This is a genomic window from Cutibacterium sp. (assembly GCF_030525615.1).
GTDB lineage: Bacteria > Actinomycetota > Actinomycetes > Propionibacteriales > Propionibacteriaceae > Cutibacterium.
Map to the genome: position 1 here is coordinate 1 of NZ_JAUNEJ010000004.1, position 113,346 is coordinate 113,346.

Below are 113,346 nucleotides of genomic sequence, written 5' to 3' on the forward strand. Positions count from 1 at the left end.
CCTCACCGACGCCAACGGCAAGGTCCTGGCCAAGGGTGTGTGCGGCGATCACGCCGAGATCACCACGGTGACTCCAACGCCGTCACCGTCGGTCAGCCCGGCCCCGTCGGTCAGCCCGGCCCCGGCACCTACGAAGGTTCCGGTCAGCCTGACTCACCCCGGAGTCATGCCTCGCACTGGTGTGTGATGTCGAATCATGGTGATCCGGTAAGGATCACCGCCGGCTAACACGACGGGGTGCCCTATCGCTGATGGGGCACCCCGTCTTTGCATATATGCCACTTAGCCCCCGACACAGTCCTCACCGGCCCATAACGGGCAGACGCTCCGACCACCACACCAATCCGCCCCGAATAAATCGTCCACGCGGGAGTGTGGCCTTTGAACGTACTTGGGCTTCGCGATGCAACGTCATAGGTCCAGCTGTGTGTTTTACACTTCGATTGTGATCGCCGTTGACCCTTCAGACACCAACCCTCACCCTGCCCGTACCCTCGTCATGGGGGTCGTCAACGTCACTCCTAACTCTTTTTCTGATGGAGGCATGTGGGCGGATCCTGAAGTGGCCATTCGTCACGCCCGTGATCTCGTCGCTCAGGGAGCCGACATTATTGACGTCGGTGGCGAATCCACTCGGCCGGGCGCCGCTCGCACCTTTGAGGACGAGGAATTGCACCGCGTCCTCCCGGTCGTCAAAGCGCTGGCTTCCGACGGGGTTACCGTTTCTGTCGATACCATGCGTTCCTCTGTTGCGGAGGCTGTCGTTGAAGCTGGAGCCAGGATCGTGAACGACGTTTCCGGAGGCAAAGCCGACCCAGAAATTCTCAACGTTGTCGCCGGTACCGGGGTTGACTACGTGCTTATGCATTGGCGTGGACAGTCGGCAACGATGCAGGGCCTCATCCACTATGAGGATGTGGTCGCCGACGTCATCTCCGAGATTTCACAGCAGGTTGACGCGGCTCAGACTGCCGGCATTGAGCGCGAGCGGATCATCGTTGACCCCGGAATCGGTTTCTCTAAGACGACTGAGCAGAACTGGCAGCTCATCGACGCAGCGGATGTGTTCCAAAAAGAGTTTAAGGACCTCCGCGTGGTGTGGGGAGTTAGCCGCAAGCGCTTCCTCGGCGAACTCCTCGCTGATAACGGCCAGGACCGACCTGCCTTGGAGCGCGACGCCGGCACGATGGCTCTGTCGACTTATTTCGCCCTCCATCATGCCTGGTGCGTGCGCACCCACGAGGTCCGCGCCAACCGCGACGCAATGGAGACCATCGCTCGTGTCCTCGCCTGAGGTGCGGTCCTGAGTTGGGGGCCTGAGTTCGAGTCCTCGTCTGAGGCTGCCGACCAAGCGGTGCTGACGAGTCGATGGGTAATCTGCCGTCATGACCGATGGACAGATCACGTTGACCGGTATTCGTGCGCACGCAAACCATGGTGTCCTCGCCAGCGAGCGTGAGCTCGGTCAGCCCTTTATCGTTGACGCCACCCTCGATGTCGATATGGACACCGACTCTGACGACCTCACCGAAGCCGTCAATTATGCGACCGTGGCACAGCAGGTGCTTAATGTCGTCGCCGGGGAGCCGGTGAACCTTATCGAAACCCTGGCCGGCAGGATTGCCGATACCGTTCTTGCGATCAGTCCGCGAGTCCGTTGCGTCGAAATAACCGTCCACAAGCCACACGCCCCGGTCGGAGTGACCCTCGATGACGTGGCCGTGACGTGCCGAAAGGAGGCCGAGTGAAAACCGTCTTTAGTCTGGGGTCCAACGTCGGGGACTCATTTGCTCACCTTAGTGACGCCGTACGTCTCATTGCTGAAACCCCCGGGATTCGTGACGTCGTCGTCTCGCCTGTCTACGTCACGGCGCCCGTCGGGGGGGTCAAGCAGGACGATTTCCTTAACGTCGTCGTTGTCGCCACCTCTGAGCTGCCCCCGCCGGTCCTGCTGGAACGCGCCCACGTCATCGAGGAGGTTCACGACCGTGAGCGCACTATCCGGAATGGTCCGCGCACCCTCGACGTCGACCTCATCGTCGTTGGTACCGAGACCATCGGTACTGATGACCTCACCTTGCCCCACCCCCGCGCCCACGAGCGTGCCTTTGTCCTGGTGCCTTGGTTCGACGTCGACCCCGACGCGCAATTGCCCGGGTACGGCCCGATCGCCCCTCTGGTGGCTGCTTTTGATCCTGGCGATCTGGACGAGGCTGTTAAGCCTTATCCCCGCCAGATTGACGTGCCTGGTGTCACGAATGCGAGAAGATGGGATGAGACGCACGACGAGGAGGATGCATGACACGGAGCCTGCCACCCTACTGGGATGACGACCGGCGTCCCGACGACGGCGACGACCCTCAGGGCAATCTCGCTCCGACTGACTGGAAGACCATCATCGTGGCAGCCCTGTGTGGAGCTGCTCTGGGGTGGTTCGCGCTGAGTGTCTACAAGGTCAGTAACAGCACCGTTCCCATCCTGCCGTGGTCTCTTCCTCTGGTTGTGCTGGTCGCGGCCATCGCAACGTGGGGATATGCCAGAGTGTTTCGAGCCAAGGTCGTCGATCCAAAGCGCGAGGTTGAGGCGAATCAAGGTCTCGTCTCACTGGCTCTTGGAAAGGCGATCGCTCTGTCGGGTGCAGCCCTTGTCGGAGCGTGCATTGTGTACGTTCTCACCTACGTGTGGCACCTTGATATCCCTTACCCGAGACAGCGGACGATCGTCGGGGCGGTAACAGCAATCACCTGTGCGATTATGGCGTGGGCCGGGTGGTTTCTCGAGAATGCCTGCAAGGTCCCCAAAGGCCCCGAGGACCCCGACAAGCACCCCAAGAAGTGACGCGGCTATGAGATCGCGACTCGCCCGTGTTTAGTGCTTGACCAAAGGTCCAATGGGGCTATACACGTCAGCGTCTCGCACGGTATGATTAACCGCGTGAGCGGCGTGCATGATCTCAAACGGGTTGAAAAGGACAGTGGCGAGCGCAAGGGCGTACTCGTCATTCTTATCGTGGCGACAGTCGTTGCCATCGCCTGCGGAGTGATTCCTTCCATTTGGGCGGCCCGAGCGGGTGTGCTTGTGGCCCTCGTCGGAGCATGGGTTTCGGTGTTCATGGCGTGGCGTCAGGTGGATGCCATGCGCCGGATGCACTATGACGCCCTCAAGGAACTTCGACACGCTGCCTCCGAGCAGGAAAAGCGTCACCATGCCGAGTCCATGGAGATGATCGACACCTTCTCGCGCCGTGTCGGGTCTATCTCAAAGGCACTGGCTGATACTCGCGCCAAGCTGGATCGTGCTGAGACCGAGCTGTCAACTCTCCGAGGGGACAAGGCCGCTCTGCAATACAAGGTCACCGCTGGTAACAAGAAAGTCACCTCCCTCGAGATGCACATCGCGGAGCTGGAGACCGAGCTTGACACATTGCTTGCTGAAGGGCGCTCGGGGCGTCTCGGAGCGCTGCGTACCGTCACTGATGCGGGAGTCCCCACCGCCGACGAGATCTGGGAACGTGGTAACGACGCGACCATTGCTGATCTCTCCCGCGTCGCCTTCCCCCGTCTGTCTGAGGAGACTCGCGTAACTCGTCGCCAGGCCTGATATTTAGTTGCCCAAACGTCATGTGGGGTCCAGCATTCCGCTGGACCCCACATGTGTTGTCTGAAGAGTGTCTAGTCCGCGTCGCTACTTGTCCAGGTCTCCTAAGGTCCATCCAAGGGATGCGATAGTGGCCTCGACGTCGCAGGTACGGGTACCCGGTAGGACGGCTTCCAGGGTTTGGACGTTGGCAAAGGTGGGGGTTCGCAGCGCCAATCGCCACGGCGTCGTGCTGCCGCGAGATTCCAGCAGGTATCCAGCGCGTCCCCAGGGGGCCTCCATAGCGGTCCAGGTGCGCCCGCGAGGAACCTTGATGACCGTTGGCAGACGAGTCTCCAACGGCCCTTCCAGGCCTGGCAGGCGGTCCAGAATTTGACGACACAGGCTTGACGACACCGTCACATCGTCGCACAGGGCCGCCAGCCGGGAGTAAGCGTCCCCTTGGGGCCTGCGAGCGATCTCAGGCCAGCTCAGTTCGGTGTAGACGGGGGAAGCCTTGCGAGTGTCTAGGTCGATTCCGCTGGCTCGGGAAACGGGTCCTGAAAGGCCGTAGGCGTCAACCATGGGTGGGTCGATGACAGCGACGTCGCGGATGTCGGTGGCAGTATCGAGGATTTCGCGCAGCCGGGGGAGAAGGGCGTCAGTCTCGTCGAGCCATGTTCGTAGGTCTGGGCACCATTCCTGTTCCGGGCGGATCTTGACTCCTCCGATCCGTGTGACCATGGGATGAATACGGTTTCCGGAACATGATTGCCAGATCGTTCGAGATTTTTCGACCGTGGACGCAATCTGATTCTCAAGTACTTCGTCATCACAGTGATGGCCCAGCCATGACAAAAATGAGATGTGTGAGGTGATTCTGCTGAACTCTGTGAGCAGGGTTCGTATCCATGTCACCCGGGCCGGTACGGTAATCCCCATCGCCTCTTCGATGACATGTGCTGCGCCTGTCTCACCGATGAAAGGTGCCGTCCAGTCATGGCGTGATGCGAGCATGGGAATCTGCCGATAATCACGAACTTCGAACAGTTTTTCATCCCCGCGATGAAGGTGGCCAACATCCACTTGTGCGGACGTGACAACATCGCCGTCGACGGTTGTGGCAATACTGACCAGGCCTGGTCTTGTCGGGTGCAGATGCCCCAGATCAAGCTGGATCACCTCATATTCCCCGCCAGATTCCCCATGTGGAGTTTCTGCCGCAGTACTCGCCATCATCGATCCGACGACGAACAAGATCTTTCGCGTGGAACTGAACACACCTTGAGGATGCCTCATTGCGCGTCCAGATGCATCTCCAAGACCCTCATTCGATAAAAAGAACAGAAGTCGCCTTGTGATTTTCTGTGCGATGAACATAAACTGTGGTTCAAAAGCCGAAGTTACGGCGCAAGGTTGAAAGGAATGCTATGGCCCAGCGTGTGCGTGTTGATCTTGTCGATGACGTGGATGGAAGCCCTGCTGAGGAATCCGTCATTTTTGGCCTCGACGGTGTCAACTATGTGATTGACCTGTCCGCAGAGAACGCCTCGAAGCTGCGCGATGATCTGTCCAAGTGGACCTCGAATGCTCGACGCACCGGAGGTCGTCGCACCCGTGGGCATCGCCCCACCGGCGGCCCGACCGCCAATGAGGTTCGTCAGTGGGCCAAAGGACAGGGCTACGAGGTCTCGGAGCGTGGCCGCGTCTCCAATGAGATCCGTGCGGCCTACGATCGTGCTCACTGATCCCAGTTATGTGATCGCCTGACAAGGCGGGGGCGACGCCGGAGCGATAAAGCTCCGGCGTCGTGCTGTTCCGTGCGGGACGTGCTGTTTTGTCCAGGTTGTGCCAGCGGCGTAAGCGGGTATCACAGATCTGTCGTCGGCGGTTATTAGACTGATGACACAGACTGGCGGTTCAGTGCCGTCGGTTGGTTGCATGAAGGTTTCACGCGACCGAGGGTGGATCTTTCTGCCGGTGTTTGCCGGTGGTCGGTCTGCTCCACATACGAGGAGAGTTCATGTTCGAACGGTTCACCGATCGGGCCCGCCGGGTCGTCGTCCTGGCCCAGGATGAGGCCAAGGCCCTGAACCACAATTACATCGGCACCGAGCACCTGCTGCTCGGACTCATCAGTGAAGGCGAGGGCGTTGCCGCCAAGGCTCTCGAATCCCTTGACATTTCCCTGGAGGCAGTTCGCGCCCAGGTTGAGGAAATCATTGGCCACGGCACGTCGACGCCAACTGGCCACATTCCTTTCACCCCGCGTGCCAAGAAGGTTCTTGAGTTGAGCCTGCGCGAGGCCCTCCAGATGAATCACTCCTATATCGGTACCGAGCACATCCTGCTCGGCCTCATCCGTGAGGGAGAAGGCGTTGCCGCCCAGGTGTTGATCCGCCTTGGCGCTGACCTCAATACGGTTCGCAACAGCGTCTTGCAGTTGCTGCAGGGTTACCAGGGCGACGAGCGTCAGGCTGCTACTTCTGGCGCGCCCGAGGCCGGTCCGCAGCAGTCCTCGGCAACGGTCCTTGACCAGTTCGGTCGCAACCTTACCGACGCTGCCCGTGACGGCCAGCTTGATCCGGTTATCGGGCGCGAGAATGAGATCGAGCGGGTCATGGTGGTGCTGAGCCGGCGTACCAAGAACAACCCGGTTTTGGTCGGAGAACCAGGCGTCGGCAAGTCCGCCTGCGTCGAGGGGCTGGCCCAGGCCATCGTGCGCGGAGATGTCCCCGAGACTCTGCGTGACAAGAAGATCTACTCTTTGGATCTCGGCTCCATGGTCGCCGGATCGCGGTATCGCGGCGATTTCGAGGAGAGGATGAAGAAGGTCCTCAAGGAGATCAAGAACCGCGGCGACATCATCTTGTTCATCGACGAGATCCACACCATCGTCGGCGCCGGTGCTGCTGAAGGAGCCATCGACGCTGCCAGCATGCTCAAACCAATGCTGGCGCGTGGCGAGTTGCAGACGATTGGCGCGACGACCCTTGACGAGTATCGCAAGTACATTGAGAAGGACGCCGCCTTGGAGCGTCGCTTCCAACCGATTCAGGTTGCTGAGCCGTCGATCCCGTTGGCGATTGAGATTCTCAAAGGTCTTCGTGACCGTTATGAAGCTCACCACAAGATCACCATCACCGACGAGGCCATTACCTCGGCAGCCAATCTTGCGGCCCGCTACATTCAGGATCGCTTCTTGCCTGACAAGGCCATCGATCTCATTGACGAGGCCGGCGCTCGGATGAACATTCGCCGCATGACGGCCCCGCCAGATTTGCGAGAATTCGACGAGCAGATCGCCCACGTGCGCGTGGAGAAGGAAGCGGCCATCGACGCTCAGGACTTCGAGCGTGCTGCTGGGCTGCGCGACGACGAGAAGAAACTTCTCGCCGAGCGGGAGGCCAAGGAAGAGGAATGGAAGCAGGGTGACGAGTCGGTTCCGAGTGTTGTCGGCCCTGACGAGATTGCCGAGGTGCTTTCCGGTGCCACCGGTATCCCGGTCTTTAAACTCACCGAAGAGGAGTCTCAGCGGCTGCTCCACATGGAAGATGAGATCGGCAAGCGTTACGTCGGTCAGGAAGATGCCGTCAAGGCTTTGTGCCGCTCCATTCGTCGTACCCGTGCCGGGCTGAAGGATCCGAAGCGTCCAGCTGGTTCGTTCATCTTCGCTGGCCCGTCCGGGGTCGGCAAGACCGAGCTCACTAAGGCCCTCACTGAGTTCCTCTTTGGTGACGAGGACGCCCTCATCACTTTGGACATGAGCGAGTATTCCGAGAAGCACACCGCGTCGCGGATGTTCGGTTCCCCGCCCGGGTTCGTCGGTTACGAGGAGGGTGGTCAGCTTACTGAGAAGGTGCGCCGCAAGCCGTTTAGCGTCATCCTTTTCGACGAGATCGAGAAGGCCCATCCTGACATCTTCAACTCCTTGTTGCAGATTCTCGATGAGGGACGTCTCACTGACGCTCAGGGGCGCGTGGTGGACTTCAAGAACACCGTTATCGTGCTGACGACCAACCTCGGTACCCGGGACATCTCCAAGTCGGTCAACCTGGGCTTCTCCAAGGCCAATGACACCGAGTCCAGCTACGAGAAGATGAAGGCCAAGGTCACCGAGGAACTCAAGGGACACTTCCGTCCCGAGTTCCTCAACCGCCTCGACGAGATCATCGTCTTTCGCCAGCTCACCCAGTCCGACATCCTGCGGATCGTCGACCTCATGGTGGATCAGCTGGAGCAGCGTCTGGAAGACAAAAACATGGGAATCGAGGTCACCCCGGCTGCCAAAGAGCTGCTGTCCAAGCGAGGCTTCGACCCGCTGCTGGGTGCCCGTCCGTTGCGTCGCACGATTCAGCGCGACATCGAGGACGTCATGGCCGAGAAGATCCTCTTCGGTGATGTCAAACCCGGTCAGATCGTGGTTGTCGACGCTGCCCCAGAGGGTTCCGAGGAGCCGTTTGTGTTCAAGGGCACTGAACGCTCCGAGCTTCCCGACGAGGTTCCTGAGGAGCTCACCTCCTCGGCAGGGGACAGTAGCGACGGCCAGTAGGACTGATCGGCAGAGCTAAATGTTGTGGCCCGGCGCACGTGAGCGTCGGGCCACAAATCTGTATCGCGCCGGTGCGGTTCGCCTAGATGTAGTTGTTCTGCCGGGCGCAACTGCACGGCGGGGGAACCCGATCGCCATGCCGTCGCCCCCCACACTCTCGTTAGCGAAGAGTCCGTTTCATGGCAGAGCGGCTGCCGGTTGTAGTGACATCTGCGGATCCCCGGGCATCACGGGTGCGCTTTCACGCCAAGACAGCCTGGAGGGCGAAGGACACCAGCCAGTGGGTGGACATGAAGTCGCCATCGGTGATCTGAGAGGCCACCTCGTCGAGCTGACGATCAGTGGCGGCCTCGACCCGATGACGAGCGTCGTCGGCAAGCCAGCTAGAGAGCACTCGCAGCTGCCAGGCACGCGACAAGCTCAGCCCATACAGGTGGGCGAGCTTGCCGTCAGTGCCGTCGGTCACTTCAGGTACGTCCAGGAGGTTGTCGTCAGCTTGTCCTAACCGCGGCAGGAACGTGTGGAGCCATCTGGCGAACTCATCAGGGCGACCTTCGATGTCGTACACCCGCGCCATGAGGTGCGCTTCGCTCAACGCCGCCGATAGGAAGTCATTGCCGCTGGGTTCCCAGGACGACGGATAGTCGGTGTCGTCGTCGAAGAAGCGGTGGGAATGCTCGACGACGGCACCGACGACGTCGCTGCGTCCCAGGGATTGAGCGGCGTCGAGGCACAGGCCAATACCGAATGCGGTGTTGTCATGGGTACCAGTGCGTACTGGAAAGGTCATCGTCGGCAGCCAGTCCAGCAGGTTGTCGAAGATCTGGCGTCCGACGATCCGAGTCGCGGACGCCCACTCCGGCGAATTGCTCGTCATGGTGGCCAGCGCTGAACACTTGGCGGACAACAGAGCTGCCCATCCCCACCCGTAAGGACGTTCGTAGCCGCGATGAACCCGCAGGTACTCCGCCTCCACCTGAGCGTTCTCATGGGTTAGGCGCGCGTTAAGAAGGTCAACCAGGCCGTCGGTGGTTTCGCGATCAATCGACTGACGGGCGTTTTCGAGGAGGGTGAGGGCTGACCACTGCATGTGAGCCGAGGAATGCCAGTCCAGACAGCCATGAAAACACGGGTGGAGGCGCCACGGCGTGACATCGACATCAGTAGGTCCCTGGGACTGGTGGGCCGATCCCCACGGGAAAGGCCGTTGAAGGCCGTCAATGATCGTCGTGGCCCATCCTTGGGCGTAATCGTCAAGGATCACAGCAAACCTCCTGGGAAGCAGCACAGGTACATGATGAGAATGTTGCACAACAGCAACGGAACAGCGGTGGGAATCTGAGCCTTAATAGGACCATAGCTGTCGTCAAGCTCAAGTAGCGCTGCGGGGACCAGATTGAAGTTCGCGGCCATCGGGGTACACAATGTTCCGCAGAATCCAGCCAACATGCCGATCGCGAAGATGGCAGCCATGTTGCCATCGAAGTGCTGAATGAGTAGTGGCCAACCGATGGCAGCCGTCATCACCGGGAATGCCGCAAAGGCGTTGCCCATGATGAGAGTGAACAAAGCCATGCCAATGCAATACACGCACACTGCGGCAAATAGGCTTCCCGACGGCAGAATCCACGAGATAATGCGCCCCACCGCATCGCCGACCCCGGCGTTGTTGAACAGGGTGCCCAAAGTTGCCAAGAACTGCGGCAGGATCGCAGCCCAGCCGATATGACCGACCAGCCGGTCGCCTTCCTTGAAAGGCACCATGGGGGAGCGCACCTTGAACATCATCATGGCGACGACCAGAGCGATTAGTGAGGCCGCTCCCAACCCGATGATGGTAGCCATGCCGGTCTCCAACAGCGGATTCCCATCAAAGGACAGGTCGCGCATACCGGCCACAGCAAAGATCGCGGCGATGATCGGAATGGTGAGCGCGGGCACAAAGAGCTTGTTGCCGAACTTGTCGGAGAGCTTCTCCCGTTGTGCGTCCGTGGTGGTTTCGGTGGATCCTCTCCCTGGGAAGCCACACGCTGCCAGTACTGCAAGCAGCAGCACGGCAATACCTTCTACCAGAGCAGGCGCGGTCTTGTTGACGACGAAGGTGCCGTATCCGAAGCAGAAGGCCATGATTGCCCAGAAGGCTGCTGACCCAAACCGTTTCTTGTCATCGCGATCGCGCAGCCGAATGACCGCGATGATGAGGAAGAGAATCCCGCACAGCCAGTAGAACCATTCCACCTTTATCATTCGCTGACCTCCTGCTCAGGGTTGCCGCCTGAGGGCAGGCTGACAGCGCGGTCAGGTTCAGGGGTGGTCTCGACATCAACGTCATCGCCACCTTCGGCAGCCATCTTGGCGAGTTTACGGTCCAGCAGCCACATCCGTGGGGCGTGGATGAGGAAGGCGCAGATGGCCGTCGGAATGGCCCACAGCGCGATTTGAATTGCCTCAAGCTTGAGGTTGTAGGTGGCGTCGACGAATCCGGTGATGAGCAGAATCGATCCGATAGCGATGAAGACGTCCTCGCCGAAGAACAGCCCGATAGTGTCCGCTGAGGACGCGTAGGAGCGCAGTTTCTCTCTCATCTTGCGGGTGTAGCGGGGGTGGTTGCGTCGGGCAGCGGCCTCAGCCATGGGTACGACGAGAGGACGCACCGCTTGGGCCGGTCCACCGATGGACGACAGCCCCAGTGCAGCGGTGATTTGGCGAACGGCAAGGTAGGCGGCGAGGAGTTTCCCAGCCGTCATGGATTTCATTTTCGACATCAGATGGCCGGCCTGCTGCATGAGACCGTGGCGTTCCAGCAATCCGATGACGGGCAGCACCACGATGAAGATTGTCACGGACCGGGAACTGGCGAATCCAGTCCCGAAGGTCTCGATGATCTCAACTGGCGACATGCCGGCGATAAGGCCGGCAGCGACACCGGCCACTGCGACCACGAGCATGGCGTTGAGCCGCAACGCAAAGCCGACGATGACGATCGCCACGGCAATCAGAACCCACATAGTGCGCTCCTTTCCTCAATGTTTCGGGATACCTTGTCGGGTGATTTTAGAAGTGCAGTGTGTCAGTCTGATTTAGCGGCTTCACCGGCGAAAATATCGTCACGAGCAGACAAACTGGGGCAGTCTTGGCTCATGGCAACTGTTGATCTCAATGCAGACATGGGGGAGTCCTTCGGGTCGTGGAGTATGGGTGACGACGAGTCCCTGCTGGGGATCGTCACCTCGGCGAACGTGGCTTGCGGGTTTCATGCTGGCGACGCCGTCGTCATGGGGCGCACCTGCAAAGCCGCCGCTGAACACGGGGTATGCGTGGGAGCCCACGTCTCCTACCGGGACTTGGCAGGGTTCGGTCGTAACTTCGTCGACGTCGATCCCGGAAGGCTGCGCGACGAGATCATTTACCAGTTGTCCGCGCTGCGTGGGGTTGCTGCGGTTCATGGCGCGTCGGTGCGCTATGTCAAACCTCATGGCGCCTTGTACAACGCCATCGTCCACCATGAGGCGCAGGCCAGGGCCGTCGTCGAGGCGATCGTGGCCGTCAATAGGGCCACAGATGATGACTTGGCCATCCTCGGGCTGCCTGGAGCTCTCGTCCTCGACCTCGCGGAACAGAACGGGGTCAGGGCTTTGCGCGAGGCCTTTGCCGATCGGGCATATAACCCGGACGGGACCCTGGTGTCGCGACGTCAGGAGGGATCGGTACTGCACGATCCCGACGTTGTTGGTGAGAGGGTCGTCAAGCTGGTGACTCAAGGGACGGTGACTGCTATTGATGGCACGGAGGTGAGAATCCAGGCCGATTCGGTGTGCGTTCACGGTGACGCCCCGGGAGCTGTCGCGATGGCCACGTCGGTGCGAGACCGTCTTGCCGCTGCCGGCGTCGATCTACGGGCTGCCGCATGAGACTGTTGCCGGCCGGGCGGACGGCAGTACTGGTTGAGCTGGACGACGCCGCTCAGCGGCGACGGTTGCACCGCGCCCTCAGCGATCATCCGGCGGCAGGAACGGTCGATCTTGTTCCGGCTCAGACGACCGTGCTTGTGCAAGTGGAGTCTGCTGACCTGCTGCCGGGTGCCGTCACCCATGTTCGAGACCTGCTCGCTGGAGGGTTGAACGCTGTCGAAGAGGGGTTACGAGATCCGGTGCCGGTGCCGGTGCGTTACGACGGATTAGATCTGTCCGACGTGGCCGATGTGCTTGACATGACCACCGACGAGCTGGTGAAGCGTCACAGCAGCCAATTGTGGACGGTGGAATTCGCTGGGTTCATGCCTGGATTCGGATACATGACCGGGGCTGATTGGCCGTTCCGAATTCCGCGTCGGTCCAGTCCTCGCACCCGGATTCCGCCCGGCAGCGTCGCTTTGGCCGACGGATTCACGGGGGCGTACCCGCAGGCCTCCCCGGGCGGTTGGCAGATCATTGGGACAACCAAGGCGACGCTGTGGGACGAGAAGGCTGTTCCTCCGGCCCTGCTGTCGCCAGGGGCCGTTGTCGAGTTCCAGGTGGTGACGTCATGACTCACTTCGTGGTGGAGGTGCCCGGACCACGAACCCTCATCGAGGATGCGGGACGCCGTGGGTTGGCCGACTTAGGGATCAGCGGTTGCGGGGTGTGGGATCGTCGGGCTTATCAAGACGGTGCTCGACTTGTCGGCAACCCCGCCGGTCTGGGGTGCCTGGAAATCTTGCTTGGCCCAGTGCGGTTGAAGTGCGTTGGAGGGCCGGTTCTTGTGGCTTTGACGGGGGCTGATGTGCAGATCACTGTGGATGGGTCACGGCGTCCCAGTGGTCGTGGATTCCTGGTAGCTGATGGTCAGACAATAACGGTCGGTGTGCCGACGACGGGGCTGCGGAGCTATTTGTCGGTCACCGGCGGTATTAGCGCGACGCCTGCTTTCGCTAGCGTCTCGGCCGATCCGACGCGAGAGATGGGACCGGCTCCGCTGGTTACCGGCGACGTCATTACCGTAGGGGAAGGGCCAGCTGGCGTCATCGACACCAGAGCTGTTGACGTCAAAGCGGCACCACAAGAACTCATCGTCCATGGTGTGTGGGGGCCTCGTGACGATTGGTTCACTGACGACGGGCGACGCGTCCTTGAGGAAACAGCGTGGCGGGTCGCAGAAGCGAGCGACAGGGTCGGGACGCGGCTGGAAGGACCATCCCTGGAACGGGCAGTTACGGGGGAGCTGACGAGCGAGCCGGTGGTGCGAGGGGCAATCCAGGTGCCCACCTCGGGAGTGCCTTTGATTTTCGGGCCAGATCATCCGACGACCGGGGGGTACCCAGTTATTGGGGTTGCCGATTTCGACGACGCCGACCGTCTTGCTCAGGCTCGGGCCGGGGTGGTCGTGAGGTTCTCGATGTCCACGCAATCATGGTGACGGTTGCGCTTTTGAAGCCGTATTGAAAAGGCACATCACAATTAAGGGTGTGGGGGTGACGGCGTGGCGATCGGGGCCTCCCCCAGGTACTTGAACGGGTGCTGGGGGACGACAGTCGCAGTTAACTGTTCCAAAAACAACAGCAGAATTAACGGTCACAAGTCTCTTCAGTATCAGTATTAGTCGTTTTACCTGACGAATCGGCCTGTCTCATGCATCCCCTTGCTATAATCATTGACATAGAGGTCAAGACGATAAAAAACGAAACGGTGGATCTTAGTTTGTCTGAAGGTGAGAAATAAAAGGGGATTACAAAAGCCCCCAATCCCTGCGCGAGGAGAAGAACGATATCTTGATCCTTTCGGGGCGTCTCCTTTTCTAGAATTGTTCCGATGCGAGCGAAGCGTATTCCGGAGAAAATCGCTGCTGCGATAGTAATTGGGAGAGGAAGGATAGAGTTAAAGAAGTAGTGTACGTAGTGCATAATTTATTTTCCTCGTGCAAGTGAGTAGCAACTTCCAATTCCTAGGTAATCCCAAAAATTCTCTACAAGGAAGGGCTATAAGATCTCCATACCTTTCTTTTGCTTCGGTGTTATTTTAGGGGATGGAAGTTTGGAGGCTACGCCTTTTGGAAGTCTTTCCCGTAAGGTAATAACTGCCTTCTTTGTGGCTGCTACCGCTGCATTTTTGGCGCCGCCAACTTTCTTAACGGCAGCTGCGATCTTAGGTGTTTTTGATAATTTGTTAATAGCAGAGATCAGTTTCGGTTCGCGTGCAGCTATGGCTGCCCCCCGTTGCGAGGAGGGGCGCGACTGATACGGCGCATTTTCCAGCGGTGACTAGCCACCATGCCCAGGAGGGGTCGAGTGCGATAGGAAACGATGCACCTTCAGTATCCACGTGTTGTCTTAGTGTATGGTCGTCAACCAGCTCGAACCTGGTGGGGAGTTGTTTGCCAGAAGCGTCTAGCGCCCAAGGAGCCTCAATTTCTCCTTCTACTTCACCAGCTTCGGATACCAAGTTGAAGTCGCCATCGTTTCGGGTTTGGAGTCTATAACCGTCAGGTAACATGTAGCTGAAATCCATGAAAGATACATCAGTATCTTTAATGATGCCGATAATCTGACCGGATTGGTTTGCTGTTATATGCGATACGGCAGTTGTCTGATTTTGTGCTTTATTATCCTGAGTGCGAGCAACTCCGTCGATTACTTTATCAACCGCTTGATCCTTTACTTGTATAGAGAACATCTCGTAGTTCTTTGGGCTGGGGATTGATGCTCGTCCTGTTTTGCTGTCAATATTAGGTAAACTATTTAGGTTTTTCTTATCTTGTACGGAGATCCCGGATGTTAAGTCATCGGGCAATGGCTGGGTGGAAGTCTCGAGATTTAGGCTGAGAGGAATCTTGTCGGACAACAAATTTGTCGCCTGCCGATCTGAAAGCCTCATTTCTTTTTTAACGAGATTTCTTGCAGTGGGGTCAGCATAATCTTTCTGTTTTGAAACGATATTTGGATCTAGCTCGGGACTACTGGAGGATGCAGGACCTTCCTTATTCGACATAGGCTGCGGTCTATCGTAAGCTAAAGCTACGTTCGCTCCACTTGTAAACAGGGCGAACACTGTTGCTAGTCCAACGACTGCTCTCCTGAGTGGTCGGCGCATCGTCGCCTCCTTTCTGTCGATCCACTATGAACGGGTGGCGCTTTTGGATTGGCTATAATAAAATCGCTAAGTAGGCTCTTCATAATTGAGAGGTTGGGTGGTTGAGGGCATGGCGGAGTGAGGGCCAATGACTAATCCTGGTTATGGCACTGTGTTCTCACCACCTAAGTAACCCGGACTAGTTTTAAAAGCCGGATGCTTCGCAGCTTGCATATCAATTGTGAAGAGCTGATAAAGTTAAGGTCATTATACTTCTGTATATCCCAGTTACTTTAAGAGACCTTTCTCGCGGTACTTGCGTTGCGTCCATCTATTCCACAGCAATAATAATCCTGCCCCAATATAGGTAACGCCGATAATCGCAACACACAGGACGATTCGGATAAAAGCATATTCGACATCTTTGATTGTGTCCCAAGCTCCCCATATAATCAACGGAGAAAAGAAGACTGTCAATATAAAAGCGAAGCTCCATATGTGATTCTCGATACGGTATTTCATGATGTCGCTCCTTTGCCGTTAAATGTGGTCAAGACGCCCGGCAGGCCGATGAACCAAGAGTAGTGGTATAGGCATCAAGTTATGCCTTATGCTATGAGGTCCGATACCGACGAATGTCGGTCGGTTGTACCGACATTCGTCGGTCGTGAAGAAGGTGAAATAAATCTCATATGATTTGATCGGGTGTTCTGCCATAAGGCTGACCGGGGCGAAGAGCCGGTAAATCCCTCCGGGTGGAGTCGCACAGGCTCTTAGCAGTTGAGTTGAGCAGGCTAGGGGCCGAGACTTGCGCCAATGGAAGTTTCTCCTGCCATCTGTAGGACCTACATGGTCTTCAGTGCCTTCGGCTTTGATAGCTCTTGCCACCGCAACCGATTGGGTCTGACTGTAACCAGTCAGCGGAACACCGATCGGTGCTGGGATGCGGGTTGGCTGAGCCAGACGTCCGGTTGGCCGCGAGGTCAAGACGGCACGGTACGGCGCTAATCCGCAGGGGTATTATCGCTTCGGCTATTGGCCTGCGTCGTCTTTCTGGAGGAGACCTCTTGTCGTCTGAGCAATCGTCAGTCGTGAATGCCGATCACCTCGCCCGGGACCGAGATGGAAATGTCATCACCGAGAAGCAGGCCTGGAGCGCTCTGTGGGCTCTCCTTATTGGTTTCTTCATGATTCTCGTTGATACCTCGATCGTCACGACCGCGTTGCCAGCAACCATCCATGCCCTTAACGCCAGCCTCAACCAAGGTGTGTGGATCACCAGTGCGTATCTGCTCACCTACGCGGTCCCGCTACTGATTACCGGGCGTATGGGCGACCGCTGGGGTCAGCGTCGTATGCATTGTATTGGGATGTTCATCTTCGGGATTTCCTCGCTGGCTTGCGGTTTCTCCCCGACGATTGGTGTCCTCATCGCTGCTCGTGCGGTTCAGGGTATCGGTGCTGGACTTATGACGCCGCAGTCTTTGTCGATCATCACCCGACTCTTCCCGCCGGAAAAACGCGGTGCCGCGATGGGTGTGTGGGGTGCTACTGCCGGTGTGGCCAGCTTCGTCGGTCCGGTTCTCGGCGGCATCCTCGTCGACACCGTGGGGTGGGAGTGGATCTTCTTTGTCAACGTCCCGGTCAGCGTCATCGGGCTGTGGCTGGCGGTCCGGAATGTTCCTGTCCTAGAGACTCACGGTCACGCCTTCGACTGGCTCGGCGTCATCCTGTCAGGTATCGGTATGACCCTGTTGGTCTTCGGTATCCAGGAGGGGGAGCAGTACAACTGGGGGGCCATCACCGGCGTCATTTCGGTGCCCTTGCTCATCACCCTCGGCGTGGTTTTCATGGTGCTCTTCGTCATCTCGCAGACCGAATGGTCACGGGCTCACCTGCATGGTCACTCGAATGAATTCGAGCCGTTGGTTCCGTTGCGTTTGTTCACCAAGCGCAACTTCACCCTCGGTAATGTCGCGATCTCTCTGGTCGGAATGCTCGTGAATGCGTATTTCTTGCCGACGGCTCTCTACCTGCAGGATGTGCGCGGCAAATCCCCGACGATCGCTGCCCTGCTGCTCATTCCTACTGCCATCTTCTCCGGTGTGCTGTCGCCATTCGTTGGACGATTTCTTCAGCGCCGTTCGTCAGGGCGAATAGCTGTTATCGGTGTGGGTCTTTATGTGTGTGCCGCGATCGGCTGGTGGCTGCTCACAGTGCCGTCAACGGATCTATGGGTCTTTTCGCTGCTAGCGGCCATCGCTGGTATTGGCTCGTCCATGATGTGGAGTCCGATCTCCTTGGTCAGTACCGACGATCTTGGTCAGGCTGACGCTGGAGCGGGTTCGGGAGTTCACAACGCCATCCGCCAGGTTGGTGCGGTTCTTGGTTCGGCCTTTATCGCCATGATGATGGATGCCCGCATTGCGGCCCGTCACGACATGGGACGGGGCCTCGGTGAGTCAATGTTTGTCACCATTACTGCCGGCACCCTGTGCGTTATCGTCTGTGCCTTCTTTGCGAACTTCCAACGTGCGCGTCAGCGTAAGTCCTGATGTCTGCAGTCCTTCACCAGCCAGGTGGACGCTACCGAGGCGCCTTTCACGTGCCCCGTAGGATGGCCATATGAGGATTGCCATTGGAGGGTTTGCCGGTCTTATCGGCACAGCGCTGGTTCAGCGGCTGCGCAAGCAGGGACATGATGTCGTCACGCTGACCCGCCATGAGCCCATCCAGCCTTCCGACCGCAGATGGGACCTCGACACCCTGTCCATCGCCCCGCCATTCCTCGACGACGTAGATGCTGTGGTGAACCTGGCAGGAGAACCCATCGCCTCAGGACGGTGGACCGATGAACGCAAGACTCGCATCTTGGCGTCGCGTATCGACTCCACCCGTCTCATCGTGCGGGCCCTGGCGTCTTCTCCGAGGTGCCGTGTTTTCCTCAATGGCTCGGCTGTGGGCTATTACGGGCCACGCGGTGACGAATGGCTTGACGAGGACGAGCCGGCTGGCGATGGCTTTCTAGCCGAGGTCTGCCAGCGCTGGGAGGCCGCAGCGTACTCCGCTCCCGAAGGAGTGCGCGTGGCAACCCTGCGTACCGGCCAGGTCATGAGTTCGTTCGGCGGTATCCTCGGCAAGGAGCGACCGCTTTTCCAATTCGGGTTGGGCGGCAAGATCGGCGATGGCAAGCAGTACGTGTCGTGGATCAGTCTTTTCGATCACGTGTCAGCCATGCTGCGGATCCTCACTGACGATTCCATTAGCGGGCCGGTAAATCTCGTCGGACCGAATCCGTGTACGAATGCCGAGTTCACGAAAGCTCTGGCCAAGTCAATGCACCGACCTTCTGTACTGCCCTTCCCAACCCCAGCAGCAAAGATGGTCTTCGGATCTCAACTCGTCGACGAGGCACTGTGTTCCGGGCAGAGGGCTAAGCCTGCGAAACTCCTTGATAACGGATTCGAGTTCCGCGACACCTCCATCACCGAGTCGATTACTTCAGCACTTGCAGGACGCCGATGAGTCAGAACAACCAACGTCCCGACACCTTCTCTCGCCCCGATGAGTGGGGTTCGTGGGAGGACAAGCCACAACGAGACGAACCATCCTGGGCGTCTCCCGACGCCAGCTACACCCAACAGAACCCTCGGCCCGAGCCTGAGCCGTACCGGTCGGCCGAGGTAGATCCTACGTGGGAACCACCGTCAGCGTCGTACCAACAAAAGACGGCTCCCAAGCCTGCTGCCCGCGTGAAGCGACGCAGCAACGATCCAGTGGTGACATGGACCCTGATTGCCATCTGCATCCTGGTGTGGATCGGGGAGTGGGTCAGCCCCCAGATTCGTGACGCCGTCGTCCTGGCACCGATCCAGGGGTTTCATGAGCCTTGGCGATTCGTTACCTCCATGTTTGGCCACGCGCTGAGCATTTTCCACATCGGGTTCAATATGTATGCATTGTGGGCTTTGGGACGGTCGTTGGAGCCGTTCCTGGGACGAGCCCGGTTCCTGGCCGCATACCTCATGTCCGGTATCGGCGGGGGAGTGCTGTTTTGCCTGATGGCGTCGCCACATGGTGACGGGACACTTCTGCCAAATATGTATGGCGGTGTTGTTGGGGCCTCCGGTGCCATCTTCGGGTTGTTTGGGGTGCTGCTCATTGTGCAGCGTCGGCTGGGCGCGTCAACCCGTGACCTGTGGATCGTGCTGGCCATCAACGCGGCATTGCTGTTTTTTATCTCCGGAATCGCATGGCAGGCTCATCTTGGCGGATTCATCGCCGGACTGGTCTGCGGAATCATTTTCTTCGAAGATCCTAAGCGTATTCAGGCAGGCAAATCCCCGCAGACCTGGCCAAGGATGGCAATGTTGCTCGGCGCTCTCGTGGTTCTGGTGGTGCTCAAGTACTTCATGTTCTGAGGGTTACCTGTTGGATACGGTGAGGTCTGCGAGATCTGCGGGTTTGTGGCGTGCGATGTGCAATCCCTCTTGAATGGCCCACATTGCCCAATAATCGCGAAACTCCGGGTCCCGGGCGAGGGCACGGCGACGTCTGAGCGACGCGGGCGCCTCACACCACACTCGCACGCATGCCAAGCGCGCATTCACGGGCGTCAATACTCCACAACCCTCAATAACGAGGGGGCGATTATGGTCCAAGGTGACTTCATCGGCGAAGCGGTTCTCATACCAGTCCCATCTGCGGTACCGGTGTCCAGTGACGAGATCGCTCAGATCCCACACCTGTGACAAACCAGACCAGCCGGGGTACAGGTCGTCGGCGTGAACGAGCTGCCAGTCATGGTGGCGACGGAAGAGGGTGTTGGCCAAAGTGGTCTTGCCTGACCCCGAGCGCCCATCAATGACGACGACCGGTTGCCCATGGTGCGCAAAATTGGCGAGGATGAACTCCTCTACAAGGTCTGGTTGGGTGGCGTCAATGAGCACCTCACCAGTCTTGCCATCTGGGGTCGACAAAAGCAATGACGAGGCGTTCGGGGCAATGGTCATCCGGACAGATACCCGGCGCGCTCAATGAGGACCGCGATACGGACCCGGCTGTCGACGGCAAGTTTGGTTTGAATCGTCGACAGATGTGCCTTGACAGTGCTCGGTGAGACATTGAGCTGGGCGGCGATGGCGTCATTCGTCAGTCCCTCGGCCACCCCGACGGCAACCTCTCGCTCCCGGTCGGTGAGTGCGGCGAGGGTCCTGCGGGCGGCCCGGCGGTTTCGTCGACCAACGTCGCCGCGCAGCTGTTCGAGAAGTTGGCGAGTCGACGTCGGAGACATGAAAGCGTCGCCAGCGTGAGCTGCACGTACCGCATGGACGATTTCCTCAGGTGAGGATGTTTTGAGTAGGAATCCTGACGCCCCGGCGTGAATTGCGTCGATGACGGCCGCGTCGGCCGTAACGGTCGTGAGAACGACAACCTTGGGTGGGCTCGGAATGTGCGTGATACGTGACGTCGCCTCCACCCCGCTCATTCCCGGCATCCGTAGGTCCATCAGAACCACATCTGCGTGGGGAGCTTGCCTCACCGCTTCATCGCCGTCGCCGGCTTCCCCGACCGTTTCAAGATCCTCAGCGGTTTCGAGGATTTGCCGTACGGCTCTGCGCACCAGTACGTCGTCGTCGACGAGCAAGACGCGAATGGGCAGCATGACCACATCCTATGATGATCGCCTCTTGTGGTGCCGTGTGACTTCGGCATGAGGACAGAGCCGCTATCGCCACGGGATCTCCACATGGACGTGGAATAGGCCGTCGTCAAGACCGTAGTGAAGGCTGCCTCCAAGCAATTCGACTCGCTCAGTGATTCCTTTAAGTCCACGAGAATCGGGGCCTGGTCCGCCAGTCCATCCGCCGGTGTACCCATTCGTCGCGTCAATGCTGATTCCGTCGTGCGGATTGCCTCGGATACGAAGAGTCGTCGTCTGACCGGGAGCGTGTTTAGCGGCGTTGGTGAGCAGCTCTTGAACGATGCGGTAAACGGCGCGAGACACAGCGGGATCGGCCCGGTCCGCGTCCTCAATGAAGACGTTTGAATTGAGAGGCTGGCTGGCCCTGAAAGACTCATCGATGACCTCAGCTAGCTTTGACAACGGCAAATCTGGGGCGCCCTGAGGCTCACATATCATGGACAGTAAGGAGTGCAGGTCATTCACTGCGGCAGCTGCGCCGGAGCGCACCTCGTGGGCAGCCCGTACCGCGTCTGGATTGTCCTGAAGCTGGGTCTCCAACGCTCCGGACTGCAGGCTGAGGAGAGACAACCGATGCCCGAGCTGGTCATGAATTTCCTGGGCGATACGCTCGCGTTCCTCGCGGCGGGACAATTCGTCACCGAGTTTGGCGTTGGTAGCTCTCGCGACGTCGCGCTCTCGGGCAAGGGATTTTGCAGCCCGCTGGGTGCGGCGCCATAACCCGGAACCGATCGAGATGACGAGTCCAAGAATGATGAATGATGCCACGACAAGCCAAGAGACGGTTTGGTCGGCAGTGCCAGGAGTATTGGCGGGGGCCGCCACAGACTTGATGACAGACGCGGCCGCCGGGGAGTTGGTGGCGTCCAGAACTCTGACAACGCTGGTCGTGACGGTCACCGCCGCAACAGCCCACCATGACGCTGTACCACGCCGTCGGCTCAGCAAACATGCAAGGGCAATGAGAGGAACGATGTTGCCGATCGGAAGGATCAGGCTGATTGCCGCCGTGGCAAGAGTGATGACAAAGGGCTGGCGATGTCGCCAGAGCAGCCAAACAGGCCCGACGACATCCGCGACGAGGGCGGCAGCTGCGCGCAGCACGGTGAGACCGGTGGGGTTCGGGGCTGTGACGTTGACGCCCAGTGGTGAGAACGCGGTCGAAATGAAGCATCCGAGCATTCCGATGACGATGAGGACGATGGAGGCCCAGATTGCGGGCCGGTGATCGTCACCCACAACTTCGTACTGGAACATATCCCTCATCCTAGGGGCGGGTCTGCCCGCATAACCTCGACCGATTGGGCGCAGCTGTCTGACCGATCTGCCAGATGTGGTTTAGCCGATCGGCCGATGTGGGGGACACGGGGTCTTCGATGAACTGGTGCAGAACCGAAAGGAGACACCAATGTCCAATGACCAGCAGCCGCCGCGTTACCCACAGTCGGAAGGCCAGTTCAACCCCCAGTACGCTCAGAACTCGGTCGGAAAGCCCCCTACAAAACCAAAAAAGCCAATCTACAAACGAGTGTGGTTCTGGATTGTCATTGTGATTGTCGTTGTCGCGATCTCCATTGCGACAGGAGGATCTAAGGGTAACGAAGGACAGAACTCGGGAAGCGAAACAGCAGCGTCAGCTCCAGCTACGAACGCGTCAAAACAGGCAGACAAGACTGCGGGTAAGCCCGACGCGAAGAAGGCCGCTGACGCAAAAAAGACTGACGAGGACCAAGTGAAGGGCGACCTTGCCCTGCTTAAGGGCTGGAAGTTGAGCAAGGACGAGTTCTCTGCGAAAGTAACAGGATACGTGCGCAACAACTCCGATGAGCCCATCAATAACTACGTTCAGATTGAGTTCAATGCCTATGATGCTTCTGGTAATAATTTAGGGACTTGTGTGGACAATTCTAACTCTATTGATGCCCATGGAAAATGGAAGGTTGATGCGATTTGCCTTGATGGTGACGCGAGCGAAATCAAAACTGTGAAGTTTAAGGACCTCACTGGATTCTGAGGATCATGTGTGAAGTCCAGTCAATCTGATCGAGTGTTTATGGTCAGATTGGCTGGGCTTCTGCGACTCTTCGCAATGGAGGGTATATCAGTTATCCGATAGGGGCTGCGGGTTCTGCGTGTGGATGGCGCTGACGTCGTCAAAGGTGGTGGTGACCGTGGTTACAATGTCACAAGCTCCCCGCACCTATGCACCAAACCGTCATAAATTAAGGATTCCAGGCAGCGCGACGCCTGCTCAGATTCGGGCCATGCCGACAGGGCCACCTCAACCCGCACGCCGTGTGGGCTATTGCGGACGAGGTCCATAATCACCCCTCGGCACTGACGATCGGTGCCCTTCCACGGCTGTCCCCGGCGGACCGGGGCATTCTCAGGCTTCCCATCAGCGACCCATCGGCAGACGTCATGGATTGGGCAGACCTCGCACCGTGGCGAACGAGCCGTACACACCAGCGCTCCCAGCTCCATGGAGGACACCGCCCACTTTGCGGCTCGGGTGTCGTCGTCGGGAACTAATGCCTCGGCGACCAGTCGTTCAGCCTTCGTCACCGACGTCGGGCAGTTCGCGATTCCGGACTGCGCTCTCGCGAGGACCCGACGCACATTGGTGTCCAGCACGGTTGCCCGCTTTCCGAAAGCGAATGACACTATCGCGGCGGCGGTGTAATCGCCGATCCCCGGTAGGGTGATGAGTTCTTCGTAGGTGCTGGGTACGGTCCCGTCATGTTCGGTGGCGATGGCAACCGCGCAGGCGTGCAGACGCAGGGCACGACGGGGGTATCCCAATCGTCCCCACGCGGCGACGGCGACGCCGGACTCCTCCTCAGCCAGGTCATCTGGCGTCGGCCAGCGGGTCATCCACTCATGCCACGGACCAATAACCCGCGACATCGGCGTCTGCTGGCTCATCACCTCGCTGACGAGTACTCCCCACGCAGATGTCCCTGGTCGACGCCACGGCAGATCGCGTCCGTTGGCGTCGAACCAGTCACAGACCGTCTGGACGGCCTGAGGAGTCAGCCCGGTATCAGGCACGAGTCATCCGATGTCAGTCGATGACCTTGGCCGCTGCTTCGGCTGCCTTCGGCAAGGCCTTGCGGAAGATTTCGAAGGCCTCGTCATTGTGAGCGTCGGAAAGGAACCAAGCCTCGAAACACGACGGCGGCAGGTTGACCCCAGCCTCCAGCATGGCGTGGAAGAAGGCAGTGTAGGCGTCAGCGTTCTGGGCCTTAGCGTCGTCGTAATTGCGCACCGGCCCTTCGACTCCGAGGAAAACGCTGAACAGGTTCCCGGCGTTCTGCAGGCTGTACGGGACCCCCGCCGCGTCCAGCGCCGAGGCCAGCTCGCCGCGCCACTGCACGGAGCGTGCGTCGAGACGCTGGTACACCCCAGTATCAGCCAGCTCTAGGGTTTTGACCCCGGCGACGGTAGCCAGCGGGTTGCCCGATAGCGTCCCGGCCTGGTAGACGGGGCCGGTCGGGGCCAACAGGTCCATGACCTCGGCGCGTCCGCCCAGGGCGGCCAGCGGCATTCCGCCACCGACAACCTTGCCGAAAGTGAAGATGTCAGGCGCAAAATCCTCGCCGGATTTCTGCTGGAGACCCCAGAACCCCGACGCGCTGCACCGGAATCCGGTGAGCACCTCGTCCGTAATCATGAGGGCCCCGTGGTCCTTGGTGAGCCGACGTATCGTGGCATTGAATCCACGGTCTGGCGGAACCACGCCCATGTTGGCAGGGCAGGATTCAACGATCACGGCGGCGATCTGGTCGCCACGTTCTGAGAACACCGTCTCAAGGGCTGCTACGTCGTTGTAGTCCACCACGATGGTGTCAGCGGTCGAGGCTGCTGGAACACCAGCGGAACCGGGCAGACCAGCCGTAGCTACCCCCGAACCAGCAGCGGCGAGCAGGGCGTCAGAATGACCGTGGTAATTGCCGGCAAACTTGATGATGACGTCACGCCCGGTAGCCCCTCGGGCTAGTCGAACTGCCGTCATCGTCGCCTCAGTACCGGTCGAGACGAAGCGCACTTTCTCCACCGGGTCCATTCGCTCGATGATCGCGTCAGCCAGCTCGGTCTCGGTTCGGGTCGGAGCGCCAAAGGACAATCCCTTCGACGCAGCCTCCTGGACGGCGGAGACGACCTCGGGATGAGCGTGCCCCAGCAGGGCCGGACCCCAGGTACACACCAGGTCGACATATCGGGTGCCTTCGGCGTCCCAAATCCACGGACCCTGGGCCTTCTCGATGAAGCGGGGAACCCCGCCCACCGACCCGTAGGCCCGAACCGGGGAATCCACCCCGCCGGGAATAACAGCCTGGGCGGCGGAGAACAGTTCGGCGTTAGAGGTCATTTCTTCCTTCCGGTGTGTCGGCGTGAGGTGAGTATGGTTGTCAGTAGTCTGCCCGGAACATCTGGGCAGCCTCGATGGCCCAATAGGTCAAAACGAGATCAGCACCCGCGCGCACGATCGAGGTCAGAGACTCGTTAATGCAGCGACGACGGTCGATCCATCCGTTGGCGGCAGCGGCTTCGAGCATGGCGTACTCCCCGGAAACCTGGTAGGCGGCCACCGGCACTTGGGAAACCTCAGCAACGTCAGCCAGCACATCGAGGTAATGGGAGGCAGGCTTGACCATGACGATGTCGGCTCCCTCGGCCAGATCGAGCAGGGTCTCGCGCATACCCTCACGACGGTTCGACGGGTCTTGCTGGTAAGCCTTGCGATCACCCTTGAGGGAACAATCAACAGCGTCGCGGAAGGGTCCGAAGAAGGCTGAGGCGTATTTGGCGGAGTAAGCCATGATTGACACGTCGGTGAATCCCTCGCGGTCCAGCGCGTCACGAATGACCGCGATCTGGCCGTCCATCATTCCCGACGGAGACACCATGTGGGCTCCCGCCCGGGCCTGGGAGACAGCCATCGCGGCATATAGCGGAAGGGTGGAGTCGTTGTCGACCCGGCCATCAGGGGTCAGCGCTCCACAATGGCCATGATCGGTGAACTCGTCCAGGCAAGTGTCAGCGCAAACGACCAAGTCATTACCGACGGCCTCGCGTACTGCAGAAATACCGGCATTGAGAATCCCGTTGGGGTCCCACGCCTGCGAACCGATCTCGTCCTTGTGCTCAGGGATCCCAAACAGGTCAATGCCACCGATACCGGCCTCAGCGGCCTGGGTGGCGAGTTCCTTGATGGATTCGGTCGAGTGCTGATATTGCCCCGGCAGGCTAGCGATCTCTACGGGGGAGGTGATGTCCTCCTTGACGAAGACCGGCAACATCAGCTGAGCCGGGGCGACCCGGGTCTCAGCGACCATTCGACGCATTGCGGGGGTGGTCCGCAGGCGACGCGGACGAGAAACCGGACGTAGCGCTTCAGGCAGTGGCTTGACGCCGGCCATACGAGGATCGCTGGAATCAGGCAGGTACAGGTTCATGATGATCTTCCTTCTCGAACGGGTCGTCGATCAGGCGACTAGGGACTCAACCGCCTCGAGGACGGACTCAGGGGTGGGGGAAGAAGCCACCGCGTCTGCCGGGTGGCCGAGTTCCTCAAGTGTCTTCGCCGTGGGCTTGCCGAGGGCGACGAGCTTTTGTCGACGCCATCCATATGGCTCGACGAGATCGATCAGGGCACGTCCCACCGAGGACGCTGTGACGATAACAACTCCGACCGACGGCCATGACTGGGCAATCACCTCAGGTAGTTCCGCGACAGCGTTGGTGGTGTAGACCTCGAGCCGGTTGACCGTGCAGCCAGCCTTCGTAAGTCCCTCGGGGACGGTGGCAGCGGCTAGCTGAGAAACCGGCAGCAGGACCCTCGCAGCCCCGCCAGGCCATTGACGTACCAGGCCAGCGCCGCTGTGGTCCTGCGGCACGAAGTCGACAGCAATTCCGCGTTTCGTCAAAGCCCTCGCAGTGGCCGAACCGACGGCCGCCACCCTAATACTTGGGTTCGGCAACGGAACAGGCAGCAGTCCAACGGTGGTCTTTGAGGTGATGACCAACCAATCGGCCTGCCAGAGGTTGGGATCGGAGAGCTTATCGGCGTCCGGCAGCGTGACGGTTCTCGTCAGTGCCTTGTGGATGACCCCATAACCTGCCTGCTTTAATGTCGTCACGAACTTGTCGTGCGGGTCGTCGCGGGGGACGACCACTGGTGGTTGATCGGCAGGGTTTGTGGTCATCGAGTGCTTCCTGAGGCCTTGAGGTCTGCGACATCGGCTGCGCCGTCATCCAGCAGCTCCTCGGCTGCTTTCACACCCAGGGTATGCGCTGCGGCCAGTGCCGGCTCGACTTCCTCAGGCAACTCGACACTGACCTGTTCTCGAATGGTTCGCGAGCCATTGACGGCAGCTACCACGACGTCCAAGGTCAACACGTCGGGAGACTTCCCGGAGGCTGGCGTGAGACGGGCCAACGCGCCGATCGGGGCGGCGCACCCGGCCTCCAGGTGGGACAGCACTGCCCGTTCAGCGGTGGCTGACAATCGGGTGGCGAAGTCGTCGATTCTGGCCAGGGCCTTGGCGAGCCTGCCGTGACGCACATCAGCAGTCCGGCACTCAACGGCCAAGGCTCCCTGAGCTGGGGCTGGCAGCAGCACCGACGGGTCGAGAAGCTCGGTGATGACGTCGCTGTGTCCCAGACGTGCCAGCCCGGACGCAGCAAGTACCACCGCGTCGAGGTCTTCCTTGCCGCCTCCCTTGGCGAAATGGCCCAAACCCTTGACCCGGCCAAGTCGGGTGTCGACGTTGCCACGGATGTCGACGATCGTCAGGTCTGGTCGCTTCGCCAACAGCTGCGCCACACGCCGTGGAGAGCCAGTTCCGACGCTTGCCCCGTGCGGCAAGGCGTCAAGGGTAAAACCGTCACGGGCCACCAAGGCGTCGCGCGGGTCCTCGCGGGCGGGGACAGCGCCAATCGCCAGCCCGAGTGGTCTGCCGGTCGGCAGATCCTTGAAGGAGTGGACGGCGATGTCAGCAGAGCCTTCTAGCAAGGCAGCACGGATTGCCGAGGCGAACACTCCGACGCCCCCCATCGACGCCAGCGAGGCTGTCGAGGTGTCACCGTGAGTCGTGATCGTCTCCAGATCGACGTCGAGGCCCTGCGATCTCAGCAGTTTTGCAACCATCTCGGATTGAATGGTTGCCAGGGCGCTTGCACGGGTTCCCAGACGAATCGAAGACATATCCCTCATTGTGGCACTTCCGGTAGTGCAGCACTCGGGTCAGACGCTTAGCTGACGAGCGGTGCGGCGAGCCTGCGGCACGAGAGCGGCGATACCCGAACCTGACGCCCACGCCCCGACCAGACCGATACGGCCTCGACCGGACTCGTTGATCTCTGCGAGCTTACGGTGTAGACCGTCACGCCAGGCCCTGGTCTCGGGGGTCGTCGGGGCCAGCGCTCCCGTCCAATGGATGATCTGGGAGTCGACGACCTGATCCGGCGACAATTCCACACCGAGCAAGACGGAAGCGTCCTGTAGCGCTCGCTCGACGCTGAACTCGACGTTCTTTTCCCCGGAGCGTCCATAGGAGACCCGTAGTAGGTGCAGGCCATCGGGGCAGGACTGTCCCAGGCTCGGCCACTTGGCAGACATATGCGTCAAAGCCTTGGCCTTGACACTTGTTGTTCCGGGAGCGACGAGCATTCCGTTTCCACGCGGGCTGCTGTCCAGCTCAGGAGCCTGCAAAGCCAAGTTGACGTGCCCAATAGGGGCTCCGGGGATCATCTCGGGACCAGAAACGTCGATGACACTGCTCAACAGTTGGATAGCAGGGCCAGCCGAACAGGCCACCACGACGCGGGGGGTCAGGAAGGTATGCAGCTGGCCATCTGGGACGGGAGGCAAAGACGGGTTCGGATTGCGTGAGGTGTCGGCGGTTTCGACGAGCCATTGAGCGCCATGGCGGGTCAGTTTCCGAGCGCCCACCCGAGTGAGGACCGTCGCCCCCGCCTCCTCGGCTTGCCGCCGCAGCTCAGCTGGCATGGTGAACATACCTCCAGCTACTGAGGCGACGACCGGGCCGCTTGGCATTCGAGAACGGCACAGTGCTACCCCGGCTGCCAAAGACCCGGTGGCCTGGGTGGCAGCCCGCAGACCAGGGGAGACGACGTCGGCTGACAGCAGGTGTGGGTCGGCGGCGTGAATACCACCGGCAATAGGGGTGACGAGACGCTTCAGCACCTCTGGGCCCATCCGCGACTCCACCAGGGTTCCCAGGTCTCCGGGGAGTTCGTCGGGTATCTCGGCTCGGTCGAGTTCAGCGGCACGGGCGGCCTCGTCGGCTCCCAGCGCGATGACGACCGCAGGGTCCGACAGGTCAGCGGGAATGCCCAAGATGGCATTTCCGGGCATTGCGAAGCAGGCGTCGTCGAAATACACCCAGGACGCAGCAGTTCGCGGTTTCTCCACGGTCATACCTAGTTCTTCGGCCAGCTCAGCAGTGTCAGGAAGGCGAATGGCCCACCCCTCGGCACCGATGTCGTAGCTGATTCCTGCCAACTTCGACCCGGCTACCAGGCCGCCGGTATATCCGCGTGACTCCACCAACACTGGGTGCAGCCCTTCCTGGGTGAACTGCCAGGCTGCGATGAGTCCAGCCATACCACCGCCGATAATAACGGCGTCAACGGTGTGCGGATCAGAGGTATACATCGTCACTTCCTCGGAATCGTGGTTCACAGTGAGTGCACCAGCTCCACTAGTCGCGTCAGAACGTCGGGGTCGGTTTTGGCGGGCACGCCATGGCCCAGATTGACGACGTGGCCAGGGGCCTGACGTCCAGCTGCGACAACGTCGCGGGCAGCGGCCTCCAGTGGCTCCCAACCGGCGAAAAGCAAGGCCGGATCGATGTTGCCTTGTACCGGCATTTCCATCCCGGAGACCATGAGAGTCGCGCAGGCCTCGTCGAGGCTGATTCGGTGGTCAACGCCGAGAACCGGGTAGCGGGAAGCAGCTGCGGCCACCTGTGCCAGTTCGGAAAGCAGGTGGCTGGCATTCACGCCGAAATGCACCACCGGGGTATTGGGATCGAGGTCGGCGAGAGCACGCTGTGAAAAGGGGCCGACGCTGGTGCGATAGTCGACGGCGCTCAGCGATCCGGCCCAGGAGTCGAAGAGCTGGACGGCTCGTGCTCCGCCACGAAGCTGGGCGGCCAAGAAAGCGGCGTCCAGGTCGGCGACCCACTCCATCAGCGTGGCCCAGGCTGGCGGGTCCGAATGCATCATGGCGCGGGCAGCCAGGTGGTCACGCGACGGTCCGCCCTCCACCAGGTAGGCAGCGATCGTGAACGGGGCACCGGCGAAACCAATCAGCGGAGTGTCCGCACCCAACTCGGCCACCACCAGTCGGGCAGCCTCCTCGATGGCTGAGGTATCGCCGGGCTGACGCTGGGTGATTCGATCAACGTCTGCTCTGGTGCGGACAGGCTCGTCGAGAACCGGTCCAACCCCAGGTTCAATGCGCACCCCAACTTCGGCCAGGGCCAGCGGCACCATGATGTCGGAGTAGAGAACCGCGCCGTCAACATGGTGACGGCGTACTGGTTGGCAGGTGATCTCGGCCGCCAACTGGGGGTTGAGACAGGAGTCGAGCATCGTCGTGCCCTCGCGGGCCTTTCGATACTCCGGGAGCGAACGGCCTGCCTGGCGCATGAACCACACTGGGGTGACAGCCGGACGGTGTCCGGTCATGGCTTGCAAAAGCGGTGAATCGGCTGTGGAGGTGCTGGTTTCAGTCATCATCACGATTGTGCCCCACTTTGCCGAAAAGAGATTCATGGAGCAGCTGTAAGGGGTGGTGAGAGTTTCGCAACCTCTGGGGTTCGTCGCACCTGCATGGTTGAATAACGCTTTGTGGGATTGTGTGTCTTGACCGTGGATCATGCCGAGCAAGGACTCGGTGTCGTTTCCGAGGCAGCCGCGCAGGTCGATGGGCTCGGCTTGGCATTGACGGACCATCCCCAGATCCGAGGCGCGCTGGTGTTGTCGACGTGCAACCGGGTGTGCCTGATCGTGGAGACGTCTCCTGACGCTGTCGCCCAGGGGTTTGACGAGGCCGCTTTGCGCGCTTGCCTCACTGACCAGGGGGCGACGGTGTTGGCTGACTCGGGCCATATCTTCTGCGAGAACGACGCCGTGTGGCGGGTGTTCCGGGTAGCTTCTGGCTTGGAGTCGATGGTTGTCGGTGAACGCGAGGTCGCCGGGCAGATGAAGCGTGCGCTGACCGAGGCTCGCAAGGAACAGACTGTCTCGTACACCATCGGCCATGTCATCGAGGAGGCTCTCAAGACCTCTCGGCACGTCGCCACCGAGACCGCTCTGGCCGCCGAGGGCCGCACCGTGGTGGCCGTCGGCTTGGACCTGGTGTCCCGACAGATGGATCTTGAAGGTGCCCGCGTTCTCGTGATGGGAACCGGTTCCTATGCTGGCGCGTCGTGTGCTCAGCTCAGCTCGCGTGGAGTGACTGATATCCAGGTGCATTCGGCTTCCGGACGTGCCAATGGTTTCGCTCGCCGTCACCGAGTCAGCGAGGCCGTCGACCTGGACGCCGCACTGGCTCAGGCTGATCTTGTCGTCACCTGTCGTGGTTCGGGTGTGCCCGCGTTGTCCGCACAGGCTGCCCGACGCGCAGTAGACGCCCGAGCGGGACGCGATCTGCTGGTTCTTGACCTAGCCGTCAGCGGTGACGTGGAGGAACCCGTGCCGGCAGGGGTCGATGTGATCGACCTGGAGACCATTCGTCATGCTGTTCCCGCCTCAGCCGAGGCTGAGCGTGCCGCTGCTGAGCACATCGTCGCCACTGGGGTCCGGCATCTCGCCATCGACCTTGAGCGTCGCCGAATGGCCCCGGCAGTTGTCGCCTTGCGCGACGTCATTTCAGATCTCGTTACCGCCGAACTAGAGCGCCTGCCCAAGGAGGGGTCGGTGCCAGTCGACGAGGTGGCGGCGTCGTTGCGGCGACTCGCGGCGTCCATGGCCCATATTCCGTCAGCCCGGGCCAGGATGGCCTCTGAAAAGGGCCTGGGGGATCGCTGGCTCAACTCTCTGTCGGATGTGTTGGGTATTGACGTCGAGATCGCTGCACCCGTCATCGATATGTCATCTTTCACTAATGCTGACTGCATGGCGTGCCCAGTCACTGGTCTGCGGGTGAAAGATCTTGCCGCGGACGCGGCGACCCGAGGTGAGGAGAAGAATTCGTGACCGCCAATCCTTACACAGCCCCCCGCGACCCACTGGCCCCCTACGACGCGCTGCTCGTTACGTCTTTCGGTGGGCCGCGTTCCCCTCAGGAGGTCGTGCCCTTCTTGAAGAGGGTGTCCAACGGTCGGATTCCAGAGGAGCGATTGAGCGAGGTCGCTCACCACTACGACCGGTTCGGCGGGGTGAGTCCCATCAACGCGTCCACTGACGCCTTCGTCAAGGCCTTGGCAAATGCGCTTCGCCAGTATGGAGTTCGAATCCCGATTTTGCTGGGAAACCGTAATGGTTCCCCGTTCCTCGACGACGTTCTACCGGAAATGCACCAGCACGGGGTGCGACGAGTGCTTGCCGTCGTCACCTCCGCCTACGCCTGCTATTCCGGTTGCCGTCAATACCGCGAGGAAATTGCTGCTGCCCTCGACAAGGTCGGCATTACCGATATGCACATCGATAAGGTGCCTCCCTTCAACGAGGCTCCCGGCTTCATTCGCGCTAACGCAGAAGCTCTCATGCAGTCGTTCATGCGGATACCGCCAACTCCCCTTGAGGCTACCCGAGTCGTCTTCGTCACCCACTCGATCCCCGATCCCATGCAGGAGGCGTCAGGGGCAGGAGAGCCGGGGACTGACTACATTTCCCAGCACAAGGCGGTATGCGAAAAGATTGCTGACTACGTGCGTCAGGCCTTCGGCAATATGCCGCAATGGGATCTGGCCTACTGCTCCCGCTCGGGACGGCCCTCTGACCCCTGGCTGGAGCCGGACATCAACGATCACCTGCGAACCCTTCCGGAACAGGGAGTGACCTCCGTCGTGGTTGCGCCGATCGGTTTCGTTGCCGATCACATGGAGGTCGCCAATGACCTTGACCACGAGGCTGCTGAGACTGCCGCCGAGGTCGGTTTGGCATTTGCCCGCGCCGCTACCGCCGGAGTTCATCCGGCCTTCATAACTGACCTTGCGGGGTTGATTATGACCCAAGCTGCGGCTGCTCGAGGGGAGGGCGGGAGCCTGACATCCTGGCCGACCCCGTGTGCTCCTGGGTGCTGCCGACGTTGCCCCGGTGCCACGGACATTCCAGCTGTCTCAGGCAGCGACGACATCGACAAGCCTGAGATTGACCCCAAACCTGCTGCCGCTGGACTCGGCACCGCTGCTGCGGGCGTCGAACCGGAGTCAGACGCTTCCTCCCCGTACGATCTGCTGGCTAAGGAGATCCCCATGACCGATCACGTGAGCACCGACTCGGTGGCTGAGGGGCCTCGCGATGACGAGGCTCCCGCTGGTTCCTACACCGCGCCGACCGATCCACGCGACCACGCCGTCGTCCCGGAAGAGGTCAATGCCTCCAGTAAATGGGCGATGTATTCGGTTTTCCGCGTTTCCGCCCCGCTCCCGGCTGACGACGCTGAGCGCCGTCAGCTCATCGAAGGGTCCGACGGTTGGGTTGAACAGTCCGGAGTCGAAACCCGTGGCTGGTACGACTTGTCGGGTATGCGCGCTGACGCCGACCTGCTGGTGTGGTGGCTGAGCGACGATCCGTCGACTCTCCAGGACGCCTACCACCGCTTCCGTGGGTCCGGTTTGGGACGCCATCTCGCCCCGGTCTGGTCGAATGTGGGTGTTCATCGTGCCGCAGAGTTCAACAAATCGCACCTCCCCTCGTGCTTCGCCGGAGTTGCACCACGGCGCTGGGCGGCCTTTTACCCGTTCATCCGTTCTAAGGAGTGGTACCTGCTGCCGGCGGCTGATCGGTCTCGTATGTTGCGCGAGCACGGCATGGTCGGTGCCGCCAGCCCTGACGTCAAGGCGTCCACCCTGGCCGCTTTCGCCTTGGGTGACTACGAGTGGATTCTCGCCTTGGAAGGTGACGATCTCGTTCGCGTGGTCGACGTTATGAAGGACCTGCGCTACGTTGAGGCGCGCCGCTACGTTGATCTCGACACTCCCTTCTTCACCGGTGAGCGGGTCTCCCCGATGGATTGGGCTGACCGTCAGATGAGATCCTGATGTCACCGGTACGGGGCCTGATTAACCCAGTAGGACCGGAATCGCCGCAGACGTACTGGTTGCGGCGTCTTGGCCTGCTCATCGTGCTGGTCGTTGTCATCGCCCTGGTAATTCTGGGTATTTCGAAGCTTACGGGCGGTCCGAAGAAGTCAGCAGCACCGGCTGTGCCGTCGTCCTACACCCCCAACCCATCATGGACGGACACCGTCTGGGGGCCAGAGACTCCTACCGCTTCGGAGTCCGCCAGCCGCAGCACGTCCACGTCTGCGTCTCGTTCGCCGTCTGCGTCCCGCTCCTCATCCCCCTCTGCGTCGCCGGTGAGCCGCCTTTGTGAAGGGTCCCAGTTGACGGTGACGATCACGGGAAACACCAAGAAGCCCAAGGTCGGTAGTACCGAGACCTTCACCGTGAAGGTGGAGAGTTCGTCTGACTGCCGTTGGGACACCCAGAAGGTCAAGCAGACCCTCACCGTGACTTCTGGATCCGACCGCATCTGGTCAACTGAGGACTGCAGCTCCTGGGGTCCCAAGGGGGTCCATGAGATCAAGGCCAAGACTCCTTGGACCTACAAGGTCTCATGGCCGACCAAGCGGTCCACCGGCAAGTGCAAGCTGTCGAAGGAAACCCTGGGCAGCGGCTACTACATCGCCACTGTCGGTATCGATGGTGGCTCAACTGGCCGATTCGTTATGCAGCTGAGCGAGTGAGCTTCTCATCCCGACATTCGGGTCCCAGCTTTGATCCGGGTCCCAGTTGTGGGGCTGAGGCGAGCTTGTGTCAGTGGAAGTGGTGGGTGCGCTTGTCGTTCTCGAAGATCGACTCCAGAGCCTGCCGGATTTCGCGTGCCCTCTTCAGCCCCACTCCCTTGACGTTGCCAAGTTCTGATGTGGAGGCTGACACGAGGGTTTGCAGGTTTGAGAAGTGATCGATGATTCCTTGAATCGTTCGGGACGACAGATCGGTGATCGACGCCAGTTGGCGGTGCCCCCGTGCCTGCATGGGGGAGTGGAGAGGATGTTCAGTCGGATCAAGGGTGATGGCTTGCGCAACCTTGGCGATGTCGAGAAGGTCCTCCCAGGACAGCTTCTGCAAACCGGACAGCGAAAACCCTCCTGGGGCGACACCATCGGGTCGATAATCCTCAGTCAGCAGGCGGCCCAGGTCTTCGACCCCTCGGGCCAGCTCGTTGCGCTGCAGCTGGACGAGGCGACCTTCGACACCCAGTGCGGAAACATAGCTGCGGACCTCAGCGTCGATTCGACGCCACATCTCGACTCGCTGGGCCACCGCAGCGACATCACAGACCTGAACTTGGTCGCGGACCTCAAGCATGGTGAGGTTTTCGGCCTCTTCAAGCAATCGAGCGCGGTAGCTTGACAAGGTCGCCAGCGCCTGGTTAGCCCGGGCCAACAGTTGCTCCGGTCTCTCGATCGGGTAGCGACGGCCATGGAGGAACAGGGACATCACCGACATCGACGCCGAAACGACGACCACCGGAGCGCCGGTCTGTTGGGACAGGCGGTCAGCGGTACGGTGACGAGTACCGGTCTCCATCGTCGGCAAGCTGCCGTCCGGGACGAAATGGACTGCCGCTGCCGTGATTCGCTCGTGGTCACTCGAAACGACCAGCCCGCCATCCATCTTCGACAGCTCACGAAGAGCCTGAGGTGTCAGACGCACGTCGAGGGGAAAACCGCCGGAACAAATGTCATCAATGCGGGGGCCGTTACCGAGCACAATAAGGCTGCCGGTACGTCCATTGATGATTCGGTTGAGGCCCTCGCGAATAGGCGTGCCAGGAGCGAGTAGGGCCATCAGGTGACGAACCTGCTCGGCTGCCACCTCCCGGTCGGGGGTCGGCTGGGCGTCGGTCATGAGACGACTCTAGTTCTAGCCACTGAAGTTCTCACCTCGAATACGGTCGTCATGACTGGCCCGCTCTGTGCTGCCGACGCAGGTTAAGCACCGACAGAGCCTCAGCCACGCTGCCGACCTCGACGACATGGAGGCCGTGCATGGTCGGGATTTTGGTGTGCGCCTGCCGGGAATTACGCGGCACCACGGCGAGGTCGAAGCCCAGGCGTGCCGCCTCTCCCACTCGTTTCTCCAAACCAGGGACTCGTCGCAGGTCGCCAGCGAGTCCGACCTCTCCCAGCGCTACCACTCGCGTGGGGAAGTTAGTGTCGAGAACGGCCGAGGCAACCGCCACCGCGATCGCCAGATCTGCCGACGGGTCAGATACCCTCGCCCCGCCGACCGTCGAAACGTAGACGTCTCGATTACTCAGTGGCAGGCCTGCCTTGCGTTCCAAGACAGCCAGAATCATGGCTACTCTGCCGCTGTCGACGCCGTGGGTGGTTCGACGCGGATACTTTTCGGACGCCGATGGGGCCACCAGCGCCTGCACTTCTGACAGCAAGGGACGACGACCCTCCATCGTCACCGTGACGCAGGTGCCCGGCTGAGGGTCGGCATTGTCGGAGGTGAATAGTCCCGATGGGTCGGGCACCTCCATGATTCCGCTGTCGGTCATCTCGAAGCAGCCCACCTCGTCGGCAGGGCCATACCTGTTTTTCGTGGCGCGAACCATGCGGAATCCGGAGTGACGGTCTCCTTCAAAGTTGAGGACGACGTCGACCAGGTGCTCCATGGTGCGCGGCCCGGCAATGGACCCCTCTTTGGTGACGTGGCCGACGATAATGACGGCCATGCCACGCCGTTTGGCCACCCGTACCAGCGCCCCGGTGACTTCTCTAACCTGGGAAACCCCGCCAGGAGAGCCGTCAGCTTGGCTCGTCCCCACTGTTTGAACCGAGTCCAACACCATGAGAGAGGGCTCGGTTTGTTCGATGTGCCCAAGCACCGTCCCCAGATCAGTCTCAGAGGCAAGGTACAGCTCGTCAGCAAGGGAATGGGTACGGCCAGCGCGTAGCCTCACCTGGGCCGCTGACTCCTCTCCCGTGACGTAGAGGGTGCGTCGCCCTGCCTTGGCCCATTTCGCGGCGACGTCCAGCAGTAATGTCGACTTTCCGACTCCAGGTTCTCCGGCGAGCAGGACGACAGCTCCAGGCACCAGGCCGCCACCGAGCACCCGGTCCAACTCGCTGATTCCGGTGAGATGACGGTTGGCTGCTTGCTCGCTTACTTCGCCGATGGGCACGGCCCTGGACATGGGCGTTGACGCGGCCACTTCAGTGAGTTTTGGTGCCCCCTTCTCGACCACCGAACCCCAGGTCTGACATTCGCCACACCGACCGACCCACTTCGATGTCGTCCAGCCGCATTCGGTGCACACCCATGTCTGAGCCTGCGTCTTCTTCGCCATGGCTCATACCCTGCCAGCAGGAGGCGACAGGTTCGACGATGGCGGTGTTCTTCGGCAGGTGACGCCGCCACCACACAGCGACCTACGGTTGTCGGGACGCCCGAGGTGATTCTCCCCAAGTGGGTTTGGTCATCCGATTCTTGGCACCACCGATCAGATACGGACTCTCCCGTGAGACGGGGTGTCGAAGGTTACAGCGTCAATGCCAGGGTGGCCGTTCGGGCTGGTGAAGTTGAAGGTAATGCCCTCTACCTCGTCGGGGATCGTCTCTCCGAGCCAGTCCTCAACGCGCTGCCGCGACCCGGACACTTCGACCGAGGTCAGCGTGATGTTGCCGGTCAAGGAAGAGGGCAGCAACTCGGTCGGGGAGGTCCACTTGATGAAGAAAGGCAGCTGTGGGTCAGCCATCAGGCCCTTGATTCCAAGCTGGCGCCACTCAAGATGACGGCCATCGGGGAAGGTGCGCTGTCCGGGTACCGCTTGGCGGTTGAGACGCTTTTCGTAAGGGGCGAGATCGTCGACGGAGACGGCCCACCCCATCCATCCTCCGCCTTGTTCCTGGCGTGCCCGCACGGCTTGCCCGAATACCGCCTTCTCGGCTGCGGGGTGATCGAGTACCTCCACAACCTCGATATAACGCGGCCCAGCCAGCGGTAAAATGCGGTTACGGGTGCCAAAGCTCGGATGGACTCCGCCGTTGAGGAATGAGGTCCCTAGGATCTCGCCAAGGCGAGCGGCGTCCTCATCGAGTCCTGCGGGGCTAGCGGCGAACATGAGATGGTCGACGTGCATGGCAGTATTGTCCTCTTTGTCCTTCCTATGATGAAATCCGCCCCCCAGATCGTTGCAAAGAAGCGGCTGCCGGAGGGAATGTGGACACGTTGCGGAATCCTTGGGTCTTCGCACCTCAGCTGCACCACGGGAGGCCTAATCGCAATCACCACGCGGTCACCAGCTACCCCCTCACGGGCGAAGAGCCGGATTCTTTGGTACGTGGCACACTGCTAATACGGCACGCAACGCTGATATCAGGCGCAGTGTTGATACGAGACACAGTGCCGACCTCGACAAGGTAAGTTGAGTACGTGCCTGACAGCGGATCTGACAATCCCTCGACCACGGCTGGTTCCAGTGCTCCTCGCGTGACGTTATCAACGACCTCGGTTTATCCCGAGTCGACCGCCGACGCCTTCGCTCGAGCTAAAGCCATCGGTTATGACGGGGTGGAGCTCATGGTTGGCATTGACCCGGTTGCCGCCGATGTCGACCGGATTGCCGAGTTGTCAGCTGAGCATGACGTCAAAGTGTGGTCGATTCACGCCCCATGCCTGCTCGTCACTCCGAACGTGTGGGGTATCGACCCTTGGGGCAAGCTGGATAAGGCTGCCGAAGCCGCCGGACGACTCGGCTCCCAACTCGTCGTCGTCCATCCCCCTTTCCGTTGGCAGCGAGATTACGCGAGCCGGTTCGAGGAGGGTATCGCCGAGCTCAATGAGAAGTACGCCCCGCTGGTTTTCGCGGTAGAGAATATGTATCCCTGGCGTACCCCGGCTGGACGTTTCGCCGCTTACCTACCTGATTTCGACCCTACGAAGCTCAGTTACGACCACCTTGTTCTGGATCTTTCCCACGCTGCCACTGCACAGATGGATTCCCGGAAGTTCGTTGACTTGTGGGGGCCGAGGTTGCGTCACATCCACCTGACTGACGGTTCCGGCACTTTCAAAGACGAGCACCTTTTGCCTGGCCAGGGCAATCAGCACGCCTGGCAGGTCGTTGAGCAAGCGGTAGCCGGCGGGTTCAACGGGGACATCGTCTTGGAAGTCAATACCCGCAAGCTCGAGGGGGCTGGGCAAGGTTCCCGTTTCGAGGCATTGTCCGAGGTCTTGATACAGACCCGGATGGCCGTTGATCGTGGCATCTTCGCGCGTCATGACTCTCAGGTGGGTCAGGAGAGCCGTCAGTGACCGAGAATCGACACGATTTCCGAGGTGGCGCTCTGTTGACATCAGGTCGGCGACTCGCCATGCGCCTGGCGATGGACCCGACCATCGCACAGCAGGTTTCCCGGTCGCGGCTAGCTCGCGAGATTGCTACCACCTACGTCGCAGGAGAGGACGTCGAAACAGCCATTGGCAAGGCCGCCGATCAGGTGCTCAAGGGTCTGGAAGTCAGCCTGCACCCCCTTGACCCCGACGCCGTAGACGTGGCCCAAGCTCGACGAGTGACGGCAGGGCTGTGCACAGTGATTGAGAAACTCGGTTCCAACCCGGCATTCAACGGCCATAGTGAGGTCTCGATCAGTCTCGCGGCTCTGGGGCTGCGAGTTGACGACGGTCTGGCCCGGGACAACGCCCGCCAGATCTGCCATATCGCCCGCGACAACCATGTCGCCGTGACAGTGGACGACGAGGGACCCGACATCCACGACCAGTCTCACCGTATCGTCATGGAGTTGCTTGACGATTACGACAGCACCGGCATTGTCATCCAGGCAGCTCGGCACGACTCCCTCACCCAGGTGAGAGAACTGGCGGCCCCTGGGCGGCGTATCAGGCTGTGCAAGGGCTCCTATACCGGCCCTCGATCAGTCACCCTGATTCGTCCTCATGACGTCGATCTGAGGATGGCGGCGTGCCTGCGTGCCCTCATGGTCGGTCCCTCGACGGTCATGCTGGCCAGTCACGATCCCGTCTTCGTCGCTCTTGGCGAACAGCTCATGGCCAGCCTGAATCGTCCGCTGGAATTCCAAATGTTGCAAGGGATTCGGCCCCTGGAACAGCGCAGGCTGGTCGATGTTGGCCACCAGATGAGGGTTTATCTGCCCTATGGCCATGATTGGTACCGATACTGCACTCGCCGGATTGTTGAGAGGCCGGGGAATATCTGGCTGTTTGGCAGGTCCCTGGTGGAGAGGCGGTGACGATGTGGAATGGCACGGGTGTCGTCCCTACCGACTGTGAGGAGACCCCGAGGCGGGCAAGGAATCGCCGCGTGAACCGGCGGCTGTTGTGGGAGACGATCTTCGTCCTGGCCATCAGCCTGGGACAGTCCGCGTGGTACTCGATTCTGCAAATGATTGAGAGGCTCACCCGCGGGATTCCGATACACCAGCAGACATCGACGCTGAATTCTTCGGTGACCCCCGAGCGACCGTGGCTCGATCTGCTCTACCAGGTGTCTGACATCATCTTTGGCGTTGCACCAGCCCTGTTGGCGCTGCTTTTGCTCGCCCAAGTCAAGCCGCCTCGCACGGGCGTTCGCCGCGCCCTCGGGTTGCGAAGGTCATGGGGGCACGACGTCGGCGCTGGTGCCATCCTGGCCCTCATCATCGGTATCCCCGGCCTCGGCTTCTATCTCGCCGCTCGTGCTCTGGGTATCAACACCACAGTTCAGGCTTCCCAGCTCCAGCACACCTGGTGGACGGTTCCGGTGCTTATCGGGCTGGCCATCATGAATGCGGTTCTGGAAGAGACCGTCATGGTTGGCTACCTCTTCACACGGTGGCGTCAAATTGGGTGGTCAACAACGGTGGTTATCGTCGCCTCGGCCGTCATCCGGGGTACCTACCATCTGTATCAAGGCTGGGGTGGTTTTCTCGGCAATATCGTCATGGGCCTATTCCTAGGATGGGTGTTCTCAAGGAGTCGTCGGCTCCTGCCCCTCATCGTCGCCCACTCCTTCCTCGATATCGTCTCCTTTGTCGGTTACGCTTATCTGGCTGGTCGCGTCAGCTGGCTGTAAGCCATTCGGACACCGGCGGACGTGTCGTGATATGCCCCCTACCATGGGTGGCATGAAGCTTGGAGTCTTCGGAGCCACTGGACAGGTCGGCCGGGTTATGCGCACCTTGCTGGCAGAGCGCCGTTTCCCCGCTGACGAGGTGAGGTTCTTTGCCTCTGCCCGTTCAGCTGGTCAGAAGTTACCGTGGGGAAACGGCGAGGTCGTCGTCGAGGACACCGCGACGGCTGATTTTTCCGGCCTTGACATTGCCGTCTTTTCCGCAGGTGGTGGCACCTCTCGCGAGTTCGCTCCCAAGGTGGCTGCTGCCGGGGCTGTTGTCATTGACAACTCTTCAGCGTGGCGACGCGACCCCAACGTACCGCTGGTCGTCAGCGAGGTTAACCCTGAGGACATCGCCAACCGTCCCAAGGGGATTATCGCCAACCCGAACTGTACGACGATGGCTGCCATGCCGGTGCTCAAACCCCTGCACGACGCTGCTGGCCTAACCCGTCTTGTGGTCGCCACCTATCAGGCTGTCTCCGGGTCGGGTATCGCCGGGGTGCGCGCCCTCACCGAACAGACCGCAGCTATCGACGACCCCTCCGCGCTGGCCTTGGACGGCAGTGGAGTACCGGTCGATGATCTGGGACCCTACGTCGCCCCGATCGCCTTCAACGCGGTCCCGGTCGCTGGCAACTTCGTTGATGACGGCACCGGGGAGACCGACGAGGAGCAGAAGCTGCGTAACGAGTCCCGCAAGATCCTTCACATCCCGGATTTGCTGGTCGCGGGCACTTGCGTGCGAGTGCCGGTATACAGCGGACACGGGCTGGTGGTACACGCGGAGTTCCGTGACGACCTGACCCCCGAGAAGGCCACCGAGTTGTTGCAGAAGGCCCCTGGGGTGAAGGTCGTTGACGTTCCGGACCCCCGCTCAGCTGCCGGAACTGACCCCTCCCTGGTTGGGCGTATCCGCGCCGATCAGTCTGCTCCAGCCGGCAAGGGTCTGGTGTTGTTCTGCACCGCTGATAATTTGCGCAAGGGTGCTGCCCTCAACGCCGTGCAACTGGCCGAGTTGGTAGCTGCCGAATGAGCGGGAAGGTAGCAGTCCTGGGCTGCGGGACGATGGCTGGAGCCCTCATTGGAGGGCTCATCGACGCCGGCACGCTCAAGGCAGACGACGTTGTGGCGACGGCGCGCTCAGAGTCTCATCGTGACGAGATCGCCACGACTCTGGGCGTCAAGACCACGCCTGACAACGCTGAGGCTGTTCGGGGCGCTGAGCTGGTCATCCTCGGCGTCAAGCCCTATGCGGTCGTTGAGGTGCTTGAGGACGTGTCGGATTCTCTCTCCGACGACGCGATCGTCGTCTCTATCGCTGCTGGAGTGACCACCGAGACATTGCTCGCCGCCTGGCGCGGTGCGGTTGTCCGCGTCATGCCCAACACCCCCGCTCAAGTGGGTAAAGGCGCGTTCATCGTCAGCCCTGCGCCAGGTGCCCAGGAAGCTGGTGAGAAGGTGGTCGAGCTGTTGAGGACGGTTGGCACGGTCGTCGAGGTGCCGGAGAAGCTCCATGACGCCGCCACGGCTGTGTCGGGTTCCGGTCCGGCCTACGTCTTCTTGATGGCCGAGGCGATGATTGACGCCGCCGTCGCGATGGGGTTGCCGCGCGATCAGGCGAGCCAGCTGACCGTCGCCACCTTGGCAGGTTCGGCGGAACTCTTGGCTGCAGGTGAGCACCCGGCGGTGTTGCGTTCCAAGGTGACTAGTCCAGGGGGGACGACTGCGGCCGCGCTGGCCGAGCTGGAAGCCGGGGGAGTGCGCACAGCCTTCGCTCATGCGATGACAGCGTGTCGAGACCGTGCCAGCACGCTGAACTAGGACGAGCAGCTGGGTCGAGCGTCACATCACAGATGTGGCAGATGACAACAGGGACTTCCGGTGAGCCGGTCGTTGGGAGAATCTGCGGAATTGACGTCGGCTACGTCGTTTTGGCTCGATTGCAGATCACAGCGTAAAGTAACCCGCTGTCCGCTTTGTCGGTGGATGAAGAGCTTCGTACCCGACTGGGTGCACCAAACTTCCAGTCCCAACGAAAGAGGTTGACCGTGGGATCCGTTATCAAGAAGCGTCGCAAGCGCATGGCGAAGAAGAAGCACCGCAAGCTGCTCAAGAAGACACGTATTCAGCGTCGTCGCGCCGGCAAGTGACGTTCTGGGCGGTTGTGGATGTGGCGACGACATCGACATGACACGGCTGCCCCTTGTAGTGGTGAACCACAGCCCCTCGACCCGCTGGTCGAGGGGCGTCTCGTCGTTGTCACCCGCCGGGGCTGTCATCTGTGTCATGAGGTCATCGAGCTCGTTGCACAGCTGAGACAGAATGACCGCGATCTCGTGCCGGAACCGAAGGTTATTGATGTCGACACTGATGAGGGCCTTCGCTCCCGCTGGGGTGACCATGTTCCGGTGACGTTCGTCGACGGCACCCTTATTGCCTACTGGACTCTTGACGCTGAGACCCTGATGTCGGCCTTGCGTGATGGGCCGACTCGTCCTGCGGTGCTGCCGTGACAGCTGAAATGTTCAACAGGCGGGATAGTTGTGTCGTTCCTCACAAACCGGGCATTATTGACTACGATACTCAATATTTGAGAACGTCGCCCGACACGGCGGCAGACACCGGAAGGACTCCAGATGACTGACGAGGCTCCCCAGCCGACTTCTCAGCCGGCCGGTGATCTGGGTACCGCGTCGGCTCAGGCTCGGGTGCAATTTGTGGGCACTGGCCCGGGAGATCCGAATTTGTTGACCTTGAGGGCCGTCGACGCTATCAATCGGGCCCAAGTCATCGTCATCTCATGTCCCGGTCACCGTATTCTGCTCGGCAGTGATTTCTTGAACCTGCGCCCCGACGTCAGGATCGTCTCGGCTGGCGGTGCTGACGAAGAGGCAAATGTGGTGCCCGGAACCGGTTCACCCAGGCCGGTCGAGGTCGACGAATACTGTGCTGACACCACTGCTGCCATTATCAATGCGACATCTCAAGGACTTGAGGTCGTCCGTCTGGTCAATGGGGACCCCTTCCTCGACGGAGATATCAGCGCGGAGGCTGCCGCTGTTGCGCGCGCCGACCGTGACGTCGATGTGGTTCCCGGAGTGACTGGCATGACCGCAGTCCCGGAGTATGCCGGACTGACACTGCACGGTCATGACGTTCAGCTCGTCGGTAACGCTGCCTGCCAGCGTGACGTCGAGGGTAACGGATCGGTGTGGTCGGCCAACGGGCTCATTGTTGTCAACACCTCGGCCGATCGGATCAAGGAAGTCGTCGAGCACGCCGTGGCGTCTGGGCGCAGTAAGGACGAGCCGGCAGCCCTGATCTGTCGTGGCGCAACGACTCAGCAGACCACCTACACCACCACTCTTGGCGAGTTGCCGCGCACCGCCAAGGGCGCTCGACTAGCAGACGACGAGTCGATTCATATTGCTATCGGCAAGGTCGTCGAGGCCCCGGCCCGCGAAGAGCTGGATTGGTATGAGTCCAAGCCGCTGTTCGGCTGGAGCATTCTTATCCCGCGTACCCGAGACCACTCCGCGACCCTGCCGTCGCGGCTGCAGAGTTATGGTGCCCACTCCCTTGACGTACCGACGATCTCGATGGAGCCACCGCGCACCCCACAGCAGATGGACAAGGCCATTCGCGGCCTCGTCGAGGGACGCTACGAGTGGGTCGTCTTCACCTCTGCCAATGCCGTGCGTGCCGTCTCAGAAAAGCTGGAGCAGATCGGTCTGGACACCCGCGCATATTCGGGTTTGCGGATCGCTGCCATCTTCGACTCGACGGTCAATGCCCTGGCCGAGCAGGGAGTGCGAGCCGACCTTGTGCCCTCCGGGGAGCAGTCCACCCGTGCCCTGGCTGCAGTGTTCCCGGCCTTCGATGACGTCCTTGACCCCATCAACCGGGTCTTCGTGCCCCGTGCCGACATCGCCACGGAGTCGCTATCGGCCAGCCTGTCCGAGCTGGGCTGGGAGGTTGAAGATGTCGTCGGATATCGCACCGTGCGCGCCGCCCCACCGCCAGCCGAAACTCGCGAGGCCATCAAGACCGGCAAGTTCGACGCCGTTGTCTTTACCTCCTCGACGACTGTGCGCAACCTCGTCGGTATTGCCGGTAAGCCGCACAAGCACACCGTCGTCGCTGCAGTGGGTATGCGTACGGCTGAGACCTGTCGGGAGCATGGCTTGACCGTTGACGTCATTGCTCCGGAGCCGACCGCCATAAGCCTGGCTGACGCCCTGGCCGATTTTGCCGCGAAACGTCGTGACGAGATGGTTGCCAACGGCCTGCCGGTGGTCCGTCCTTCCCAGCGCAAGCGTCGGGGTCGTCGTCCGTCACGCTAACCCAGTCTCATGACGTAGGGTCATGAGCAGAGGCGGGTTCTTCGGCCCGCGAGGTATCGGAAGGGGACACGATGGGTGCCACGACAACCGTCCACCTGTTGCGCCACGGCGAGGTCGACAACCCGACCGGGGTTTTGTACGGATGTATGCCCGGATATCACCTGTCGGCGCTGGGGCGTCGGATGGCAGCACGCGCCGCCGAGCACTTCGCAGGTACCGAGCTGTCTGCTCTGGTGAGTTCGCCGTTGGAGCGCGCTCAAGAGACGATGGCTCCCATCGCCGCGCTCTACCCGCAGCTTGAGGTGCGCATTGATTCCGACGTCATCGAGGCGGCCAATGTCTTCGAAGGTCAAGTCTTTGGCAAGGGCAACAAGGCCTTGCGTAACCCCCGAAACTGGCGTCATCTGTCCAACCCATTCACCCCGAGCTGGGGAGAACCTTACGTCGATATCGCCGAACGGATGACTCGGGCGATCCTGCGTGCGGCACAAGAGGTTCCCGAGGGCGGGCAGGCCCTCATCGTGTCCCATCAGCTGCCGATCTGGATTGCACGTTGCGCAGCTGAGGGACGACGTCTCCCTCATGATCCACGATCCCGGCAGTGTACCCTCGCCTCCGTGACGAGCTTCGGGGTGCTCGACGGTCGAATCGTGCGTGTCGATTACTGCGAGCCTGCTCGTGACCTCATTCCTGCCAAGGACCGTCGAGCCAATATCTCCGCAGGCGGTGCGCCGGAGTGAGGACTCGGTTTATCGCTATCCTCGCGGCGGTAACTCTCGTAGTGGCTGGGGTATCGGCGTGCTCATCGACCTCGGCCAGCGATGACAAGGGTTTCGCGGCTGGGGACGGATCTTGGTCGAAGGTCGCCGCCGACAAGCGTGAGCCTGCCCCCGTCCTCACTGGCAAGGACCTCGACGGCAAGGAGATCAGCACCGCTGACGCCAAAGGTAAGGTCACCGTCATCAATGTGTGGGGTTCTTGGTGCGCGCCCTGTCGCCACGAGGCCCCAGCCCTGGTCAAGGCTGCCGATCGAACCAAGGACGTAGCCGCGTTCTACGGGATTAACACCCGGGACTTGAACCGAGAGCCGGCCCAGGCGTTCTCTCGAGCATTCCAGGTCACCTACCCGAGCTTCTACGACCCAGACGGGGCCATGCTGCTCAAATTCACCGAGCTGCCTCCCAAAGCCATCCCGTCCACCCTCGTCATCGACCGCAAAGGACGTTCTGCCGCTCGATTCCTGGGAGAGGTGAGCACTGCCACCCTCGTCCAGGCGATTGATGACGTTGCCAAGGAGAGCCAGTGACGCCCCTCGACCTGGGGTCCTGGGCGGTAGGAACACTGACGGGATCAATGGCCGGGGCGATCCCGGTGGCGGTGTTTGCCGGTCTGCTGTCCTTCTTCTCACCATGCGTCCTGCCGCTGGTACCTGGCTATCTCAGCTATGTGACGGGCCTGGGTGCGGCCGACATCATCGAGGGACGACGCCGTGCCCGTACCGTGATCGGCACCGTCCTTTTCGTGGTGGGGTTCACGATCGTGTTCGTCGCCACCGGAACTGTCATCGGCAGCCTTGGCCGGGCACTTATGGGCCATCGGCGAGCGATTGAGATTAGCGTCGGAGTCCTGACGGTCCTGCTGGGCGCGATGTTCGCCGGTTTTGTCCCGCTGGGGCGACGCGACGTGCGGATTCACCGTCTGCCACGGGCAGGATTGGCGGCTGCCCCAATCCTGGGAATCGTCTTCGGGTTGGGCTGGACACCGTGTATCGGTCCGGCCCTCTCCGTGGTTTACGGGCTGTCATTGACTGAAGGATCAGCAGTTCGCGGCGCGGTGCTGGCTACGTGTTATTCGTTGGGTCTGGGAATCCCGTTCGTTGCTGCCGCCGCAGCACTGGTGTGGATTGGCCGCACGATCGACGCCGTGCGTGCTCACCAACATCTCGTGCAGCAGGTCGGGGGAGTGCTCATGATGGCCATCGGTGTGCTCTTGGTCACCGGGTGGTGGGAGTCGATGATGGCGGTGGTGCGAACCTGGGCAGCGAAGTTCGGGGCGATGATCTGATGGGTGATTGCGTGAAAGACGGGAAAGTGACCGACTCAAAGAGCGCAACCTCGGCCCGAAGGGGCCTTGGTTTCCGCGCACTTATGCGGTGGTTGTGGGGTCAGTTGACGAGTATGAGGACGGCCCTCATCCTGCTGTTCCTATTGGCGTTGGCGGCTATTCCGGGTTCGCTGGTGCCGCAGAGTGCCAACAGCGCGATGAAGGTTTCCGACTTTGCCGCCACTCACCCCACCTTGGACCGGATCTACCGACCGTTGGGGATGTACCACGTCTACACCTCGGTGTGGTTCTCGGCGATCTACCTGTTGCTATTCATCAGCCTCATCGGCTGTATCGTCCCGCGCATTGTCAGCCACGTGAAGGCGCTGCGCCGACAACCTCCCCGAGTCCCTGCGAGACTGGATCGCCTGGCGGCTTACGCCTCAACGACCACGACCGATTCCGCTGAAGAGGTCGGTAAGCGTGCCCAGCAATGGTTGAAGTCCCGTCACTACCGGGTTGTCGTTGACGACGACGGCTCCATCCGTGCTGAGGCAGGTCGTCACCGCGAGACCGGTAACCTCATCTTTCATGTCTTCCTCGTCTTCCTGCTCATCGGGGTGGGATGGAATACCTTGTGGGGGTTCAAAGGAACATCTGTCGTCGTGGAGGGGCAGGGGTTTTCCAACAACATCACTCAATACGACGAGTTCAAAGCTGGGGCGATGGTCAACACCGACAATCTGTCCCCGTTCTCGATGAAGCTGCGGAAGTTCACAGCCTCTTTCGAAACCGGAGAGGTCCAGCGCGGTGCTGCTCGCAGTTTCGACGCCACCGTTGACCTGACCGTTGACGGCAAAACCGAAACTCGCGACGTGCAGGTCAACCATCCGTTGCGGGTCGGTTCGACCAAGGTTCATCTGCTGGGCCACGGGTACGCTGCTGACGTTCTCGTGCGTGACGGGAATGGCAAGGTGGCGTATTCCGGGCCAGTGGTTTTCCTGCCACAGGACGGCAATTTCACATCCGTTGGCGTCATCAAGGCTCCTGACGCTCGCCCGGACCGACTGGCCTTCCAGGGATTCTTCCTACCGACCGGTGCGATCACTGCTGGTGGACCGACCTCCCTGTTTCCCGACGCCCTCAACCCGCAGCTTTACCTCACTGCCTGGTACGGCAAACCGGCCGTCGAGACGGGGGTGCCGTCGAACGTATACACCCTCGACACCACGGGTATGACCCAGGCGACCGACGGCAAGGAAAAATCCCGGTTCGTGTTGTCTCCCGGGCAGGGATACGAGCTACCTGGTGGCAAGGGGACAATTCAGTTCAACGGATGGCAGCGCTGGGCAAAAATCCAGGTATCGCAGACCCCCGGTCTCCCGCTAACCTTCCTCTCGGTGCTGCTGTCTGTGGCGGGCCTGTGCTTGAGCTTGTTTTCTCGGTCCCGACGAGCCTGGGTGAGGACCACTCCGACCGATGACGGCCTGATCGTGGAAGTCGGTGGCCTGGACCGCAGCGACTCGCGATCTGGGGCAGTCGACGACGTCAACTCCCTGTTGGCAGCGGTGTGTGAAGATAGCATGTCTGGCGACACCAAGGAGGACGAGTCGTGAGCGTGGAGAATCTGTCGGCTGTCGGTATCGTCACGGCAGCGGTGCTTTACATGATCGCCTTCCTTGCGCACGTGGTGGAATGGGCGAGTGTGCGCGGGAGTGAGCACCCCAGCGACAAGGCGCAGTTGCGATCGGAGACATGGGGCCGAATGGGTCTCAACCTCACCGTCCTGGGCGCTGTGTGTGCAGCCATCGGTGTTGTCTGCCGTGGTATTGCTGCTCACCGGTTGCCATGGGGCAATATGTACGAGTTCGTCACCTCGGCCCTTCTCTTCGTCGTCATTGCATACCTGGTGCTTGTTGCCGTGCGTCACATCAGGTGGATGGGTATTGCCGTCACCTTGCTGCTCGCTGTGGGCAATGGGTTGGCGGCAACCGTGTTCTACGTGGCAGTGGCACCTCTGGTGCCAGCTCTGCACTCCGTGTGGTTTGTTATCCACATCGTTGCGGCATGTATCGCTGCTGCGGCGCTCAACGTTGGTGCTATCGCGTCGATCATGTACCTCGTCTCCATGAACGCTCAGGCCAGAGTCAATCGCACCGGGGTCCCCGTCAAGGGAGTGCTCGCAAAACTTCCCTCCCTGGAGTCCATGGATACTCTGGCCTACCGAGCCCACGCGATTGGCTTCCCGATCTGGACCTTCACCATCGCCGCTGGCTCGATCTGGGCTGAGTACGCATGGGGACGTTTCTGGGGCTGGGATCCCAAGGAGACCTGGTCCCTGGTGACCTGGGTGGTCTACGCCGCCTATCTACACGCGCGCTCCACGGCTGGTTGGCGCGGGCGCCCGGCCGCCATCATCGCGATCATTGGGGTGGCCTGTTTCTGGTTTAACTTCATCGGCGTGAACCTTATCTTCAACGGGTTGCACTCCTATGCCGGTATCTGACATGGGTTCCTTCTTCGAATCCCGCGACGAGTGGCTTCCCCAGCTTTATCAAGACAAGTGGGACGTCTTCGTCAAGCTGGCCACCTTGGTCTTGGCAGACCAGCAAGCCGCTGAAGACGCGGTCGCTGCAGCCTTTGTCACCAGCTATCGACGCGACCCGCAACTGCATTCCTATCAACACGCGGTGACGTACCTGGGCACTGCCGTAGCCAACAAGGTCAGGGGACGACAGCCGGCGGAACGAGACACCACCCCTCCTCGCGACCCTGAGGAGTTGGCGTACTGGTGTCTGCGGGGGCTGTCGGCCCGGCAGCGACAAGCATTGATTCTCAAACTCGCGACAGTGGATCTGTCAGACGACGAGATCGCCGACACTCTGGGTATGAGCGTCCACGGCGTTCGCAATAACGAGGCGAAGGCCCTCACCACTATCGGAGAGACCTTGCGCCCTGGTTCCCACACGAATCCCGGCCAAGCCGATCCTCGAGTTGAGGCAGTCGTGCGCTCGGCTCTAGGAACCATCATGGAATCGATTCATCCGAATTCCCGCTATGACGACATCACCTCCCAGATTTCCCGGCAACCGCGTCGTCCCGCCAAGTGGATCGTTGCTTTGGCTTGTCTGGTTGCGTTGGGTGTGGGCATTGCGTTACCGCTGCTGGGTTCACATGACAGCTCGACGACAAGTAATCCGCAGCCGACACCGGTCGCTCCGACCCCGCAGATCAGTGACAAGTCGTTGTCGACGATCCAGACCGGTCTGGAAGTCTTCTACCTCGGTCGCGAAGATGGCCTCGTCCATCGTGAATTGCGTGACTTGCCGACCCTCGGCGACCGGTTGGGTACGGCTGTCGGAGCGGTTCTCAACGTCGCTCCCCTTGACCCGAACTACACATCAGGATGGGCAGCTGGCCAGGTGAATCGGGCGTCGGTTACTGGGAATCGCATTACTCTTGACCTGTCGGCCTCCGCCTTTGACCAGTTCCAGAGCGGTGACCAGGTGAAACGAGCCGTTCAACAGCTCGTTGTCACCGCGACGGAGGCCGTTGGCGACCGCACCGGCAACAAGTCGGTACGCATTCTCATTGATGGCTCGCCTAACCTGCCGATCATTGGAAAACCTGCTGCAGATTTCGTCGATCAGGGGCTTGCCCAGTGTGCTCGAGTGTGGGTCGACTCGCCGCAGGCTGGCGCGACTGTGCCGGTCGGCAAGGTCGCCATCAGCGGCCTCGCCCAACCCACAGTCTCAGTGATGACCTATGAAGTGAAATCCCCGCGAGGCGGTCAGACCATCACCAGCGGGCAGATCAACATATCGGCTGCTGACGGTGACCAGTGGCGCCCCTGGAGCGCCACCGTCACCATGCCCAAAGGGGAGTATGGCGTGGTAATCCGGGAGGGAAACCGAGTCGTTGACAACAAGGTTGTCACCGCCAAGTAGCGCTACTGGTCAGACAAGTAGCGGTGCCAGTCAGACCGTGAGGAGTTTTTCTGCCTCTGCCATCACCAGACGAGGGGGCAAGTGGGGTGCCAACCCAGCGACGGCGCGGTTGATGAACCCGTCAATGGTGTAGGGACGATGACGAGCCAGAGCGTCAAAAGCGGTGCGCACCACATCATCAGGCTGGCGACGTGTTCCGGCTGCCATCTGTGGCACACCGGCCACATCGAAGAATGCCGTCTCCGTCGGCCCCGGACAGATCGCTGTAACACGCACTCCGGTGCCATTCGTCTCAGCCCACAGCGCTTTCGTGAAAGACAGCACGAAGGATTTGGATGCTGCATAGGTGGCGAACTGGGGGATGGGCTGGAACGCGGCGGTAGAAGCAACGTTGATGATCGAGCCCTGCTTTGCTGCGATCATGCCGGGCAGCAGCAGCCCGCACAGGTGGACGACAGCCTCACAGTTGACCTCCACCTGAGAGGTTTGACGTACCGGGTCCGTTTCGGCAATTCGGCCAGCCGCGCCGAACCCAGCATTGTTGACGAGGGTGTCGATGACAATGCCACGCTTGGTGACGTCCTCCACCAGGGCCAACCGCTCAGACGCCGAGGCAAGATCACAGGGGTGAACAATGGTACGAATCCCATATCGAGTCGTGAGGTTGGTGGCGAGATCGTCGAGGACGTGTTGGCGGCGTCCAGTCAAGACAAGATTGACCCCGCAGTTGGCCAAGTATCGGCTGAATGCCTGCCCTAGTCCACCACTGGCCCCGCTCACCAGTGCCCACGGGCGTTCGTCGCGAGTTGCATCCGTGTCAGTCATGCCACAAGTGTTCCACGTAACCCTCAACGCTCCCGCAGGAACATCTGATACGAGGGGGAATCCGAGACGTCAGTCCACGGGTACCCGATGTGGTCGAGATGAGCGGGCAGGTCAGGGTCGTCAGCTGCCCCCTCAAAACCGGCCAGCACTCGGCCGGTGTCCATCGCGAAAGATCGGTAGTGGAACAGGGAGATGTTCCAGCGAGTGCCCAGAGTGGTCAAGAAGTGGGTCAGCGCCCCCGGAGACTCCGGGAAGACGAAGGAGACGACCTTCTCCCCAACGGCCCGCGACGGATGTCCACCGACCATGTAGCGGACATGGGTTTTCGCTGCCTCGTCATCAGACAGATCAACAACCCGGTGTCCGGCATTGCGGAGGGTCTCGACGATTTCGGCTCGCTCGTCGCGATGTGCCAACTGCACACCGACGAAGATGGCAGCGGAGTCGTCGTCGGCAAGACGATAGTTGAACTCGGTGACCATCCGGCCACCCAGCAGTCGGCAGAAGTCCAGGAAGGCTCCCGGGCGCTCGTCGATGATGACTCCGAACATCCCCTCGCGGTGCCCGCCGATTTCGGCGCGTTCTGCGATGTGACGCAGGGACCCGAAGTTGAGGTTGGCCCCGCTCAGTATGGTGGCGAGCTGTTCGCCGTGGATGTCGTGAGCGCGGGCATACTTCTTGAGTCCGGCCAGTCCGACGGCCCCGGCTGGCTCGGCGACGGCACGAACGTCGTCGAAGAGATCCTTGACGGCAGCGCTGATTTCATCAGAGTCGACGGTGACAACGTCGTCGAGGTGACTGACCAGGATACGGAAGGTCTCATCGCCGATGCGGGCGACGGCGACACCCTCGGCGAACAGAGACACCCGGTCCAAGGTGACGGGTCCACCGGCCTCCATCGCGGCCGCCAGACATGCCGACTCAGCCGGCTCCACCCCGATGATCTTGACCTGGGGCATGAGCTGCTTGACGAGAACCGCGATCCCAGCGGCAAGACCACCGCCACCCACCGGGACGAATATCCGATTGACGTCGGCGGCGTCTTGAATAAGTTCCAGACCAATGGTCCCCTGGCCAGCAATGACCATCGGGTCGTCAAACGGGGCGACATAGGTCAGCCCTTCAGCCTCGGCCAGTTCAAGGGCGTGAGTTTTGGCCTCATCGAAGGAACCCCCGGCCAACACCACCTCGCCGCCAAGATGGCGCACCGCGTCAACCTTGATCGACGGAGTGGGCTTCGGCATCACGATCTTCGCGGTGACCCCAAGCCGGGCAGCGGAGAGGGCGACCCCCTGGGCGTGGTTGCCGGCCGAAGCCGTCACCACTCCGGCACGACGCTCCTCCTCGGTTAGGTTACGCATTCGGTTGTAGGCACCGCGGATTTTGAACGAGTGGACCGTCTGACGATCTTCCCTTTTCACCAGCACTGTGTTGTCGAGGCGAGTCGAGACACTCGGCATGGGTTCGAGTGGGGTTTTTTCAGCCACCTCATAGACCGGTGCCCGCAGCACGGCGCGTAAGTATTCCTGGTCACTCATGACAGACATCGACGATCTCCTCAGTCGGCCACTGGGCGGACTTGGGACAGGTCACGTACGCCGCCACGGTCGGCTGAAGAGGCTAGCAAACCGTAGGCGCGCAGAGCGGTTGAAACATGGCGTGGACGTGGTGTGTGTGGGGTCCAGGCGTCAGCCCCGCGGGCCTCCTCTTCCTCCCGGCGACGTGTCAGCTCCGAGTCGTCGACGTCAAGGCTGATGGTGCGGTTGGGAATGTCGATGGTGATGGTGTCCCCGTCGCGGACCAACCCAATAAGACCACCGGAGGCAGCCTCAGGGGAGACGTGGCCAATGGACAACCCAGAGGTGCCACCGGAGAACCGACCGTCAGTGAGCAGGGCACACTCCTTGCCTAAATGCACTGACTTCAGGTAGCTCGTCGGGTACAGCATTTCCTGCATACCGGGTCCGCCCTTGGGACCCTCGTGCCGGATGACGACGACATCTCCGGCCTTGACCTTCTTGCCAAGGATTCCGGCGACAGCATCGTCTTGGGACTCGTATACGACGGCGGGACCGGAGAAAGTGAGGATTGACTCGTCGACACCAGCGGTCTTGACGATACAGCCGCGTTCCGCGATGTTACCGAACAGCACCGCCAGGCCACCGTCGGCAGAGTAGGCGTGCTCGATGTCGCGGATACAGCCAGCAGCGCGGTCGGTGTCGAGGCTCTTCCAGCGCGAGGACTGGGAGAACATCTCGGTAGTGCGCACCCCGCCAGGAGCAGCCGCGTAGAGGGTACGGATGTCCGGGTCGGGGTCGTTCATCAGGTCATGGCTGGCGATTTCGACGGCCATCGTCGTCGGGTTGCCGTCGGGGGACCACACCGTCGACGTGGTGGTGTCGAGAAGTCCGCCTCGGTCGAGCTCGGCGAGAATACCGAGCACACCGCCCGCACGGTGGACATCCTCAACGTGGAAGACATTGGTGGAGGGGGCGACCTTGCACAGGTGGGGGACCTTGCGCGACAGGGAGTCGATGTCAGCCATGGTGAAATCGACCCCACCCTCCTGTGCGGCGGCCAACAGGTGCAGGACCGTGTTCGTCGAGCCACCCATCGCGATGTCCAGGCTCATGGCGTTGTTGAAAGCCGCCTTGGTGGCGATGGAGCGAGGAAGGACGGAGGCATCGTCCTGGTCGTACCAGCGCTGAGCAAGGGAGACGACAGTACGTCCGGCCGTCTCAAAGAGCTTGCGGCGATCGGCATGGGTGGCCAGCAGCGAACCGTTGCCGGGCAGGGAGAGACCGAGGGCCTCCGTCAGACAGTTCATCGAGTTGGCCGTGAACATACCGGAACAAGATCCACAAGTTGGGCAGGCGTTGGCCTCCATGAGCTCAACGTCGGAATCGGCAGCTGTTTCGTCACCGGCGGCGACCATGGCGTCGATGAGGTCGAGCTTGCGCTCCCCGTCAGTCAAGGTCGCCTTGCCGGCCTCCATCGGGCCGCCAGAGACGAAGACTGTCGGAATGTTCAGACGCAACGCAGCCATCAGCATTCCGGGGGTGATTTTGTCGCAGTTGGAAATGCACACCAGAGCGTCGGCGCAGTGAGCGTTGACCATGTATTCCACGGAGTCTGCGATGAGTTCGCGGCTGGGTAGGGAGTAGAGCATACCGTCGTGACCCATGGCGATCCCATCATCAACGGCGATGGTATTGAACTCCTTGGGCACACCTCCGGCGGCGCGCACCTGATCTGCCACGATTTTCCCGACCTCGCGCAGCCCGACGTGTCCGGGGACGAATTGGGTGAAGGAGTTCGCGATCGCCACGATGGGACGGCCGAATTCGTTGTCCTTAGTGCCAGTGGCGCGCCAGAGAGCGCGGGCTCCGGCCATGGCGCGTCCGGTGGTGCTGGTGGCGGATCTCAGCGTAGGCATCGTGTTCCCCTCGACAATTGCGTACACATGACGACGCCCTCCGTCCGGAAGTGGAAGGAGGGCGCGCGGTTGGATTCCGGTGCGTGGTCAGACCGCGCGCCGGGTAATGAGACTCCAGCCGTTCATCATGGGTGTGACGCTAGCAGTGTTCAGGAACATGGAACGGTGGTCCGTATTCCGAGACGTGATTCAGGGGTGTAGATGTGCCATGAAGGGGATGATCGGGGCGAGCAGACCAGTGCTCATCCAGAACATACCGAAAGCCATCGCGAAATCGGCCAGGCCGGAAAGGCGAATTGCCAGCGGTTCGGTGGCCACCACATGACAAGTGGGAACCTTGCCAGGGTTCTCCGCTTTGCCGCTGATGGTTCGCCACAGACCAGCAATGGCCAGGGCCAACAGGGCGACCATGAGGGGGATTCCGGCGACGGCGAAATCATGGCTACCCATAGCCGTTTGCATTCCCTGGTTCATTGCGCTGTGGTCTGCCATGCCGGTGTGCTTTGGAGCCGCCGACATTGCGCGCATAGCGGCGAGGTGCCAGACCATGGCGGCAAACATGGCGGCGTGGCCCCACGATGACCACGAGGATCGCCAGGCGGCCATGAAGACCATCCACGCCGTGCAGATGGCGAAGATCACGACGGGTGTGGTCGGTCCCCCGATAGCCGAGACGAGGGGTTTCCACCACGACTTGGGCACCATGAGAATCATGGCGACGGCCATCAGGACGTGGACCCATGTGGAGATCTTCGTGACAACGGTGGGTGCCTTGACGGCGTCTCGCACCGACCACATGAGGGACCATGCAAAGAGGATGAGAAGCCCGACGAAGGTGACGGGCGTTGACGTAAGGGTGAACATTCCGCTCCTGGGTTGGGATCCGGCAGCGTGCCGAATCGCGGCATGTCACCGGACCCACAGGGAGTCAATGGGCAGCCCTGGGGTGGGTTCTACGAACGTGTCCCCAGGGGGACGGGACCGTGGGGGATGGTCCGATGAAAACCGGCGGATCCTAGGTACGGTCTGACGATCACCATACCTGCCAGTGGGATCGGTACGCCTATCGTGCGACATGTGCCCCCTCTCGCTGGGTTGAATGATCTGCTGTGGCTCGACATGACACACTGGAGTCATGGAGCACTACGACATCGTCGTTATTGGTTCGGGCTCGGGAAACACGATCTTGGATGAGGAATTCGCCGATCGGCGTGCCGCCATCATCGACTCGGGGACTTTTGGAGGCACCTGCCTCAACGTCGGCTGCATACCGACGAAGATGTTTGTGCTCCCGGCAGATTTTGCGACCTCTCCGTCTGAAGCAGCCAGACTGGGAGTCAATTTGCAGTTCCACGGGGCTTCCTTTGCCGCCATCCGTGATCGGATCTTTGGACGAATTGATCCTATTTCTCACAGCGGGCTTGAGTACCGCCAGGGATCAAAGAACATCGACGTCTACACCGCTGAGGCGAAGTTCGTCGATTCCCACACCATCGAGGTCGGGGACTCCCGCATTACCGCTGACCAGATCGTCCTGGCAGCAGGATCGCGGCCCCGAGTCCCTGACATCCTTGGCCTCGACGACCCCAGTCTGGCGAGGTCGATCCACACATCCGACACCATCATGAGATTGCCGGAGCTACCTCACCGTCTGGTGATTCTTGGCGGCGGGTTCATCGCTGCTGAGTTCGCGCATATCTTCTCTGCGCTGGGGTCTAGTGTGACCGTCATTAATCGGTCTGGGCGAATGCTGCGTCATGAGGACCAGGAGATTTCCCAGCGGTTTACCACACAGATTGGTCGTCGCGTCAGGCTGCGGATGTCGGAAGATGTGATGGGCATTGATCGTGATCCAGGTGGGCACCTCGTAGTTTTGACCGTTGACGGTGACGGAGTTGATTACGATTATCCAGCCGACATCGTTCTCAATGCCATGGGCCGGGTGCCCAATGCAGACCGCTTGAACCTTCCGGCTGCCGGAGTTGACGTCGATGATGACGGATTCGTGGTCGTCGATGCGCACCAGCGGACCAGCGTTGACCATATTTGGGCGCTTGGCGACGTGTGCTCCCACTGGGAACTCAAGCATGTGGCCAACCACGAGGCTCGGGTGGTGAGGCATAATCTGCTGCACCCCGATGACTTAGCTAGTTCGGATCACCGATTCGTGCCTCATGCGGTGTTCTCGAATCCCCAGGTGGCTTCAGTGGGTGCGACCGAGCAAGAACTGCTGCAGTCTGACACCCCCTACGGCAAGTACCTTCAGGAGTACGCGGATGTTGCCTATGGCTGGGCGATGGAGGATGAGGGACACTGTGTCAAGGTACTGGGTGACCCGAAGACCAGGACGCTGTTGGGTGCTCATATCATCGGTCCGCAGGCATCAACCCTGATACAGACTTGCATTCAAGGAATGAGTGCGGGGCAGACGGTCAGTGAGATGGCACGAGGTCAGTATTGGATACACCCCGCCTTGCCTGAGGTCGTGGAAAACGCGCTGCTGGGCCTTGACAAGGAGTTTGACAGGATTGCCACGGGGGCAAGGCCGAGGGCCTAGGGATGCGGCTGCTTTCGCATCTCAGCGTTGGCCTGCCGCCAGCACCCCATCAACGCAATTGCTGCTGGGTAGCCGTGTCCCTGAGCAACAGCAGATGGGTGGTGCCGCCAGGATGAAAGTCGATACCGGCTTTTTGCCCACGAGGGCGCACATGTCTGCCGACTCAGCCGAAACGACCGGAGATGTAATCTTCGGTGGCTTTCTCCTTCGGGTTGGAGAAGATCTTGTCGGTGCGGTCGATCTCCACAAGACGTCCTGGCTCTCCTTGGGCCTTCAGATTGAAGAAGGCTGTCTGGTCAGAGACGCGAGCGGCCTGCTGCATGTTGTGGGTCACGATGACCACTGTGAACCGTTCCTTGAGCTCACCGATAAGGTCCTCGATGGCCAAGGTCGAGATCGGATCCAGGGCTGAGCAGGGTTCGTCCATGAGAATGACCTCCGGCTCGACGGCGATGGCACGGGCTATGCATAGACGCTGCTGCTGACCACCAGACAGGGAGGCGCCGGAACGATCTAGACGATCTTTGACCTCGTCCCACAAGATGGCCCCGCGCAGCGACTTCTCACAGGCCTCGTCAAGCAGTTTGTTGTCGCGCACGCCGTTGAGTTTCAGGCCGGCTACGACGTTGTCGCGAATCGACATCGCTGGGAACGGATTGGCGCGCTGGAACACCATGCCGATATTGCGTCGTACCGCGACCGGGTCGACCCCCTTGCCGTAGAGGTCAACTCCGTCAAGCTCCACCTTGCCGGTGCAGTAAGCGCCGGGGATGACCTCGTGCATACGGTTGAGGGTCCGCAGCACCGTCGACTTGCCACAGCCGGACGGGCCGATGAAGGCCGTCACGGTGCGGGGTTCGACGGTCAGGTTCACCGACTCAACGGCGTGGAAAGAGCCGTAGTAGATGTTGAGGTCCTTGGCCTCGATCCGCTTTGCCATATTCAGCTCTCTTTCGTGTCACTTGCCCATGCGACGCATGTATCGACGCGAGATACCACGGGCAATGAGGTTGAGTCCCATGACGAGGATGATTAGCGTGATTGCAGCGCCCCAGACGACCGGGGTATCCACGCCGCCCTGAGTGTAGGCGTTCGTGATGACGGTCGGCAGAGTCGCGAAGTTTGGGGTTGACGGGTTGAAGGTCAGCTCGGTGTTGAACTGCAGCAACACGATGAGCGGTGCCGTCTCGCCCATCACTCGTGCCAGGCCGAGCACGATACCGGTGAGAATGCCGGTCATCGAGGTCGGCAAGACAACCTTCATGATCGTCTTCCACTTGGACACGCCCAACGCGAACGACGCCTCGCGCAGCGAGTCCGGAACAAGCTTGAGCATTTCTTCAGTGGAACGCAGCACCGTCGGCACCATGAGGATCATGAGAGCCAAGGAGGAGGCCCAGGCTGACTGGGTCCCTCCAAAGGTGGTGACGATCACGGCGAAGATGAACAACGCTGCGACGATCGACGGCACACCGGTCAGGACGTCAACGGCGAAGCTGACGACCTTGGCGATCTTTGTGCCTCGGGCGTACTCCACCAGGAAGATGGCGGTCAGAAGGGCGATCGGCACGGAAATGATCGAGGTGATAAGACCAATCTCGATGGTTCCGACGATGGCGTGGATGGCCCCCTGCTCAACCAGCTCGAAAGAGGGGTCCATCGAGTGGGTCCACCAGGCAGCATGCAAGAGGGAGCCAATACCTCGGCGGATGGCTGCGATCAGCAACCACGCCAATGGGATGATGGCCAGCAAGGTGGCGACAACCATGAACACCGACGCGCAGCCGCTCTTGGTGGTCCGTTTGCCGGATGGGCGTGAGAGGTCCAGTTTGCCGATCTCAGGAATGTTCTCCGCGTGTGCGGTGTGGGCAGAGGCGCTCATCGCTTGACTCCCTTCGCCGCGATCATGCGGGCAGCTGCGTTGACCACGAAGGTGATGACGAACAGGGCCAGGGCCGACGCCACCAAGGCGCCCAGCGAGGTGGGGTCACTGATGGCTTCGGAGAAGTTACCTGCGATCTTCGAGGCGAAGGTCTCGCCGCCGACGAAGATCGACAGGTTGAGTTTCTCTTTGAGGGCCATTGGGCTAATCGTTTGCAGAATCAAGGTAACTGCCAGCGTCTCGCCGAGAGCACGACCTAGGCCGAGCATGGACCCTGAGATGATTCCGGACCGGGAGTGGGGGAGCACAGCAAGCTTGATGACTTCCCAGCGCGTCGCCCCCAAGGCCAGTGCAGCCTCGATTTGATCGTGCGGGGTCTGGGCCATGACGTCGCGGCTGACAGCAGTGATGATCGGCAAAATCATGATGGCCAGAACCAGGCTGGCAAGGAAGACCGTTCCGGTGGCAGAGGACCACGACGGGTCTTCCGAGAAGATCGGAATCCAGCCGAGCACTGCGATGATGACGTCGCGCAGGCCGGCGACAATGCTTGACGAGCCGAAGACGGTTCCGCCCCACAGGCCGAAGACGATGGAGGGGACGGCGGCCAATAGGTCGACCACGAAGGCGACTGGGCTGGCGAGCTTCTTGGGCGCCAGCTGGGTGATGAATAGAGCGATTCCCACTGAGAGAGGAACCGCGATGATTAAAGCGATAAGGGACGAGATGATTGTCGTCCACAGCAAGGCTTGGATACCGAATGCCGGCGGATTCTGGTCTGTCGTCCAGGCACGGGAAGTGAAAAAGTTGTCGGTGTTGGCCGCCAGGGTCGGTGCCGCCGTCTTGATGAGGAAGATGAACATCAGGATGACGATGATGGCCAGCGCAATGGCGATGACCGACGAGGCGCCGGCAAAAACCCTGTCCCCGAGCCTGGACACCGGTTTCATCCGGGACGCGGCTGTTGGCTGCCGGTGCGCCGTCGATGTGGTTTCAGCCATGGACTTCCTTCGTCGCGATCATAGGTGGGGATGGGGCGGGAGGACGCGGTTTATCCTCCCGCCCCAGAGCACCGGGATGACATCACCCGGGCAACGTCGATCAGGAGAGAGCCTGAGCGGAGGCCAAGACCTTCGAAGCGACATCGGAAGGCAGCGGAGCGTAACCGAGATCCTGGATCTTCTGCTGCTCCTGCTCGGAGGCGTAGAAGGACAGGAAATCCTTCAAAAGGGCGGTCTTGGCGGCGTCCTGGCCCTTGGAGCAAGCGATCTCGTAGGTGACCAGAACGGCGGGGTACACACCAGCCGGGGTGTCCTTGTACTGCAGCTCGAGTTGCAGGTCGTTGCCCTGACCCACAATCTTGGCAGCCGAGACGGCCTTGCCAGCGGACTCTCCGGTCAGCTTGACCGGGCCGTTGCCGTTGTCAATGGCGGCCATGTCGAGGTTGTTCTTGGTGGCGTAGGACCACTCGTCGTAAGAGATCGAGTTCTTGGTGTCCTTGACAGCCTGAGCGACTCCAGCCGACTTGTCGGCACCCTTGCCAGCTCCCTTCCAGGTCTTGGAGTGCTTCTCGGTCCAGATGTCACCAGCGGCCTTGTTGAGGAATTCGGTGAAGTTGTCGGTGGTGCCCGACTCGTCCTTACGGTAGAAGACCTCGATCTGAGCGGACGGGAGCGTAGCGGAGGGGTTCTCCTTCTTGATGGCCGGGTCGTCCCACTGCTTGATAGCGCCGGAGAAGATCTTCGCGAGGGTCGGGGTCGAGAGGGTCAGGTCCTTCACCCCGTCAACGTTGTAGACCACGGCAATCGGCCCGGCGGCCAGCGGCAGGTGCCACGGATCAGCATTGCAGCGCTGCTTGGCCTTGTCAGGCTCACCCTTGTCCTTGTTGAGAGCGGAGTCGGAACCGGCCCAGTCGGTCTGCTTGCCGATGAAGGACTTCACGCCAGCCCCCGAGCCGGTGGGAGAGTAGTTGATGGTGGCCGAGGAGCACGCAGCCTTGTAGTCAGAAATGACCTGGTTGATGGCGTTGAGCTGAGCTGAGGAGCCAGCACCCGAGATGTTGCCACCAGGGCATGTCGGCTTGAAGGAGGCAGCGTCAGCCGAAGAGCCGCCGGACTGGGTGTCAGCGCTGGTAGCCGAGCTGGCGGCGGGAGCCGTCGTGGCTTCGGACGACGAGGCAGAGCTGGAGCCCTCGCCGTTGGCACCACAAGCGGTGAGGGAGATGGCGCTAATAGCAGCCAGAGCAGTGATCTTGGCGAGACGATTCGTCACGGCACATCCTTTTCGAGTGATCTCCTGGAGCCGTCATTGCGGTCCTTGGTACAGAGCTGACGCTACGGATTGAAGGTGTCGCAACAACCGCGTCAAGGTGAACACCAGGTGAATACCCATGGCAACCTGATTGAAGAAAGCCGCTTCGAGCCGGCGATTCTGACCCCTTGCGCCCGATCGTGACCCCTGACGTCAGTATTTTGACGAATACCACTCTTGCCGGACCGTATGCCCCGCCTCATCCAGATGAACGATTAAGGATTCCGCAGTTGACATGGGGCGATTTGCCCCGCCGAGGGCGTCCCGCATGGTTGGCAGAACAGGTCTGTGGCCACACACTGCGATAGGACGTGAGGGATCCGAGAGGGCACGACCGGCGATTTTTCTCATGGCAGACACCGTTTTCGCCGGGTCATCCTTATACGTTTCCTCGCTGAGAGCGTCAATCGCGACGATCTCGGCCCCGATACTCTTGGCATACGGCTCAAGAGTCTGCATACATCTGGTGGACGACGAGCTGGCAAGGCGAGACACCCCAAAAGCACCGAGCAGGTCACTGAGCGCCTTGGCCTGACGCCGACCGCGCCTTTCCAGCGGGCGCTTGGCGTCCTTGGCTTTCTTCTTGCGAGAACCCCATTCCTTGCGTGAGACGGCCTTGCCATGACGCACGAGGATGACTGTCGAGGTTGCCGGTAGGTCGAGGGCTTCCTCGAGGACCTGGACATCAGTGGAATAGCTCAGCTGCTCTAATGCCTGCTCAGTGGGAATCCAGAACGCGCCGTCAACTTCCTCCGGACTCGCGGTCGCTTCCTGAAATGATCCGCCGATGGCAACCCCGAGCCACCACGACACAATCTTTGCTCGCGACTTCGGCTTGCCGCTGGGAGTGGAGCGCTTGACGGTGTATTCGGTGGGCTGCAAAGGCATCGACAACCGGATGGTGATTCCGGTTTCCTCAGCAACCTCGCGCACTGCGGTGATGGGGAGGTCTTCTCCTGGTTCAACCTTTCCCTTGGGCAGGGAGAGGTCGTCATAGTCGGGTCGATGGACGACGAGCACCTCACGGGTGCCCTCGGTGCTGTCAATGCTGCGCAACACGACTGCACCAGCAGCCTGGATAGGGCCCTTTCCCATCTCGGCTCACCGCCTCCTATCGCGAGTTCGTCGGATGAGTTCTTCTTGAAGGTCGGTCAGGACATTGCCGTCAGGATCGCGGGAGACCTCGGTCCAGGTGCGGTCATGCAAATGCCACGACACCGTCTGTGGGCTGAAGGCCATCTCGAACAGCTTTTCGACCTCGGACACATGCTGTTTGTTCGACAAGCCGACAAGGGCTTCCACCCGTCGGTCCAGATTACGGTGCATGAGGTCAGCCGATCCGATGGCGACCATCGGATGACCGCCGTTGGCGAACCAGAAGATGCGGGAGTGCTCGAGGAACCGTCCCAGCACCGAGATGACGCGGATGTTTTCGCTCAGTCCAGGTACCCCAGGGCGGATGGCGCAGATCCCACGCACCCACAAGTTCACCGGCACTCCGGCCCGAGAAGCTCGGTAGAGAGCGTCAATGACGCGCTCGTCGACGATGGAGTTGACCTTGATCTTCACACCGGCTGGTAGGCCGGCCCTCTTATTGTTGATCTCGTGTTCAATGGCGTCGATAATGCCGTTGCGGATGCCCTCGGGGGCTACCAACAGACGGCGGTACCGCTTCTCGGCGGTCATCCCGGACAGATGGTTGAACAGTCTTGCGACGTCCTCGGTGATGATTGGATTCGATGTCAGCAGGCCCAAGTCCTCATACTGACGAGCGGTCTTCGGGTTGTAGTTCCCGGTGCCGATATGGGCGTAACGACGCAGCCCCTCGCCCTCGTCGCGAATCGCCAGGGCCAACTTGCAGTGGGTCTTGAGGCCGACCATGCCGTAAACGACGTGGACTCCGGCTCGCTCAAGAACCCGCGCCCAGGTGATATTGGCCTGCTCGTCGAATCGGGCCTTGATCTCCACCACAGCGAGCACCTGCTTACCAGCTTCGGCGGCGTCGACAAGAGCGTCGATGATGGGGGAGTCGCCCGAGGTGCGATACAGGGTCTGTTTGATCGCCAGCACCTGGGGATCGTGGGCGGCCTGCTCGATGAACCTCTGCACGCTCGTGGCGAAGGAGTCATACGGGTGATGTACCAGCACGTCGCGACGACGAATAGCCGCAAACATATCCGCTGGACGAGCCGTCTCGACCTTAGCCAGGTGCGGATGTGTGATGGGCAAAAAGTTCGGGTACGACAGGTCGTCGCGGTCGACGTCAGCCAAGGAAAACAGGCCGGTGAGATCAAGGGGAGCAGGAAGTCGGAAGACCTCCTTGTCCTTGATGTCGAGCTCTCGGGTGAGCAGGGCGAGCATTTCGTCAGTGATGTCGTCCTGGACCTCGAGGCGCACCGGGGGACGCCCCACCTTGCGGCGCAGCAGCTCCTTCTCCAGGGCGAACAGCAGATTCTCGGCGTCGTCCTCTTCAACCTCGAGATCTTCATTGCGGGTGACGCGGAAAGTGGTGTGCTGCAGCACGTGCATACCGGTGAACAGTTGGTCAAGGTGACGACTGATGATTTCCTCCAGCGGGAGGAATCGTCCTTCCCCAAGGTTGACCAGCCGTGGCAGCACTGACGGCACCTTGACTCTCGCGAACTGCTCGGCTCCAGTGATGGGGTTGGCGAGCATGACGGCTAGGTTGATCGACAAGCCGCGAATGTAGGGGAACGGGTGCGAGGGATCAACGGCCAACGGTGTAAGGATCGGGAAGATACGCTCCGAGAAGAGGGTGCGCATTCGACCCTTTTCCTCGTCGGTCAGCTCCGACCAGCGCAGAATCTCGATACCTTCGGCAGCCAAGCCAGGACGTACCTCCTCGGCGAAGACGCGCGACTGCTCAGCGACAAGATCGTGAGTGCGAGCCAAGATCGCGTCATGCAGTTCACGCGGCAGCAGACCGGCAACCGAGGGGACGGCGACCCCGGCGTCGATACGGCGCTTGAGGCCAGCGACACGCACCATGAAGAACTCGTCAAGGTTGGATGAAAAAATGGCCAGGAATTTCGCCCGTTCTAACAGCGGAATGCGCTCGGAATCTCGGGCAAGATCCAGCACCCGCTCGTTGAACGCAAGCCATGACAGCTCACGGTCGCTGTAGCGATCCTCTGGCAGTTCGTCGGGAGACGACGGGGAAACCCCGGGGTTGGGCTTCTTGGCCATGGGCACACTCCTTGGAGACTTGCCCGCCCGCAGCGTGGTGGGCGTAGCAAGACTATCCGACGTTCGTAAAGGACCCGACCTTACGTCCCCTCAGAAGAGGAGCAAACTCAGCGTTCGGCTTGCAATCGATATCCGACAGAGCGCACTGTCTGAATGTGTCCCTCATACTCGGGGCCAAGTTTTGCTCGCAGCCGACGGATATGAACGTCAACAGTCCGGGTGCCGCCCAAATAGTCATATCCCCACACGTCTGACAGCAAGATGGTGCGGGTAAGCACTCGCCCGGGGTGGCCGACGAGATATTTGAACAGCTCAAACTCGGTGTAGGTGAGGTCAAGATTCTTGCCCTCGACCATCGCGGTGTAATTGTCTTCGTCAACCGTGAACGGGCCGGCGACGAGCTGGTTGGTCATCTGGACAGTGACCAGGCAGCGCAGTCGAGTCTCTGCCTCGCCCGGGGTGGCCGTGTCGTAGAGGAAATCATCCATGCCCCATTCGGGACTGATGACAGACACGGTGTCCGGGCCAGCCAGCACCAAAATAGGGACCCGTCTTTCCAGACACGAGAGCCGCAGACACGCATCGCGAGCTTTCACAGGCTCGTCACGACAATCGACCAGAACGATGTCGACCCCTTCGAGGTGAGACAAGCATTCTGCTAGATCGTCGTATCGGGTAATGCGGTGCGGAAGGAGTTCGAAGGCCTGGGGAAGCGAGGCATCGAGGGGACCCAGTAAGGACAGGCGTGCCATCCGTATGCCCCCCATGTCGTCGAAATGCCAGAGCTGTCATGCACCTCCATCATCCCACGCGTTACGGATGTCTCATCAGCACTACCATGGTTGGAGTGACGAGGTTGCCTGACGAGTGGTTCCGCCCGGACGAGGACGAGTCCGGGGCGGACGAGCCGCGTCATGCTGAGAAGTCGAAGTCTTCGGACGACCCGTCAGATTCAGACCCCCGGCGCGCTGACAACCGGCACTCCGCTAACCAACACTCTGCCCAAGAGAATAATCGCGTGACGACTAGCGGATCTATCCGTGTCGTCAACGACGAGACTGGCACGAGCGTCGTTGTCGGTCACGCCCACCCCGTCAGTATCACTGCTGCCGTGCATCGGCGTCGATTCCCAGTCTGGACGCTCATGGTGGCTGCAGCCCTCGTTGTCGGATTGGTACTGGGCACCTTCGCCGCCCCGTCCCGTGGTAGCACCGACGCAGTGAAAGCGGCTGCGCCCTCGGCCTCTTCGACACCGACCTCATCGGCAGCGACGCCTTACCAAGGCCCGGGCAAGCCCATTCGTGGGTTGAAGGCAACGGCGTCGTGTGTCTCGGACCCAGCTGTCGATTCTGATGGTGATGTGGTGCGTTATGGCTCGGAGTTTTTGCTTGACGATAAACCTCAGACAGCCTGGCGGTGTACCGGGTCCGGGGAAGGCCAACAGATCACCCTGACCCTTCCGCACTCTTCCCGAATCGTCGGGGTGGGAATGGTCAACGGGTACGCCAAGGTCTATGGCGACGTCAATCTCTACCCGCAGTACCGACGGGTGCGAACGGTGCGTTGGACCTTGCCCGACGGCACATGGTTCAACCAGGACTTCACCGACGATGACGATTCGATCCAGAAAGTCATGGTCTCGCCACGCACGGTCAAGGGAGACATCACGTTGACCATCATCGCCACCACCGAACCGGGACTACTCGGGGAGCCGAGCCGTGACTCCGTCCTCATCTCCGGCATCCAAGTGTATGAAGAGGGCTGAGGGGGCAGGCTCAGCGCCAGTCGTCGGTGTCGATGAGGATCGTCATCGGGCCGTCGTTGACCAGACTGACTTTCATATCGGCACCGAAAATACCGGTTTCGACATGCGCTCCCAGCTCGCGCAGGTGAGACACGAAGTGATTGACAAGTGGTTCCGAGACCGAGCCGGGTGCTGCCGCATTCCATGACGGCCGGCGACCCTTACGAGTGCTTGCGTAGAGGGTGAACTGGCTGACGACAAGGACCGGGGCGTCGATGTCGCTGGCTGATTTCTCGTCGGCGAGGATTCGCAGATTCCAGATCTTCTCGGCGAGTTTTTCGGCGTCCGCAATGGTGTCAGTGCCGGTCACTCCCACCAGAACGACGAGCCCCGGGCTGGCCAGAGTCCCAACCGTCTGGCCTTCGACATCGACCTGCGCACTGCTTGCTCTCTGAATGACGACTCGCACGGAAATCGAGTCTACGCAGTGAACCTCGTAGAATCAGGGTGTGGCTGTGGCTGATCTCGTTGTCCTGGTAACCGTCGCTGTGGTAGGCGCTGTTGTGCCGCTCGTTGCTGTGACACGAGTTCTTATTGCAGCTTGGCGCGGGTGAATCTGCCCCTTTCAGTACGTGACGAAACTTCTACCCAACACGAGGACCCATGCCCTTCCAGATTCCTGACGACCTGAATCGTGATCTCATGCCCCTGGCCTGGATGATTGGCCACTGGGAGGGAGAAGGACACGGCAATACCCCCGAGGACGGTGAGTTCAGCTTTGGGTGCCAGATCGACTTCACCGAGAACGGCGGGGATTACTTGCACTACATCTGCCAGACGTTCACCATGAACCCCGACGGGACTCCGGCGGCCCCGCTGCGTATGGAGACTGGTTTCTGGCGGCCCAATGTCGACACTCGCAAGATCGACGTCCTGATGGCTGCCCCGGAGGGCTGGGCGGAGATCTGGACCGGAACTATCGATGGAGCCAAGATCGAACTCGTCACCGACGCCGTTGCTCGTACCAAAGACGCCCTGGTTCCTTACACCGGCGGTCAGCGGCTGTACGGCCAAGTCGAGGGCGACTTGTTGTGGACCTTTGACCGAGCTACCACGGACGTTCCGCTGCAGCCGTACATGTGGGCTCGCCTCAAGAGGGCCTGAGATGGCTGATCCCGTGGTGTTGACCGACGGACCTGACGTCGGTTTGGTCTCTCACGTCGGCAATCCCGTCGCCGAGCAGCGGATCATGAGTGACGGCGGCGGATGGGTGGAACTGTCCAACCGTGAGGTGTTTACGGTTACCGGCCTCGATCGGTTGGGGTGGCTGCACTCTTTGACGTCCCAATACCTCGAGGGGCTGGAGGCTGGACGTACCACGACGAGTCTGGTGCTGTCACCTTCTGGTCACATCGAGCACGTCATACACGGAGTTGATGACGGAGAAACTTTCTGGGGCTGGACCGAGCCTGGTAGGGGGTCTGACCTCGTCGCGTGGTTGGACTCGATGCGTTTCATGCTGCGGGTAGAGGTGGCTTTGCGCCCGGACCTGACTGTTCGCTGGCTCGGATCGAAGGTTGCCACGCCGGTAGGTGCCGTCGTGCTGGATTCCGAGGTTGCCGATGGGCACGAAGTCATCATCCCAGTCGGCGTTGCTGGCCCTGACGATGCCGAACAGCTCGGTGTGCTGGCCTGGGATGCGTTGCGTATCGCCGCCGGAATCCCTCGTATCGGCATAGATACCGACCAGCGCACCATCCCCAACGAGATCGGCCTTTATGGTACGCATCTGAACAAGGGGTGTTACCGCGGCCAAGAGACCGTCGCCCGGGTGTACAACCTGGGACGTCCGCCGCGCCGGCTCACGATGCTCCAGCTTGATGGCTCCCGGGCGCAGCTGCCGGCTGTCGGTTCTGAGGTCTACGGTGGTGGACGTCGGGTTGGCGTTATGGGATCGTCCGCGACTCATCACGTCGACGGCCCTATTGGCCTTGCTCTGGTGCGTCGCAGTATTGACGTCACTCTAGAGCTGGAGATTGACGGAATTGCTGCTTGTCAGGAACCGCTCGTCGATCCTGAGGTCGGCTTGCATGTTCGCCCGGTAGTGTGAACCTGTGCACCTGTAATCAGCAGGGCCAAGGAGGACATACGTGAAGAAGGATTATTTCAACCGCACGCAGAAACTGGCGACGGTTGTGGTCGACGTCATCGTCTTCGTGGCTGGAATTTTCCTGTCATTTTGGATGCGTTTTGGAATGGTTATTCCGCAGCGGAATCTGGATGACGGAAAAGCTGCGCTTATGGCGTCGGTGATTGCATTCCTCATCGTCAATGTGTTATCAGGCGTTTATGTCCTGTACAACAAGACGCTCCTTGATATCGCGATCATTACGGTCGTCGACCAGGTCATCGTGACGATCGCCATCATGGCGCTGACCTTCTTTGGTCGATGGTTCGCCTTCCCACGCTCGGTCCTCCTCATTAACCTGCTGGTCGGGATAGTCCTGCTGTTCATCTGGCGCAGTCTCGAGTTCGTTGCCTATCGCCACTTGCGAGGGGTCAAACGAGTAATGCTGCTCGGCCCTCCGGAAATGCTCAATCGGGCCGTCATGAACTACATGGCCAACAAGGCGACCCGTCATCGCCTTACCCATGTGGTGCGCGGTCACTACCTGGAGCAGATCCGTGCCCACATTGATGAATTCGATACCGCCCATGTGTCCGATGAAATTCCTGCGTCGGAACGAGTAGCTATTTATGATCTGCTGTTGAGTGAGGGCAAAGAAATTTTCATGTCGACCTCGTTTGAGCACCTGCTGCTTATCAATCCGACAATTATGTCGATTGAGGACGAGACGATCATTGCCGCTAGTCCATTCAAAATCCCGGCGGAAATGGATATTGTCAAGAGGTTCTTCGACATCGTGCTGTCGTTGCTAGCCCTGGTAGTCCTCTCGCCCATTATGCTCGTCACTGCGATCTTGGTGAAAGCCAGCTCTCCTGGCCCGGTGTTCTACCGTCAGACGCGTGTCACCAAGGACGGCAAGGAATTCAAGATCCTTAAGTTCCGCTCCATGGGGGTGACTGCCGAGAAGGAATCCGGCCCCATGCTGGCTACCTCCAATGACCCGCGTGTCACTCCTGTTGGTAAGTACCTACGCAGCCTGCGTATTGATGAGATCCCGCAGCTCATCAACGTGCTCATCGGCGATATGTCGATCGTGGGACCGCGCCCGGAGCGCCCCTTCTTCGTCGATCAGTTCCAGGAGCAGAACGCCCACTACAAGTTGCGCCACAACGTCAGGGCTGGCATTACCGGTTATGCGCAGGTCTATGGCAAATACGCTTCAGACTTTGCTGCGAAGCTCAACTTCGATCTCATCTACATCAAGCAGTACTCACTGATCCTTGACGTGAAGATCATGATTCAGACGATCAAGATCCTCTTTGACAAGGTGTCCTCGCGAGGCGTTGACGAGACAGCCGAACCGGAGGAGGACATTCACGTGCCGTCCGGGGTCCAGCAACTGGACTGACGTCAGGACTGGCGGGCGACCTTGTACTGGGCTGCCTGAGCTCGAGGCCGGACAACCATGCGGTCGATGTTGACGTGGCTGGGAAGCCCGGAAATCCATCTGACACACTCGGCAATGTCTTCAGCCGTCAACGGAAAGTCAACTCCTTGGTAGACCTTGTCGGCCTTGGCCTGGTCACCGTGGAAACGGACGAGGGAAAACTCCTCGGTGTGGACCATGCCGGGGCTTACCTCACAGACCCGCACCGGATGTCCACACAGCTCGAGGCGCAGGGCCTCGACGATGGCGCGCTCGCCAGACTTGGCAGCGCAATACCCAGCACCGCCCTCGTAACCCCACTCGGCAGCGGTCGAGGTAATCGTGACGATGGTCCCCTCGGCGATTTCAAGCGCCGGCAGTAGGGCCTTGGTGACCCGTCCCATGCCCAGCACATTGGTTTGATACATCGTCGTCCAGGCATCGAGATCAGCCTCGGCGACTGGTTCCTGGCCGACGGCACCGCCAGCGTTGTTGACGAGGAGGTTAAGCTTACCGCCAACAATCTCGACGAGATTGTTCACTGACTCATCGCTGGTGACATCGCAAACCTCCGCTTGTCCGCCAATCTCGGCGGCAAGGGACTCAATGCGATCAACACGACGCGCGGCACAGATAACATGCCAGCCGTCTTCGGCCAAGGCGCGCGCCGTGGCCGCACCGATTCCCGAACTTGCTCCCGTGACCACTGCAGTTTTCGTCATGGTGCCATTGTCCTGCAGGCCACGAGTATGCGGAAGGTCCCGTCCATCGTTTTCGCAGCGATGGACGGGGAATGCTAGCTGACGAGGACCTCGACGCTTGAATCTGCCAGCTCCAGGGCCGCTGCGCGGGCTTCCTCAGGGCTGGAGGCTGACAGCGCGGCCTCGGCGATGTGACGGCATTCGTCCAGGCTGTGACGCGACAGTGCGGCCTTGACAGCGGTGATCTTCCCAGCAGCCATCGACAACGAACGCACGCCGACGCCGACCAGGACCAGAGCCAGCAGAGGGTCGCCGGCAGCTTCGCCACACACCCCGATGAGACGCTCACCGGCCCCATCACAGGTGGCCTTGACCAGCTGGATGACGGCGGGTTGCCACGGTGTCAGGAGGTCAGCCAAGTCGCCTTGCAGACGGTCGGCCGCCATTGCGTATTGGGCGAGGTCATTGGTGCCGATAGACGCGAAGTCCACCGACTCCAGCACTTGGGCTGAACGCAGAGCTGTTGACGGCACTTCGACCATAATGCCGACCGTTTTGATCCCAGCGGCGCGGGCACGCGAGGAGAACCAGTCGGCCTCAGCCTTTGTCGCAACCATCGGAGCCATGACGTAGGGGTCACGGCCGGTCTGTTCGGCAGCCTTGGCGAGAGCCTCGAGCTGGGCGTCAAGGAGGTCGGTGCGCACCTGGGACAGGCGCAGTCCTCGGCGTCCTAGGGCCGGGTTCTCCTCCGGGCCGAGGTTGGCGAAAGCCAGCGGTTTGTCGGCACCGGCGTCAAGGGTGCGGAACACCACCTTGGCGCCCTCATCGAAGGTCCTCAGCACAGTGGCGTAGGCCTCGGTCTGCTCGTCGATGGTCGGGGCGTCCTGGCGATCCAAGAAGAGGAACTCGGTGCGGAACAGACCGACTCCTTCAGCTCCCTTCTTCTTCGCTGTAGGGGCGTCCGAAGGGTTGCCGATGTTGGCCAGGACCAAGACGCGCTGGCCGTCTGACAAGGTGGCGTCACCGTCAGGAGCCGATGCCAGCACTTCGGCGCGACGGTTCGCCCGCTCAGTGAGTTCAGTGACAGCCGCCTCATCGGGTTCGACGAGAACCGTTCCGGTAACCCCGTCGAGGGCGAGCGGGGTGCCGTCCTCGATGTCGCGAGCTTCGCTGCACCGGACCACAGCTGGGATACCGATTTGGGAGGCGAGGATCGCGGTATGGCTAGTGGGTCCGCCAGCGACGGTGATGAGTCCTCGGACCAGTTCAGGGTTGAGGGTCGCGGTGTCGGCTGGAGCAAGGTCCTCAGCAACCAGGACCACGGGCGAGTCAAAAGAAGGTACCCCGGGTTCAGGCAGCCCCTGCATGACGGCGACTGCGCGGTCTCGGACGTTGCGCAGATCAGTGACGCGCTCGGCGAGGTAACCGCCGGCGGCACTCAACTGGGCGCAAAAGTCGTCGAAGGCTGCCCACAGAGCGTGGGCCGGACCCTGGCCTTCAGCCAAATGGGATTTGGTGCTGGCGAGCAATCCCGGGTCGCGGGCCATCATGGCAGTGGCCTGCAATACGGCGAAGGCCGATGGGTCGGCGTGCAGGGCGCGCTCGTCGAGACGATCAGCGACCTTGTTCAGTGCCGACTCAATGCGGGCCATGTCGGCCTCGGTGCCCTTACTGGGATCGGAATCAGGTAATCCGGGGGCGGGGGAGACGAGAAGGGCATATGCCTGCCCGACTCCGGCCGAGACCCCGAGCCCTGAGAGGGTCCGCATAAATATCAGGCCTCCGGGTCAGTCTGCAGATTGGCCACGAGGGAGTCGAGTACCTCATCGGCGTTGTCTCCCTCAGCGGTGAGCTCAACGGTCTCGCCGTGTTTAGCTCCCAGACCCATGACGGACAGGATCGAGCGAGCATCCACCGGCTCCTCGCCAGGACGGCCGATCTTGACGGCCAGGCCGGACTTTGACGCGGCCTGAACGAACATCGCGGCCGGACGGGCGTGCAGACCGCTTTGGGCTGCGATGGTGGTAGTGCGACTCGGCATGGTACGTCTCCTTGATGGGATTTATTCGTTGGAACCGACCATAGCCGACGATAGGACGACGCGAACTGGTGGGCCAGGGTCGATAGAGTGCAAACCATGGTTGATGAGCACACTCGGCCCGTCGTCGCTGTTGTCGTTGCGGCCGGCCTGGGGACACGGTTTGGTGGCCCTATTCCTAAACAGATCACCTCACTGACTGGAAAGGCTGTCGTCGCCGTGGCGGTGGAATCACTGGCCGCAGGCGGTTGTGACGAGGCCGTCGTGGTGGTGAAAGAGGGTATGCACAACCATCTGCAACTGGCTTTGGCAGCCTCTCCTATTCCCGTTCACTTCGTCACGGGAGGGGAAACTCGTCAGGATTCGGTGCGCAATGGACTTCGCTACATTGCCAACGACGACCGCCTCAGCCTGGCCACCACCGTTCTCATCCATGACGCCGTTCGCCCGCTGGTGCCCGCCTACATCGTTGAGGATGTCATTGAGGCGGTCGAAGCCGGGGCAGTCGCGGTGGCTCCGGTCGTCGAGGTCACAGACACCATTCGACAGGTTGACGGCGACGTTTCCCGTGTCATCGACCGCTCCACTCTCCGTGCCGTCCAAACCCCGCAGGGATTCGATCGCACCGTTATCACGGAATGTCATGAGCAGCTCGCCCAGGATGGTGGCACAGTCACCGATGACATTTCATGCTGTGAGCGTTATGGACATCGCGCCACCTTGGTTGAAGGCTCCCGAATGGCGCTCAAGATCACTGAACCGGTCGACCTCGACATTGCCGAGGTCTTGGCCAAAGCCGCAGCTGGAGCTGGGCACCACTCCGGTCGTCGAGTGGGCCGGATGCTGCGGGCGGTTACCCCGAGCAAGGTTGCCGACAAGTTAGGCCGCGGGGGCAAGGAGTGATGGAGATCCGGACCGGCATTGGAACCGACGTCCATCAACTTAGGTACGGGGTACCCATGCACATTGCTGGTTTGTACTTCCCTGACGAGAAGGTCGGCTTGGCCGGTCATTCTGACGGCGACGTCGCGTGCCATGCCATCTGTGACGCATTGCTGTCGGCAACTGGCTTGGGAGATGTTGGTGCTGTTTTCGGAACCTCCGATCCGCAGTGGGCCGGAGCTGCCGGAGTGGCCCTGCTGGGCCATGTTGTCGAGCTTGTCACTGCTGAGGGTTGGGCGATCCAGAACGCAGCGGTGCAGATTGTGGGGCAGCGTCCGCGCATGGCAGCCCGGCGGTCTGAAGCAGAATCCATGCTGACGAGGATCGTCGGAGCCCCGGTGTCAGTGTCGGCAACGACAACCGATCATCTTGGGTTTACCGGACGCGGCGAAGGTGTCGCGGCGATTGCGTCGGCTCTCGTCACCCGTCAGGTTTGACGGCGGAACAGGGGCCGGGATGTGTTCAGTATGACGTGGGCTGCCCTGCGGGAGCGCAGCCACGGCGTGACAGACAAAGCCGTGACTTCCCGGTAGAGGTGTCGTCCTGCTTTTCCCATAGATTCGGGATCGATGGATTCGTGATCGGGAGGGTCCATAGAGTCGGAGACGGGCTATTATCAGCAACCTGGTTTAGCATTGTCTAGGTACCCCTTGGTGGACCGCATCCAAGGGCGACGAGGTTTCCCGGAGGAGGGGTCACCATGATCGAGAAGACGATTCTCGTTTGCTGTGGTACCGGTATCGCAACATCGGTGCAGGTCGCCAATAAGCTCCAGCGGCTGCTTCGTGAGCGTGGAGTCAACGCCAGAATGAAGCATTGTCGCGTTGCGCAGGTGCCGAAGGCCGTCGAGGAGTTTGCGCCTGACGCAATTGTTTCGACGACTGCGGTGAAGCAGCCTCATGAGAATGTCAAGATGTTTCGTGGCGTCGCATTCCTGACCGGCGTTGATGAAGGACGGGTAGCCGACGAGATTGCGGCTGCGCTGAAGTCGTGATAGCTGGCTCTTCGTGATTGAGGGCGCAGATGGGTGTTGGGGTGTAGGGAGGGCGAGGCTCCCGATGATGGAAGCTGTCACACGTACAACGCCTCGACATGGTTAACGTTATCTGTGCCACCGCGCCACCCCCGATCGGACCACCTCGTGCCGTCTCAACGAGTTTGGACTGGTGGCCAATGGTGGCAAGTATCGGCTTGCCGAGTCGTTCAATTGGAGTTCAATTGGATGAGTGGTGTCACCGCTGTGGAGTCCAGGGAACCCCACGCGGAACGGTGCCCGCCGAGTCGCTCTCGCACCGGTAACAAGACCGCCGCAGCACGCTGTTTGTCAGTGAGACCCGTGTGGAGGTGGAAGCAACTCGGGGTGTGTATCAGCGTATCGTTGCCGCCTACCGTGATCCTGACTGCTGACAAGGTGAAGAGGCACTGTAAGCGGTGATCGATTTCCCCGCACGGTGTGCCCACCGTTTTACCTGAGTTGTTCAGTCCGGGGCGAATATTGAGGCGTTAGGCTGCCGCATTGTGGCCTGATTTGACCGGCCTCGTACTGATAACGGTCTCATCGAGGCCATCAATGGGCGGCTAAAACACTTACGCGACACACCTTCCGCAACCTTGACCCACTCACCACTCCTCAACACCGCGACGCCATCAACCATCTACGTCTTCAATTGCGAAACAAAGGGGACTCGCCATATTTGTGGCGAACCCCCGTTTGCTGAACGATCTCAGGAGGCGAGAACCTCTTCAAGCATTTTCTCTGCCTCGTCGTCTGTTAGTTTCTTGGCGAGAGCGAGTTCGGAGACAAGAATTTGACGAGCTTTCGAGAGCATTCGCTTTTCGCCAGCTGACAGGCCGCGATCTCGTTCCCGGCGCCACAAGTCACGAACGACCTCGGCGACCTTGAGGACGTTGCCGGAGTGAAGCTTCTCGAGGTTAGCCTTGTAGCGACGAGACCAGTTGGACGGCTCCTCAACATTGGTCTGGCGCAGAACCTTGAAAACTTTCTCGAGGCCCTCGTCGTCGACGACGTCTCGGAGGCCGACAAGATCGACATTGCTGGATGGCACTCGCACAACCAAATCGTTTTGTCCAAGAATTCTTAGGACGAGGTAGAGCTTTTCCTCGCCTTTGATAGTGCGAGTCTCGATGTCCTCGACCACGGCAGCGCCGTGATTCGGGTAAACAACGGTTTCACCAACATTGAAAGTCATTTGTGCGGCCCCTTTCGTGCGCTAATTATATCACCTAATATTAATAGAAGTCAATTACTATTTTGTGGTGATACCTCAAATAACCCTGGATTTCGCCGCCTCGAAGCCGAAGACGGGTTGCGGTGTCGAAGGAGATCGCGGGCTGCTTTGATTGGTCATGAAGGCCCTGGCTGACATCAATTCGGCTAGACTCAGCGACGACGTTGCACCCCCGAAAGAGGAGATTCCACGATGATCGACCGTCGCCGGACGATTGCCGCCCTTGCTGCCGTCGGGGTTCTTGGCTTGGCCGCTTGTGGCGCCGATCCCAAGGTCCTCACCAGCTACACCCCTGCTGCCGGTGTCAGTGGTGAGTCGGACACCGTGAAGGTGCAGAACTTGTTGCTTATTAACGGTGACGGTCAGGCCCGTGTCTCCGGTGCCGTCATTTCCAGCAAGGATGACAAGGTTGTCGAAATCACGGGACAACCTCTCACGGCGAACAACTCCCTGGCTGGCCAGGCTTTTACCGTGGCGTCGAGTGACGTTGATCTTCCGGCCCGGACCTCGGTCAACCTTACGGAGTCCAGTCTTCAAGCTCCCGTCGAGGGCTTGTCGGACGGACTGTTGGCGAAAGTGACGATCAAGTTCGCCAAGTCTGCGCCGATCACTGTGGATGCCCCAGTCGTGCCGTCCACCCACCCCGACTTCGAGAAATACGCTCCCTCGGAGTCCCCGGCAGCCCAGTCCTGACAGGGTTTCGTCACGATGGATGGTCTGCGGTCACGTCGGGGCGACGGTCGTCTTTGAGACTTAGGCCTGGAATTTGTAGCCCAGGCCACGCACCGTGGTGATCCGCGCCGGGTGCGAGGGATCTTGCTCGATTTTCGCTCGCAGCCTCTTGACATGGACATCGAGGGTCTTGGTGTCGCCAACGTAATCGACTCCCCACACCCGGTCGATGAGGGAGGCGCGAGTCATGACGCGCCCGGCATTGCGGAGCAACACCTCAAGCAAATCGAATTCCTTAAGAGCCAGGCGCACAGCCTTCCCGTCAACGCTGACCTCATGGCGCTCGACGTCCATCCGTACACCGTTTTCTTCAAGGATGTCGGGGGATACCTCGATATCAGGGCCGCCGCGCCGAGTAACAGCGCGAATTCGTGCCACCAATTCCCGGTGGCTGAACGGTTTGGTGACGTAGTCGTCAGCTCCCAGCTCCAGGCCAACGACCTTGTCGATCTCGGAATCCCTGGCCGTCACCATAATGATCCCGACGTTTCCTCGTTGGCGTAGCTGTCGACAGACCTCAGTCCCCGGAATGCCTGGCATCATGAGATCGAGCAGGACGATATCGGCGCCATTGCGTGAGTAGCTCTCCAGTCCGTCAGCGCCATTGGCGGCGGTGTCGACCTCAAATCCTTCCTTGCGCAACATGAAGGCGATGGCCTCGCGGTAGGACTCCTCGTCCTCGATTATGAGTACGCGGGTCATGACTCCTCCTGATCGGATTCGTGGTAATGGACGGCGTCAAGGGTGGGAAATCGAAGGGTGAAAGTTGACCCCTGGCCCAGTTTGCTCCACACGTCGACAGATCCCCCGTGCGCCTGGCAGGTGTGCTTGACCAGTGACAGCCCCAGGCCGGTTCCACCGTTTTCCCGAGATCGGGAGTAGTCAACCCGGTAGAACCGTTCGAAGATGCGTTCTTGGTCAGCTTCGCTGATACCAATTCCGTTGTCTGCGACTGCAATCGCGATGACGTCGGTGTCGACATCGCGTACACGCTTTGCCGAGACAGCGACTCGTGCTTTCGGTTCGGAATACACGATGGCGTTCTGAATAAGGTTTGCGATGGCTTCAGTCAGCTGGCTCTGGTCTCCGAGAACCCACAGATTATCCTCGCACCGGACCACCAAGGAGACTTCCCTGGTAGCTGCAAGTTCTCGATGGCGGCAGACAGCCTCGTCGACAATGTCAGCCACGCACACCGGTTCGGCACGCAGCAGCGGTTCGTCTGTCTGTAACCGGGACAAATCGATGATCTGCGTGACGAGGGCAGACAGCCGTGTGGACTCCGCCGTCAACCGCTGTGAGAAGTGTCGAACAGCGTCCGGATCATCGGCAGCGCCTTCGATGGCCTCAGCGAGGATAGAGACGGCACCAATCGGGGTTTTTAACTCATGGGAGACGTTGGCTACGAAGTCTCTGCGGGTCTCGGCAAGTCTGATGTGTCGTGAACTGTCGGTCGCCGAGACAATCGCGTTGCCGTGGTCGTCAAGGGGGCCTACATGCACCGTGAGGATGAGGTTGGCACCGGTGGACGCCCGTTTCACCCCCATAGTGTCGACGATGTTTCGGTCTTCGCGTCGTGCCGTGCGGACCAAAGCCAGGAGGGTGTCGTCGGCGATGCGCGAGCCGCGCACGAGTTCCATGGACCGAGCACCGACAGTGGTGTGGAGCACCTCATCATGGGGCCCGACGACAACGGCCGCTTCAGTGACCAGATCAAGGGCTCGGGCCAAGGTCGGATCGACGTCAAGGGCCTCGATGTCGGTGGCGAGGGTGTCGACGGGGTGACGAGATGATTCCATCGCGCGGATGATGAGGACCGTCAACCCGGCACCGATAACGGCACCAATGATCGCTGCCAGAATCATGCCCACGTTTCGCATAATAGGGGGGTAGCCATGGTCTGCGTCACCCGTATGTCAGGAAGGGACGACAAGGTCACCTGCCGTTCATTCAAGGTTCACGATTGCGCCATACGAGCGAAACGTCTCGGTCTTCAGGGTCGATAGGCTTAGTGAGACCCCACTATGGAAGGACACCGGGATGCGTGAGAGCTACCACGACGAGCTCAATGCCACCTGCGGCAGGATTTTGACGATGGCCGAGTTGGTTCGGGTCGCTGTCAAGGACGCCACTGCGGCTCTCATCGGTGCGGACCTGACCACCGCTGAGCGCGTCATTTCCGACGATTCAAAGGTTGACGATCTGAACGAGGAGATCGAGCGTCGTTGTTTTGATTTGCTTGCCCGTCAAGCCCCGGTCGCTGGCGAGCTGCGCACCGTCGTCGCGGTGTTGAGGATGTGTTACGAGCTTGCCCGGATGGGTGACCTCGCGGCCCACGTCGCAAAGATTGCTCGGTTGCGCTTTCCTGACATCGCTGTGCCGCCGGTTGTTGCTGACGAGTTCGTTGAGATGTCGAAGATTGCCGATTCCATGATCGCCAAGGCTGAGAGGACCCTCGCTGATCGCGACGCGAAGGCTGCGGAGTCCTTGGCTACTGAGGATTCCAAGATGGACGAGCTGCGGCGTGACCAGTTCCGTCTGTTGCTGGGCGACGAGTGGACATATGGTGTCGAGAGCGCCGTTGACACTGCCCTGCTCGGTCGTTACTACGAGCGCATCGCAGACCACGCCGTCGCCGTCGGTTCTCGCGTCATCTACATCGTTACAGGTAAGGGTCCAGCTGGCGAGGATTGGCCGACTGCCTACTGACCCATCGATTCACTGCAAACCCCCGTGTCGTCGTCTACCTGCGGCGATGTGGGGGTTTGTCGTGTCGCACATTAAGATGGCTTGTACTGAGTACGTACAATCAAAGTTCCCAACCTGCCGTGGTATACGGCTAATTATTGTCAGTGAGGTCTTTGCACATGGCTTTCGCATTCCGCAAGAAAACGATGGCTGGCGCTGTCGTTCTCGTCACCACCGTTTCAATGGCCATCGCAGGGTGCGCCAGCAACGATCCCGAGTCTGCTAGCTCCCCGTCAAAATCACCTGCCAGCGCGTCACAATCCGCATCGAAGACTCCGCCGTCCAAGACTCCCGTCGCTAAGCCCAGCGTTTCGAGCGGCGCAAGTGTGCCCGCCGGAATGCCGAGCGGCCCGGTGCCCAGCGGTAAGTATGGAGTCGGTGTCGCTGTGACAAAACCGGATTGCGCAGAGCCGCCGTCCAATTATTCGCCGTTCAAGGCTCCCGGCACCGTCGTCAAGGACATCGAAGGGTTGGAGCCGGGAACGAACCATGGAACGGCGGCCGACAAGTACGCCTACCCTGCTGCCGTGGTGAATGAATGGCTGTCCAAGCCGTCCACCCAGCCGAAAGACAAGAAGATCGTCTTCGTGACCTTCGACGATGGTCCGACGACCAAGTTCACTGGAGAGCAGCTCGACAACTTAGAGAAGGCGGACGCTCGCGCGACCTTCTTCATGATCGCCCCTCAGCTGCGTGACGTGGCGCCGGATATGCTCAGCCGTTCGCTCAAGATGGGTAATGCGCTGGCGCTGCATTCTTACTCACACGATTACAAGTACCTCTACCACGGCACTGCCGAGAACAAGGCCAACCACATTGGCTGCGACTGGGATTGGGCCATGGCGCAGTCTCGGGCGATCCTGGGTTCGAATTACTTTTCCTCGGCATTCCGCTACCCAGGTGGTCACATGTCGTGGACGAAGCTGGACCAGGCTGACGATGCCTTGGCCAAGCGTGGCGCTGCGTGGATCGACTGGAATGCGATGAGTGGCGATGCTGACGCTGAGCGTCCCACGACCGTTGCGGGCTACTTGGAGATGGTCAAGAAGACCATCAACGAGTCCGACAATCCGAACGTCGTCGTTATCCTCAACCACGACACCTACGGCAAGCAGATGACCGTCGATGCCATGCCCTCGATTCTTAAGTGGCTCAAGAGCGAGGGATACGAGTTCGGGGTCATCGCCTGATCGTCGACCTCGTCTGGGTACAGAACCGATGTGGATACCGATTCGTACTTAGCTCATCTGGCCGTATCTGGCTCATCTGAGCATAAAGGTGGCGCCCCGGGACTATTTCCGGGGCGCCATTCTTTGTCGTCTCAGGCTTTCGTATCCGTCACGAACTTACTTGTTTCCCTGGTTGGCGACGGCCTTAGCACCGGCGGCAGCAGCCTCTGGGTCGAGGTAGCGGCCCCCCTTGGTAATCGGCTTGAGGTCGTCATCCAGCTCGTAGAGCAGTGGAATACCGGTCGGGATATTGAGCCCAGCGATGTCCTCGTCGCTGATCTGGTCAAGGTGCTTAACGAGGGCGCGCAGGGAATTGCCGTGGGCAGCAACCAGCACCGTCTTGCCAGCCTTGAGGTCAGCGGCGATGTCGGAGGTGAAATACGGCACCATACGAGCCACGACATCCTTGAGGCATTCGGCTACCGGACGCTCAGACTCAGGGATGTCGGCGTAGCGCGGGTCGTTGAACTGGCTGAACTCGCCGTCATGTGCGAGGTCCGGCGGACGCACGTCGTAGGAGCGACGCCATGCCATGAACTGATCGTTGCCGTACTTCTCCTTGGTCTCGGCCTTGTTCAGACCCTGCAGAGCGCCGTAGTGACGCTCGTTGAGACGCCAAGAGCGGTGTACCGGGATCCAGTGGCGATCGCAGCCGTCCAAAGCCAGGTAGGCAGTGTGGATGGCGCGACGCAGCAGGGAGGTATGAACGACGTCGGGAAGGAGGTTTTCCTTCTTGAGGAGGACGGCGGCGTTGCGGGCTTCGCCCTCGCCTTTCTCATTGAGATCGACGTCCACCCAGCCAGTGAACAGGTTCTTGGAGTTCCACTCGCTCTCGCCATGGCGGAGCAGGATGAGCTTTGCAGTCATGGTTCCACCATAGTGTGTCAGCGTGACGGAGCATTAGGTGGCTGGCTCGATCGCGTTCATAACCGCCCTGACCGCCCGATGTACGTCAGCGTCATCTGCCGTAATGAGGAGGCGGCACGACGGTGGATCTTGCAGCAGGTCGATCACGGCACCGAGCATTCCGACCTGGTTGTGCGGGTCGGTAACCAGGGGCCAAATGCTCAGCCTGACGTCTAATTTGCGTTCCGGGTCGTCCATGGCATGGAAAACCGTGGTTCGCTTGTTTCGACACACCACCAGGCCGGGAGCAATAACGTGGTCAGGATCGACATGGGGAATCGCAACTTGGGTGTGGCCAAAGTCCAACCCGGTGGGGTAGGTGGCTTCTCTGCCTTCTGCAGCTGTCAGGAAGGACGGTTTTGCGAGCCCTTCGTCCACGAGTCGGGAACTGACGGTGGCAAACAGTTCGTGGGATGTCGTGGCGTCCAGGTCGATGACCAGGAGGCGTGGCTCAGTCATCCAACGCCTTGAGATCGTCAGCGATCTGGTCGGCAAGCTCGCTGGCGCCCACACCAGTCAGTAATGGGGTGCCCCGGTAAACTTTGATCCCCTCATCATGAAATGTGATGGCGGTGGTGACGACGATAGCGTCCGGGTGGAACGCTTCTATCTGAGCAGGGACGTTGGCCGTCTTGCACTCCTTCATCGTCGCGGCTACCCCGCGATCACGCAGCATTCGCTGCAGTTTATTGGCCACCTGAACGGAGGTGGCGATGCCGGTGCCACAGCAGACCAGGATCTTCTTGTTGACCATCAGTACCTCTCCTCGATGACGAGCTCACCCCGTCAGTCGATCTGGGACACGGTGAGAAGGGGACAAAAGTGCCCCCATCGCCACCAGTGATACATCCATGATTGTTCACATCGAAGAGTAGCCACCCGCAGGATATTTCACACTGCGGTGCGACGAGCGCGGTTGCTGGCGGTGGGAGGAGCGCTGGGCTTAGGGACTAATTTCCCCGGCAATATCTGTCTCGATCCAGCGTCCTAGTTCCTTGCCGTGTAATCCCTGGGAGAGCAAGAAGACGAGCTTGGCGTAGAGAGCTTCGAGGGTCATGTCATGGGCGCTGATAGCTCCCCCCGTAATTAAGGCATGACTCGATTGGTACCGGCCCAACAGGACGTCCGCTTGTATGCATTGGGAGACGACAACGACCGGGGTCCCAGCGGGTGGCGTTGGCTGAATCAATGAGGTGTTCAGAGGTTCGGGTGTGAAACGTTCCGGCGAGTTCTGTGCCCGATAACAGCTGACCTAGCTATCGTGCCAGGTCGGCTCCGGGTGCCAGTCCGTTCCGGGTGGGAACCATGCCGAGGGTTCCCCCAGTTAAAGGATGTGGGTACGCATGGTTTAAACCTCTGAGGACTCCTTGACGGTATTTTAGACAGGGCATTATCCCGCACTGCATACCAGCTTATGACTCGCTACTAGTGCGAACAGCGGAACTGTCCAGCAGCCTGATGCCGACGGGAAATTCGACAAAACGTCAGTGATGAGGAAAGCCACCGAGATGTAATTCGGATAAGGCGCTCCCGGCATGTGGTAGGCGGGTCGTGCTTCTCCTCCTCTTCTGGCCTGGCTGCAAGCTGGGGTACCTCATTGTCAAGTCCCCGAGTAGGGATGAGTCTTACCGCACAGGGTTCTCGCCGCGCCAGCTAGCAAAAGAGGGATCGTAGACGTGAAATCACGTGTCTGAATCAACGACGTGGGGAGACCATCATGAAGATGAAAAACTTTGCTAGATGATACTAGCTCTGGCTTTCTTCGGCGGTCTCCTCGCCTCGTGTTCTACACGAAAAGATCCGCATCAAGTGTCACCTAATGGGCAAATACCAGGTGCCTTGGTAACGGCCTCGCAATCAATGCATGCGTTCAACCTTGTCGGCCGAGAAGTTGTAACACCAAGCGTCACGGTTTGTCTGAACGCCAGCAGACCGGGAAATAAAATGTGTCGTGCCTTCGCCGACCATGGCAGGGAACGTCATGAAGGTCTCGTCACGCTGGTTGAGCCAATCCCCGTCCTTGTTCGGGGTGATGAGCCGCCATGCGGTTGTTGCCAAGTTCGCTACGTCCAGATCGGCAAGTTTCTCCTCCCGGGTCTGGTAGTCGGGCACACCGTAATAGTGGATACGCGCTGACCCGCTGTAGGCGGGGTTCTTGACAGCGATGACAACGGCGACACCGGTCCTGGCCCCAGAACCGAAAACCTTGCCACCTTCCTGGCGTGACACCTCCCCGGCAGTGCGCTGATTTCCGCGAAGGTTGTAGACATAGATGTCGCTGAAGTCCTCGACCAAGGTTTTTCTGAGACCGTCAGCACTGTTGGAGTCGACCCATCCGTTGTTGGACACAAAGGCGAGGACACCCTGCTCCCCGAGTCGGTCAGTGGCCCAGCGGAAGGCGCGGATGTAGGAGTCATAGAGACTGTTCTTGTTGACCGCTGTGGAGTGGGCGGCGTAGGTGTCAGCGATCCTGGCATCCAGGGTTGGGTATTTGAGGTTGGCGTTGTTGTCGTTGGCGCTGGTCTGGCCCGCGCTATAGGGCGGGTTGCCGACAATAACCCTGATGGGGCTACCAAGCTGAGCCTCGATCCTGGAGTTATTGGCCGGGATGAGACTGGTATCGGCTTTGTCGCCGTCTTCGCTGATTTGGAAGGTATCGGTCAAGGTGGCACCGCCAAAGGGCTGGTAGGCAATCTCAGCCGCTTCGACACCCTGCTGCTCGGCTCGCGAGGTGAGCCAAGCGGGCTTTTGGTTTGATACTAGGCGAAATCACACTCACGGCTGTGCGCATCGTGCTCACCTGCCGCCCTGATGTCGGCTCCTCTTGTTTCCAAGAGTAAAGGATAATGACGTTAGTGAACCCGATGACACTGCCGGAGCTAAGACTCGCGCACAGGTACGAGAGTCGCCAAAAGATACGTGACTACCTATATAGAGACCGCCGAATCATTCAGAATCTGAGATGCCTTGTTACGAATTCGTTGAGGTACAACATCGCGATTAAGTGCTTGTACAAAATACTTTCTGAAGGCACTTAACGCTAGCTCTTCTGTTGAATGGTCAATAGCACCATCAACAAGCTTCGAATAATCCCAGTACTCGTATGAGATCGGAACCTCATGAATAATTTCATTTTCGGGAAGGCCTCCCGTCGATCCATGAGAGACAAATATAACCCTGACGCTCCATTTAGCTGGATCGTCGAGATTTGCCCAAGACTCCTCGAGGCGTTGTTGAACAATTCGTGCCAATGACTGCTGATGGCCCCGAACGTATGCAGGTGACACTATGCCACCATGCGCTTCTAGAGCAATAGCCGCCCTTTTATCAATATTTGCGAATTCAACATCACCAAGTTTGTGGCGACTGAAATTAGACGCATTTACACTATCTCCCAAACCTCGGGGAATCCATCCTTCATGTTGAAACGCCAAGACACTTAGCGCATCAACAATTCTCTGCTCTATGACTCCCTGGGTGTTTGACTCGTCATGTTGGATGAATCCACACAAACGGATAATTTGTGCAAAGCTAAGAGTCTCATTTATGAGCGTCAAATCTCTGTCTGTTAGTTCAATAATTCGCGTCAGCCAAGCACGTATTATTGCAGCCACGCTACGCCGGGCATGGAATGGAAGACTTTCAACCATATGTAAGATTCGCACCAATGCATGCGCACTAACGCCGGATCTATTTCGTGCCCACTGGTCGTCGAGTTGAGATACAGCCTTAGCATTATTCAGAACTGCATTTCCGGTAGCAACGTGATATTGCGCGAACACTGCCTCTCCCAATGCACCGCGAGGGCTAAACTCATATAAAAACGAGGCCGGATGGTCGTATCTATCGAGCGGGAGCATGCACCAGTGGAGCATTTGAAGGTAAGGCCATCCACTGGCATTCTCCGAAGTAAGAATTGTACCTTCACCTTGTTTAATCAGCAAGCGCAAATCAGATGAAATACTATCTCCGTCTAACCATGGGCTAGCAAGCTCACCAGCAATTTCACACGATTCGTCTGCTGATGTATCTGTAAAATGCTGATTGGAATAGATCTCGTCTTTTGGATGTATAACATTCTCAAAATCGCCAACCGACAAACTAGGCAAGAGTTCAAAGTGTGCAGCTATAACTTGTATCGCCTTATAGGGGACATAAAGACTTGATTCTAGTGAAAACAACAAGCGGGATATCTGTGAAGCAGAAAGGTGTTCTCTGGCAAGTAGATCATGGATGAAAGTTGCTCGCGAAAGTAGACGCAGGGTTTCTTTCGGATTTAATCCACGCCAGTCATGTTTACCGCCCTTTTGGAGGTGATTTACAACATCGCAGTAGCCTTTTCCATCAAGGCCAATCGCACTAGCGGACGTGTCCTCAAGAAGGGTGGTTATTGCGAACTCTAGTGCCCGGTTAATCTTTCCTGAGTGGAAATAATCCTCAATGTCATCAGAGAGCAATATCAAGTACGAGTCAATCGAATCGTATGACGAAGATTGATTGACTTGATTACTGAGCCTGCCAACACCTTCTTTCTGTTCCTGTTCGGAAATAGGAAGCTGGAGTTCGCCTATCAGTTCATTCAGAGTCATGGTGAGTTTCCGATTTCCAAAAACTACTTGGCCGCGCTCCGTTATGGACCCATAAGCGTGCCACTAAGCTAGATGCCGCCTCGCAATCAAGTCCTAAGCCTTGTAGCCAAAACATTGCTTGACCTATGGTTAGCTGCCTTGAGCCGGCCTCAACACGTGACACGAGTGATTGATCTACACCAAGTTCTGCCGCTAGACCGGTTTGACTAAGACCGGCGTTTTCGCGCAACTTACGTATCTCGCGCGAAAACGCAAGATCGAGTTTCCTTCCTGGTTGCATGCTGGTCATATGTAGATTCTACATAGCGATTCGGTCGAAAACCTATGGTAGCATGGCGCTATGGCAAATCAGCATAGCTCTCCACCGACCTTTGTTTCTCTGTACTCAGGAGCCGGTGGATTAGACATAGGTTTTGCACAGGCTGGATTTAGGCCAGTTTTCGGCAATGACATAGCACCTGACGCTGTCAGAACCCACAACAACATTCAATTCGTGCAAGACCCACGATGGCGAACTGCGGCAAGACTGTTCCAAGGAACGAGAGCAATAGCTGGTGATGTGCGTGAAGTGGGGGAAAGTCTCGCTGAAGGTATGGCTGATCTTGTTATTGGAGGACCGCCATGCCAAGGTTTTTCTGTCGCTGGAAAAATGGATCCAGAAGATCCTCGCTCTAGGCATGTATTCGATTTCCTTGGTCTCGTTGCTCGGATCAAGCCGAAAGCTTTTGTCATGGAAAACGTGGCGGCGCTTGCACGAAATAAGCGTTGGAAAGACGTTATTGCGTCGTTAAAAGACATTGCTTCGGTCGAATATAAAGTTCAGCTTATTGTCCTCAATGCTGCCGAGTGGGGAGTACCACAGGCTAGAGAGAGGATGTTTCTTATTGGGATTCCAGCTGACTGCCCTGATTTAGATTTTGGTGATGCGCCAAATCGAGACAATCCGAAGACGGTGCGAGAGGCTCTTTCGGAATTGCCACCTGCAGGTGACCGAGGAAATAACTCTATGTGTACTGCAAAAATTACTCTTGCAAAGCATCCTGTACTACGTCGTTCGCCGTTTGCTGGCATGCTATTTAATGGCCAAGGACGTGTGATTAATTTGGATGCAACGTCTCCGACATTGCCAGCATCAATGGGTGGAAATAGAACACCAATTATTGATATCGACTCTTTACAGGAAGCCACATCAACGCCCTGGATTGTGAAATACCACAAGAGGCTCTTCGAGGATCATGACTCTCCACTTAAGACAATTCCGAAGAATGCACATATGAGACGGATAACTGTGGAGGAAGCAGCAGCGATTCAGACTTTTCCGAAAGACCTGAAATGGGAGGGCTCACAATCAAGCCAATATCGACAAATTGGGAACGCTGTACCCCCACTGCTCGCTTTTCATGTGGCAGAGCATCTCAGGAAAGCGCTTAGATATTAATTAGGCACTATTGCACCGGTTCTAAATCGCTTAAAACAGCGATCCTTGCTCGTCCGTCTCATCGGTGACTTGTTCTCGGATGTCGTGCAGCCGGCCCAGCTGGTCAGCGTCATCACCATTCCCGTAGGACACCATGAGGTCTTCGAAATGCGCCCCACGCTGCGCTGTCGAAGGCTCTTGCTGGAACTGCTCAATGACATGATGGATGGTAGTTCGAGTCGCCACCAGATCCTCCCCAATTCTCCATGTGCCCAGATTGCGCACTACGCTGCGCCGCAAACTCAAAGCGCAAAAGCCTCACATCGCAACAGCGACACAATCATATGACGACGCGGCGCCATATGAGGTAACATGTGGGTACCCGGTAAATCATCCTCGACAAAACCTCGCGTCCAACTCGCGAAGCGCAACATCACAGACGCCAAGCGAGCGTACACACGAGGACTCGACCGCCCCCGTCGTATCTTAGCGATGGGGTGCCTATGAACGGATCGTTGCCGCCCCCATCGCCCTGACCGCCGCACAGCCAAAACCCTTCGCCAGGGCACGTGGTATGGAGATCAATATGGGAAACACCTGAAACATCGATACAATGGCAATACTCTGTCATCTTGGATCGTAATTACTGCTGATGGCGTAACCATATTCGATCATCTTGAGTCCTTCATAGAAAATGCGTAACAAAACGGGTTCTTCACAGATGGAGCAGTGTGACAGTTTTCATCATGGGGGTCTCGACTCCTACCCCCAACACCGCCACCCTCGACGGCCCAACTGGGAAGAGCGACTTTCATCTCAAGGCGCTGGGAAGAAATCGACGGTCCGTGTTCTCTTTTTCGAACACGGACCGTCGCAAAGTCACTGTCGAATTGTGTGGAAACTCAGCTATGCCGAAAACCGATAAGAAGCCCCTGAGCGGGGGTCGAAAGCGTCAGGCCAGATCCAGTCCCGGGTACAGCGGGAAGTTGCCGAGCAGTTCGTCAGCGGCGTCGTGGACCTTCTGAGCCACCCCGTCAGCGATGTGATACTTAGCCTTGCCCGGTTTGCCGGTAGATGCCGTCACCGGGGTGGTGGCCTTCAGCGCAGTGACAATGAGCTCGGCAACCCGATCGAACTCGTCAGCTCCGAATCCACGAGACGTCAGGGCCGGGGTGCCAATACGCACGCCCGAGGTGTACCAAGCGCCATTCGGGTCGGCCGGGATCGAGTTGCGGTTAGTGACGATGCCTGAATCCAACAGAGCTGCTTCGGCTTGACGACCGGTCAGTCCGAAACTCGTGGTGACGTCGAGGAGGTTGATGTGGTTGTCAGTGCCGTCAGTGACGAGCTTGACACCGCGCTTCATAAGTCCTTCAGCCAGAGCCTTAGAGTTGCTGGCGACACGCTGGGCGTAGTCGCGGAAGGCCTGAGTACGGGCCTCGGCCAGGGCGACTGCCTTGGCAGCCATGACGTGGGACAGCGGGCCGCCGAGAACCATCGGGCAGCCGCGGTCAACATCGTCGGCATACTCCTTGGTGGTTAGCACCATGCCCCCACGGGGACCCCGCAAAGACTTGTGGGTTGTCGTCGTCACGACCTGGGCGTGGGGAACAGGGTCCTCGTCACCGGTGAACACCTTGCCGGCCACCAGGCCAGCGAAGTGGGCCATGTCAACCATGAGGACGGCACCGACCTCATCGGCAATCTCGCGCATCTTCGCGAAGTTCACACGGCGCGGGTAGGCGGAGTATCCGGCGACGATAACGAGGGGTTTGAACTCGCGGGCCAGCTCGGCGACCTTGTCGTAGTCGAGCAGCCCCGTCTGTGGGTCAGTGCCGTAGGAGCGCTGGTCGAACATCTTGCCGGAGATATTGGGGCGGAAACCATGGGTCAGGTGGCCACCGGTGTCCAAACTCATGCCAATGGCGCGCTGGTCATTGAAGCGGTGGCGCAGGGTGTCCCAATCGGCCTGGCTGAGATCGTTGACAGTGCGAGCGCCGAACTCTTCGAGAGCCGGGGTCTCGACGTGATGGGCGAGGATCGTCCAGTAGGCGGTGAGATTGGCGTCGATACCGGAATGCGGCTGTACGTAAGCGTGCTCGGCACCAAAGAGCGCGCAAGCATGTTCAGCAGCAATTGTTTCTACGGTGTCGACGTTCTGGCAACCGGCATAAAAACGATGACCAGCAGTGCCCTCAGCATACTTGTCGGAAAACCAGGTTCCCATGGTTGCCAAGACTGGCAGGGAGGCGTAGTTCTCGGAGGCGATGAGCTTAAGGGAATGGCGCTGGTCGGTCAGCTCGGCTCGGGTGGCTTGCGCAATCCGGGGCTCCACCTGTGCGATCGCGTCAAGCATTGTTCGATAGGCCGGGGTCAGCTTCTCGGCGATGTCGCGGGCTGTGGGATCGACGGCACTGGGCTCACTCACGAATGGCTCCTGTCATAACGGGACGATGAGCATGAATCTACCCGCCCCTGGAGCTGCCCGTGCTCAGGGACCAAAAAGACGGCGAGCCACTCGTCGTTCGGCGTGGTGGGAAACCCCGGCTACGATCAGCGCTTTACTCGGGCAGAACGTCCGGCAGCGAGGTTTTCCACCTCGGTACGGGTCACCATCGAGGTGTCGCCGGGGGTCGTCATGGCCAAAGCGCCGTGGGCAGCTCCCCACTCGACTGCCTTTTACAGGACTCCCGCGCTCACCGCCTCATCTGTCGGGCATGGATGTCCGGTCCGACAGCCCCGCACGACCGCGCTGCAAAGGGACTCGACTCGAGTACAAAGGACGTGTTCGGCTCAGCTCTCCGATCCGCTGCCGCGCACCCTCGACACCTGGTACAGCGCGATAGACGCTGCCACTGAGGCGTTGAGGGATTCAACGTCGCTGCTGATCGGGATCGAAGCCAGCGCGTCACAGGACTGGCGAGTAAGACGGGCCAAACCCTCGCCCTCCGAGCCGACGACGAGAACGAGCGGACCGTCCAATCCAGGAGCGGCAGCGATGTCGGAGGCCGCATCGCCTGCCAACCCGACGATCATCCAGCCGGCCTTGGCGAATTTGCCAAGGGCCTGGTTGAGGTTTGAAGCCATCGCCACTGGGATACGTGCGGCAGCTCCAGCCGAGGTCTTCCACGCCGCCGCCGTCATCGAGGCCGAGCGGCGTGATGGGATGAGCACGCCCTGGGCGCCGAAAGCGGCAGCCGAACGAATAATGGCTCCCAAGTTGCGCGGATCGGTGACCTTGTCCAGAGCCACGACGAGACCACCCCGGTAGGTCTGGGAGCCAGCGTTAATGAGATCGTCGACGCTGGCATATTCGTACTCGGGAAGGCGCAGGGCCACGCCTTGATGGTTGGACCCTCCGGTCATGCGGTCGAGTTCGCCACGGGTGGCCTGCATCAACGCGATGCCATGGTCAGCGGCGAAAGAGAGGATCTCTCGCAGTCGGGAGTCATGCTCGGCACCCTCTGCGACATAGGCGGTGCGCACCGGAAGACCGGCATGCAACGCCTCCAACACCGGGTTACGGCCAATCACCCACTCTGGGCCGGCCCCTCTGAGCCGCTTGTCGGACGGTCTGTTGTTCCCGCCCCGGGCCAGTCTTTCCTGCTTAGCCTTGTAAGCCTTGTGGTAGGTGCGGTCTTCCGCCTTGGGAGTAGGGCCGCGCCCCTTCAAACCCTTGGGACGTCGGCCACCGGACCCGGCAGCTGAACTCTTACCCTTGTGGCGTGTGCCAGGGCGCTGGGAATTCCCGGCCATGTCAGTCTCCTCGTCAGCTCAGCGACCAGTGGGCGCCGTCGGGGGTGTCCTCAATCGTCAGTCCGAGGTTGGTCAAGGTGTCGCGGATTGCGTCAGCAGTGGCCCAGTCCTTGCGGGATCTAGCTTCGGCGCGCTGGTCAAGCATGGCTTGCACCAGGCCGTCGACAACGGGCTTGAGGCGAGCGTCGCTTCCCGCAGTGTCAGCCCACTCCGGTGCCTGCGGGTCCAAGCCGAACACCGCGAGCATGGCGCGTACCTTGGCCAAGTGATCGCGAGTCGCCTCGATGTCGCGGGCCGAGACGGACTTGTTGCCCTCGGTGATCTCACTGAAGAGAGCCGCAATCGCCTGGGGGGTACCCAGGTCATCGTCCATCGCCGTGACGAAGGCTTGCGGTAGGTCCTGTGACGTGACCTCCTCGCCAACGAGTTTGCCGGCACGATCGAGAAAAGAATCTATCCGCTCGATGGCCTTGGTGGCCTCGCCGAGGGATCCCTTAGTGCCTTCGTCGGAGGGGCTGAATTCGATCATGGAACGGTAATGCGGGGCGAGCAGGAAGTACCTGACGGCTCGCGGGCTGTACGTCTTGGTGACCTCGGTCACCTGGGCGGTGTTGCCCAGGGATTTGCTCATCTTCTCCCCAGACATCGTTACCCAGGCGTTGTGCATCCAGTACCGGGCGAACGGTCGTCCGGCAGCTGCAGACTGAGCCAGTTCGTTCTCATGATGGGGGAAGCGCAGGTCAATGCCACCGCCGTGAATGTCGAAGGCATCGCCCAAGTATTTTCCGGACATAGCCGAGCACTCCAAATGCCAACCCGGACGACCACGCCCCCACGGGGACGGCCACGACGCCGTCTCTGGCTCATCCTCCTTGTGTCCCTTCCACAATGCGAAGTCGCGCGGGTCACGCTTACCACGCGGGTCCGAGTCCTCTGCCGGGGCCATCTCGTCGACGCGCATCCCGGACAGTTCTCCGTACCGAGGCCAGGACCGGACATCGAAATAGACATCTCCGGAACCGTCAGGAGCGGGGTAAGCGTGGCCTTTCTCGATGAGAGTCTTGACCAGCTCGATCATCTCTGGGATGTGGCCGGTGGCTCGCGGCTCATAGGTCGGTGGACGGCACCCCAGCGCCTTGTAGGCCGCGTGCAGCTCATTTTCGTAGTGGTAGGCATGGGCCCACCACGGGGTTCCGGCAGCGGCCGACTTCGCGAGGATCTTGTCGTCGATATCAGTGACGTTGGCGACGACTGTCACCTGGTAGCCGGAACACTCCAGCCAGCGCCGCAAGACATCGAAGACGACCTCTTTGCGGATGTGGCCAAGGTGCGGGCTGGACTGTACCGTCATGCCACAGTGGTAGATCGATACCTGGCCCTCGCGCAGTGGCTCGAAAGTCTCGATGCCGTGGGTAGCGGTGTTGTAGAGCTTGAACGTCACGCCTCAATGGTACCGATTCGCCCTGACACATCGCCTACCATGGCCGCATGGCCGAGATTCGTAAACACAAGCCGTCGTCCAGCCCCATCGCTCGGGCCTTGGAGGCCGCGATGGGTGAATCCATCAAGCCGGTCGTCCCCGGATCGCGTCCTGACGAAGACACCCAACAGCCTGACGCGAAGCCTGAGACCGGTTCGTCGGCAGCGGCAGCTCCTGCTCAGTGGGGGTCGTTTACGGTGACGATACCGCCGAAATCCTCGCAGTGAAACGGACCCTGAGGCGCGCGGGTTAGCCCTTCATGCGGGCGCGTAATGCGTCGATGTCGAAGCGAGAAGCTGCGTCCACGTCGATATTCTCGGCGTTGGCCTCCCATGGGTCGTAGGGGGCGTCCTCTTCTTCATCTTCCACGTATCCCAAAGATGGGTCATAGACATTGACCAGCTCGTGGCCGCTTCGTGGCTGCGATCCATCGACGGAGACCACGGACTCGGTGCTCATGGCCTCGTCGGGGAGCTTGGCGAGGATGTCACGGACATATCCCTGAGCCGCCTCGACGTGCGGAACCTCGTGTTGTCGGCGCTGGGATTCGTACCAGCGATAGTCGAGTACCTCGTGGTAAAACTGCGCGAGTTCACGTTTGCGGGACAGCTCTGGGGGAATCTGTTGGACGACCGGCTCAAAACACTCGGTGAGCCAGCGGTGGGCCGCCACCGCCTCGTCAACCCCTTGCAGCCCGTTGCGCGCCCGAAAGGTGTCCAGATCGTTAAGGAGACGGCGTGCCTGGAACTCCTCGGTGTCCAGACCGGTAAGACGCAGCAGACGGCGCTGGTGATGTCCGGCGTCGACGACTTTGGGCTGAATGCGCAGTCGTTGGCCGTCCGGGGAGGTCTGAATGTCCAACTCGGCGACGTCGAAGCCAAGGGCATTGAGACGACGCACTCGTGACTCCACCTGGGAGTAATCACCACCGGCGAATTCCTCTGCTGCGGTGAGTTCATTCCATAGATCGTGGTATCGGTCCTCGATGGTTGTCACCAGGCCCAGCGGATCGAGGGCGGGGTCGAGCATGTCGCCCTCTTCCAAGTCGAGGAACTCGCCATAGAGGTTCGTACGTGCGATCTGCAGATCATGTTCCCGCTGTCCAGCCGTGAGTTGGTCGTGAAGCTCGCCGGTCTCGGCGTCAACCAGATAGGCCGCGAAAGCCTCAGCGTCGCGTCGGAACAACACGTTCGACAGCGAGATGTCACCCCACAAGAATCCCACCAGGTGCAGCCGCACCAGCAGAACGACGAGGGCGTCAAGCAGCCGGATGACGGTTTCTTGCCGCACACCGGAATGGAAGAGGGACCGGTACGGCAGCGAGAACCGCAAATGCCGGGTCAGGATGATCGGTTCAAGTGGCTCGCCGTCAGCGGAGTATCGGTCGGTGATGACGCTAATGGGTTCGACGGAAGGGGTATCTAGGCGCATGAGGTCATGCAGCAGGCGATACTCGTGAATTGCCAGGTGCTCGACAACTTCTTTGGCGGCATAAACGTCGTCACCAACGGTGATGAATCGCACCACGTGACGGGAGATACCTCGCGGAAGTGCGACCAAGAGTTCATGCGGCCACTGCTCCAGCGGTGTGCTCCACGGCAACGGAAGCAGGCGGGAATCAGGCTTCGCGCTGAGGAATCGGGTCACGGGAGACAGTCTGCCACGCCATGACCTGCTGATGGTTTTGGTGACGTGCCGGTCATGAAGAACGTCAGAACTCAGACAGCGGCGGCCCGGTCGAGAGCTTCGGTCAGGCAGGCGGCGAGGTCCTCAACTGGGTCAATTCCCGGACTCATCCGGATCATGGCGTCATTGACTCCGGCGGCGTCCCGGGCCTCCTGGCTCATTGCGGCGTGAGTCATCGTCGCCGGGTGGCAGACCAGGGACTCCACACCTCCCAGGGATTCAGCGAGAATGAACCCTTCCAGTCCGGTCATGAAAGCCTTGACAGCCGGCAGCCCACCCGCCAGTTCAAAGCTGAGCAAGGACCCGAAATCCTTCTGCTGGCGAGCAGCTAAATCATGGCCAGGATGGTCAGGCAAACCCGGCCAATGCACCGCTGTGACGGCCTTGTGGCTGGAAAGGATCTCAACCATTCGGGCCGCGTTGAGGCAGTGGGCCTGCATTCTCACCTTGAGGGTACGTAATCCCCGCAGCGTGAGCCAGGCATCTAGTGGCGAGGCCGTTACCCCCATCATGTTGGCATGGAAGGCCATCAGATCGACGTCTTCTTCGGCAGCGGCGACGACCGAGCCGCCAATGACATCAGAGTGGCCGTTGAGGAACTTGGTGTCCGAGGCAATGACGAGATCCGCCCCGAGACTCAGCGGCTGCTGCAGAATCGGCGAGCAGAAGGTGTTGTCGACGGCCACAACGGTGCGGTCGCCGGTCGACGAGTGAGCCAACTCAGCAGCGGCAGCGATGTCGGTAATGCGCAACAACGGGTTGGAAGGGGTTTCAACCAGGAGCAAGTCGGTGGGGGATCCCAGAGCGGTGCGTAGGGCGTCAAGGTCGGTCTCATTAACCCAATCGACCGTCAGACGCCCGGCAGCAGCCCAGGTATCGAGAATGCGCCAGGTGCCGCCGTAACAATCGTGCGGGGCGATGACATGGCCGCCGATGGGTACGAATGCCTGCAGTACCAGCATGATGGCCGACATCCCCGACGAGGTGACTACTGCCCCCGTGCCACCCTCAAGTGTCGTGAGAGCGTCGGCCAGCAGGGCGCGGGTGGGATTACCTCCGCGACCGTAGTCGAAGGTCGGGCGCTCCCCGAAGGTGTCATAGAAGTAGTTCGAGGAGAGGAAGGCTGGTGGGGTGACGCTGGAGTGGGCGTGGTCTGAACATAGTCCGGTCGTCAGTCCCTGCATGGTGGTGGACGTCGACATAATCCCTCCTGTCATCGGGTGGCTTCGAGGTTAGCTGAGGACGATCAGAAAAAACGTCCGCGACCATTTTTCGGATTTGGCGTGACGATCTGGCTCGTCAAACATCTAAACCTGTGAAAGTCGTCACAGATCGAATGGAGATGACCCGACATGGCTGATAACAAGACCGCTTCCGCCAAGACTGACCAGACTAAGAACGACCCCAAGACCGAGAATCTGCCGGAGACCACCGGGGAGACTCTTCCCCCGTCGCCGCTGCACACCGATCATGGCTCGACCCTTATTGCTGAGCAGGTCGTCCAGAAGATCGCCGGTATCGCGTGTCGTGAAGTTCCTGGCATTCACGCCATGGGCTCCACCGGACGCCGGATGTTGAGTTCCATCACGGACCGCATTCCGGGCTCCACCACCAACGTCTCGAACGGCGTCCAGGTTGAGAAGGGTGAGCGTCAGTGCGCCATCGACCTGTCCGTCGTTATCGAGTACGGCTACTCGGTCGTTGAGGTCGCCAACAAGCTGCGCGAGACCATCATTGACGCGGTTGAGTACGGCACCGGCCTTGAGGTTGTTGAGGTCAACGTCCAGGTCACCGATGTGTACCTTCAGGGTGACGACGAGGGCGACGAGGACCAGCCGGCCCAGACAATCTCCCAGCGTAAGAACACCGAGCTTTCCTGAGAGGGCACAGTATGAATGCATCGCGTATCGGAGCACTCATCGGCCTGTTGTTGGGCGTCATCGCAGTCTGTGTAGGCGTGTGGCAGGCCATCGTCGTGCTGGTGTTGGGTCTGCTCGGCTTGATCGTGGGGCGGATCATTGACGGTCAGCTCGACGTACACGACATCTTCGGCAAGCCAAGCCAGCGGAACCGTTGATGTCTGCCGGCACCACACGCGTACGCTCGGTGCCGTCGCTGGCGGTCCATAACCGTGAGAAGGCCAGCCGTGGAACCTTGACGGTGACTACGGCGGTGGTCGAGAAGGTGGCTGCCCGGGTGGCGGCCCAGAGCGAGGGTTTTGGGGCCCCCACCTCGTCGTTGTTCGGATCGGGGTCGCGCGCCGACTTCGACCGAGGCCCAAAGGTAAGCGCGGTTCTTACCGGACATGCTGCTGATCTGGAGGTGGAGGTTGCCGTCGGCTACCCAGCCCCCGTCCAAGATCAGTGCGACGATCTGCGGGCGCGTTTGACCGCGCAGGTTCCGAAATTGTCCGGAGTCGAGATCGGCACTATCGACATTTTGGTGAGCCGAGTTGTCAAGGTATCGACCACGAAGGAGGTGAGCTGAGATGAGTCATCGATATATGTCTCCTCCGCTCGTTCGCCGTCCTTCCCGAACGATCCCGGTGACAATCCTCGGTGTTCTGCTCGTGGCGGGTGGAGTGGTGGCCATCATCGCCGCTATTCACCGTCTCCAGCACGGGGCCTTGCCACAGTGGTTGGCCTGGGCTCGCGGCTACCTGACCACCGGCTCGTGGCTCAGCGACATCGCACTGACGATTGCCATCGTCGTCGGCGTCATCGCACTGTTGTTGGTGATGTGCGCATTCAAGCCCGGGCGCACCTCTGGTGTGTTCCTCAAACCAGCTGAAGGTGCTCCCGACGATCGCGAGATTGTCATGGACAACTCTGACCTGACGGGCTGGTTGTCCCGCTGGCTCGATGACGAAGATGGGGTTTCGTCCTCATCGGTGAGGCGTCGTGGTAACACCCTCAAGATCGAGGTCAAGACTGACGTCAATGATCCTGAGGTGCTGCGTGAGCAACTCACCACGAGGATAGGCGACCGCGTTGACTCGCTGGGCCTGGAACATTCACCGAACGTGAAAGTGAGGTTGCGATGAGGGGGCGCGCAAACAGAACACGACTTGCCATCGTTGGGGTCCTCGGCCTGTTGTTGGTTGCATGGTTCATGCTGGTGCGTTTCGACGTTGTCTCATCGTGGGGATGGTGGCAGCCTGACCCCAACTCACCCATCATCGACGTGCCGAAGCCATGGCGAACGAATTACGCCTCTTGGGCCCTGCTCATCGTGGGAGTTCTAGCTGTGGTGATTGGGTTGATCTGGCTGCTTCGGCAGTTCTCGTCAAGCAATCGCGCTCGCGTTTACGGCATTAGCCACGAAACGGACCACGGATCGACGGTGCTGTCCACCGACGCCCTGGGGCGAGCCGTCGAGGAACAGATTGAGGAATTCCCCGGAGTCGGCAGTGCCAATGTCAGGTTCTTCGGGGCCCGTGTTGCTCCTGAGATGATGGTTCAGATCGATCTTGATGACCGTGCTGACGTGCGAAAGCTGGTCACCTGGTTGGATTCCGAGGTAGCTCGCGACGTCGAGACCACCCTGGGCGCCACGTTGGTGCGTTTCGGGACGAAGCTGCGGACCGGAGCGCATGTCACTGGGACGGGTGTGAGCCGCGTTGGCGTGACCGAAGTGTCTAACATCGACGAATCCGGTGACAGTTTGCCTGCCACTCCAATGCCCAAGCCGACCTTCCTGGACGAAAAGTCCGAACGGGCCAAGCCGCGGACTCGCGAAGGGCAGGTGCTTTCCTGAGCCTCGTGGCGGTCGAGGACGCTTTGGATGTCCTCGACCGCTGCTAGCGTCCAAGCCATGGTCTGCGGAGTCGAAGGTGATGGCGGCAACGGGATCGTCCTTGCGGACATCAGGGCTGCTCAGGACGGAGATGCCGAGGCATACGCCCGCGTCGTCGAGTCCTGGGGCGGACCGCTGTTGAGGTTCTGTCGCAACCATTTGCCGGCCACGATGGACGCCGAGGACGTCGTCCAGGACGTTTTGCTGGCTGCCTGGCAGAAGCTACCTGATCTCGACGATCGATCGCGGTTCAGGGCGTGGATGTACACCATTGCCCGAAATCGTTGCCGTGAAGTCATTCGGACCGCCGGGCGACGCGCCACCGATCCCGTCGCACCAGAAGAAGTTCCGGTGAGGATAGATACCCGACAAGACCCGGCGAGGACCCATGCCAGAGACGCTGCGATGACGGCGTTGAAGGAGAGCGTCGACAGGCTCGCCGACAATCAGAGGCGTATTTGGGTCATGGCCCACATTGATGGTCTCGGATACGCCGAGATTGCAGAGATTGAAGAATTACCAGTGTCCACCGTCCGTGGTCGTTTGGCTCGGGCGAGGGCGACCATTGCGGAGGAGATGGAACCATGGCGGTAAATCTCGCGTGTGGCGCGGACATGAATGAGGTCTGGGACAATGCGGCACAACCTCCCACCAAACACGAAGTCGAGTGTCCAGCCTGCCGGGCTGTGCGTACCGAGGCTCTTCGCGCCAGTCAGATGCGTGACGACACAGTTTCCGAGGACGCTCGAACCAGGGTTGTCGTTGATCCACCGAAGTTGTCGTCGGTATGGAGGTCCTACACGGCTGACCTCTCACCACGTCACTGCATCGTCAGTGACGACACTGGCGAGATCGAGGTCAGGGAGACCGTGTTGTCTGCGATCGTGCGCCGGACCGTCGCCGATTGTGAGGATTGCGTGCTGAGCCACGTCCATTTTTCAGTACCCAATACTCCACTGAAACTGCGTATTGACCTGTCTGTTGCGCACGGTGTTCGGATTCCGGAATGCGCTGACCGGGTGCGTCAGCGGGTCTCGTCGGAAATGTACCGACAGCTGCACGGACACCCAGTAACCATTGACATCGCTGTGGAGGATATCCATGTCTGAGAACGACCTTGTCGTCTCCGGAACTGTTCTGACAGGTGACGACACCGTTGATGATCTGAAAGGGGTCATAGCCACCACGGTTCTCAATACCCCGGGAGTGACTCGACTCGTACGACCGTGGTGGCGGCGAGTCGGGACTTCCGACGACCGCTCCGCAATCCGGATAACCGAGCAGGATGGCCGTACTGACGTGGATATCGAGGTCACCGTTGATCTGACGGTGCCCATCGTGCGGCTCACCGAGGATCTTCGACACCGGGTTTCCACGGCCATCGCCCAGTCCGGACGCACACCAGGAAAGGTCGACGTCGTGGTATCCAAGGTTGAAGGGTCGAGCTGACACAACAAGGTCCCCGGAAGAACCGGGGACCTTGTGTCGGTTTTAGGAAGATCAGGAAATGCGCTCGGTGGTCTCCTGGCTGAAGATGTGGACGGAGGCCGGGTCGACACCCAGGCGCACCTGCTCGCCACGGCGCGGAGGACGACGCGACGAGATACGTGCGACGACCTGGTGGGCCTCGCCATCCTCGATGGAAGCCTGCTTTCCGGAACCGGCGAGGGAGCCGTAGAGGTAGGCGTCAGCGCCGAGTTCCTCGACAACAGCAACGTCGAGTGCGATGCCCTCACTAGCGAGGGTGAAGTCCTCCGGGCGGATACCGACGATGAGCTTCTTCTCGTTCGGAGCCTTGGCCAGAACGTCGCGGGAGACCGGGATGACGTGATCGCCGAGTTTGACGCCACCGTCGACGACCTCGCTTTCGATCAGGTTCATGGCGGGGGAGCCGATGAACCCGGCGACGAAGAGGTTCTTCGGGGCGTCGTAAAGGGCCAGCGGGGAATCAACCTGCTGCAGCACGCCATCCTTCATGACGGCAACACGGTCGCCCATCGTCATGGCCTCGGTCTGGTCGTGGGTCACATAGACGGTAGTGACACCGAGGCGCTGCTGCAGGGCAGCGATCTGGGTACGGGTCTGGACACGCAGCTTGGCGTCGAGGTTCGACAGCGGCTCGTCCATGAGGAAGACCTGCGGGTTACGAACGATGGCGCGACCCATGGCGACACGCTGACGCTGACCACCAGACAGGGCCTTCGGCTTGCGGTTGAGGAAGTCCTCCAGGCCGAGGAGCTTGGCCGCCTCGAGAACGCGCTGCTGACGCTCAGCCTTCGGCACGTTCTGCATCTTGAGGGCGAAGCCCATGTTGTCGGCCACCGTCATGTGGGGGTAGAGGGCGTAATTCTGGAAGACCATGGCGATGTCACGGTCCTTCGGGGGCAGATCGGTGACGTCGCGGTCTCCAATCCAGATGGAGCCGGCATTGACCTCTTCCAGACCGGCCAGCATTCGCAGGGAGGTGGATTTACCACAGCCTGACGGTCCGACGAGGACCATGAACTCACCGTCGCCGATGTCGAGGTTGAGCTTGCTGACGGCTGCGTGATCGGTGCCCGGGTAAACCCGAGTCGCCTCCTTGTATTGCACGGTTGCCATGACCGTTGTTCCTTTCCACGGGCAGGTACGTGCCCGACGATCCGTTGTGGAAACGCGATGACGAGTGCCACCGGGGTCCATCAAGAGTTCGACGAACCGAGATCGATCATAATGGACAAGCCAGCACGAGAATGTGGTGGGGGCTACTAGCGGAGTGTCTCCCGTAGTCAGAGAAAGATCTGGTAGTAATCAACGAAGTGCGGACCCGCTGAGTTCTAACACTCGACGATGTTTACGGCGAGACCTCCTCGCGCCGTCTCCTTGTACTTCACCTTCATGTCGCGTCCGGTTTCCATCATCGTCTTCATGACCTGATCCAGGCTGACGATCTGGGAGCCGTCCCCGGCTATGGCCAGACGAGCCGCCGTCACAGCTTTGATGGCCCCCAGGGCATTGCGCTCGATACACGGAATCTGGACTAGGCCGCCCACCGGATCGCAGGTCAGCCCGAGATGGTGTTCAAGGCCGATCTCGGCAGCGTTGCAGACCTGGGCCGGCGTTCCGCCCATGACTTGAGCCAGACCGGCGGCGGCCATCGAACATGCCACGCCAACCTCTCCTTGACAGCCGACTTCAGCTCCCGAGATGGACGCCGACTGCTGGTAAATCTCGCCAACAGCGCCGGCTGCCAGGAGGAAGTCGACGATGAGGTCATCGTCACCGGTGTCGACACCGGGAGTACCTGAGTCGATGTCGGAACCGGGGGACAGAAACTTCACCGCGAAGTGCAGACAGGACGGGATAATGCCGGCCGCACCATTGGTGGGAGCGGTGACGATACGTCCACCTGCTGCGTTTTCCTCGTTGACGGCCAAGGCCCACACCGTCAACCAGTCGACTGAGCCGAACGGTTCCGGCCTGCCAGGCGCGATTGCCTCCCGGGCAACGAGATCGCGGTGCATCCTCATGGCACGACGCCGCACGTGCAGTCCGCCGGGAAGAACACCAGCGCGGGAACAGCCGCGCTCGACACAGGCGTGCATGACAGCCCAGATATCCAGCAGCTCGCTGCGGACATGCTCCTCGTCTCGGGTCGTCATCTCATTGGCCATGGTGACCTCGGGGATACTCATCCGGTAGTCAGAGCACTGTTCCAGCAATTCCTCCCCGGTCTTGAAAGGGTAGGGAACCGGAGCCGTATCCCGGACGATGGCTGGGTGCTCGTCCTCGCCGTGCTCGACGACGAAGCCACCGCCGATGGAGTAGAAAGTGCGTTCGGCGACGACCTCTTGACCAGACCAGGCCGTGAATGTCATGCCGTTGGGATGGAAGGGCAGAGAACGGTTGCGATACAGAATGAGGTCAGTCTTGACATCGAAAGATATCTCTCGACCGCCATGCACCGCGTCGAGGGTGATCCGCCCACTGTTGGCGACGGAAGCGGCACGAGCCGGGGTCTGATCGGTGTCCACGGTGGCTGGTTCCTCGCCCTGCAAGCCCAGTAGGACAGCTGCTTCGGAACCATGCCCGTGTCCGGTCGCTCCTAACGAGCCGAAGAGTTCGGCGCGCACTCGGGTAACTTCGGCCCACGCTGGCGACTGGGCTAGATCAGTCACGAAGATCTGGGCAGCTCGCATGGGGCCGACGGTATGCGAACTGGACGGACCGATACCCACCTTAAAGATGTCGAAAACGCTGACTGCCACGACAATGATTCTGCCAAAGACACAGGTGAAATGTCAGTGAAGAGCACGGAGGATCTGACGGCCTTTCGCCCGTCGGAGAGAGGGTCGCCAACGGGTTTGGTGGCGACGAGTTTTGACAAACCTCTTGACGAACTCGCCGCAGTGGTCCATGCTCTCTTTAACAAGAATTGAAGACATCTTTTGAAAGGTGTCTTTACAAAGATGTCTTGACAAGGGCTGTGAAGGCATGAACCCGGTCGTGGAGAAGAGGCGGTGACGGTGACGAAGCGTGATCGACGCAGCGACAGAGCCGATGACGTCCTGCTCGCACTGCGTGCCGGGGAAGCCATGAGTGCCGCTGACCTTGTCGAGCGCACTGGTTTGTCACGCCCAACCGTCATCTCAATCCTCAATGATCTGGAGTCGTCCGGGTGGGTGGTTCGTGGCACCTCCGATGGTGGCGGGCTGGGGCGTCCTGCCACGGTGTGGTCGTTGGGTGAGGATGTTGGGATCGTCATCGGGGCCGATATCCTCGTCGACTCAATGCTTCTAGTGGCGGCAACTTTCGGCGGGGCGATCCTCGACGTTCGTAGTGTCCGTCTGGGCCAACATCAACGTGACGCCCGTCTGGACGCCGTCGCAAACGCCATCGAGGCATTGCGAGATGTGTACCGGCAGAAAGGGCCACTGCTGAATCTGGCGATCTCGACGACAGGGATTGTCAACGGGGAAGGCCGTATTGTGCGCAGCGACCTCGTGCCGCAGTGGACCGGGTTGGACCTGGGACGTGTGCTCTCCGAACGCCTCGACGTTCCTGCCAGCGTCGACAACGACATCAATTTGGCAGCGTATGGCGAGTTTTGTCAGCGTCGGCAGCGTGGGCGCCTCGATTGTGACTCCGACATGTTGCTGGTGCGGATGGCCCGAGGCCTCAACACGGGACTGGTCCTCAACGGACAGGTTCATCGCGGACGCACCTGGAACGCCGGTGAGATCAGTGACGTGCTCGACTTACATCTAGACGGCGAGGAGGTTCCCGACGATGACTGGATTGATCGGGCGGCCTTGACGACGGGTTCGATCGCAGCTGTCATTGCCCCCGATGCCATCGTCATGTCTGGACCGACCAGCTCATCAGTCAAGGTCATTCGCCAGGTCATTGCTCGGCTCATGGCCCGCCGACCGCTCGGCTCGGAGGCGATGAATGCTGAAGTCGAGGAATTGGGACAAGCCGCGTCGGTCGTCGGAGCTCTCAATACTGCCTTGGAAGCGGTGACGAGAAAGGCCCTCGGTACCGAACATCCGCGCCCTGTGGCCCTACGGGGCATGGCCAAGATCATTTCCGAAGTTGAGAAAGGACACCACAGCGTCATGACGGCAACTCATCGAGAAGGACACACGGGGGATCGCATGAGGGTCGGTGTTGTTGGTGTCGGGGCACGGTCGCGGCTGGCTCTTAACGCCGAGCTGGAAGGCAACGACGGCGTTGTGACCGCTGTGTGCGAGCCTCACCACCTGGCCCGCAAGCGAGTAGCCGATCGGCTCGGGAAGGACCCCGACTCGATCACGATCACCCCTGACGTTGCCGGACTCATTGCGTCGGGAATTGACGTCGCCTTTGTCACCTCCCCTGACGACACCCATGCCGAGGTCACGTGTCAGCTGCTGGAAGCCGGGATTCCGGTTTATTTGGAGAAGCCGCTGGCCATCACGATGGATTCGGCGACCAAAGTCCTGACCACCGCGTACCAGACCGGCACGAAGCTCTATGTCGGACACAACATGCGGCACATGAATGTTGTCCGCTCGATGCGCGACCTCATCCGTACGGGTCGGATTGGCGAGGTCAAGGCGATCTGGTGCCGTCACTTCGTCGGGTCGGGAGGGGATTTCTACTTCAAGGACTGGCACGCCACCCAGGAGCATGGTACGGGTCTGTTGTTGCAGAAAGCGGCTCACGATATCGATGTCATGCACTGGTTCGCGGACTCCCACACCACGGATGTGGTCGGCATGGGCGGACTCACCCTCTATGACCGCATTACTGACCGTCGTGACAACTCTGACCAGCTCATGGGGGACTGGTACTCCCTGGACAATTGGCCTCCGCTGACTCAGAAGGGGCTCAACCCGGTTATCGACGTCGAAGACATCTCGATGGTGCTTATGCGGATGGAGTCTGGTGTTTTCGCTTCGTACGAGCAATGCCACTACACCCCGGACTACTGGCGCAATTACACCGTCATCGGTACCGAGGGGCGCATCGAGAACTTCGGTGATGGTGAAGGAGGCGTCATCCGGCTGTGGAACAAGCGCACCTACTACAACGCGGACGGTGACGAGACCTTCCCCATCATTGGTGACGCCAATGGGCACGGTGACGCTGACGTGCTGACGGTCACCGAGTTCCTCAATTTCGTCAGGAACGGAACCCGTACCGATACCTCGCCATTAGGGGCCTGGTATGCGGTTGCCGCGGGAATCCAGGCTACTGACTCGTTGCGGCACGGGTCGACGCCGCGCCAGGTGCCAGTTCTCGACGACGAGATTGTCCGGTACTTCAACAACAACCAAGTTAAGTGATCGCAATAAGACAGAGAGGTCAATCATGGATCGCAGAGGCTTTATCATCGCGGGGGGGGGGGCTGTCTTTGCCGCCCTAGCTCTTGGCGGTTGTTCATCGTCGAGTAAGGATGAAGAATCGGGTGTTTCGCCGAGTATCGACTCCAAGACGTCGGCCGAGTTGACTTTGGCATATTGGGATAAGAACCAGACGAAGACGATCGAGGAGAACCTCGCCTCCTTCGCCAAGAAATACCCGAATATCAAGGTCAAGACGAACCTGGCGGGATTCAATGACTTCTGGAAAAAGTTGCGTACCCAGGCCCAGGGTAACGAGCTTCCCGACGTGTTCTGGATGAACGGCCCCAATATCCAGCTTTACGCCGCCAACGGTATGCTCGCGCCGATCGATAAAATTACCGATGCCGGCATCAAATGGTCGGACTACCCGAAGGCTCTCGTTGACCTTTATACCTATGAGGGAAAGCACTACGCCGTGCCGAAGGATTTCGATACCATCGGGGTCTTCTATAATAAGAAAATCTTCCAAGAAGCTGGAGTTGACGTCCCTACTGCCAACTGGACCTGGGACGATTTCCATGACAAGGCCAAGAAGATCTCCGATTGGGGTAAATCCAAGGGTATTTACGGGTGTGCGACCACCATTAACGGCGATGGCCAGGGCACCTACTACAACACTATCATTCAGGCCGGCGGCTACATCATTAAGGACGACAAGTCCGGATTTGACAATCCTAAGAGCATTGAAGGACTGCAATGCTGGGCCGACTGGGTCAAGGACGGATCGGTTGCTTCCCCGAAGATCGTCACTGATACCAAACCTGCGCAGATGTTTAAGAGTGGCAAGTCTGCCATGTTCTGGACGGGTGACTGGACGGCCTCTGAACTCGCCCTGGAATTCAAGGGGCATGAGGATGACTACGACGTTATTGATCTGCCGCAGAAGGAAAAGAGGGCCACTGTCATTCACGGCATCGGATGGGCTGCTTCTGCCAAGAGTAAGAACAAAGCAGCAGCTCTGGCGCTCATCGCTCATATGTCTGGCAAGGAGAGCCAGGAGGTTGAGGCGAAGAACGGCACCGCCATCCCAGCTTTCAATGGGACCCAAGACGCGTGGGTCAAGAGTTTCCCGAAGTGGAACTGCAAGATGTTTGTCGACGCCGCAACGAGTTATGCCTCGACCTACCCGGTGAGTCGTAATACCGATGCCTGGGCTCTCCGCGAAGTTGACTTCCTCAATCCGGCTTTCGCCGGCGAGGTACCGGTTCCGGAGGCGGCTAAGAAGCTGGCTGCGTTCATGAATGACGCCCTGAGCAAGGAGAAGTGATGACACGGCCCGATGGGCGAGGTGGTGACGCGGTCGCCTCGCTATCCGGGTCGGGATCCCACCGGCCCGGACGACGAAACCCAACGAGCGTTGGAGCGTGGCCCATCCTCTTCATTGGTCCGCTCATGATCGGTATCGCGGTCTTCTACTACTGGCCAATTGTCAAGAACATCGTCACGTCGGTGCAGCAGACCAATGCCTTCGGGGGAAATCCCGAGTTCGTAGGCATACAGAACTACAGGGACTTGTTCTCAAGCCCGGATCTGGGTTCGGCGATGCTCAACACTGTGCTGTACACAGTTATCGTCTTGCTTGGTATTCCACTGTCGGTCATCATTGCGTCGATGGTTGAATTGCCAGGCTTGAAGTTAAAAGGGTTGTATCGCGCTGTGTATTTTATGCCGTACCTGGCTATGCCGATGGCTGTCGCTCAGGTCTGGAAGATTGTCTATAATGGTCAATTCGGCCTCCTCAATCAGATCCTCCGTAGTCTTGGTGTGAGTGATCCTCCCTATTGGCTCATCACACCAGGATGGGCGCTGTTCGCGGTTGCGCTGTTCGGACTGTGGTCGTCTATTGGTTTCAATGTCATCATTTTGTCGGCGGGCCTGAAGTCGATTCCTCGAGAGCTGTACGAAGCCGCATCCATTGATGGCGCTTCGAGGTGGCGTCAGTTTCGCTCGGTTACGGTTCCGCTGCTGACTCCATCAATCTTTTTCTTAACGATCATGACGACGATCAGTGGATTCCAGCTTTTCGATGCTTTGTATGCCATGATTGACACCGGAAATCCGGTCGAGCCCAGAACGAGGTCCTTGGTCTCCCTTTTTTATCGGGAGGCATTCGTCAACAACAACCAAGGGGTGGGGGCAGCGATCGCCATCGTCATCTTCCTCCTGGTTGCCGTTGTTACCTTCATTCAGTTTCTGGGGCAGAAGAAGTGGGTCAACTATGTCTGAGATTGCGCCGACCGGTGAGGTCTTGAGTCAGCAGGAGGTGGACCACCTCGTCAAAAAGGGTGACCGGAACTCCCAGAAGGGCCTCGTCGGTATACATGCGTTGCTGCTTATTGGCGGTGTGTTTATGGTCTTCCCGTTCGTCTATCAGGTTCTTATGTCCTTGTCGACGAACGCCGAGATTCAGGCCGTTCCGCCCAAGCTCATCCCGAATGAGTGGCAGTTCAAGAACTATGCCGAGGTTTTCACTAGGTTGCCATTTCTCAAGCAGTTCGGCGTTTCTTTGACGATCACCGTGTTGCGTACTGTTGCACAGTTGCTCTTGTGTGCGATGGGTGGATATGCCTTCGCTCGCATGAAGTTTGGGGGCAAGTCCATCCTCTTTGGGCTTGTACTGGCCATTCTCATGGTGCCCGGACAGTCATATCTCATCGGTCAATACCAGATCATTCGTGACCTTGGCCTACTCGAGACCCCATGGGGCATTGTGTTGCCAGGCTTTTTCTCTGCTTTCGGTGTCTTTCTAATGCGGCAATCGTTCATGAGCTTGCCGGTGGAACTGGAGGAAGCAGCGCGTCTCGATGGTTGTAATCCTTGGCAGACCTTCTGGCGCGTCATGGTCCCCATCGTCAAACCGGGCTTGTTCGCCGTCATGATTACGACGGTACTGTGGTCCTGGAATGATCTGTTATGGCCACTCATCGTGACCACTCGGGAGGAGTCGATGCCGTTGAGCGTGGGTATCGCCACTCTGGCGGGACAGCATTCCAGCGAGTTTGCCCTCATGATGGCCGCCTCCGTGATGGCGATGGCACCGATCTTCCTGTTGTTCTTTTCAATGCAAAAGAGGGTTATTGAAGGACTAGCCAGCTCAGGGTTGAAAGGCTGAACACATAGTTGCCTACCGGCGTGCAGGCCTGTCCGGGTAGTGGCAGAGTTGTGTCATCACAACGATGTGGTTGAGGGGCTATGCCCTCGGAAAGGTAGGGGCCATGAAGGCGTTGGTGAAGACCCGGCCGGAGCCGGGACTTGAACTCATTGATATTCCTGACCCGACTCCGGGGCCGAACGATGTCGTCGTCAAGGTGTTGCGCAGTGGGATCTGCGGCACGGACGTCCATATTGACAAATGGGACGGTTGGGCCTCCAAGACGGTGCGCACCCCGCTCGTTCTGGGCCACGAGTTCTGCGGCGAGATTGTCGAACTCGGCTCTGAGGTCAATGACCTGGAAGTCGGTCAATTCGTCTCTGGCGAGGGCCATTACGTCTGTGGTCGCTGTAGGGCGTGTTTGGCGGGCAAACGGCACCTGTGTCGCAACACCCAGGGCATCGGATACGCCGTGGATGGGGCCTACTGTCAGTATTTCGTCATGCCAGCCAGCAATGTTTGGGTCCACTACATCCCGGACCTTGACCCAGACGTCGCGGCGATCTTCGATCCCTTCGGCAATGCCGTTCATACGGCTTTGCAATTTCCTTGCCTGGCCGAAGACGTCCTCGTCTCAGGAGCTGGTCCCATCGGAATCCTGGCTGCCCTCGTCGCTCAGTTCCAAGGGGCGCGCAATGTCGTCGTTACTGACCTATCTGACGAGAGGCTCGAACTAGCTCACAAGCTCGGTTTGAAGAACACCGTCAATGTCTCCCGAGAGGGCTTGGAGACGGTGTGGGACCGCTTTGACATGAAGGAGGGGTTCGACATTGGTCTGGAGATGTCTGGATCGGGTGCCGCCCTGACTTCGATGATCGACAACATGACTCATGGCGGGCGTATCGCTCTGTTGGGAACTCCAAGCAAGGACATCACCCTTGACGTGTCCAAGGTTATTTTCAACATGCTTACGATCCAGGGAGTGACCGGTCGTCAGATCTTCGAGACCTGGTACACCATGTCTTCCCTCATCCGTTCTGGCCTGGACATTTCTGGGGTCATAACCGACAGATTCCCCATCACGGAATTCCGCGAGGCATTCAACGTTGCCGAATCGGGCCATGGCGGCAAGGTCGTCATGAACTGGGAATACCTTGACTGACGAGTTGTAGGAAGGACAATCACCATGTACGGATCCATGAAAGACGAACTGAGCGGCAAGATCGCGGCCCTCAAGGAGGAGGGACTGTATAAGGCCGAGGCTCCATTGACCAGCCCTCAGTCAGGTGAGATCACCGTCGATGACGGACGCGAAGTCATTAACTTGTGCGCCAACAACTACCTTGGTTTGGCCGACTCCCCGGTGCTCATCGACGCGGCCAAGAAAGCACTCGACGAGTGGGGCTTCGGAATGGCCTCGGTGCGATTCATCTGTGGCACCCAGACCCTGCACCAGAAGTTGGAGCGGGCCATTACCGAGTTCTTGCACCCAGACGACCCTGAGAACTGGGACACCATTTTGTATTCGTCGTGTTTCGACGCCAACGGGGGCCTTTTTGAGGTGCTGCTGGGTCCTGACGACGCCATTATTTCCGACGAACTCAACCATGCCTCGATCATTGACGGGGTGCGGCTGTGTAAGGCGCAGCGCTTCCGCTATCGCAACCAGGACATGGCTGATTTGGAAGCTCAGCTCAAGGATGCCCAGGCTAAGGGCTGCAAGCACATGATTATTGCCACCGATGGCGTTTTCTCCATGGATGGGTTCGTCGCTCCACTGCCACAGATCTGCGATCTTGCCGAGAAATATGGCGCGATGGTCATGGTGGACGACTCCCACGCCGTCGGGTTCGTGGGCAAGACCGGTGCTGGTACGCCGGAGCGTTGGGGAGTGCGCGAGCGCGTCGATGTTCTCACCGGCACCCTCGGCAAAGCGCTGGGTGGAGCGTCAGGTGGCTACACCTGTTCCCATCGCGAGGTTGTCGAGATGTTGCGTCAGAACTCGCGTCCGTACCTGTTTTCGAACTCGCTGGCACCGTCAATCGCCGGTGCTGCCCTGGCGACTCTTGAGCTTCTCAAGTCGAGTTCGGACCTGTTGGACCGGCTGCGGGACAACACCGCCTACTTCCGTGCTGAGATGACCAAGCGCGGATTCGATATTCCGGAGTCCGATCATCCGATCTGCCCGGTCATGATCGGAGACGCTGTGAAGGCTGCGAGGATGGCCGATGTCATGCTTGCCAAAGGTATCTACGTCCGCGCCTTCAGCTACCCGGTGGTGCCGCGAGGCAAGGCGCGTATCCGTACTCAGATGTCTGCCGGCCTAACTCGTGAGCAACTCGACAAGGCCATCAAGGCCTTCGAGGAGGCACGCGAGGAGATCGGGTGATGTTGTAGCTGTGGAGGGGCTGGCGATGAGGTCAGCCCCTCTTTTTCGTGAATCCGGTTGACCAGTCGCGGCTTCTCGTGGGCGAGGACAAGGGTGAAGTGTCCGCTTCTTGGCAGATAACCAGGCACCGGACTGTCAGTTGTTCTCGGTATTCTCGACGACGTGCAGGACGAGACAAGTACCGCAGCTGCGGGTGAGAAGGATTCTTTCGCCGTTGCCGCGACCGCTCTTGCCGTGGCTGAGGATGAATTAGAAAGGTCTGCTGCCCGCGACGATTCTCCCGAAGAGGAGGAGTGGTGGAAGGCAGAGGGAATGCCGTGGAACCACAAACCTGGCCGCTCCGACTACTGGTGCATGGGTTGGATTGGTTTCCTCGGTATCTTCTCGTTGGCCATGCTCCCGCTTCGAGGCTGGTTGCTGGGGCTTGATCCGCCGATTCTCATGGGACTCACCGGGTCTCGTACCGGCACGGCGGCGACTGGAGCTTTGGCGTCGGTCGGACAGGCCCCACACTGGGTGTGGTGGCTGCTGCTCGGTTCGATCATGTCGATCAAGCTCGATTGGGTGTACTGGTGGGCCGGCAAGTTGTGGGGCCGCGGCATGATCGAGGTTTGGGCGGGACGATCCGAGCGGGCTCGTCGTCGCTACGACCAGGCGGAGAGATGGGCTGGCAAGCTTGGCTGGCTGGGAGTTCTCGTCGCCTATGTGCCGATTCCACTGCCGATCATGCCGGTCGTCTTCGTCATGGCTGGAGCCTCCGCGATGAAGGTAAAGTGGTTCATCGCGCTGGACTTTATTGCCGCGACGGTCTGGAATCTCGGCTATTTTGCGCTGGGATGGGGAGTGGGAGATCCCATCGTCGATGCCCTGAACTACTACGCCAAAATTGCCAACTGGGTGGCTATAGCCCTGCTCGTTGTCATTCTTGTACCGATCTTTTTCAAGTCTAAGAAGAAGGCGTGACTTCAGCCTCACACAGTGAATATCCGTGGGGATGTGAAGGTGGAGATTGATCGGCGATCAGCTGTTTTCGAGAGCCGTTCGATATTCCGCCTCAGCCTCGGCGCTGTAGGCGACGAGGTATATGGTCTCCACCGCCGTGTCGGTTTGCTGGCATGTTTCGACGGCAATTCGCGTGGCCTCGTCCATGGGGTAACCGTAAACGCCCGCCGAGATGGTCGGGAAAGCGATGGTTTTTGCGCCGACCTCGTCTGCCACCTGCAGCGATGTGCGGTAGCAGGAAGCGAGCTGGTCAGACTTGTCAATGGTTTTTGCCCATACCGGACCAACGGTGTGGATGACCCACTTGGCAGCCATATTCCCCGCAGTAGTAGCGACCGACTGGCCGGTGGGCAACCCGTCGGGCAGGCTGGTCTCGCGGAGTTTGCGACAAGCCGCTGAGAGTTGTGGCCCGGCAGCCCGGTGGATGGCCCCGTCGACCCCTCCGCCACCAGCCAGCTGACGATTCGCCGCATTGACAACGGCATCTACGTCAAGGGTGGTGATGTCGGTGCGAAGGATCGTGATCTTGGCCATGGCCCCATTGTGCATTGCGATCACCCTCCGCAAAATCCGCTGGTTCGCTGGCCGGAAACGCGCGAAGGTCGATGTAGTGATCGGCGTCGAAAGAGGAGTACTACTTATGAGCACGACG

General features: G+C 59.9%; 112 protein-coding genes and 5 pseudogenes (1 of these 117 only partly in view). 62 read left to right on the plus strand and 55 right to left on the minus strand.

Going from position 1 to position 113,346, the window contains the following annotated elements; genetic code table 11:
• The 6 genes and pseudogenes from Q4B98_RS06930 to Q4B98_RS06955 form a co-directional block, all read left to right on the plus strand.
• Positions 1–187: pseudogene (locus Q4B98_RS06930) on the plus strand (hypothetical protein); the annotation flags it as partial.
• Between the two features lie 258 nt (positions 188–445).
• On the plus strand, positions 446–1,294 hold the full coding sequence (gene folP / locus Q4B98_RS06935; protein ID WP_303196405.1) for a dihydropteroate synthase: 849 nt from the start codon (positions 446–448) through the stop codon (positions 1,292–1,294).
• 91 nt (positions 1,295–1,385) lie between these two features.
• The gene (folB, locus tag Q4B98_RS06940) at positions 1,386–1,748 is read left to right on the plus strand and encodes a dihydroneopterin aldolase (RefSeq protein WP_303196406.1); all 363 of its coding nucleotides are present in this window, start codon (positions 1,386–1,388) and stop codon (positions 1,746–1,748) included.
• A complete protein-coding gene (folK, locus tag Q4B98_RS06945) occupies positions 1,745–2,302 on the plus strand; it encodes a 2-amino-4-hydroxy-6-hydroxymethyldihydropteridine diphosphokinase (RefSeq protein WP_303196407.1) in 558 nt (185 codons plus the stop codon). The genes folB and folK overlap by 4 nt, the downstream gene beginning before the upstream one ends.
• On the plus strand, positions 2,299–2,838 hold the full coding sequence (locus Q4B98_RS06950; protein WP_303196408.1) for a DUF3180 domain-containing protein: 540 nt from the start codon (positions 2,299–2,301) through the stop codon (positions 2,836–2,838). The genes folK and Q4B98_RS06950 overlap by 4 nt, the downstream gene beginning before the upstream one ends.
• Positions 2,839–2,922: 84 nt before the next feature.
• On the plus strand, positions 2,923–3,600 hold the full coding sequence (locus Q4B98_RS06955; RefSeq protein WP_303196409.1) for a cell division topological specificity factor MinE: 678 nt from the start codon (positions 2,923–2,925) through the stop codon (positions 3,598–3,600).
• Between the two features lie 84 nt (positions 3,601–3,684).
• Here Q4B98_RS06955 and Q4B98_RS06960 read toward each other — a convergent pair whose 3' ends face one another.
• Complete coding sequence (locus Q4B98_RS06960; protein WP_303196410.1) at positions 3,685–4,875, minus strand: NADH-quinone oxidoreductase subunit D; 1,191 nt, start codon at positions 4,873–4,875, stop codon at positions 3,685–3,687.
• Between the two features lie 131 nt (positions 4,876–5,006).
• Here Q4B98_RS06960 and Q4B98_RS06965 point away from each other — a divergent pair, with 131 nt between their 5' ends.
• Together Q4B98_RS06965 and Q4B98_RS06970 are read left to right on the plus strand one after the other, a co-directional pair.
• Positions 5,007–5,324 carry an Lsr2 family protein gene (locus Q4B98_RS06965; RefSeq protein WP_303196411.1) on the plus strand — a complete coding sequence of 106 codons (318 nt, stop codon included), beginning with the start codon at positions 5,007–5,009 and terminating at the stop codon, positions 5,322–5,324.
• Between the two features lie 275 nt (positions 5,325–5,599).
• Positions 5,600–8,128, plus strand: a complete 2,529-nt coding sequence (locus tag Q4B98_RS06970; protein ID WP_303196412.1) for an ATP-dependent Clp protease ATP-binding subunit — start codon at positions 5,600–5,602, stop codon at positions 8,126–8,128.
• 241 nt (positions 8,129–8,369) lie between these two features.
• Here Q4B98_RS06970 and Q4B98_RS06975 read toward each other — a convergent pair whose 3' ends face one another.
• From Q4B98_RS06975 to Q4B98_RS06985, 3 genes are read right to left on the minus strand one after another with little or no spacing between them, the layout of a single operon-like run.
• Positions 8,370–9,392, minus strand: coding sequence for a DUF2891 family protein (locus Q4B98_RS06975; protein ID WP_303196413.1), 1,023 nt, complete (start codon positions 9,390–9,392; stop codon positions 8,370–8,372).
• Positions 9,389–10,375 carry a DUF979 domain-containing protein gene (locus tag Q4B98_RS06980; RefSeq protein ID WP_303196414.1) on the minus strand — a complete coding sequence of 329 codons (987 nt, stop codon included), beginning with the start codon at positions 10,373–10,375 and terminating at the stop codon, positions 9,389–9,391. Before Q4B98_RS06980 ends, Q4B98_RS06975 begins: the two co-directional genes overlap by 4 nt.
• Positions 10,372–11,136 carry a DUF969 domain-containing protein gene (locus tag Q4B98_RS06985; RefSeq protein WP_303196415.1) on the minus strand — a complete coding sequence of 255 codons (765 nt, stop codon included), beginning with the start codon at positions 11,134–11,136 and terminating at the stop codon, positions 10,372–10,374. Before Q4B98_RS06985 ends, Q4B98_RS06980 begins: the two co-directional genes overlap by 4 nt.
• A gap of 132 nt (positions 11,137–11,268) precedes the next feature.
• Here Q4B98_RS06985 and Q4B98_RS06990 point away from each other — a divergent pair, with 132 nt between their 5' ends.
• From Q4B98_RS06990 to Q4B98_RS07000, 3 genes are read left to right on the plus strand one after another with little or no spacing between them, the layout of a single operon-like run.
• Positions 11,269–12,039 carry a LamB/YcsF family protein gene (locus Q4B98_RS06990; protein WP_303196416.1) on the plus strand — a complete coding sequence of 257 codons (771 nt, stop codon included), beginning with the start codon at positions 11,269–11,271 and terminating at the stop codon, positions 12,037–12,039.
• Positions 12,036–12,656 carry an allophanate hydrolase subunit 1 gene (locus tag Q4B98_RS06995; RefSeq protein ID WP_303196417.1) on the plus strand — a complete coding sequence of 207 codons (621 nt, stop codon included), beginning with the start codon at positions 12,036–12,038 and terminating at the stop codon, positions 12,654–12,656. The genes Q4B98_RS06990 and Q4B98_RS06995 overlap by 4 nt, the downstream gene beginning before the upstream one ends.
• A complete protein-coding gene (locus tag Q4B98_RS07000; protein ID WP_303196418.1) occupies positions 12,653–13,522 on the plus strand; it encodes a biotin-dependent carboxyltransferase family protein in 870 nt (289 codons plus the stop codon). Before Q4B98_RS06995 ends, Q4B98_RS07000 begins: the two co-directional genes overlap by 4 nt.
• Before the next feature lie 746 nt (positions 13,523–14,268).
• Here Q4B98_RS07000 and Q4B98_RS07005 read toward each other — a convergent pair.
• Positions 14,269–15,090, minus strand: a complete 822-nt coding sequence (locus tag Q4B98_RS07005) for a hypothetical protein (RefSeq protein WP_303196419.1) — start codon at positions 15,088–15,090, stop codon at positions 14,269–14,271.
• Positions 15,091–16,238: 1,148 nt separating this feature from the next.
• On the opposite strand from Q4B98_RS07005, the gene Q4B98_RS07010 reads away from it, so the two are divergent.
• The 3 genes from Q4B98_RS07010 to Q4B98_RS07020 all read left to right on the plus strand — a co-directional run bounded on the left by Q4B98_RS07010 (position 16,239) and on the right by Q4B98_RS07020 (position 19,592).
• Positions 16,239–17,726 carry a DHA2 family efflux MFS transporter permease subunit gene (locus Q4B98_RS07010; RefSeq protein WP_303196420.1) on the plus strand — a complete coding sequence of 496 codons (1,488 nt, stop codon included), beginning with the start codon at positions 16,239–16,241 and terminating at the stop codon, positions 17,724–17,726.
• Between the two features lie 70 nt (positions 17,727–17,796).
• Positions 17,797–18,696 carry a TIGR01777 family oxidoreductase gene (locus Q4B98_RS07015; protein ID WP_303196421.1) on the plus strand — a complete coding sequence of 300 codons (900 nt, stop codon included), beginning with the start codon at positions 17,797–17,799 and terminating at the stop codon, positions 18,694–18,696.
• Positions 18,693–19,592 (plus strand): rhomboid family intramembrane serine protease, encoded by a 900-nt coding sequence (locus Q4B98_RS07020; protein ID WP_368492324.1) that lies wholly within the window; start codon positions 18,693–18,695, stop codon positions 19,590–19,592. The genes Q4B98_RS07015 and Q4B98_RS07020 overlap by 4 nt, the downstream gene beginning before the upstream one ends.
• Positions 19,593–19,595: 3 nt before the next feature.
• Here the strand turns inward: Q4B98_RS07020 and Q4B98_RS07025 are convergent, their stop codons facing one another.
• The 3 genes from Q4B98_RS07025 to Q4B98_RS07035 form a co-directional block, all read right to left on the minus strand.
• Entirely contained in the window at positions 19,596–20,183 is a 588-nt protein-coding gene (locus tag Q4B98_RS07025; RefSeq protein ID WP_303196422.1) for a hypothetical protein, read from the minus strand.
• Positions 20,180–20,836 (minus strand): response regulator transcription factor, encoded by a 657-nt coding sequence (locus tag Q4B98_RS07030; protein WP_303196423.1) that lies wholly within the window; start codon positions 20,834–20,836, stop codon positions 20,180–20,182. The genes Q4B98_RS07025 and Q4B98_RS07030 overlap by 4 nt, the downstream gene beginning before the upstream one ends.
• Positions 20,837–20,899: 63 nt before the next feature.
• The gene (locus tag Q4B98_RS07035; protein WP_303196424.1) at positions 20,900–22,132 is read right to left on the minus strand and encodes a sensor histidine kinase; all 1,233 of its coding nucleotides are present in this window, start codon (positions 22,130–22,132) and stop codon (positions 20,900–20,902) included.
• A gap of 151 nt (positions 22,133–22,283) precedes the next feature.
• On the opposite strand from Q4B98_RS07035, the gene Q4B98_RS07040 reads away from it, so the two are divergent.
• The gene (locus Q4B98_RS07040; protein WP_303196425.1) at positions 22,284–22,889 is read left to right on the plus strand and encodes an FxLYD domain-containing protein; all 606 of its coding nucleotides are present in this window, start codon (positions 22,284–22,286) and stop codon (positions 22,887–22,889) included.
• Between the two features lie 161 nt (positions 22,890–23,050).
• Here Q4B98_RS07040 and Q4B98_RS07045 read toward each other — a convergent pair whose 3' ends face one another.
• The 7 genes from Q4B98_RS07045 to hemE are packed head-to-tail and all read right to left on the minus strand — an operon-like array spanning position 23,051 to position 30,643.
• Positions 23,051–23,926, minus strand: coding sequence for an A/G-specific adenine glycosylase (locus Q4B98_RS07045; protein ID WP_303196426.1), 876 nt, complete (start codon positions 23,924–23,926; stop codon positions 23,051–23,053).
• A gap of 13 nt (positions 23,927–23,939) precedes the next feature.
• Complete coding sequence (hemL, locus tag Q4B98_RS07050; protein WP_303196427.1) at positions 23,940–25,247, minus strand: glutamate-1-semialdehyde 2,1-aminomutase; 1,308 nt, start codon at positions 25,245–25,247, stop codon at positions 23,940–23,942.
• 40 nt (positions 25,248–25,287) lie between these two features.
• Positions 25,288–26,334: a porphobilinogen synthase gene (hemB, locus tag Q4B98_RS07055; RefSeq protein ID WP_303196428.1), complete on the minus strand. Its 1,047-nt coding sequence runs from the start codon at positions 26,332–26,334 to the stop codon at positions 25,288–25,290.
• Between the two features lie 30 nt (positions 26,335–26,364).
• Positions 26,365–27,084 carry a uroporphyrinogen-III synthase gene (locus tag Q4B98_RS07060; RefSeq protein WP_303196429.1) on the minus strand — a complete coding sequence of 240 codons (720 nt, stop codon included), beginning with the start codon at positions 27,082–27,084 and terminating at the stop codon, positions 26,365–26,367.
• The gene (gene hemC, locus Q4B98_RS07065; RefSeq protein ID WP_303196430.1) at positions 27,081–28,085 is read right to left on the minus strand and encodes a hydroxymethylbilane synthase; all 1,005 of its coding nucleotides are present in this window, start codon (positions 28,083–28,085) and stop codon (positions 27,081–27,083) included. Before hemC ends, Q4B98_RS07060 begins: the two co-directional genes overlap by 4 nt.
• Before the next feature lie 39 nt (positions 28,086–28,124).
• Positions 28,125–29,558, minus strand: a complete 1,434-nt coding sequence (locus tag Q4B98_RS07070) for an NAD(P)/FAD-dependent oxidoreductase (RefSeq protein ID WP_303196572.1) — start codon at positions 29,556–29,558, stop codon at positions 28,125–28,127.
• A gap of 23 nt (positions 29,559–29,581) precedes the next feature.
• Positions 29,582–30,643 carry a uroporphyrinogen decarboxylase gene (gene hemE, locus Q4B98_RS07075; protein ID WP_303196431.1) on the minus strand — a complete coding sequence of 354 codons (1,062 nt, stop codon included), beginning with the start codon at positions 30,641–30,643 and terminating at the stop codon, positions 29,582–29,584.
• 129 nt (positions 30,644–30,772) lie between these two features.
• Between hemE and Q4B98_RS07080 the strand changes: the two genes are divergently transcribed.
• The 3 genes from Q4B98_RS07080 (at position 30,773) to Q4B98_RS07090 (ending at position 34,823) form a co-directional block, all read left to right on the plus strand.
• Positions 30,773–32,107 (plus strand): glutamyl-tRNA reductase, encoded by a 1,335-nt coding sequence (locus Q4B98_RS07080; protein ID WP_303196432.1) that lies wholly within the window; start codon positions 30,773–30,775, stop codon positions 32,105–32,107.
• A 50-nt stretch (positions 32,108–32,157) separates the two neighbouring features.
• Positions 32,158–34,116, plus strand: a complete 1,959-nt coding sequence (gene hemQ / locus Q4B98_RS07085) for a hydrogen peroxide-dependent heme synthase (protein ID WP_303196573.1) — start codon at positions 32,158–32,160, stop codon at positions 34,114–34,116.
• A 317-nt stretch (positions 34,117–34,433) separates the two neighbouring features.
• Positions 34,434–34,823 (plus strand): hypothetical protein, encoded by a 390-nt coding sequence (locus Q4B98_RS07090; RefSeq protein WP_303196574.1) that lies wholly within the window; start codon positions 34,434–34,436, stop codon positions 34,821–34,823.
• Between the two features lie 70 nt (positions 34,824–34,893).
• Here Q4B98_RS07090 and disA read toward each other — a convergent pair whose 3' ends face one another.
• The 3 genes from disA to Q4B98_RS07105 all read right to left on the minus strand — a co-directional run bounded on the left by disA (position 34,894) and on the right by Q4B98_RS07105 (position 38,233).
• Complete coding sequence (disA, locus tag Q4B98_RS07095) at positions 34,894–35,991, minus strand: DNA integrity scanning diadenylate cyclase DisA (RefSeq protein ID WP_303196433.1); 1,098 nt, start codon at positions 35,989–35,991, stop codon at positions 34,894–34,896.
• A 49-nt stretch (positions 35,992–36,040) separates the two neighbouring features.
• Complete coding sequence (radA, locus tag Q4B98_RS07100; protein WP_303196434.1) at positions 36,041–37,441, minus strand: DNA repair protein RadA; 1,401 nt, start codon at positions 37,439–37,441, stop codon at positions 36,041–36,043.
• A 153-nt stretch (positions 37,442–37,594) separates the two neighbouring features.
• Positions 37,595–38,233, minus strand: a complete 639-nt coding sequence (locus Q4B98_RS07105; protein ID WP_303196435.1) for a VOC family protein — start codon at positions 38,231–38,233, stop codon at positions 37,595–37,597.
• A gap of 350 nt (positions 38,234–38,583) precedes the next feature.
• Here Q4B98_RS07105 and Q4B98_RS07110 point away from each other — a divergent pair, with 350 nt between their 5' ends.
• The 14 genes from Q4B98_RS07110 (at position 38,584) to Q4B98_RS07175 (ending at position 51,560) form a co-directional block, all read left to right on the plus strand.
• Positions 38,584–39,408, plus strand: a complete 825-nt coding sequence (locus Q4B98_RS07110) for a sugar phosphate isomerase/epimerase (RefSeq protein ID WP_303196575.1) — start codon at positions 38,584–38,586, stop codon at positions 39,406–39,408.
• Between the two features lie 59 nt (positions 39,409–39,467).
• The gene (locus Q4B98_RS07115) at positions 39,468–40,364 is read left to right on the plus strand and encodes a proline dehydrogenase family protein (protein ID WP_303196576.1); all 897 of its coding nucleotides are present in this window, start codon (positions 39,468–39,470) and stop codon (positions 40,362–40,364) included.
• 2 nt (positions 40,365–40,366) lie between these two features.
• Positions 40,367–41,185: a CPBP family intramembrane glutamic endopeptidase gene (locus Q4B98_RS07120; RefSeq protein ID WP_303196577.1), complete on the plus strand. Its 819-nt coding sequence runs from the start codon at positions 40,367–40,369 to the stop codon at positions 41,183–41,185.
• A gap of 43 nt (positions 41,186–41,228) precedes the next feature.
• On the plus strand, positions 41,229–42,260 hold the full coding sequence (locus tag Q4B98_RS07125) for an aspartate-semialdehyde dehydrogenase (protein WP_303196436.1): 1,032 nt from the start codon (positions 41,229–41,231) through the stop codon (positions 42,258–42,260).
• The gene (gene proC, locus Q4B98_RS07130) at positions 42,257–43,048 is read left to right on the plus strand and encodes a pyrroline-5-carboxylate reductase (protein ID WP_303196437.1); all 792 of its coding nucleotides are present in this window, start codon (positions 42,257–42,259) and stop codon (positions 43,046–43,048) included. The genes Q4B98_RS07125 and proC overlap by 4 nt, the downstream gene beginning before the upstream one ends.
• 227 nt (positions 43,049–43,275) lie before the next feature.
• Positions 43,276–43,377 carry an AURKAIP1/COX24 domain-containing protein gene (locus Q4B98_RS07135; protein WP_002550589.1) on the plus strand — a complete coding sequence of 34 codons (102 nt, stop codon included), beginning with the start codon at positions 43,276–43,278 and terminating at the stop codon, positions 43,375–43,377.
• Between the two features lie 18 nt (positions 43,378–43,395).
• Positions 43,396–43,740: a glutaredoxin family protein gene (locus Q4B98_RS07140; protein WP_303196438.1), complete on the plus strand. Its 345-nt coding sequence runs from the start codon at positions 43,396–43,398 to the stop codon at positions 43,738–43,740.
• Between the two features lie 123 nt (positions 43,741–43,863).
• Entirely contained in the window at positions 43,864–45,570 is a 1,707-nt protein-coding gene (locus Q4B98_RS07145; RefSeq protein WP_303196439.1) for a uroporphyrinogen-III synthase, read from the plus strand.
• A gap of 71 nt (positions 45,571–45,641) precedes the next feature.
• Positions 45,642–46,310: a histidine phosphatase family protein gene (locus Q4B98_RS07150; protein ID WP_303196440.1), complete on the plus strand. Its 669-nt coding sequence runs from the start codon at positions 45,642–45,644 to the stop codon at positions 46,308–46,310.
• Positions 46,307–46,876 (plus strand): TlpA disulfide reductase family protein, encoded by a 570-nt coding sequence (locus Q4B98_RS07155; RefSeq protein ID WP_303196441.1) that lies wholly within the window; start codon positions 46,307–46,309, stop codon positions 46,874–46,876. The genes Q4B98_RS07150 and Q4B98_RS07155 overlap by 4 nt, the downstream gene beginning before the upstream one ends.
• A gap of 47 nt (positions 46,877–46,923) precedes the next feature.
• Entirely contained in the window at positions 46,924–47,634 is a 711-nt protein-coding gene (locus tag Q4B98_RS07160) for a cytochrome c biogenesis CcdA family protein (protein ID WP_303196578.1), read from the plus strand.
• Positions 47,634–49,229 carry a cytochrome c biogenesis protein ResB gene (locus Q4B98_RS07165; RefSeq protein ID WP_303196442.1) on the plus strand — a complete coding sequence of 532 codons (1,596 nt, stop codon included), beginning with the start codon at positions 47,634–47,636 and terminating at the stop codon, positions 49,227–49,229. Before Q4B98_RS07160 ends, Q4B98_RS07165 begins: the two co-directional genes overlap by 1 nt.
• A complete protein-coding gene (ccsB, locus tag Q4B98_RS07170) occupies positions 49,226–50,119 on the plus strand; it encodes a c-type cytochrome biogenesis protein CcsB (RefSeq protein WP_303196443.1) in 894 nt (297 codons plus the stop codon). Before Q4B98_RS07165 ends, ccsB begins: the two co-directional genes overlap by 4 nt.
• The gene (locus Q4B98_RS07175; RefSeq protein ID WP_303196444.1) at positions 50,106–51,560 is read left to right on the plus strand and encodes a GerMN domain-containing protein; all 1,455 of its coding nucleotides are present in this window, start codon (positions 50,106–50,108) and stop codon (positions 51,558–51,560) included. The genes ccsB and Q4B98_RS07175 overlap by 14 nt, the downstream gene beginning before the upstream one ends.
• A gap of 30 nt (positions 51,561–51,590) precedes the next feature.
• Here Q4B98_RS07175 and Q4B98_RS07180 read toward each other — a convergent pair whose 3' ends face one another.
• The 4 genes from Q4B98_RS07180 to Q4B98_RS07195 form a co-directional block, all read right to left on the minus strand.
• Positions 51,591–52,385 (minus strand): SDR family oxidoreductase, encoded by a 795-nt coding sequence (locus Q4B98_RS07180; protein WP_303196445.1) that lies wholly within the window; start codon positions 52,383–52,385, stop codon positions 51,591–51,593.
• A 23-nt stretch (positions 52,386–52,408) separates the two neighbouring features.
• Positions 52,409–53,932 carry a threonine ammonia-lyase, biosynthetic gene (ilvA, locus tag Q4B98_RS07185; protein ID WP_303196446.1) on the minus strand — a complete coding sequence of 508 codons (1,524 nt, stop codon included), beginning with the start codon at positions 53,930–53,932 and terminating at the stop codon, positions 52,409–52,411.
• An 11-nt stretch (positions 53,933–53,943) separates the two neighbouring features.
• The gene (ilvD, locus tag Q4B98_RS07190; RefSeq protein ID WP_303196447.1) at positions 53,944–55,821 is read right to left on the minus strand and encodes a dihydroxy-acid dehydratase; all 1,878 of its coding nucleotides are present in this window, start codon (positions 55,819–55,821) and stop codon (positions 53,944–53,946) included.
• Positions 55,822–56,010: 189 nt separating this feature from the next.
• Positions 56,011–56,685 carry a DUF5134 domain-containing protein gene (locus tag Q4B98_RS07195; RefSeq protein ID WP_368492325.1) on the minus strand — a complete coding sequence of 225 codons (675 nt, stop codon included), beginning with the start codon at positions 56,683–56,685 and terminating at the stop codon, positions 56,011–56,013.
• 271 nt (positions 56,686–56,956) lie between these two features.
• Here Q4B98_RS07195 and Q4B98_RS07200 point away from each other — a divergent pair, with 271 nt between their 5' ends.
• The gene (locus Q4B98_RS07200; protein WP_303196448.1) at positions 56,957–58,378 is read left to right on the plus strand and encodes a mycothione reductase; all 1,422 of its coding nucleotides are present in this window, start codon (positions 56,957–56,959) and stop codon (positions 58,376–58,378) included.
• A 163-nt stretch (positions 58,379–58,541) separates the two neighbouring features.
• On the opposite strand, the gene pstB is transcribed toward Q4B98_RS07200, so the two are convergent.
• From pstB to Q4B98_RS07235, 7 genes are all read right to left on the minus strand, one after another.
• The gene (pstB, locus tag Q4B98_RS07205) at positions 58,542–59,318 is read right to left on the minus strand and encodes a phosphate ABC transporter ATP-binding protein PstB (protein WP_303196449.1); all 777 of its coding nucleotides are present in this window, start codon (positions 59,316–59,318) and stop codon (positions 58,542–58,544) included.
• An 18-nt stretch (positions 59,319–59,336) separates the two neighbouring features.
• On the minus strand, positions 59,337–60,260 hold the full coding sequence (pstA, locus tag Q4B98_RS07210; protein ID WP_303196450.1) for a phosphate ABC transporter permease PstA: 924 nt from the start codon (positions 60,258–60,260) through the stop codon (positions 59,337–59,339).
• Complete coding sequence (gene pstC / locus Q4B98_RS07215) at positions 60,257–61,261, minus strand: phosphate ABC transporter permease subunit PstC (protein ID WP_303196451.1); 1,005 nt, start codon at positions 61,259–61,261, stop codon at positions 60,257–60,259. The genes pstA and pstC overlap by 4 nt, the downstream gene beginning before the upstream one ends.
• A 100-nt stretch (positions 61,262–61,361) precedes the next feature.
• Positions 61,362–62,531 (minus strand): phosphate ABC transporter substrate-binding protein PstS, encoded by a 1,170-nt coding sequence (gene pstS / locus Q4B98_RS07220; protein WP_303196452.1) that lies wholly within the window; start codon positions 62,529–62,531, stop codon positions 61,362–61,364.
• A gap of 192 nt (positions 62,532–62,723) precedes the next feature.
• Positions 62,724–63,665: an NUDIX hydrolase gene (locus Q4B98_RS07225; RefSeq protein ID WP_303196453.1), complete on the minus strand. Its 942-nt coding sequence runs from the start codon at positions 63,663–63,665 to the stop codon at positions 62,724–62,726.
• Between the two features lie 6 nt (positions 63,666–63,671).
• A complete protein-coding gene (locus Q4B98_RS07230; RefSeq protein ID WP_303196454.1) occupies positions 63,672–65,777 on the minus strand; it encodes an RNA degradosome polyphosphate kinase in 2,106 nt (701 codons plus the stop codon).
• Between the two features lie 107 nt (positions 65,778–65,884).
• Positions 65,885–66,529, minus strand: a complete 645-nt coding sequence (locus Q4B98_RS07235) for a response regulator transcription factor (protein WP_303196455.1) — start codon at positions 66,527–66,529, stop codon at positions 65,885–65,887.
• Between the two features lie 104 nt (positions 66,530–66,633).
• Here Q4B98_RS07235 and Q4B98_RS07240 point away from each other — a divergent pair, with 104 nt between their 5' ends.
• Positions 66,634–67,542, plus strand: a complete 909-nt coding sequence (locus Q4B98_RS07240; RefSeq protein ID WP_303196580.1) for a hypothetical protein — start codon at positions 66,634–66,636, stop codon at positions 67,540–67,542.
• 10 nt (positions 67,543–67,552) lie between these two features.
• Here the strand turns inward: Q4B98_RS07240 and dtd are convergent, their stop codons facing one another.
• Positions 67,553–67,990, minus strand: a complete 438-nt coding sequence (gene dtd / locus Q4B98_RS07245) for a D-aminoacyl-tRNA deacylase (protein WP_303196456.1) — start codon at positions 67,988–67,990, stop codon at positions 67,553–67,555.
• Between the two features lie 194 nt (positions 67,991–68,184).
• Between dtd and Q4B98_RS07250 the strand changes: the two genes are divergently transcribed.
• The 3 genes from Q4B98_RS07250 to Q4B98_RS07260 are packed head-to-tail and all read left to right on the plus strand — an operon-like array spanning position 68,185 to position 71,057.
• Positions 68,185–68,685, plus strand: a complete 501-nt coding sequence (locus Q4B98_RS07250) for an FABP family protein (RefSeq protein WP_303196457.1) — start codon at positions 68,185–68,187, stop codon at positions 68,683–68,685.
• A 1-nt stretch (position 68,686) separates the two neighbouring features.
• Positions 68,687–69,631 (plus strand): folate-binding protein YgfZ, encoded by a 945-nt coding sequence (locus tag Q4B98_RS07255; RefSeq protein ID WP_303196458.1) that lies wholly within the window; start codon positions 68,687–68,689, stop codon positions 69,629–69,631.
• A gap of 40 nt (positions 69,632–69,671) precedes the next feature.
• A complete protein-coding gene (locus Q4B98_RS07260) occupies positions 69,672–71,057 on the plus strand; it encodes a sugar transferase (protein WP_303196459.1) in 1,386 nt (461 codons plus the stop codon).
• Between the two features lie 2 nt (positions 71,058–71,059).
• Here Q4B98_RS07260 and Q4B98_RS07265 read toward each other — a convergent pair whose 3' ends face one another.
• The 3 genes from Q4B98_RS07265 to Q4B98_RS07275 all read right to left on the minus strand — a co-directional run bounded on the left by Q4B98_RS07265 (position 71,060) and on the right by Q4B98_RS07275 (position 73,817).
• Positions 71,060–71,797, minus strand: a complete 738-nt coding sequence (locus Q4B98_RS07265) for an SDR family NAD(P)-dependent oxidoreductase (RefSeq protein WP_303196460.1) — start codon at positions 71,795–71,797, stop codon at positions 71,060–71,062.
• A 74-nt stretch (positions 71,798–71,871) separates the two neighbouring features.
• Positions 71,872–73,545: a phosphoenolpyruvate--protein phosphotransferase gene (ptsP, locus tag Q4B98_RS07270; RefSeq protein ID WP_303196461.1), complete on the minus strand. Its 1,674-nt coding sequence runs from the start codon at positions 73,543–73,545 to the stop codon at positions 71,872–71,874.
• A gap of 5 nt (positions 73,546–73,550) precedes the next feature.
• Positions 73,551–73,817, minus strand: coding sequence for an HPr family phosphocarrier protein (locus tag Q4B98_RS07275; RefSeq protein ID WP_303196462.1), 267 nt, complete (start codon positions 73,815–73,817; stop codon positions 73,551–73,553).
• A gap of 96 nt (positions 73,818–73,913) precedes the next feature.
• Between Q4B98_RS07275 and ispD the strand changes: the two genes are divergently transcribed.
• The 3 genes from ispD (at position 73,914) to Q4B98_RS07290 (ending at position 75,750) form a co-directional block, all read left to right on the plus strand.
• Positions 73,914–74,717 (plus strand): 2-C-methyl-D-erythritol 4-phosphate cytidylyltransferase, encoded by an 804-nt coding sequence (gene ispD / locus Q4B98_RS07280; RefSeq protein WP_303196463.1) that lies wholly within the window; start codon positions 73,914–73,916, stop codon positions 74,715–74,717.
• Positions 74,717–75,193: a 2-C-methyl-D-erythritol 2,4-cyclodiphosphate synthase gene (gene ispF / locus Q4B98_RS07285; protein WP_303196464.1), complete on the plus strand. Its 477-nt coding sequence runs from the start codon at positions 74,717–74,719 to the stop codon at positions 75,191–75,193. Before ispD ends, ispF begins: the two co-directional genes overlap by 1 nt.
• Before the next feature lie 263 nt (positions 75,194–75,456).
• The gene (locus Q4B98_RS07290) at positions 75,457–75,750 is read left to right on the plus strand and encodes a PTS sugar transporter subunit IIB (protein ID WP_303196465.1); all 294 of its coding nucleotides are present in this window, start codon (positions 75,457–75,459) and stop codon (positions 75,748–75,750) included.
• 730 nt (positions 75,751–76,480) lie between these two features.
• Here the strand turns inward: Q4B98_RS07290 and Q4B98_RS07295 are convergent.
• Positions 76,481–76,966, minus strand: a complete 486-nt coding sequence (locus Q4B98_RS07295; RefSeq protein ID WP_303196466.1) for a CarD family transcriptional regulator — start codon at positions 76,964–76,966, stop codon at positions 76,481–76,483.
• 157 nt (positions 76,967–77,123) lie between these two features.
• Here Q4B98_RS07295 and Q4B98_RS07300 point away from each other — a divergent pair.
• Positions 77,124–77,698: pseudogene (locus tag Q4B98_RS07300) on the plus strand (hypothetical protein).
• Positions 77,699–77,758: 60 nt separating this feature from the next.
• Here the strand turns inward: Q4B98_RS07300 and Q4B98_RS07305 are convergent.
• Both Q4B98_RS07305 and Q4B98_RS07310 read right to left on the minus strand, forming a co-directional pair.
• Positions 77,759–78,439, minus strand: a complete 681-nt coding sequence (locus Q4B98_RS07305) for a response regulator transcription factor (protein ID WP_303196467.1) — start codon at positions 78,437–78,439, stop codon at positions 77,759–77,761.
• A complete protein-coding gene (locus tag Q4B98_RS07310) occupies positions 78,436–79,617 on the minus strand; it encodes a cell wall metabolism sensor histidine kinase WalK (protein ID WP_303196468.1) in 1,182 nt (393 codons plus the stop codon). Before Q4B98_RS07310 ends, Q4B98_RS07305 begins: the two co-directional genes overlap by 4 nt.
• 160 nt (positions 79,618–79,777) lie before the next feature.
• On the opposite strand from Q4B98_RS07310, the gene phoU reads away from it, so the two are divergent.
• Positions 79,778–80,446, plus strand: coding sequence for a phosphate signaling complex protein PhoU (gene phoU / locus Q4B98_RS07315; protein WP_303196469.1), 669 nt, complete (start codon positions 79,778–79,780; stop codon positions 80,444–80,446).
• Between the two features lie 130 nt (positions 80,447–80,576).
• Here phoU and Q4B98_RS07320 read toward each other — a convergent pair whose 3' ends face one another.
• Positions 80,577–80,771 carry a hypothetical protein gene (locus Q4B98_RS07320; protein ID WP_303196470.1) on the minus strand — a complete coding sequence of 65 codons (195 nt, stop codon included), beginning with the start codon at positions 80,769–80,771 and terminating at the stop codon, positions 80,577–80,579.
• A gap of 67 nt (positions 80,772–80,838) precedes the next feature.
• Here Q4B98_RS07320 and Q4B98_RS07325 point away from each other — a divergent pair, with 67 nt between their 5' ends.
• Positions 80,839–81,675 (plus strand): polysaccharide deacetylase family protein, encoded by an 837-nt coding sequence (locus Q4B98_RS07325; protein ID WP_303196581.1) that lies wholly within the window; start codon positions 80,839–80,841, stop codon positions 81,673–81,675.
• Positions 81,676–81,831: 156 nt separating this feature from the next.
• Here the strand turns inward: Q4B98_RS07325 and Q4B98_RS07330 are convergent, their stop codons facing one another.
• The 8 genes and pseudogenes from Q4B98_RS07330 to Q4B98_RS10585 form a co-directional block, all read right to left on the minus strand.
• On the minus strand, positions 81,832–82,581 hold the full coding sequence (locus tag Q4B98_RS07330; protein WP_303196471.1) for a phosphoglyceromutase: 750 nt from the start codon (positions 82,579–82,581) through the stop codon (positions 81,832–81,834).
• Positions 82,582–82,614: 33 nt separating this feature from the next.
• Positions 82,615–83,079 (minus strand): PTS sugar transporter subunit IIA, encoded by a 465-nt coding sequence (locus Q4B98_RS07335; protein WP_303196472.1) that lies wholly within the window; start codon positions 83,077–83,079, stop codon positions 82,615–82,617.
• Positions 83,072–83,374, minus strand: coding sequence for a PTS sugar transporter subunit IIB (locus tag Q4B98_RS07340; protein ID WP_303196473.1), 303 nt, complete (start codon positions 83,372–83,374; stop codon positions 83,072–83,074). The genes Q4B98_RS07335 and Q4B98_RS07340 overlap by 8 nt, the downstream gene beginning before the upstream one ends.
• Positions 83,375–83,563: 189 nt before the next feature.
• Positions 83,564–83,788: pseudogene (locus Q4B98_RS07345) on the minus strand (asparaginase); the annotation flags it as partial.
• Between the two features lie 224 nt (positions 83,789–84,012).
• A pseudogene (locus tag Q4B98_RS07350) lies at positions 84,013–84,190 on the minus strand (L-asparagine permease); the annotation flags it as partial.
• Between the two features lie 287 nt (positions 84,191–84,477).
• The gene (locus tag Q4B98_RS07355) at positions 84,478–85,284 is read right to left on the minus strand and encodes a hypothetical protein (RefSeq protein ID WP_303196474.1); all 807 of its coding nucleotides are present in this window, start codon (positions 85,282–85,284) and stop codon (positions 84,478–84,480) included.
• A gap of 263 nt (positions 85,285–85,547) precedes the next feature.
• Positions 85,548–87,209, minus strand: a complete 1,662-nt coding sequence (locus Q4B98_RS07360; protein WP_303196475.1) for a hypothetical protein — start codon at positions 87,207–87,209, stop codon at positions 85,548–85,550.
• Entirely contained in the window at positions 87,196–87,498 is a 303-nt protein-coding gene (locus tag Q4B98_RS10585) for a multiprotein-bridging factor 1 family protein (RefSeq protein ID WP_368492326.1), read from the minus strand. Before Q4B98_RS10585 ends, Q4B98_RS07360 begins: the two co-directional genes overlap by 14 nt.
• A 51-nt stretch (positions 87,499–87,549) precedes the next feature.
• On the opposite strand from Q4B98_RS10585, the gene Q4B98_RS07365 reads away from it, so the two are divergent.
• Positions 87,550–88,647 (plus strand): DNA cytosine methyltransferase, encoded by a 1,098-nt coding sequence (locus Q4B98_RS07365; RefSeq protein WP_303196476.1) that lies wholly within the window; start codon positions 87,550–87,552, stop codon positions 88,645–88,647.
• A 30-nt stretch (positions 88,648–88,677) separates the two neighbouring features.
• Here the strand turns inward: Q4B98_RS07365 and Q4B98_RS07370 are convergent, their stop codons facing one another.
• From Q4B98_RS07370 to cysS, 5 genes and pseudogenes are all read right to left on the minus strand, one after another.
• Entirely contained in the window at positions 88,678–88,872 is a 195-nt protein-coding gene (locus Q4B98_RS07370) for a hypothetical protein (RefSeq protein WP_303196477.1), read from the minus strand.
• Positions 88,873–89,578: 706 nt separating this feature from the next.
• Positions 89,579–91,054 (minus strand): glycine hydroxymethyltransferase, encoded by a 1,476-nt coding sequence (locus tag Q4B98_RS07375; protein WP_303196478.1) that lies wholly within the window; start codon positions 91,052–91,054, stop codon positions 89,579–89,581.
• A 125-nt stretch (positions 91,055–91,179) separates the two neighbouring features.
• A pseudogene (locus Q4B98_RS07380) lies at positions 91,180–91,317 on the minus strand (sugar kinase); the annotation flags it as partial.
• A gap of 102 nt (positions 91,318–91,419) precedes the next feature.
• Entirely contained in the window at positions 91,420–92,382 is a 963-nt protein-coding gene (rlmB, locus tag Q4B98_RS07385; protein WP_303196479.1) for a 23S rRNA (guanosine(2251)-2'-O)-methyltransferase RlmB, read from the minus strand.
• A 13-nt stretch (positions 92,383–92,395) separates the two neighbouring features.
• Positions 92,396–93,823 carry a cysteine--tRNA ligase gene (gene cysS / locus Q4B98_RS07390; protein ID WP_303196480.1) on the minus strand — a complete coding sequence of 476 codons (1,428 nt, stop codon included), beginning with the start codon at positions 93,821–93,823 and terminating at the stop codon, positions 92,396–92,398.
• A gap of 47 nt (positions 93,824–93,870) precedes the next feature.
• Between cysS and Q4B98_RS07395 the strand changes: the two genes are divergently transcribed.
• A complete protein-coding gene (locus tag Q4B98_RS07395) occupies positions 93,871–94,089 on the plus strand; it encodes a hypothetical protein (protein WP_303196481.1) in 219 nt (72 codons plus the stop codon).
• A 22-nt stretch (positions 94,090–94,111) separates the two neighbouring features.
• On the opposite strand, the gene Q4B98_RS07400 is transcribed toward Q4B98_RS07395, so the two are convergent.
• Positions 94,112–95,509 (minus strand): DUF4032 domain-containing protein, encoded by a 1,398-nt coding sequence (locus tag Q4B98_RS07400; RefSeq protein WP_303196482.1) that lies wholly within the window; start codon positions 95,507–95,509, stop codon positions 94,112–94,114.
• 71 nt (positions 95,510–95,580) lie between these two features.
• Complete coding sequence (locus tag Q4B98_RS07405) at positions 95,581–96,750, minus strand: PLP-dependent aspartate aminotransferase family protein (protein WP_303196483.1); 1,170 nt, start codon at positions 96,748–96,750, stop codon at positions 95,581–95,583.
• A 150-nt stretch (positions 96,751–96,900) separates the two neighbouring features.
• Between Q4B98_RS07405 and Q4B98_RS07410 the strand changes: the two genes are divergently transcribed.
• Genes Q4B98_RS07410 through Q4B98_RS07445 form a run of 8 tightly spaced genes read left to right on the plus strand, consistent with a single transcriptional unit; the run spans position 96,901 to position 100,792 of the window.
• Entirely contained in the window at positions 96,901–97,428 is a 528-nt protein-coding gene (locus Q4B98_RS07410) for an Asp23/Gls24 family envelope stress response protein (RefSeq protein ID WP_303196484.1), read from the plus strand.
• An 11-nt stretch (positions 97,429–97,439) separates the two neighbouring features.
• A complete protein-coding gene (locus tag Q4B98_RS07415; protein ID WP_303196485.1) occupies positions 97,440–97,625 on the plus strand; it encodes a DUF2273 domain-containing protein in 186 nt (61 codons plus the stop codon).
• Positions 97,625–98,035, plus strand: coding sequence for an Asp23/Gls24 family envelope stress response protein (locus Q4B98_RS07420; RefSeq protein ID WP_303196486.1), 411 nt, complete (start codon positions 97,625–97,627; stop codon positions 98,033–98,035). Before Q4B98_RS07415 ends, Q4B98_RS07420 begins: the two co-directional genes overlap by 1 nt.
• Position 98,036: 1 nt before the next feature.
• On the plus strand, positions 98,037–98,591 hold the full coding sequence (locus Q4B98_RS07425; protein WP_303196487.1) for a DUF6286 domain-containing protein: 555 nt from the start codon (positions 98,037–98,039) through the stop codon (positions 98,589–98,591).
• The gene (amaP, locus tag Q4B98_RS07430; RefSeq protein WP_303196488.1) at positions 98,588–99,304 is read left to right on the plus strand and encodes an alkaline shock response membrane anchor protein AmaP; all 717 of its coding nucleotides are present in this window, start codon (positions 98,588–98,590) and stop codon (positions 99,302–99,304) included. The genes Q4B98_RS07425 and amaP overlap by 4 nt, the downstream gene beginning before the upstream one ends.
• Before the next feature lie 57 nt (positions 99,305–99,361).
• Entirely contained in the window at positions 99,362–99,937 is a 576-nt protein-coding gene (locus tag Q4B98_RS07435) for an RNA polymerase sigma factor (protein WP_303196582.1), read from the plus strand.
• Positions 99,928–100,452 (plus strand): Asp23/Gls24 family envelope stress response protein, encoded by a 525-nt coding sequence (locus tag Q4B98_RS07440; RefSeq protein WP_303196489.1) that lies wholly within the window; start codon positions 99,928–99,930, stop codon positions 100,450–100,452. Before Q4B98_RS07435 ends, Q4B98_RS07440 begins: the two co-directional genes overlap by 10 nt.
• Positions 100,439–100,792, plus strand: a complete 354-nt coding sequence (locus Q4B98_RS07445; protein ID WP_303196583.1) for a hypothetical protein — start codon at positions 100,439–100,441, stop codon at positions 100,790–100,792. Before Q4B98_RS07440 ends, Q4B98_RS07445 begins: the two co-directional genes overlap by 14 nt.
• Before the next feature lie 51 nt (positions 100,793–100,843).
• On the opposite strand, the gene Q4B98_RS07450 is transcribed toward Q4B98_RS07445, so the two are convergent.
• Together Q4B98_RS07450 and Q4B98_RS07455 are read right to left on the minus strand one after the other, a co-directional pair.
• Complete coding sequence (locus tag Q4B98_RS07450; protein WP_303196490.1) at positions 100,844–101,944, minus strand: ABC transporter ATP-binding protein; 1,101 nt, start codon at positions 101,942–101,944, stop codon at positions 100,844–100,846.
• Between the two features lie 215 nt (positions 101,945–102,159).
• Positions 102,160–103,596 (minus strand): L-serine ammonia-lyase, encoded by a 1,437-nt coding sequence (locus Q4B98_RS07455; protein ID WP_303196584.1) that lies wholly within the window; start codon positions 103,594–103,596, stop codon positions 102,160–102,162.
• A gap of 30 nt (positions 103,597–103,626) precedes the next feature.
• Between Q4B98_RS07455 and Q4B98_RS07460 the strand changes: the two genes are divergently transcribed.
• The 8 genes from Q4B98_RS07460 (at position 103,627) to Q4B98_RS07495 (ending at position 112,655) form a co-directional block, all read left to right on the plus strand.
• Positions 103,627–103,761: a hypothetical protein gene (locus Q4B98_RS07460; RefSeq protein WP_303196491.1), complete on the plus strand. Its 135-nt coding sequence runs from the start codon at positions 103,627–103,629 to the stop codon at positions 103,759–103,761.
• Between the two features lie 87 nt (positions 103,762–103,848).
• Positions 103,849–106,152, plus strand: a complete 2,304-nt coding sequence (locus Q4B98_RS07465) for an ROK family protein (protein ID WP_368492327.1) — start codon at positions 103,849–103,851, stop codon at positions 106,150–106,152.
• Positions 106,153–106,177: 25 nt separating this feature from the next.
• Positions 106,178–107,479 (plus strand): sugar ABC transporter substrate-binding protein, encoded by a 1,302-nt coding sequence (locus Q4B98_RS07470; RefSeq protein ID WP_303196493.1) that lies wholly within the window; start codon positions 106,178–106,180, stop codon positions 107,477–107,479.
• Positions 107,480–107,604: 125 nt separating this feature from the next.
• The gene (locus Q4B98_RS07475; RefSeq protein WP_303196585.1) at positions 107,605–108,438 is read left to right on the plus strand and encodes a carbohydrate ABC transporter permease; all 834 of its coding nucleotides are present in this window, start codon (positions 107,605–107,607) and stop codon (positions 108,436–108,438) included.
• Positions 108,431–109,324 (plus strand): carbohydrate ABC transporter permease, encoded by an 894-nt coding sequence (locus Q4B98_RS07480; RefSeq protein WP_303196494.1) that lies wholly within the window; start codon positions 108,431–108,433, stop codon positions 109,322–109,324. Before Q4B98_RS07475 ends, Q4B98_RS07480 begins: the two co-directional genes overlap by 8 nt.
• Before the next feature lie 103 nt (positions 109,325–109,427).
• The gene (gene tdh, locus Q4B98_RS07485; protein ID WP_303196495.1) at positions 109,428–110,465 is read left to right on the plus strand and encodes an L-threonine 3-dehydrogenase; all 1,038 of its coding nucleotides are present in this window, start codon (positions 109,428–109,430) and stop codon (positions 110,463–110,465) included.
• 36 nt (positions 110,466–110,501) lie between these two features.
• Complete coding sequence (locus Q4B98_RS07490; RefSeq protein WP_303196496.1) at positions 110,502–111,692, plus strand: glycine C-acetyltransferase; 1,191 nt, start codon at positions 110,502–110,504, stop codon at positions 111,690–111,692.
• A 132-nt stretch (positions 111,693–111,824) separates the two neighbouring features.
• A complete protein-coding gene (locus tag Q4B98_RS07495; protein ID WP_303196586.1) occupies positions 111,825–112,655 on the plus strand; it encodes a DedA family protein in 831 nt (276 codons plus the stop codon).
• A 57-nt stretch (positions 112,656–112,712) separates the two neighbouring features.
• Here Q4B98_RS07495 and Q4B98_RS07500 read toward each other — a convergent pair whose 3' ends face one another.
• Complete coding sequence (locus Q4B98_RS07500) at positions 112,713–113,228, minus strand: O-acetyl-ADP-ribose deacetylase (protein WP_303196498.1); 516 nt, start codon at positions 113,226–113,228, stop codon at positions 112,713–112,715.
• 106 nt (positions 113,229–113,334) lie between these two features.
• Here Q4B98_RS07500 and Q4B98_RS07505 point away from each other — a divergent pair, with 106 nt between their 5' ends.
• A protein-coding gene (locus Q4B98_RS07505) for a hypothetical protein (protein ID WP_303196499.1) crosses the window boundary here: on the plus strand, positions 113,335–113,346 show its start. The gene runs 420 nt beyond the window's last position; only the first 12 of its 432 coding nucleotides appear in the window; its start codon is at positions 113,335–113,337; the stop codon falls past the right edge of the window.

Excerpts from the sequence above, each read along its gene's own strand:
- folB (WP_303196406.1), top strand. The coding sequence starts at position 1,386 with ATGACCGATGGACAGATCACGTTGACCGGTATTCGTGCGCACGCAAAC.
- Q4B98_RS06950 (WP_303196408.1), top strand. The coding sequence starts at position 2,299 with ATGACACGGAGCCTGCCACCCTACTGGGATGACGACCGGCGTCCCGAC.
- Q4B98_RS06955 (WP_303196409.1), top strand. The coding sequence starts at position 2,923 with ATGATTAACCGCGTGAGCGGCGTGCATGATCTCAAACGGGTTGAAAAG.
- Q4B98_RS06960 (WP_303196410.1), bottom strand. The coding sequence starts at position 4,875 with ATGAGGCATCCTCAAGGTGTGTTCAGTTCCACGCGAAAGATCTTGTTC.
- Q4B98_RS06965 (WP_303196411.1), top strand. The coding sequence starts at position 5,007 with ATGGCCCAGCGTGTGCGTGTTGATCTTGTCGATGACGTGGATGGAAGC.
- Q4B98_RS06970 (WP_303196412.1), top strand. The coding sequence starts at position 5,600 with ATGTTCGAACGGTTCACCGATCGGGCCCGCCGGGTCGTCGTCCTGGCC.
- Q4B98_RS06980 (WP_303196414.1), bottom strand. The coding sequence starts at position 10,375 with ATGATAAAGGTGGAATGGTTCTACTGGCTGTGCGGGATTCTCTTCCTC.
- Q4B98_RS06985 (WP_303196415.1), bottom strand. The coding sequence starts at position 11,136 with ATGTGGGTTCTGATTGCCGTGGCGATCGTCATCGTCGGCTTTGCGTTG.
- Q4B98_RS06990 (WP_303196416.1), top strand. The coding sequence starts at position 11,269 with ATGGCAACTGTTGATCTCAATGCAGACATGGGGGAGTCCTTCGGGTCG.
- Q4B98_RS06995 (WP_303196417.1), top strand. The coding sequence starts at position 12,036 with ATGAGACTGTTGCCGGCCGGGCGGACGGCAGTACTGGTTGAGCTGGAC.
- Q4B98_RS07000 (WP_303196418.1), top strand. The coding sequence starts at position 12,653 with ATGACTCACTTCGTGGTGGAGGTGCCCGGACCACGAACCCTCATCGAG.
- Q4B98_RS07005 (WP_303196419.1), bottom strand. The coding sequence starts at position 15,090 with ATGTCGAATAAGGAAGGTCCTGCATCCTCCAGTAGTCCCGAGCTAGAT.
- Q4B98_RS07015 (WP_303196421.1), top strand. The coding sequence starts at position 17,797 with ATGAGGATTGCCATTGGAGGGTTTGCCGGTCTTATCGGCACAGCGCTG.
- Q4B98_RS07020 (WP_368492324.1), top strand. The coding sequence starts at position 18,693 with ATGAGTCAGAACAACCAACGTCCCGACACCTTCTCTCGCCCCGATGAG.
- Q4B98_RS07025 (WP_303196422.1), bottom strand. The coding sequence starts at position 20,183 with ATGACCATTGCCCCGAACGCCTCGTCATTGCTTTTGTCGACCCCAGAT.
- Q4B98_RS07030 (WP_303196423.1), bottom strand. The coding sequence starts at position 20,836 with ATGCTGCCCATTCGCGTCTTGCTCGTCGACGACGACGTACTGGTGCGC.
- Q4B98_RS07035 (WP_303196424.1), bottom strand. The coding sequence starts at position 22,132 with ATGTTCCAGTACGAAGTTGTGGGTGACGATCACCGGCCCGCAATCTGG.
- Q4B98_RS07040 (WP_303196425.1), top strand. The coding sequence starts at position 22,284 with ATGTCCAATGACCAGCAGCCGCCGCGTTACCCACAGTCGGAAGGCCAG.
- hemL (WP_303196427.1), bottom strand. The coding sequence starts at position 25,247 with ATGACCTCTAACGCCGAACTGTTCTCCGCCGCCCAGGCTGTTATTCCC.
- hemB (WP_303196428.1), bottom strand. The coding sequence starts at position 26,334 with ATGAACCTGTACCTGCCTGATTCCAGCGATCCTCGTATGGCCGGCGTC.
- Q4B98_RS07060 (WP_303196429.1), bottom strand. The coding sequence starts at position 27,084 with ATGACCACAAACCCTGCCGATCAACCACCAGTGGTCGTCCCCCGCGAC.
- hemC (WP_303196430.1), bottom strand. The coding sequence starts at position 28,085 with ATGTCTTCGATTCGTCTGGGAACCCGTGCAAGCGCCCTGGCAACCATT.
- Q4B98_RS07070 (WP_303196572.1), bottom strand. The coding sequence starts at position 29,558 with ATGTATACCTCTGATCCGCACACCGTTGACGCCGTTATTATCGGCGGT.
- hemE (WP_303196431.1), bottom strand. The coding sequence starts at position 30,643 with ATGACTGAAACCAGCACCTCCACAGCCGATTCACCGCTTTTGCAAGCC.
- disA (WP_303196433.1), bottom strand. The coding sequence starts at position 35,991 with ATGACCGACGCCCAGCCGACCCCCGACCGGGAGGTGGCAGCCGAGCAG.
- radA (WP_303196434.1), bottom strand. The coding sequence starts at position 37,441 with ATGGCGAAGAAGACGCAGGCTCAGACATGGGTGTGCACCGAATGCGGC.
- Q4B98_RS07105 (WP_303196435.1), bottom strand. The coding sequence starts at position 38,233 with ATGCACGTCGACCATCTCATGTTCGCCGCTAGCCCCGCAGGACTCGAT.
- Q4B98_RS07115 (WP_303196576.1), top strand. The coding sequence starts at position 39,468 with ATGCGCCTGGCGATGGACCCGACCATCGCACAGCAGGTTTCCCGGTCG.
- Q4B98_RS07120 (WP_303196577.1), top strand. The coding sequence starts at position 40,367 with ATGTGGAATGGCACGGGTGTCGTCCCTACCGACTGTGAGGAGACCCCG.
- Q4B98_RS07125 (WP_303196436.1), top strand. The coding sequence starts at position 41,229 with ATGGGTGGCATGAAGCTTGGAGTCTTCGGAGCCACTGGACAGGTCGGC.
- proC (WP_303196437.1), top strand. The coding sequence starts at position 42,257 with ATGAGCGGGAAGGTAGCAGTCCTGGGCTGCGGGACGATGGCTGGAGCC.
- Q4B98_RS07140 (WP_303196438.1), top strand. The coding sequence starts at position 43,396 with ATGTGGCGACGACATCGACATGACACGGCTGCCCCTTGTAGTGGTGAA.
- Q4B98_RS07145 (WP_303196439.1), top strand. The coding sequence starts at position 43,864 with ATGACTGACGAGGCTCCCCAGCCGACTTCTCAGCCGGCCGGTGATCTG.
- Q4B98_RS07150 (WP_303196440.1), top strand. The coding sequence starts at position 45,642 with ATGGGTGCCACGACAACCGTCCACCTGTTGCGCCACGGCGAGGTCGAC.
- Q4B98_RS07160 (WP_303196578.1), top strand. The coding sequence starts at position 46,924 with ATGGCCGGGGCGATCCCGGTGGCGGTGTTTGCCGGTCTGCTGTCCTTC.
- Q4B98_RS07165 (WP_303196442.1), top strand. The coding sequence starts at position 47,634 with ATGGGTGATTGCGTGAAAGACGGGAAAGTGACCGACTCAAAGAGCGCA.
- Q4B98_RS07175 (WP_303196444.1), top strand. The coding sequence starts at position 50,106 with ATGCCGGTATCTGACATGGGTTCCTTCTTCGAATCCCGCGACGAGTGG.
- Q4B98_RS07180 (WP_303196445.1), bottom strand. The coding sequence starts at position 52,385 with ATGACTGACACGGATGCAACTCGCGACGAACGCCCGTGGGCACTGGTG.
- ilvA (WP_303196446.1), bottom strand. The coding sequence starts at position 53,932 with ATGTCTGTCATGAGTGACCAGGAATACTTACGCGCCGTGCTGCGGGCA.
- ilvD (WP_303196447.1), bottom strand. The coding sequence starts at position 55,821 with ATGCCTACGCTGAGATCCGCCACCAGCACCACCGGACGCGCCATGGCC.
- Q4B98_RS07195 (WP_368492325.1), bottom strand. The coding sequence starts at position 56,685 with ATGTTCACCCTTACGTCAACGCCCGTCACCTTCGTCGGGCTTCTCATC.
- Q4B98_RS07200 (WP_303196448.1), top strand. The coding sequence starts at position 56,957 with ATGGAGCACTACGACATCGTCGTTATTGGTTCGGGCTCGGGAAACACG.
- pstB (WP_303196449.1), bottom strand. The coding sequence starts at position 59,318 with ATGGCAAAGCGGATCGAGGCCAAGGACCTCAACATCTACTACGGCTCT.
- pstA (WP_303196450.1), bottom strand. The coding sequence starts at position 60,260 with ATGAGCGCCTCTGCCCACACCGCACACGCGGAGAACATTCCTGAGATC.
- pstC (WP_303196451.1), bottom strand. The coding sequence starts at position 61,261 with ATGGCTGAAACCACATCGACGGCGCACCGGCAGCCAACAGCCGCGTCC.
- Q4B98_RS07225 (WP_303196453.1), bottom strand. The coding sequence starts at position 63,665 with ATGGGAAAGGGCCCTATCCAGGCTGCTGGTGCAGTCGTGTTGCGCAGC.
- Q4B98_RS07230 (WP_303196454.1), bottom strand. The coding sequence starts at position 65,777 with ATGGCCAAGAAGCCCAACCCCGGGGTTTCCCCGTCGTCTCCCGACGAA.
- Q4B98_RS07235 (WP_303196455.1), bottom strand. The coding sequence starts at position 66,529 with ATGGCACGCCTGTCCTTACTGGGTCCCCTCGATGCCTCGCTTCCCCAG.
- Q4B98_RS07250 (WP_303196457.1), top strand. The coding sequence starts at position 68,185 with ATGCCCTTCCAGATTCCTGACGACCTGAATCGTGATCTCATGCCCCTG.
- Q4B98_RS07255 (WP_303196458.1), top strand. The coding sequence starts at position 68,687 with ATGGCTGATCCCGTGGTGTTGACCGACGGACCTGACGTCGGTTTGGTC.
- Q4B98_RS07265 (WP_303196460.1), bottom strand. The coding sequence starts at position 71,797 with ATGACGAAAACTGCAGTGGTCACGGGAGCAAGTTCGGGAATCGGTGCG.
- ptsP (WP_303196461.1), bottom strand. The coding sequence starts at position 73,545 with ATGCGGACCCTCTCAGGGCTCGGGGTCTCGGCCGGAGTCGGGCAGGCA.
- Q4B98_RS07275 (WP_303196462.1), bottom strand. The coding sequence starts at position 73,817 with ATGCCGAGTCGCACTACCACCATCGCAGCCCAAAGCGGTCTGCACGCC.
- ispD (WP_303196463.1), top strand. The coding sequence starts at position 73,914 with ATGGTTGATGAGCACACTCGGCCCGTCGTCGCTGTTGTCGTTGCGGCC.
- ispF (WP_303196464.1), top strand. The coding sequence starts at position 74,717 with ATGGAGATCCGGACCGGCATTGGAACCGACGTCCATCAACTTAGGTAC.
- Q4B98_RS07290 (WP_303196465.1), top strand. The coding sequence starts at position 75,457 with ATGATCGAGAAGACGATTCTCGTTTGCTGTGGTACCGGTATCGCAACA.
- Q4B98_RS07295 (WP_303196466.1), bottom strand. The coding sequence starts at position 76,966 with ATGACTTTCAATGTTGGTGAAACCGTTGTTTACCCGAATCACGGCGCT.
- Q4B98_RS07305 (WP_303196467.1), bottom strand. The coding sequence starts at position 78,439 with ATGACCCGCGTACTCATAATCGAGGACGAGGAGTCCTACCGCGAGGCC.
- Q4B98_RS07310 (WP_303196468.1), bottom strand. The coding sequence starts at position 79,617 with ATGCGAAACGTGGGCATGATTCTGGCAGCGATCATTGGTGCCGTTATC.
- phoU (WP_303196469.1), top strand. The coding sequence starts at position 79,778 with ATGCGTGAGAGCTACCACGACGAGCTCAATGCCACCTGCGGCAGGATT.
- Q4B98_RS07330 (WP_303196471.1), bottom strand. The coding sequence starts at position 82,581 with ATGACTGCAAAGCTCATCCTGCTCCGCCATGGCGAGAGCGAGTGGAAC.
- Q4B98_RS07335 (WP_303196472.1), bottom strand. The coding sequence starts at position 83,079 with ATGACTGAGCCACGCCTCCTGGTCATCGACCTGGACGCCACGACATCC.
- Q4B98_RS07340 (WP_303196473.1), bottom strand. The coding sequence starts at position 83,374 with ATGGTCAACAAGAAGATCCTGGTCTGCTGTGGCACCGGCATCGCCACC.
- Q4B98_RS07360 (WP_303196475.1), bottom strand. The coding sequence starts at position 87,209 with ATGACTCTGAATGAACTGATAGGCGAACTCCAGCTTCCTATTTCCGAA.
- Q4B98_RS10585 (WP_368492326.1), bottom strand. The coding sequence starts at position 87,498 with ATGACCAGCATGCAACCAGGAAGGAAACTCGATCTTGCGTTTTCGCGC.
- Q4B98_RS07365 (WP_303196476.1), top strand. The coding sequence starts at position 87,550 with ATGGCAAATCAGCATAGCTCTCCACCGACCTTTGTTTCTCTGTACTCA.
- rlmB (WP_303196479.1), bottom strand. The coding sequence starts at position 92,382 with ATGGCCGGGAATTCCCAGCGCCCTGGCACACGCCACAAGGGTAAGAGT.
- Q4B98_RS07395 (WP_303196481.1), top strand. The coding sequence starts at position 93,871 with ATGGCCGAGATTCGTAAACACAAGCCGTCGTCCAGCCCCATCGCTCGG.
- Q4B98_RS07405 (WP_303196483.1), bottom strand. The coding sequence starts at position 96,750 with ATGTCGACGTCCACCACCATGCAGGGACTGACGACCGGACTATGTTCA.
- Q4B98_RS07410 (WP_303196484.1), top strand. The coding sequence starts at position 96,901 with ATGGCTGATAACAAGACCGCTTCCGCCAAGACTGACCAGACTAAGAAC.
- Q4B98_RS07415 (WP_303196485.1), top strand. The coding sequence starts at position 97,440 with ATGAATGCATCGCGTATCGGAGCACTCATCGGCCTGTTGTTGGGCGTC.
- Q4B98_RS07420 (WP_303196486.1), top strand. The coding sequence starts at position 97,625 with ATGTCTGCCGGCACCACACGCGTACGCTCGGTGCCGTCGCTGGCGGTC.
- Q4B98_RS07425 (WP_303196487.1), top strand. The coding sequence starts at position 98,037 with ATGAGTCATCGATATATGTCTCCTCCGCTCGTTCGCCGTCCTTCCCGA.
- amaP (WP_303196488.1), top strand. The coding sequence starts at position 98,588 with ATGAGGGGGCGCGCAAACAGAACACGACTTGCCATCGTTGGGGTCCTC.
- Q4B98_RS07435 (WP_303196582.1), top strand. The coding sequence starts at position 99,362 with ATGGTCTGCGGAGTCGAAGGTGATGGCGGCAACGGGATCGTCCTTGCG.
- Q4B98_RS07440 (WP_303196489.1), top strand. The coding sequence starts at position 99,928 with ATGGCGGTAAATCTCGCGTGTGGCGCGGACATGAATGAGGTCTGGGAC.
- Q4B98_RS07450 (WP_303196490.1), bottom strand. The coding sequence starts at position 101,944 with ATGGCAACCGTGCAATACAAGGAGGCGACTCGGGTTTACCCGGGCACC.
- Q4B98_RS07470 (WP_303196493.1), top strand. The coding sequence starts at position 106,178 with ATGGATCGCAGAGGCTTTATCATCGCGGGGGGGGGGGCTGTCTTTGCC.
- Q4B98_RS07475 (WP_303196585.1), top strand. The coding sequence starts at position 107,605 with ATGATCGGTATCGCGGTCTTCTACTACTGGCCAATTGTCAAGAACATC.
- Q4B98_RS07480 (WP_303196494.1), top strand. The coding sequence starts at position 108,431 with ATGTCTGAGATTGCGCCGACCGGTGAGGTCTTGAGTCAGCAGGAGGTG.
- tdh (WP_303196495.1), top strand. The coding sequence starts at position 109,428 with ATGAAGGCGTTGGTGAAGACCCGGCCGGAGCCGGGACTTGAACTCATT.
- Q4B98_RS07490 (WP_303196496.1), top strand. The coding sequence starts at position 110,502 with ATGAAAGACGAACTGAGCGGCAAGATCGCGGCCCTCAAGGAGGAGGGA.
- Q4B98_RS07500 (WP_303196498.1), bottom strand. The coding sequence starts at position 113,228 with ATGGCCAAGATCACGATCCTTCGCACCGACATCACCACCCTTGACGTA.